The following is a 110,293-nucleotide window of genomic DNA, read 5'->3' as shown; positions in this document are numbered from 1 at the left end:
AGTCTGACTACCCAGAGTTTAATTCGAAATTCCTTGCATGCGGTCCCCGACATTGTGGCGCAATTGCGTGACGAGGTCGGCGGGCAAACCGGAAAGCTGGCTCAACGGGGCCCCGCACGCCGGTTGTCGGGCATTTCAGCCTTGCGTTTTCTGCAAGGCGGACTTGATCCTTTGTTAACCAACTCGGCTTGATGCTTACCGTGGACGTGGTATTTACGCCGCTTCTGCGAACACAAGGGATTTCCATGATAGCCAAGGCGATTTTCAATCGTCCAAGGGCAGGGTCTTTGTGCGGCATTGTCGCAGCGGCTCTCGCTCTTATCGGACTCTCGACGGTCACGGCCCAGGCGGCCGGATGCGGACTGAAACTGGAACCGGGTCGTCACGACCTGACGATCGAAAGCCATGGCGTCGAGCGCCATGCTGTATACTTCGTGCCATCCTCCTATGACGGCAAGCGCAAGGTGCCGCTGGTCTTCGATTTCCACGGCTCCAACAGCTATCCGGCCGGACAGTTGAACCGCAGCCACTGGGACAAGGTCGGCGAGCGCGAGGGCGCCATGGTGATCGCGCTGCAGGGCAGCCTGACCGGCAGCCTCAAGGGCATGCATGCCTGGAACGTGCCCGGCGTGAAGCCGATCAAGGGCATCAAGGCCGAGGGCCTCGACGACATTGCCTTCATCAGCGATGCCGTCCGCTATGCCAAGGACAATTTCTGCGTCGATCCGAACCGCATCTTCGCCTCGGGCTATTCCGGCGGCGGGCGCATGCTGTCGCAGTATATCTGCAGCGGCAACGACGCCTTTGCTGCGGCCGGCTTCGTCGTCAGCCTGCGCGCCGGCATGCCGGAAAAGGAAGAAGACGGCCATTGGCGGCCGCGCAAGGCAAGCTGCCACCCGGTCAAGGCGATCTCGATCATCGCGTTTTCCGGCCTCAAGGACAATGTCAATCCGTTTGCCGGCGGCGGCGGCAGTTACTGGCAATATGGCGGCGAGGTTGCGGTCAAGCGCTGGGCCGAGATCGACAGCTGCAAGTCGAAACCCGTGGTCGAAGCCGGCGAACAGGTCAGCGTCACCAGCTATGCCGGTTGCGTCGACGGTGCGCGCGTCACCTCCTACACGATCGCCGATTCCGGCCATGCCTGGCCGAGCCAGCGCGTCCGCTTCCAGCTGGCCGCCGATGGCGACCAGCCGATCCGCGAGGTCGATGCGACCAGCCGGATGTGGAATTTCTTCCGCAATTCCGGCACCGGCGGCCTGATGGCCGGCAATACGGTCGATCCGTCCTGCCCGGACGGCGCCGTTGCAGGGCAGGGCAAGGCCTGCGGCAAGCAGCCGTCCGCCATTGCCACGCCGGTTGCGATCGGTCCGGACGATCTCTGATCCGCCGGGCGCCGGAGCGGTCCGGCCGTCCAGGGTCCAGCATCAAGGCCGGCGGCTTCGTGTCGCCGGCCTTTTTCTTGACCTGCGCTCTGCCGCAGGATTGGGCAGGCTGCCCAAGCCGTCGCCGTTCTGTCTCTGTTTGCCTGCGCCGCCTGCCCGGTCTGCTTTCGTTCTGGCTGCGGGCATGAAACTTGCATGCTAGGCCAAGGGCTGAAATTGATGACGGTGCAAAGCCGTCCGCTTACGCATGATGCAAGGAACCAGACGCGTTGACCATTCAGGCGCAAATGCCGCATCCGTCCTACCAGCGCAGCCGCGGCCGCGGCCGGCTCGTTGCCAAGGCCTCTGGCGGCAGAAGCCGGATTGCCGACCTCTTCCAGGAAGGGGCCGCCAAGATCCGCCTGCCACAGACCTTCTCGCCTGAAATGGAAGCGGTGCTGATCAACACGTCGGGCGGCATGACCGGCGGCGACCGGTTCGACTGGTCGCTGGAGGCGGGCGAGGGCACGTTTCTGACCGCCACGACGCAGGCCTGCGAAAAGATCTACAAGGCCGCCCATGATACCGCCGCCATCGACCTGCACCTGAAAGCCGGCCCCGGCGCGCGTCTGCACTGGCTGCCGCAGGAATCGATCCTGTTCGACCGGGCCTCGCTGACCCGCAGACTGGAGGTCGATCTGGCAACCGATGCCGAATTCATCGGCGTCGAGGCTGTGCTTCTCGGCCGCAAGGCCATGGGGGAGAGCGTCACGACCGGCCTTCTGCGCGACCGCTGGCGGGTGCGACGCGAAGGGCGGCTGATCCATGCCGAGGAACTGCGCCTCGACGGCGAGATCGCGACACTAGGTGCGACCATGCCGGTGCTTGGCGGAGCGCTCGCCTTCGCCACGGTGCTCTATGCCGGCGATCGCAGCGAGGCGCTGCTCGGGCCGGTGCGGGCAGCGCTCGGCGATGCCCATGGCGGCGCCAGCGAGTGGGATGGCAAGCTTCTGGTGCGGCTGGTGGCCGCCGACGGCTTCGGCTTGAGAAAAAAGCTGATCCCGGTGATTTCCGCCTTGCGCGGCGGCGCGTCTGTGCCGAAAGTTTGGAATCTGTAAGACATTGGAAAAGCGAGTGGAGCGGTCATGAACCTGACGCCGAGGGAAAAGGACAAATTGTTGATCTCGATGGCGGCGATGGTGGCGCGGCGTCGGCTGGAACGGGGCGTCAAGCTCAACCATCCCGAGGCCATAGCGCTGATCACCGATTTCGTCGTCGAAGGCGCCCGGGACGGCCGCGCCGTGGCCGACCTGATGGAGGCCGGAGCGCGCGTCATCACCCGCGACCAGGTGATGGAGGGCATCGCCGAGATGATCCATGACGTGCAGGTCGAGGCCACCTTCCCGGACGGCACCAAGCTGGTGACCGTCCATGAACCCATCCGCTAAGGAGAACGCGCATGATCCCCGGGGAAATCATCGCCGCCGAAGGCGACATCGAACTGAACAGCGGGCTTGAAACCGTCACGCTCGAGGTTGCCAATACCGGCGACCGGCCGGTGCAGGTCGGCAGCCACTACCATTTCTTCGAGAGCAATGGCGGCCTCGATTTCGACCGGGCGAAGGCGCGCGGCATGCGGCTCGACATCCCCGCCGGCACTGCCGTGCGCTTCGAGCCCGGCCAGACGCGCCAGGTGACGCTGATCCCGCTGTCGGGTAAGCGCGAAGTCTACGGCTTCCGCCAGCAGGTGATGGGAGCGCTCTGAAAATGGCCGTTCAGCATTATCATGGCGGATGCCAGTGCGGTGCCGTCGCCTACGAGGTCGATGTCGATCTCGACCGGACGGTCGCCTGCAACTGCTCGCGCTGCCGTCGGCTGGGCGCGGTGCTCGCCTTTGCGCCGGTCGACGATTTCACGCTGCTGTCGGGCGCGGACAATCTCAGCGAATATCTGTTCAACACCGGCAAGATCAGCCACCGCTTCTGCAAGACCTGCGGCATCCAGAGCTTTTCCTATGGCGTGGCACCGGATGGGGCGACGATGGCGGCGATCAATGTCAACTGCATCGACGGTGTCGACACGCGTGCGCTGACGCCGCACCTGCATGACGGCGCGTCGCGCTGACATGATACGATTGGCCCATTGCATGCCGGGGAGGGCATCATGATGAAATTGCTGGCTCTGTTTGTCGTCTGCGGCTGCGTGGTGCTGGCCGACGGTCCCGCCTATAGCGACGACACCCCCGAGGTCGACTGCGACAACGCCAATACCCAGATGGAGATGAATATCTGCGCCGGTGAGGACTACGACGCGGCCGATGCCGATCTGAATGCCCAGTGGAAGATCACCCGCAAGGCGATGGCCGACATCGATGCCGATATCGACGAGCCTGATGACCAGGGGGCGGAAAAGGCACTGCTGGCCGCCCAGCGGGCCTGGATCCAGTACCGCGACGGCCAGTGCGAAGCCGTGGCCTTCGGCTATTACGGCGGCAGCATGCGCCCCATGGTCGAGCAGAGCTGCCTCGCCGACCTGACGCGCAAGCGCACCGAGGAACTCAAAGCCATGATCGAGGAGCCCTGATGCCGATCGTCTCTTGCGGCAGCGCCCGGCTGCCGGGCGACGCCATGCCCATGACTTGCCCGATCCCACCTCTTCTCTCCCAAGGAGCCTGATCCATGCCCCACAAGATGTCCCGCGCGGCCTATGCCTCGATGTTCGGTCCGACCACCGGCGACAAGGTGCGGCTGGCCGATACTGAACTCTTTATCGAGGTGGAGAAGGATTTCACCACCTATGGCGAAGAGGTGAAGTTCGGCGGCGGCAAGGTGATCCGCGACGGCATGGGCCAGAGCCAGGCGACCCGGGCGCAAGGCGCGGTCGATACGGTCATCACCAATGCGCTGATCGTCGATCACTCCGGCATCTACAAGGCCGATGTCGGCCTGAAGGACGGCCGCATCCACGCGATCGGCAAGGCGGGCAATCCGGACACGCAGCCGGGCGTCACCATCATCGTCGGTCCTTCGACAGAGGCGATCGCCGGCGAAGGCAAGATCCTGACGGCCGGCGGCATGGACGCCCATATCCACTATATCTGCCCGCAGCAGATCGAGGAGGCGCTGATGAGCGGCGTCACCTGCATGCTGGGCGGCGGCACGGGGCCGGCGCATGGTACGCTTGCCACCACCTGCACCGGCGCCTGGCATATCGAACGGATGATCGAGAGCTTCGACGGCTTTCCGATGAATCTTGCGCTTGCCGGCAAGGGCAATGCCTCGCTGCCGGCACCGTTGAAGGAGATGATCCTGGCCGGCGCCTCCTCGCTGAAGCTGCATGAGGACTGGGGCACGACGCCGGCGGCCATCGACAACTGCCTGTCGGTCGCCGACGAGTTCGACGTCCAGGTGATGATCCACACCGACACGCTGAACGAAAGCGGCTTCGTCGAGGATACCGTCGGCGCGATCAAGGGCCGCACCATCCACGCCTTCCACACCGAAGGCGCGGGTGGCGGTCATGCGCCCGACATCATCAAGGTCTGCGGGCTGCCCAACGTCATTCCCTCGTCGACCAATCCGACCCGGCCCTATACCGTCAACACGATCGCCGAGCATCTCGACATGCTGATGGTCTGCCATCATTTGTCGTCGTCGATCCCGGAAGACATCGCCTTTGCCGAAAGCCGGATCCGCAAGGAAACGATCGCGGCCGAGGACATCCTGCACGACATGGGCGCCTTTTCGATCATCTCGTCGGACAGCCAGGCCATGGGCCGCGTCGGCGAGGTGGCGATCCGCACCTGGCAGACCGCCGACAAGATGAAGCGCCAGCGGGGCCCCCTGAAGGAGGAGACCGGCGACAACGACAATATGCGCGTGCGCCGCTACATCGCCAAATACACGATCAACCCGGCGATCGCCCAGGGGCTCAGCCACGAGATCGGCTCGGTCGAAGTCGGCAAGCGCGCCGATCTGGTGCTGTGGAACCCGGCCTTTTTCGGCGTGAAGCCGGAAATGGTGCTGCTCGGCGGTTCGATCGCGGCAGCCCCGATGGGCGATCCGAACGCCTCGATCCCGACGCCGCAGCCGATGCACTACCGTCCGATGTTTGCTGCCTATGGCAAGCTCCGGACGACATCGTCGGTGACCTTCGTGTCCCAGGCTTCGCTCGATGCCGGACTTGCCGGCCGTCTCGGCGTTGCCAAGCAGCTGGTGGCGGTGAAGAACACCCGCGGCGGCATTTCCAAGGCCTCGATGATCCACAACAGCCTGACGCCGGAGATCGAGGTCGATCCGGAAACCTATGAAGTCCGGGCCAACGGCGAGCTGCTGACCTGCGAACCGGCAACCGTTCTGCCGATGGCGCAGCGGTATTTCCTGTTCTGACGCACGGTTCCGCCATGCCGCGGGCGCGCTTCTTGCGGCGTGCGGGGCGGGGGCTTCTGGCTCTCGTTGTCCTTGTCGTGCTCGCTTTGCTGCTCGGCACCTTCGTGCCGCGACCGCTGTTTTCGCCGGGCGCGATTGCCGAAAACGATGAGGATGGCGATGGTGCTGCGCGAACCATCCTCGTGCTTGCCAACCCGATCCACACCGATATCGCGCTGCCGCTGGATGCGCGGACGAAGGCGGAATTCGGTTTCCTGCGCCAGGCGGGCATTGCCATCGACCATCCGGCGGCGCGCTACCTGATCATCGGCTGGGGCGGGCGGGAATTTTATCTCAATACCCCGCAATGGGCCGATCTGAAGCCCTATCCGGTGTTTCGTGCCCTGACCTTCGACCGCTCGGTCATGCATGTCGACCTGGCGGGCGATATTCCGGCCGATGGCGGAGGTGTCACGCCGCTGGCGCTCGAGGCGCCGGCCTATCGGCGGATGATCGCGGCCATGCGCCGGTCGTTCGAGGACAGCCGGACCGGGGGCATGCCGATGGCAGGCTACGGCGATTACGATCTCTTCTTTCCGGCAAACGGCTGGTTCAACGCGGTTGCCGGCTGCAATACCTGGACGGCCGCCATGCTGCGACAGGCCGGCATCACGACCGGCTGGTGGAATCCGCTACCGCAGACGCTCGCCTGGTCGCTGAAACTCTACAACTGACGCGGCCAGTCATGCCCCTCCTGCATGCCTGCCATGCAGGACGGTCGAGATGTCTTTTTGATGCTGCACCGCAATGCGATCTGCGTTAGGTCTTTGACCTGAAGACGCTGGCGGTTTTTCCCCAAGACTTATCCGCCGCGCACCGACGAAGACAATCAGGAGAGAGCCATGATCCCCGGCCGCAAAGTACCCGCCGTCACCTTCCGTACCCGCGTTCGCGATGAGAGCATCGAAGGCCCGAACCCGTTCCGCTGGCAGGATGTCACCTCCGACGACTACTTCAAGGGCAAGCGCGTCGTGCTGTTCTCGCTGCCGGGCGCCTTCACCCCGACCTGCTCGACCTATCAGCTGCCCGATTTCGAAAAGCTGTTCGGCGATTTCCAGGCCGAAGGCATCGACGCCATCTACTGCGTCTCGGTTAACGACGCCTTCGTCATGAACGCCTGGGGCAAGTCGCAGAACCTCGAAAACGTTAAGCTTATCCCGGACGGTTCGGGCGAGTTCACCCGCAAGATGGGCATGCTCGTCCACAAGGACAATCTGGGCTTCGGCATGCGCTCCTGGCGCTATGCGGCGATCGTCAACGACGGCGTCGTCGAGCAGTGGTTCGAGGAAGAAGGCTATTCCGACAACTGCGACACCGACCCCTACGGCGTCTCGGCTCCGCAGAACATCCTGGAAGCGCTGAAGAGCGTAAAGGCTGCCTGATCGGGCGCAAGTCGTCCTGATATTTCAAGAGGGTCCGGCGTTGCCGGGCCCTTATTCCGTTTGGCATGCACCTTGATCGCCGGCGCCACCGGCTTTCCGGATTTCCGGCTCATCCACTGAATTTTTAGGGGAATTATTTGTCCGAATTCAGGGTTGCGTCCGCCACATTTCCGAAGGTCTCCCAACCCCTCGTTACGCGAGGGCGAATGCATGCGAGTCAACAAAATTAGCATGTTAGCATGATGTTGAGGCAGGGGCCCGTCTCGCCTCTCGCGGGTGTCGCCCCAACCATGGCGAAACTGTGCCGCGAACCTTTCCAGGTTTATTCAAATGCCGGCTATTTCGTTAGCAGTTCGCCAACAGAAGTAATCGTATCGATTGTCCTGTCCCAAGGAGAATCCTGCGTGAACCGACTGCGACCATCGCGATATCTGCGTATCGACCCGGAAGTCTTCCGGTCCCGTCGCAATGTTCATGTCTTTGCGCTGAAGGCGGCGGTTATTGCCGTGATGGTCGGCGGCGCGGTCGATTGCCTTGCCTTGCCGGTCGGCGCCTGGTTCGGGCTGATGCCGCCATCATCCGCGCCCTCGATGCTGCTGACGATCTTCAGCGCGGCGCTGAATGCCGGGCTCGGCGCCGGTATCCTTGCCTGGCTTCTCGGCTTCGTCATCCGTGATCTCGCCCGCTCCAAGGCACGGTTCCGGCATCTGAGCCGTGTCGACGGACTATCGGGCCTGCTCAACCGGCGCGGCCTCAACGAGGAGCTCGAACTCGACCATGTCGGCGCCTCGCTGGCCATCTTCGACCTCGACCGGTTCAAGGTGATCAACGACACCCATGGCCATGTCGCCGGAGACCAGGTGATCCGCGAGATCGCCGGCATCATCCGCAAGTTGTTTCCAGCCCCCAATGTCACGGCGCGGCTGGGCGGCGAGGAATTCGCCGTGATCATTGTCGGCGGGTCGCCGCGCAAAAGGCTCGAGCGGGTGGAGCGAATCCGTGCGCAGATCGGCAGCCACCTGGTCCGTCACGACAAGGTCGATATCGCCGTCAGCGTCTCCGTCGGCGTGGCGGATTTCGATGGCCGCGACGGCAATGCCGTGTATTCGGCGGCCGATCGGGCGCTTTATCTCGCCAAGGCGGCCGGCCGCGACCGGGTCGTGCACGAGGCGGAACTTTCACGGCCGCTGGCCTCGTATCAGGGGCCGGCACCGGCCCAATTGCCGGTGTTGCTTCTTCCTGAAGAATTGCGCGCAACGGCTTGAACGAACCGCCATTTCGCAGTTGCGGGATGGTCGGGAATTTTGCATGCTGCCGGCATACAACAAGAGGCCGTTCATGCGTCGCGTTACCTCCATTTCGCCTGTCGATCACTTTGGCCGGCCCCGCGCCGGCGAGGTCGTTCTTGCCCATGACGAGCGGCATCTGCGCCGCAAGCTGCTGCATCTGACCGACGGCTCGATGGTCATGCTCGACCTGAAATCCTCCGTGATGCTGGCCGATGGCGATCTGCTCGAAGTCGATGACGAGACCCTTGTGACGGTGATTGCCGCGCCGGAGCGACTGATCGAGATCCGCGTATCGGGCCCGCGCGAACTGGCTGAACTCGCCTGGCATATCGGCAACCGGCATCTGCCGGCGCAGATCGAGGAAAGCCGCATCCTGATCCTCTACGATCACGTGATTCTCGACATGCTGAAGGGACTGGGCGCCGAGGTTCGCGAGATCGAGGAGCGGTTCCAGCCGATGCGCGGCGCCTATCACGGCCATGGTCACAACCATCACCCGCATGGCTGAGGCGCTGGACATGGGGCGGCAGGCGCCGGTAGCGCTGCTGCGGCTGATGGCCTGGCTGTCGCCGGCCTTTCCGGTCGGCGCATTTGCCTATTCGGCCGGGCTGGAACAGGCAGCCAGCGACGGACTGGTCTGCCACCAGGCCGATCTGGAGGCCTGGATTGCCGCCTCGATAGACCATGGCGCCTTGCGATCCGATGCAATCTTTCTGGCCGAGGCGCATCGCTCCGCGGGCGAGGCCGCGCGACTGGACGAGTTGTCGCTTCTGGCGCTCTCGCTTGCCGGCTCGAAGGAGCGACATGCCGAATTGCGCAATCTCGGCGGCGCCTTCCTGACGGCCGCGCGCGCCTGGGGCGATCAGGCCCTCGATGCGTCGGCGCAGGAGACGCCCTATCCCGTGGCGATCGGCGCCGTCGCCGGGCGCCACGGCGTGTCCGCCGAATGGGCGATCCTTGCCTTTTTGCAGGCCTATGTGTCGCACATCGGATCGGTGGCGATCCGTCTCGGCCTGATCGGCCAGTCGGCGGCGCTTGTGTTGCAGGCGGGCTTCGAGCGCCGGATCGCGGATGCCGCGGCAAGGCTTGCCTGCAGCAGTCTCGATGATCTCGGCACTGCGACGGTGATCGCCGAGATCGCCTCGCTCAGACATGAAACGCATGAACCGCGCCTCTTCCGCTCCTGAGGAGCTGCGCGACGGACAGGAAGGATCAGCGCGATGAGATCGGAAAACGGACCCTTGAGGGTCGGCATCGGCGGGCCGGTCGGCTCCGGCAAGACGGCGCTGACGGAAAAGCTGTGCAAAGCGATGCGCGACCGCTATTCGGTCGCCGTCGTCACCAACGACATCTATACCCGCGAGGATGCCGAGGCCCTGGTCAGGATGCAGGCGCTGACCTCAGACCGGATCGTCGGGGTGGAAACCGGCGGCTGCCCGCATACGGCCATCCGCGAGGACGCCTCGATCAATCTGCAGGCGATCGCCGACCTGACCCGGCGTATTCCCGATCTCGACGTGGTGTTCATCGAATCGGGGGGCGACAATCTGGCGGCCACCTTCTCGCCCGATCTGGCGGATCTCAGCCTCTACGTGATCTCGGTGTGCCAGGGAGAGGAAATCCCGCGCAAGGGCGGGCCGGGCATCACCCGCTCCGACATGCTGGTGATCAACAAGAAGGATCTGGCGCCCTATGTCGAGGTCGATCTCGAGGTGATGGACCGGGATGCCGGCCGCATGCGCGCCGAGCGCCCCTTCGTCTTCACCGACCTGAAGCGCGGGGAAGGGGTCGACGAGATCGTCGCCTTCCTCGAGGCGCATGGCGGTCTCTGAAGCCGGATGGTCCGGCCCCGGCGCTGCCTCCCGCAACGGCGCCGAAGCCGGACCTTGGTGCCGGATGAGCCTTGTCACCCAGCGTTCCCCCCACGGGTCCTCTGAAGCGAGGCGTCAGATCTGCCGCAGGGCACTGACGTCGCTGATCTGGATCAGGCGTCCGCGCACGGTGACGCCGGCCTGGCGAAGCGAGGAAAATGCGCGCGACAGAGCTTCCGGTGCCAGGCCGAGCTTGCCCGCCAGCAGTGTCTTCTGGAACGGCAGGCGGATCGACGCCGATGTGCAGTCGGCCGGGCAATGGCCCAGCAGATAGGTGGCGACCCGTTGCGGGGCCGTCTGCAGCCGGTCGTTGGCCACCACCTCCAGCGTGCTGCGGACACAGGTCGAGAGACAATGGATGACCGCTCTTGCCACGTCTCTCTCCTCCTCGGCCAGCGCGCGAACCTTGGCGAGATCGAAGCGTGCGACCGTGACCGGCTCGGCGGCCTGCGCATTGCAGGGATAGGTGTCGCCGGCTGTCAGCAGCCATTCGTTGAAGGTGTCTCCCGGGCCGCAGATGCGCACATCCGCCTCGCGCCCCTCCCGGTTCAGCCGGTAGAGCCGTACATAGCCGTTCAGCACGCAGTAGAAATGGCGTGCCGCCTCACCCTCGCGAAACAGCACGTCGCGGGTCTCGTGGTGATTGACGACAACGCTCTCCATCATCCGCGCCAGGGCTTGCGGGCCCAAGGCCGCCATGAAGGGCATGCTGGTGAGAATGGCGCGTTCCCGCATGTTCAGCATCAACCTCTTGTTCACCCCTGGCTCCTCTGACAGCAGTCTCGACGGATCCGGCCTTTCCTGCACCCAGAAGGCGCCACGCGCCGGTCCCATGCTCGAACGATAGCCGCAGAGGTGCAGCCCCCAGTTGATTTCGATCAAACGTCGGGCAGGCGGGCGAAAGTTTCGTGAGGAATTGCTGAAGTAGGCGGCGGGCGGCCCCGCCGGGCTGCCGTCACCGGGAGACCCGCCGGCGGCGCAATCCCGCTGGAGCACGTCCGGCAGCCACCCGTTCACCGGACGTGCTCCAGCTTCTTGTTTTTACCCATTCCGGACGAAAACCGCGATGGCCCTGTTCCGGCAAATGCTTCAGACGGCCTGCGGGATGCGGGCGATCACCTTGATCTCGAAGTCGAAACCGGCAAGCCAGTTGACGCCGACCGCGGTCCAGTTCGGGTAGGGGCGCCCCGCCAGTACGGCATCGCGCACGGCCATGATGTCTTCGATCTGGGCCTCCGGATCGGTATGAAAGGTGGTGACGTCGATGACGTCGTCGAGCGAGCAGCCGCCGGCCGCCAGAACCGCCCGGAGATTGTCGTAGGCCCGCTCAACCTGGCGCCTGAAGTCGGGCTCCGGTGTCCCGTCCTCCCGGCTGCCGACCTGGCCCGACACGAACAGAAGATCGCCGGAGCGGATTGCGGCGGAATAGCGGTGGGCCTCATAGAGGGCGTGCCGCTTTGCAGGGAAGATCGCTTCGCGTGTGGTCATGATGGATATCCTTTCTGGCAGGCCGACAGGCGCCAGCCGTCCGTCACGCAGCGCGGCAGGCGGTCCGCGCGTCATCCGGTCGGGCCCTGGGGTTCACAGCGGCTTCGCAATTTTGTATACGAAGCGTATGTCAATCAAACATACATACGAGGCGTATGTCAATGCGCATACGCGAGGTATGCGAATGGAGAGGCAACAGCGTGGCCACAAAGCGCCGTAGCGAGATGATGGAGGAAACCCGCGCCAAGCTGATCGGCGCGGCCCGCAAGGCCTTTGCCGAGACAGGCTATGCGGCCGCCTCGATGGACGACCTGACAGCGGCGGTCGGGCTGACGCGCGGCGCGCTCTACCACAATTTCGGCGACAAGCGCGGACTGCTGGCCGCCGTGGTCAACCAGATCGATGCGGAAATGGCGGCACGGGCCCATGCCATGGCCGGCGAAGCCGCCGATACGTGGGGCGCGCTGCTGGCCGAAGGCGTCGCCTATATCGGAATGGCTCTGGATCCGGAGGTCCAGCGGATCGTGCTGCGGGACGGTCCGGCTGTGCTCGGCGATCCGTCGCAATGGCCAAGCCAGAATGCCTGCCTGCAGACGACGATCGAAGCCCTTAGCGCTCTGGTCGAGGAGGGGGTGCTGAAGCCTGTGGATGTCGAGGCGGCGGCGCGGCTGCTGAACGGGGCGGCCCTCAACGCCGCCCTCTGGGTCGCAGCGAGCGAGGAGCCGCAGGTCGTCCTGGACAAGGCGGTGGCGGCATTCCGGGCCCTGGCCGAGGGACTGCGCCACACCGCGTCCTGAAAAAAACCGCCCCGTCTCGGCGGCACGCGCCGATGCCCTTGCCGCAGCGCCAATGAAAAACGGCAAATGCCGCATAGGCACCTGCCGTTTTTCTTCAATGCGTCCAGTGCAGGCATGCCTGACGGCTTGCGCCCACCGGGGTGGCTGTCTTACTCCGCCGCCAGGGGCGGCAGGGTGACGACATTGCTGCTGCCGTCCTTGGAGCCGCGATGCGGGCGGCGCTGGTCCTCGACGGCGGCCAGGCGTTCCTCGATGCGGCTGATCTCCTGCCGGTTGGTGCGGGCGAGGTTCGACAGCGCTTCCGGTTCCAGCGGCAGGTCCTCGTCTTCCTTCCTGCCGACCAGGCGGCTGAAGATCTTGCCGAGCAGCCAGGACAGATCGTCCATGATCAGGAAGAAGGACGGCACGACCAGCAGACTGAGCGCGGTCGAGACGATGATGCCGCCCATCACGGCAATCGCCATCGGCGCGCGGAACGAGCCGCCTTCGCCGACGCCGAGCGCCGACGGCAGCATGCCGGCCGACATGGCGATCGAGGTCATGATGATCGGGCGGGCACGCTTGCGGCCGGCCTCGACCATGGCATGCACCCGTTCCATGCCCTGGGCGCGCATCTCGATGGCAAAGTCGACCAGCAGGATGGCGTTCTTCGTCACGATCCCCATCAGCATCAGCATGCCGATCATCACCGGCATCGACAGCGGGTTCTGCGTCACGATCAACGCCACCGCCACGCCGCCGAAGGCCAGCGGCAGCGACAGCAGGATGGTGAAGGGCTGGATGACGTCCTTGAACAGCAGGATCAGCACCACGAGCACCAGGACCAGGCCCTGGATCATTGCATTGCCGAAGCTCTGCACCATCTCGGCCTGAATTTTGGCGTCCCCGCTCTCGGCCAGCCGGACGGTCGGCGGCAGCTTGGTTTCGTCGACGATCCGCTTGAACTCGGCGGATGCCGTGTCAAGCGCGGTGCCCTGCGGCACGTCGGAGCCGATCGCCACGACGCGGTTGCGGTCGTTACGCTTGATCGAGCTCGGGCCCTCCGAGTAATCGACGTCGGCCACCGAGAACAGCGGCACGGTGCTGCCGGTCGCGGTCGTCAGTTTCAGGTTGCGGATCGAGTCCAGATTGCGCCGCGCATCGAGCGACAGCTGCACGCGGATCGGGATCTGCCGGTCGTCGAGCGAGATCTTCGCCAATTGCGCGTCGATATCGCCGATCGTGGCAACGCGAACGGTCTGCGAGATCTGCTGCGGCGTGATGCCGAGCCGGGCGATCTCGTCCTTGTGCGGCCGGATCTGCAGTTCGGGCCGGGGCAGGGCGCCTTCCGAGCTGACATTGGCGAGGATCGAGGAGGCCCGCAGATTGGATTCCAGCGTGCGCACGGCCTGGTTCAGGTCGTTCTCGTTGCTGGACAGGAAGTTATAGGTGAGTTCGCGCTCGCCCCGGTCATTGAGCTTAGAAATTCTGACGTCCGGAATGTCGCGCAGGGCGGCGAAGACATCCTTCTCCACATCCCATTGCGGCCGCGTGCGGCCGTGATCCGGCACCTTCGGAATGTAGCTGCCGATCACCGGCAGACCACCCAGCCCCTTGTTGACCAGGGTCTTGAGCAGCGAATGGTCGATATTTTCGAGGATCAGCCGCACGGTCGCGCGGCGCAGCTCCAGGTCGCCCTTGGGCGAGGCGCCGCCGAGCACGAAGACACTTTCGACGCCGTCGATGTCCTTGACCTTGTTGTAGATCTGCGTCGTCGTCACCTCGGTGTCGTCGAGCGTGGCATTCGGCGGCAATTCGACCGACAGCACGACGCGCGAACTGTCGTCCGGCGGCAGGAAGCTGCCGGGCACCTGCGAGAGCAGGGCAATGGACGCGATCAGGAAGCCGATCGCGCCGACCAGCGTGGCATACCGCCAGTACCATTTGCGCGTCGTGCCGGTGACGATGCGGGTATAGAGCCGCATCAGCCGGCCGTCATTGTCCTGGTGATCCTCCATGCCGTCTTCGGCCCGCATCAGATAGGCGGCCATCAGCGGCGTGATCAGGCGCGCGACCGCCAGCGAGAAGAAGACCGAGAAGGCGACGGTCAGGCCGAACTGGATGAAGTACTGGCCGGGAATGCCGGGCATGAACGACACCGGCACGAAGACGGCGATGATGGTGAACGAGGTGGCGATCACCGCAAGGCCGATTTCGTCGGCCGCCTCGATGGCGGCACGGTAAGGCGTCTTGCCCATCTTGATGTGCCGGGCAATGTTCTCGATCTCGACGATCGCGTCGTCGACCAGGATGCCGGTCGCGAGCGTCAGGGCGAGGAAGCTGACGAGGTTCAGCGAGAACCCGATCATGTCCATGACCCAGAAGGTCGGGATCGCCGACAGCGGCAGGGCGACGGCGGCAATCAGCGTCGCGCGCCAGTTGTGCAGGAAAAGGAAGACCACGATGACGGCGAGCAGCGCGCCTTCCATCAGCGTGTGCAGGGCCGCTTCATAATTGCCGTAGGTGAAGTAGACGCTGTCGTCCACCATCTCGATCTTGACGTTCGGATTGTTCTTGCGCACCTCGGCAAGGCTGTTCGCCACGGTTTCCGACACTGAGACTTCGCTGGCACCCTTGGCGCGGAACACGGCGAAGGTGACGGTCGGATTGCCGTTGAACCGCGAGAAGGATTTCTGCTCCTCGTAGGTGTCCTTGATCGTGCCGAGGTCGGACAGCTTGACGAAGCGGCCATTCGACAGCGAAATCGTGGTGTTGGCGAGATCGCCGACATCGCGGGCATCGCCCAGCGTGCGGATCGCCTGTTCATTGCCGGCCACCTGGCCACGGCCCGAACCGAGATCGACATTGACGCCGCGCAACTGGCTGTTCACGTCGGCTGCGGTGATCCCGTAGGCGTTCAGCCGGTCGGGGTTGAGCGAGACGCGGACCTCGCGGTCGGCCCCGCCATAGCGATCGATCCGGCCGATGCCGGGTTCGCCCTGCAGCGCGCGCTTGACGGTGTCGTCGACGAACCAGGAGAGTTCCTCGAGATTCATGTTGGGCGAGGAGACGGCGAAGGTCTGGATCGCCTGGCCCTCGACATCGACCTTGGAGACGATCGGCTCATCGACATCGGCAGGCAGCGAGCCACGGATCTTGTCGATCGCGTCCTTGGTGTCCTGCACCGCTTCATTGGTGGGCTTTTCGATGCGGAAGACGACGGAGGTCTGGGACTGGCCGTCGGTGATCGTCGAGTTGACCTCGTCGACGCCGCTGATCGAGGCGACCGCGTCTTCGACTTCCTTGGTCACCTGCATTTCCAGCTCGGCCGGCGAGGCGCCGCTCTGGGTGACGGTGATGGCAACGACCGGCACGTCGATATTCGGAAATTTGGTGATCGGCAGGGCGTAGAACGCCTGGATGCCGAGCATCAGCAGCACGAAGAATGCGAGCAATGGGGCGACCGGATTGCGGATCGACCAGGCGGAAAAGTTCATGGACTACCCTCTCGCTTCAGTTCGACGCTGCGGTTTGCTGCTGGTCTACGGGTCTGATGTGGTCGCCTTCGCCGACAAAGGCGCCGGCCTTGGCCACGACCTCGTCGCCTTCGGCAAGTCCCGATTTTACCTCGACAAAGCCGTCGTCAATGATGCCGGTCTCGATCTTGGCAACGTGCACGACGCCATCCTCGACCCTGCGCACGACGGAGCCGTCGACGCCAGTGTTGACAGCCGAAAGCGGCAGCGCCACGGCATCGGCCTCGCTGATGACGATTTCGGCCCTGGCATACATGCCGGCACGGGCGCGGTCGTCGTCATCGATATTGATATGGATCGCACCCAGCCTGGTCGTCGCATCGACCGTCGGCGAGACGATCCGCACCGAGCCCGTCAGGTTTTCCGCGCCGCCCGCCACCGAAATCGTGACCTTCTGTCCGACCTTGACCTTCAGGATATCGGTTTCCGGCACGTCGGCCACCAGCTCGATCTGACCGTCGCGGATGACGGTGAACATCGGCGTGCCCGAGCCGGAGGCGATCGCGCCGACCTTGGCGTCGCGGGCCGAGACGGTGCCGGCAAACGGCGTGCGCACATCGGTGCGCGCCAGTTGCAGGTCGATATCCGCGACCTGTGCGTCGATTACCTTGATGTCGGCCTTGGAAACGGCAATCGCCTTTTCGGCGCTGTTGAGCTGGGCCTTGGCGCTGGCGGCGCTGGTCTCGGCCTGCTCGACCTGCGAGGTCGACATGGTGCCGTTCTTGCCGAGCCGCTGGGCGCGGTCATACTGCCGGTCGGCCTCGTTGGCGGCGGCCTTGGCGTCGGCCATCTGCGCTTCCGACTGGGCGAGTGCTGCCTCTGCCTTGGCACGGTTGGCGGCATACTGGCTCTTCTGCAGGGTCAGGCTGTCATCGTTGAGGCGGGCGAGCACCTGATTGGCCTCGACCACATCGCCGGTATCGGCGTTGAGCGACTTGATCGACATGCCCTCGACCAGCGGCTGGATATAGACCTCCTGCACCGGCTTGATCGAGCCGGTGGCGACCACGCGGTCGACCAGGTGGCGCTGCGCCGCCTTGGTGACGACGATCGCCGGCAGATTGTCGGATGCCTTGGACTGTCCGGCGGTGTCAGGCGTGCTTTCCGCCAGGGCGCCAGCGGGTGCGGCAAGCGCCGTGCAGGCGAGGAGAAGGGCAATATGGGTCGTCTTGCGAAACATAATCCAGGTCATCCGATCCGATTTCAACAATCAGCAATAGCAAATTCGGCCCCGTCATTGAGCCGTCAAATTCCGGGGTAAACCTCCCGGCAGCCATCCCTGTGCTCGGATCGTTCCTCAAGCGGGCGTCTTCGCATCGGGCGCCCGTCAACGTGGGAAGGATTTTGCGCCGTACAAGTCTGATCGGGGCAAAAAAATCCCGCCACGGCTGTTATAGTTGCAGCCGTGTAATTCTACAACAGTCGATGCCCCATTCTGGCCGCATCTGCACTGTGCCTGCCCAACAAAATACACGGGCCTGAGCCCGTGTATAGGATCAATCTAATTATAGTATATAACGTTACTTGAGTGCTTCGTCGGTGACGTCGTGGGTCCAGGCGCCTTCCGGCTGCTTCTCGATGATCTTCTGGTCGAGCAGGGCCTTGGCGGTCCGCTCATAGACATCTTCCTTGAGCACGCCGGAGCCGTCGCCGATCAGCTTGGCGACTTCGCCCATCATCCGCTTCTGGTGGTTCTCGTCCTGGCCGCCATTGTCCATGACGATCTCGGCGGCTTCATCCGGGTTCTCCATGGCATATTTCCAGCCCTTCATCGAGGCGCGGACGAACTTGACCATGTCCTCCTTGAACTTCGGATCCTTCAGCTTGTCTTCCAGCGCGTAGAGGCCGTCTTCCAGCAGGTCGTTGCCCATGTCGGAATAGTTGAACACGGTCAGGTCTTCCGGCTTGTAGCCGGCATCGATCAGCTGCCAGTATTCGTTATAGGTCATCACCGAGATGCAGTCGGCCTGCTTCTGGATCAGCGGCTGCACGTCGAAGGACTGTTTCAGCACGGTCACGCCATCGGCGCCGCCTTCGGTCGACAGCCCGAGCTTGTTCATCCAGGCGAAGAACGGATATTCGTTGCCGTAGAACCAGACGCCGAGCGTATGGCCCTTGAAGTCGGCTTCGGTCTTGATCGGACCATCGGCCGGGCAGACCATTTCCATGCCCGCCTTCTGGTAGGGCTGGGCGATGTTGACCAGCGGAACGCCCTTTTCGCGGGCAACCAGCGCGCCGCCCATCCAGTCGACGATCACGTCGGCGCCGCCGCCGGCGATCACCTGTTCCGGGGCGATGTCGGGGCCGCCGGGCTTGATCGTGACGTCGAGGCCCTCGTCGTCGTAAAAGCCCTTGTCCTTGGCGACAAAATAGCCGGCGAACTGGCTCTGCGCGACCCATTTCAGCTGCAGCGTCAGCGCGTCGGCCGCCATCGCCTGCGCAGCCGCCAGGCTGAAAGCACCGGCCATCAGTGAAAGCATGAGTTTCTTCATGTCGTTGGTTCCCTTTTCCCTCTGAGGTTCGACCCGGCCCGGTCGTTGCCGGCCCGGATTTTTATGCGCCTATCCACCACGGACAGACGGATGCCAGAATGTCACCGTCCGCTCGGCGAGCGCGATGAGCCCATAAAAGACCGAACCGCAGAGCGCCGCAACGGCGATTTCGGCCCAGACCATGTCGACGTTCAGCCGGCCGATCTCGGTGGAGATGCGAAAGCCCATGCCGACGATCGGCGTGCCGAAGAATTCCGCGACGATGGCACCGATCAGCGCCAGGGTCGAGTTGATCTTCAGCGCATTGAAGATGAAGGGCATGGCGGCGGGCAGCCGCAGCTTGACCAGCGTCTGGCGATAGTCCGAGGCATAGGTATGCATCAGGTCGCGCTCCATGTGGCCGGCGGCGCCAAGGCCCGCCACCGTGTTCACCAGCATCGGAAAGAAGGTCATGATGATGACGACGGCGGCCTTCGACTGCCAGTCGAAGCCGAACCACATCACCATGATCGGCGCGACCCCGATGATCGGCAAGGCCGAGACCAGATTGCCGATCGGCAGCAGGCCGCGGCGCAGGAAGTCGATCCGGTCGGCGAGGATCGCGACGACAAAACCGGCGCCGCAGCCGACGATGTAGCCTGCCAGCACCGCCTTGAAGACGGTCTGGCGAACGTCCGCGCCAAGGATCGGCAGCGAATGGATAAAGCGTGCGCCGATTGCCGAGGGCGGCGGCAGAAGGATGAAGGGCACGCCGAAACCGCGGGTCAACGCCTCCCAGAGGATCAGGATCCAGGCGCCGAAAATGGCCGGGATCAGCAGGCGCAGGCCCGCCCTCGCATGACGGTCGGCAGGCGTCAGGCCGGAGAGCACGCTGACGCAGGCCCAGCCGCAGAGCCAGGCAGCGGCGATCAGCAGGAAGAAGGCCTGGCGCATCTGGCCTTCATTGCCGGAAAGGCTCTCCAGCAGCAGCCAGGCGGCCAGATGCGCGCCGAGGAAAAGCACGGTCGCGCTCAGCCGATGCGCGGCCCGCTTGCGGGTGATGACGGCGCCGAGGCCGGTCAGGATCAAGAGAGCCGACACCAGCAGCGAGACGCCGCTGCCATTCGCGGCGGTGGAGGTGAGCGGGCGGGCGGCGGCCGCCAGCACCAGCAGCAGGGCGGCGATGACCTGCCAGTTGTCCCTGATGCGGGTGATGGTCGAGGATGTCGTCATGCCGGTCTCCCGCCCATGGCGCGGGTGGTGATCCTCGCGGCAATGTCGACCAGGGTGACCAGCAGGGCGGCAAGGATCGAGCCGGCGATCAGCGCTGCCCAGATGTCGATCGTCTGCGAATAGTAGGCGCCGGCCAGCAGCTTGGCGCCGATCCCGGCGACCGCCCCGGTCGGAAGCTCGGCAACGATGGCACCAACAAGGCTTGCGGCAATCGCCACCTTCATCGAGGTGAAGAGATAGGGGATGGAGGCCGGCACCCTCAGCTTCCAGAAGGTCTGCGCGGTCGAGGCGTTATAGGTGCGCATCAGGTCGAGATGCATGGCGTCCGGTGAGCGCAGACCTTTCACCATGCCGACGGTGACGGGGAAGAAGGACAGATAGGTCGAGATCAGCGCCTTCGGGATCAGCCCGGTCACGCCGATCGAGCCGAGCACGACGATGACCATCGGCGCGATTGCCAGCACCGGCACGGTCTGCGAGGCGATGATCCACGGCATCAGGCTGCGCTCCAGCGAGATCACGTGGACGATGCCGACCGCGATCAGGATGCCGAGCACGGTGCCGAGCGCAAAGCCCGCCATGGTCGAGGAGAGCGTCACCCAGCCATTGTAGACGAGCGAGCGCGAGGAAGTGATCTTGCGCAGGAAGGTGTTCTCGATAAAGGCGACGGCCACTTGATGCGGCGCCGGCAGCGTCGGCTTGGCCTGCGCCATGGTCCGCTCGACAAAGGCGATGCTCCAGCCGGAGTCGACCTTGCCGCGCTTGTCCATATCCCGCTGCACCGGCGCATTCATCACCACCGCTGCGACATACCAGAAAACGATGATGCCGGCGATGATGGCAAGGACGGGGACGATCCTGTCGCGCAAGGAGAGGGCGCTCATCGGCGGACCTCCGGGGAGGTGGGGAGGAATCCCGTTGGTGGAATAGGCGCCTGGCTCTCACCTCCCTCTGCCCTGCCGGGCATCTCCCCCTCAAGGGGGGAGATCGGCAAGGTGTGAGATGGCCGATCCAGTTCGGCGCCGGGTTCTGGGATGCCGACGTCGAATTGCCGCCAGGTTTGCTCCGGGAGATAGGTCGGTGTTTCGACCCGGGCGAGTTCAGCGCGGTTCGATCTCCCCCCTTGAGGGGGAGATGTCACGAAGTGACAGAGGGGGGTAATACTCCGGGCACCCCGCAACATGGATGACCGCATCTCTTTCGTCTTATTAGTCGCAATCCTACTCATCATAACTGTGCCCCGCCTTCAGCCCCTCGCGGACGCGGTGGGCGATTTCGAGGAATTCGGGGGTCTCGCGGATTTCCAGCGGCCGGTCCCGCGGCAGCGGGCTCTCGATCACGTCGGTGACCCGCCCGGGGCGGGGGCTCATCACCACGATCCGGGTCGACAGATAGACCGCCTCGGGGATCGAATGGGTGACGAAGCAGATCGTCTTGTTGGTCGCCGCCCAGAGCTTCAGCAGCTGTTCATTGAGGTGGTCGCGGACGATCTCGTCGAGCGCGCCGAAGGGTTCGTCCATCAGAAGCAGGTCGGCGTCGAAGGCGAGCGCCCGGGCGATCGAGGCGCGCTGCTGCATGCCGCCCGACAGCTGCCAGGGATATTTCTTGCCGAAGCCGGCAAGGTTGACGAGGTCGAGCGTGCGGTCGATGCGCTGCCGCTGTTCGGCCTTCGAATACCCCATGATCTCCAGCGGCAGGGCGATGTTCTTCTCGATCGTGCGCCAGGGATAGAGGGCGGCGGCCTGGAAGACATAGCCATAGGACCGGTCCTGCCTGGCCTTGTCCGGCGTCGTGCCGTTGACGGCGATCTCGCCGCTCGTGTGCTTTTCAAGATCGGCGATGACCCGCAGAAAGGTGGTCTTGCCGCAGCCGGAGGGGCCGATGAAGGAGATGAAGTCGCCCTTCTTGACCTCCAGATCGACATTCGACAGGGCGTGCACCGGACCGTCATTGGTGTCGAAGGTGAGGCTGAGGTTCTTCGCCGAGACGACGGAAAAGGGAGCTGCTGTCATGGCGTCGGACCGATCGGTTTTCTCTGGCGACTGGGTGCCGCATTTGCTGGTAGACTGGTGGCACCGGCCAGAGCCGGCGCGTCAAGGAATGCACGGATCCGTCCCTTTTTAAAGGAGTGCTCGCATGACCCTGGCATCAATCCCCACCTGCCGCATCGTCAAGCCCGGCCACAGCTATGCCGGCAAGCAGGGGCTCAACTATTTCGAAGGCATTTCGGCCGAAAGCGTCGGGGCCACGGATATCTGCCTGCATGTGCTGACCATGCCGCCGGGCATCCGGGCACGGGCGCACCTTCACGAGACCCACGAGACCGCGATCTACATGCTCTCGGGATCCGCCCATACCTGGTACGGCGACCGGCTGGAGCATCACGTCGTCCTGCATGCCGGCGAGATGATGTATATCCCGGCCGGCGTGCCGCATCTGCCGGCCAACCTGTCTGCAACGCCCGCCACCGCGATCATCGCCCGCACCGATCCGAACGAGCAGGAAAGCGTCGTGCTGCTGCCGGAGCTCGACGGACTGGTAGAGATGGTGGCGGAGTAGGGGACGGCGGCCGTCGGCGCATCCATCGCCGGACCTGCGGGCAGCGACCCTCAATGGAAGCGGCTTACCCCCCTCTGTCCTGCCGGACATCTCCCCCTCAAGGGGGGAGATCAGCGGGCTGCACCCGATCGCATATCGCTGACCATGGTATGCGCTGCGTCTTGCACGGACATGCTGACGGAGCTGGATGGACACGGGATTCCGCGCGCTCCCCCTCACGGCGGGAGAATGGAAGAGGCCGTATGATGCGGTACTCTCGGAAACACTGCTGCCGCTCGCCCCTTGCTCACTGGCCGGCGGTGCGCGATCGCGTGCCGCCCGCTGATCTCCCCCCTTGAGGGGGAGATGTCCGGCAGGACAGAGGGGGGTGTTGCCGGATGCCAGAGCTGTCCGTTGGTCGCCTTGCCCAGTCAATCCGAGATGTGAACAGCTCATCGTTCGCCCCCGCATCAGCCGCTCACACCCCGGTTGCCGGAATGCCCGTGCGTTCGACCTTGCGCGGCGAGACCAGTTCCTTCCAGGTCGACAGCGCCTTGTTGACGGCGGTGAAGGGCTCGCGGGCGACGAACTGGCCGTGGCCTTCCTTCGTCTTCATGGTGCCGTCCTCGACCGCCACCATGCCGCGGGTCAGGGTGTAGCGCGGCAGGCCCTTGACGGTCTTGCCCTCGAAGACGTTGTAGTCGATCGCCGACTGCTGGCTCTTCGCCGTGATGGTCTTTTCCTTCTGCGGATCCCAGACGACGATATCGGCGTCGGCACCGACCAGGATCGCCCCCTTTTTCGGATAGACGTTGAGGATCTTGGCGATATTGGTCGAGGTCACCGCGACGAATTCGTTCATCGTCAGCCGGCCGGTCGACACGCCGTAGGTCCAGAGCATCGGCAACCGGTCTTCCAAGCCGCCGGTGCCGTTCGGGATCTTGGTGAAATCGCCGACGCCATAGCGCTTCTGGTCGGTGGTGAAGGCGCAGTGGTCGGTGGCAACGACCGAGAGCGAGCCTGCCTGCAGGCCGGCCCAGAGGCTGTCCTGATGCGCCTTGTTGCGGAAGGGCGGCGACATCACCCGGCGGGCGGAATGGTCCCAGTCCTTGTCGAAATATTCGCTTTCGTCGAGCGTCAGGTGCTGGATCAGCGGCTCGCCATAGACGCGCATACCCTTCTGCCGGGCGCGGCGGATCGCCTCGTGGCTCTGTTCGCAGGAGGTATGGACGACATAGAGCGGCACGCCGGCCATGTCGGCGATCATGATGGCCCGGTTGGTCGCCTCGCCCTCGACCTCGGCCGGCCGCGAATAGGCGTGCGCCTCCGGACCGTTATTGCCCTCGGCCAGAAGCTTTGCCGACATCGAGGCGACGACGTCGCCGTTTTCGGCATGAACGAGCGGCAGGGCACCCAGTTCTGCGCAGCGCTGGAACGATGCGAACATCTCGTCGTCGTTCACCATCAGCGCACCCTTGTAGGCCATGAAGTGCTTGAAGGTGTTGATGCCCTTGTCCTGCACGACGGTCTTCATCTCGTCGAACACCTGCTCGTTCCAGGAGGTGATCGCCATATGGAAGGAATAGTCGCAATTGGCGCGGGTGGACTTGTTGTCCCAGCGCGTCAGCGCCTCCAGCAGCGACTGGCCGGGATTGGGCAGGCAGAAGTCGACGACCATGGTGGTGCCGCCGGCAAGCGCCGCGCGGGTGCCGCTTTCGAAATCATCGGCGGAATAGGTGCCCATGAACGGCATTTCCAGATGCACATGCGGATCGATGCCGCCCGGCATGACATAGCAGCCGGTCGCATCCAGGGTTTCGTCGCCGGAAAGGTTCGGGCCGATCTCGACGATCTTTCCGCCCTCGACCTTGACGTCCGCCTTGTAGGTCAGGTCCGCCGTAACGACCGTTCCGCCCTTGATCACCGTGCTCATGCCGTTCTCCCTTATCGTCTTTGTGTGTTTGCTGCTGCGCCATCATGGTCGCGCATGCATGGGGTCAGTCGATCCTCGTGATCTCGATCGCGTCCGCCGTCCGCGTCACCGGGCCATGATACACCGCCTCGATATTGTTGCCGTCGGGATCGAGCAGGAAAGCGCCAAAATAGCGGTCATGATAGGGGCGCAGGCCCGGCGCGCCGTTGTCGCGTCCGCCGGCTGCAAGCCCCGCTTCGTAAAAGGCCCGCACCATCGTCTCGTCGGCGGCCTGGAAGCAGAGATGCAGGCAGGAGACGGGACTGTTGCGCTTCGGCGAGACATAGAACTCGTCGCACCAGAAGTCCTCGCCGTTTTCCTCGATGGAAAGGCCGAGCGCCCCGAGCACGGCGACATAGAAGCGGCGGCTTGCCGCGATGTCGGTGACGAAGATGCCGACGTGATCGATCAAGCGTCCGACAGTGCTCATGGGAAAACCCTCCGGAAGTATGGAAAGAGATCAGGCCTCGACGAGACCGAGCCACTTTTCGATGCGCAGAACCCGCTCGTCCATCCGGTCGAGCCGTTTGGAGATGATCGCATATTGATGTCCGAGGATGCCGTGGTGGCCCTTGATCTCAAGAAGCTCCTCGGGTTGACGGTCGAGCAAGCCCCGGATGGCGAACCAATGCTCCAGAGCGAGGTTTTCAGTGGCAGGAGACAAAGCGCTCGCTCCCAAGATCTGACATTCGCAGAACAATGGCTCAATTCCTGACGGTCGCAATCTGGCGCCGACTTACGGGCTATCAACGCGTAGCGCGCCACAGCCGTGTCACACGTCGACCAGATCCAGTCGCCTTTCGATCCGGGCAAGACGCTCGTCGACGCGATCGAGGCGGTTGGACAGGCTGGCATATTGCGCAGTGATGCCGCCAACCTGATATTCGAGCAAGCCAAGCCGCTCCTTGGTTTCAAGGTGATACTGCGAATGAAGGGCGAGTACGTCCTGCATGCGCTTGAGCGTCTCGTAGAGGAGTTCGTTCGTAACCGTCTCGGCCATCGCGCTACCCTTTCACGAGGGGAATATACCGAAAGCGCGCTCACCCGACAATCTCCGCCGTCTCCAGCACCGCGTGGAACAGCACGTCGGCGCCGGCGGTCGCCCATTCCTTGGAGATGTCCTCGGCCTCGTTGTGCGACAGGCCGCCGACGCAAGGACACATGACCATGGTCGACGGCGCCACCTTGGCGGCCCAGCAGGCATCGTGGCCGGCGCCGGAAATCAGGTTCATGTGGGAATAGCCGAGCCTTTCCGCCGCCTCGCGCACCCGGGTCACCAGCGTCTCGTCGAAGGTCACGGGATCGAAATGGCCGACCGCCTCGACCGAACAGCCGACGCCGAGCGCCTCGCAGATCTTTGCCGCCTCCGCCTCGATCTTCGCCCGCATGCGGTCCAGTTTGTCCTGCGACGGTGTGCGGATATCGACCGTGAAGGTCACCTTGCCGGGCAGCACATTGCGCGAATTGGGCGAGAAGAACATCTGTCCGACACCGCCGACGGCGCCCGGCTGCTCGCTCATCGCGACGTCCTGGACCATTTCCAGAATCCGGCTCATCGCAAGGCCGGCATTGACGCGCATGGCCATCGGGGTAGAGCCGGTATGGGCCTCCTTACCGGTCAGGGTGAATTCCAGCCACCAGAGACCCTGGCAGTGGGTCACGACGCCGATCTGCTTGTCTTCGGCCTCGAGGATCGGGCCCTGTTCGATGTGGTATTCGAAATAGGCGTGCATCTTGCGCTCGCCGACCGCTTCCTCGCCGCGCCAGCCAATGCGTTTCAGCTCGTCGCCATAGGTCTTCCCCTCGGGATCCTTGCGATTATAGGCGTAGTCGAGCGAATGGACGCCGGCAAAGACGCCGGAGGCGAGCATGGCGGGGGCAAAGCGCGCGCCTTCCTCGTTGGCCCAGTTGGTGACGACGATCGGGTGCTTGGTCTTGATGCCGAGATCGTTCATCGAGCGCACGGCCTCGAGTGCTGCCAGAACGCCGAGCACGCCGTCATATTTGCCGCCGGTCGGCTGCGTGTCGAGATGGCTGCCGACATAGACGGGCAGGGCGTCCGGGTCGGTCCCGGGGCGGGTCATGAACATGGTGCCCATCTGGTCAACGCCCATGGTCAGGCCCGCCTCGTCGCACCATGTCTTGAACAGGTGGCGGCCTTCGCCGTCGGCATCGGTCAGCGTCTGGCGATTGTTGCCGCCGGCAATGCCGGGGCCGATCTTCGCCATCTCCATCAGCATGTCCCAGAGACGGTCGCCGTTGACGCGCAGGTTCTCACCCGGTGCTGCCACCATGATCTTCTACCTCACCTTTTGTCGGTCGGGCGCGCCCGTGTCGGTGCTGCCCGTCATTCCCCTTGTGCCGGCCCTGAACAGGCCCCGCGCCTTGTCGGTCTTGTCGAGGTCGAATATCGATGATTGCGTTTCGCAAGCTTCTCATCGATAATTTGACCGGCTGGTAAACTTTACAGTTTCCATCGCCGCACTCAAGATGAAACTTGAGAAAAATTGCGAGACTTAAACGGGCAATTGCATTAAATATATGCAGCCATTAAGTCATGCGGCTCAATAGCTTAGCGGTTGCTGCCGAAGAAGGGCGACGAGGAATGGCAATACCCAGGGCGGCGCAGACCCAGCGCCGGACACGCATCCAGGAGGCCAAGGAGGAAATCATCCTCGAGGCGGCGCTGGAGGTGTTTTCGCTGCGCGGCTTTCACGGATCGACCGTGGACAGGATCGCCGAGGTCGCGGGCATGTCGAAGCCCAACACGCTCTATTATTTCCGTACCAAGGAGGCCATGCATCGGGCTTTGATCGACCGGGTGCTGGAGAACTGGCTGGAACCGCTGAAGGCCTTCGACGCCGATGGCGATCCGGAAGACGAGATCCGCTGCTATATCCGGCGCAAACTCGACATGGCACGCGCCTATCCGCGCGAAAGCCGGCTGTTCGCCAACGAGGTGCTGCAGGGCGCGCCGCATGTGCTCGACGTGCTGAAAGGACCGCTGAAGGACCTCGTCGACGAGAAGGCCGAGGTGATCCGCAGCTGGACGCGGGCCGGCAAGCTGGTCGAATGCGACCCGCATCACCTGATCTTCTCGATCTGGTCGACCACCCAGCATTATGCGGATTTCGATGTGCAGGTGCAGGCAGTGCTGGGCGAGGGGCCGGCCCTCGAGGCGCGTTTCGAGGCGGCGGCGGTGTTTCTGGAAGACATGTTCATTCGCGGACTGGGTGCGCGTCAGGTGCAACCGGCCTGATGCGCCTTGGAAGGCGCGTGGTTCAGTCGGGCAGGGTTGCCATCAGCACCAGGCCCCCGGCGGTGACAAGCGCGCCGGCAAACACCGAGGCCCCCGCCCAGCCATGGCCCAGCAATCCCTCGAGAATGATGATGAAGGTCGGGGTCAGATAGCCATAGGCCAGGACCTTCGGCGCCGGCAGCCTCAGCGAGGCATATTGCAGCAGGAAGAAGGTGATGACGGTCGTGGCGATCGCCAGATAGACGGCCGCCGCCCAGACGAGCCAGGGCACGGCGGCGACATCGATCGCGGCCAGCGCCGGCACAGCCGAAAGGGCGATGAAGCCGAGCGTTGCCAGCACCGCCCACAGCATGAAGACCAGCGGCGGCTCGCCGCGATTGAACAGCCGGAGAAGCGGCACATAGATCGCGTGGCAGGTGACGCCGACGAAATAGATCAGCTCCCCGCGCCCGACATTGAAGCTTAAAAGGGCATGCAGGTCGCCGCGAAAGATCACCCAGACGGCGCCGACCGCGGCGAGGATCAGCGAGATCAGGACGTCGAAACGGGTGCGCTGGCGCATCAGCAGCCAGGCAAAGCCAGCGCTCAAAAGCGGCATCAGGGTAAAGACCGCACCGGTCGCCACCGGCTTGGTGAAGCGCAGGGCGACGAACATCGTCACCATGTAGACGGCCATCAGCAGACCGAGCACGATGAACCGGTGGGGCTCCTTCGGCAGCCGAACCGGCTGGCGCGCGGCCAGCATGCTGACGGGCACCAGGACGAGAACCGCGATCGCATAGCGGATCGCCTGCAGGGCGGTCGGCGCGACATAGCGGGTGGCAAGTCCGCCGATCGAAAACGACGAGGCGATCATCAGCGCGAAGACCAGCATGGCGGCATGGGCGCGCAGTTTTTCCGATCCGCGGGCATGGCTGTTGTGGCGGTCGGTCGGATCAAGGTCTGCTTGTGCTGTCATCGGTCGCGGTCGCTCTCGGGCCGAAGCGGCCCCTTTGAGCGACAAGCTCTATCAGAGCCGGCCGCGGCAGGGAAAGGGGCCATGGAGCCCGGCATCTATCCGGCGAAACTCTCCTCGCCGGTCGGAAACCATTGACGGCGCTTGGCAAAGCCGATGAAATCGTTGGCCGCCATCGGGCGGGCCAGCGCATAGCCCTGCAGCACCTGGCAACCGAGATCGGACAGGATGTGGGCGTGCTGCATGGTTTCCACCCCCTCGGCGACGATCTCGATCGACAGCGAGCGGCCGATATCGATGATCGAGCTGATCAGCCGGCGCTGCGACGGCGAATGGACGACGGGCCTTATCAGCTGACGGTCGATCTTCAGCCGGCGCGGCGCCAGTTTCAGCAGGCTGAGGATCGAGGCATAGCCCGTGCCGAAATCGTCGATCTCGATGTCGATGCCGTGGTCCTTCAATCTTGCGATAATACTGGCGGTCACCTCGTCGCGATCGTCGAAGGAGATCGATTCCAGCAGTTCGAACGAGACCTTGCCCTTTGGCAGTTTCAGGCTGCCGATGCGCTCCAGCAGGGTCTCGTCGAACAGTCGCTGGGTCGAGATGTTGACCGAGACCCGCGGAATTTCCAGCCCCTGCGCTTCCCAGCGGGTCGCCTGGAACAGCGCCTGGTCGAGGATCGCCGCATCGATCTGCGCCATCACGTTCAGGTCTTCGGCGATCTTCATGAAGGCGGAGGGGTTTTCCAGGCCGCGCTCGGGATGGTCCCAGCGCGCCAGCGCCTCGACGCCACAGATTTCCAGCGTGCGGGCATCGAATTGCGGCTGGTAATAGGCGACGAAGTCGTTGCATTCCAGCGAGCGCAGAATGGCGTCTCCGGTCTGCTTGGTGGCCAGCGCCTCGGACTTAATCGAGTCGGTATAATGCTCGACGCGATTGCGGCCCTGTCGCTTGGCTTCATAGAGCGCAATGTCGGCATTGATCAGCAGGTATTCGGCAGTCTCCTCGTCACTGCGGCGGGTGGCGATGCCGATCGAGGCACCGACGCGACAGTCCTGTCCGTCGTAGACGATCGAGCTGTTGAGCGCCTCGATCAGCCGGCGGGCGAGTTCCCTGTGTTCGATATCGGTCACGGTGGTGTTGCAGACGACGACGAACTCGTCGCCGCCGATCCGGGCGACGAAATCGCCGCGGCGGATGTTGTCGCGAAGCTTGGCGGCGGTATGACGCAGGATCGCGTCGCCGGCACCGTGGCCGAGCGTGTCGTTGATCTCCTTGAACCGGTCGAGATCGATATGCAGCAGGGCATAGCCGTTGCGGCGCAGCGGCTGGGCGTCGAGCTGCTTCAGATACTGGTCGAGATAGCGGCGGTTCGGCAGGTCGGTCAGCGCGTCATGCAGCGAATTGTATTCCATGTGCTGACGGGCGCGTTCCAGCTCCTGGTTATGCACTTCGGCCTGGCGCTTGGCCTCGCGCAGTTCTTCCTGCAGGCGCACGTCCTCGGTGACGTTCCAGTTGACGCCGACGATCTTCTTGCGGAAGCGGGAATCGCGGTAGACGGTGCCGAAGGCGCGGATATGGCGCACTTCGCCATTGGCGCAGACGATGCGGAAGTCGGTGGAATAGTCGCGATTGTTGCGGATCGCCTCGGCGAAGTTGCGCTCGGCGACCTGCAGGTCGTCGGGGTGCAGGCAGCTGCGCCAGATGTCGTAGCAGGCCTCGCCGCTATTCTTGCCGATCCCGTAGAGGGTCTTCATCCGGCCGTCCCAGAACAGCGAACCGGAGCTTACATCCATTTCCCAGACGCCGATCTTGGACGCCTCCAGCGCGATCTCGAGTCGGTGCGACAGCGCCCGCAACTCCTCTTCGCGCTGGCGCAGCACGCCGATATTGGCCTGGCGCTCACGCAGCAGGCTGGCGACCCAGAGGACGGGCGCCATGATCAGCGCGCCGACCGCCGTCATCAGGCAACGGAAGAACCAGATATCCGAAGGCGTCTGCGTCCAGCCGCTCTGCGGCACGGCATAGAGCATCCAGTTCTGGTCGGCGATGGTGGCGAGCATCCGCACGGCGTCGCGCTGCGGCACATCAGCCTTGCCGAAGAAAGGCTGATCGAAGGCGCCGTCCTTTCCGCGCGCGGCGATGGCGACGTCGATGGCGCTGCCCGGTGGTGACAGCCGGCCGCCGTCATATAACCGGTCGAGGTCGATGGTGGCGGTGACGATGCCCCAGAAATTGCCGCCTGGACGCCCGGCCTCGTTAAACACCGGATACTGGACGATGATGCCGCGACTGCCGTCATTGAGTTTCTGCGGGCCGGTGACGACGATCTGGCCGGTGTCGCGCGCCTGCTCGGCGGCGCTACGCAAGGGGGAGCCGGGGGACAGGTAGCCGTTGGCGATGGCACTTTCGGCCGCGGTCGGGGGAAAGGCATGGATCGGGTTCAGAAGGCGGGCTGCGGCGACCCCGCGCAGCGACGGTGCGCCTTCGAGAATGTTGCGGGTCAGGGCGTTGAAAGCCGCATTGCCGATATCCGGCTCGGTCTTCAGCGTGGCCACGATCCCCTTGACCAGCTGGATGTCGGCATTGATGTCGTTTTCCAGGCGCGAGCGGATCAGTCCCAGTCGCGTCGCGACGTCGGCCCGCGCGGTCTCCTGGTGGACGACCCGTTTCTGGGTGTCTGCATAAACGATCGAGACGAAAACCGCGGCGACGACAATGAGCGCCGGTAAATAATAGGCGAGCGCCGACCTGAATTGTTTTCCGTATAACATTTATCCTGCCGTTTTCTGCCGATTGGCATCCGCTATTCATTAACTTGAACGGTCGAAGAGACGCAGAGATATACTTTTCGCGTCATTGTTGCGGAAAGTATGGGCGGCAGTTGTTAAAGATTTGCTGAAATTCGTATGCGAAGAATATCGCTCGTTGCTTTGACAATGCAAATATAAGTTGTTTCTAATTTACAGTTACACTACACGTCCAACAACCTGAAAACCCTACGGTTTCTTGTGGGTGATAAATCCCAGTCCGGTGTCCCGACCGGCCAAAATGGCGCCGCCACGCCCGATTTCACCGGGGTTGGACGACCTGAGGTCCCAGAATTGGACAGGGGCGAGGGTGAAAAAGATGGATCTGACCGATTCGTCGGGTGGTTTTTCCACAGCCGCGTGGTCAACAGGCCCTTGCCGGAGCCCTTTGGGGCCCGCCTCGGCCGAACACAGAAGGGGTGGTCGCCGGCGAGACCTGTTGGCCGCCGGCGACAGCGGCCCCTATTCGGCGGCCTGGCGCGCCATCGGGTTGTTCGGATGGGTCGTCCAGTTGGCGTATTGCGGGTCGACCGGCTTGCCGGTGCGCTCGTCCAGGACGCCGGCGGCCAGCGCCTCCATCGAGATGCAGTTCTCGACCGGACAGACATTGACGCAGAGATTGCAGCCGACGCACTCGTCTTCCATCACCTCGAACTTGCGCACGCCATCGACCATGCTGGTGATCGCCTGGTGCGAGGTATCCTCGCAAGCGATGTGACAGCGACCGCACTTGATGCAGAGATCCTGGTCGATCTTCGCCTTGGCGATATAGTTGAGGTTCAGATACTGCCAGTCGGTGACGTTCGGCACGGCGCGGCCGCAGATATCATCGAGGCTCTGATGGCCCTTGGAATCCATCCAGTCCGACAGGCCGGTGATCATGTCCTCGACGATTTTGAAGCCATAGGTCATCGCCGCCGTGCAGACCTGAACATTGCCGGAGCCGAGCGCCAGGAATTCGGCGGCATCCCGCCAGGTGGTGACGCCGCCGATGCCCGAGATCGGCAGGCCGTGGGTTTCCGGATCGCGGGCGATCTCCGCCACCATGTTGAGGGCGATCGGCTTGACCGCCGGGCCGCAATAGCCGCCATGGCTGCCGCGTCCGTTGATCGAGGGCACCGGCGAGAAGCTGTCGAGATCGACCGAGACGATCGAGGAGATCGTGTTGATCAGCGACACGGCATCGGTGCCGCCGCGCTTGGCCGCACGGGCCGGCTGGCGGATATCGGTGATGTTCGGCGTCAGCTTGGTGATGACGGGCATGCGGGTATACTGCTTGCACCAGCGCACGACCATTTCGATATATTCCGGCACCTGGCCGACGGCGGCGCCCATGCCGCGTTCGGACATGCCGTGCGGACAGCCGAAATTGAGCTCGATGCCGTCGGCGCCGGTCTCTTCCACCAGCGGCAGGATCGCCTTCCAGCTTTCCTCCTCGCAGGGCACCATGATCGAGGCGATCAGCGCCCGGTCCGGCCAGTTCATCTTCACCTGCTTCATCTCCTGCAGGTTGACCTGCAGCGGACGGTCGGTGATCAGCTCGATATTGTTGAGGCCGAGCAGCCTCCGGTCGGCGCCCCAGATCGCGCCGTAGCGCGGGCCGTTGACGTTGACAACAGGCGGGCCTTCCTCGCCCAGCGTCTTCCACACGACGCCGCCCCAGCCGGCCTTGAAGGCACGCTCGACATTATACGCCTTGTCCGTCGGCGGCGCAGACGCCAGCCAGAACGGGTTGGGGGACTTGATGCCGACGAAATTGTTGCGCAGATCAGCCATGCTTGTTCTCCCTTCCGCCGGTCACGCGACAGCGCTTTGCGCGGCCGTGCGGCTGGCGAGCGCGCGGTTGATGCTCTCGGCCGCATCGCGACCCATGGCGACGGCCGAGACCGTCAGGTCCTGTCCGCCGTAGGCGCAGTCGCCGCCGGCCCAGACGCCCGGCACGGAGGTGCGGCCTTCCGCGTCGACGGCGATCTTGCCCTTTTCCAGTGCCAGCGTGTCGATGCCGTAGGCGTCGAGCTTCTGGCCGATGGCCACCAGAACCTGGTCGGCCTTGACGTCGGTCATGATGCCGGTGCCGCGCATCAGACCCTGGTCGAGTTCCGTATATTCGAAGGTCAGCCCGGCGATGTGGCCATCGGCGGACCGGCCTTCCTTCGGCTGCAGCCAGTGGCGGATGGTGACGCCCTTGGACGCTGCCAGATCCTGCTCGAATTCGGAGGCGTTCATGTGCTCCTTGCCGCGGCGATAACAGATCGTCACGGTTTCGGCCCCGAGCAGCTTGGACTGGATCGCCGCGTCGATCGCCGTCATGCCGCCGCCGATGACGACGACGTCGCGCCCGACCGGCACGGCGCTCTTGTCGTCGGCGCCGCGCAGGTCGGCGATGAATTCCACGGCATCGCGGATGCCGCCGGTATCGCAGCCGGGAAGGTTGAGCAGGTTGACGCTGCCGAGCCCGACGCCGAGGAAAACGGCGTCGAATTTCGCCTGCAGGTCGGCAAGCGTGATGTCGCGCCCGAGCATCTGGCCGTTGACGACCTCGATATTGCCGATCGACAGGATGTAGTCGACCTCGCGCTGGGCAAAGGCGTTGGGGGTCTTGTAGGCGGCGATGCCGTATTCGTTGAGCCCGCCGGCCTTTTCCCTGTGGTCATAGACGGTGACCGCATGGCCTTCCCGGGCAAGCCGGTGGGCGCAGGCGAGACCGGCCGGCCCGGCGCCGACGACGGCCACGGTCTTGCCGGTCGCGGCTGCGCGCTCGTAGAAATGCCGGTCATTGTCGATCGCGACATCGGTGGCATAGCGCTGCAGGCGTCCGATCTCGACCGGCCGTTCCTCGGCCGTGTTGCGCACACAGGCCTCCTCGCAGAGCTCTTCGGTGGGACAGACCCGCGCGCACATGCCGCCCAGAATGTTCTGGTCGAAGATCGTGCGGGCGGCGCCCAGCGGATTGTGGGTCGATATCTGCCGGATGAACAGCGGAATATCGATGGCGGTGGGACAGGCCGTCATGCACGGCGCATCATAGCAGAAATAGCAGCGGTCCGATGCCACCAGCGCCTCGTGCTCGGTAAGCCGCGGATGCAGGTCGGAGAAGTTCTTCGCATAGTCGGCAGCATCCAGCCGCCCGGCCTTCAGGCCCGGTTCCAGTCTTCGCATCGCAGTTCCCTCTGTCGTTTTTTGTGGTGCGATTGCGAACAGGCTAACTCAGGAATAAAAATTTATCAAACGGTAAAAATTCTTCCGCAAAGCCATGCGGGACAGGCCCGGCAGCCTGTCCGGACCAACCCGTGGCCTTCAGGTTTCCAGGCCGTCAGAAGGGCTTGAGGACGACCAGTGCGACAATCAGCAGCAGCGCTGCAAGCGATAGGACGAAGGAGTGACGCGCCGGTGCCGAAATCGCTGCTGCCGGATCCTGGGACAGCCGCTTGATCGCCGCCGTCTGCATGCCGTGCAGGGCCGACAGGGCGAGGACGATCGCCATCTTGGCCAGAAGCCAGCCGTCCGGCCACCAGTTGCCGGAAAAGACCAGCGCCAGGCCGAACACCCATACGCCGAACAGGGCAGGACTGGTCATGCGCATGTTGAGCCGACGGGCGAGCGAAAGCTGGACCGGCCCCATGCCCTGGGGCCTGGCCATCAGGCAGGCGCCGTTGATCAGCACACCGGCGACGAACAGGAAGTCCGACAGGAGATGCAGGGTTTTCAGCAGCAGATAGATCATCAAAGGGCTCCCTTGCTGTCCGTCGATTCGCTCGTCATCTTTCGTCTCAGCCAGCGCTCGTTGACGAAGCCGGCCAGCGGAATGAAGGCGCCGGCGATCAGGCGTATCACGGTGGAGGCGGACCATGCCCGTTCCGAGGCATGGCTGGTCACCAGCCATATATAGATCAGGAAGGCCATGCCATGCACGGGGCCCATGATCGCCGTTGCCATCGGCAAACCGAATAGGTGCTTGGCCGGCACGGCGACCGCCACCAGCAAAAGCAGCGTCGTTGCTTCCAGCATGGCGCCGTAGCGCAGCCACCGAAGGGGATCCGCCGGCGGATTTGCGGCGGCGGGGAGCGATGAAACGGCGGGTTCGAACTCAGCCGACATCGCGCAGGATCCTATCGATGGAGCCGAGCTTGTCTTCGGTGCTGGTCAGGCTCTGGCGGATGGCGGCCAGCGCCTCGGCGGCGTGGCGCTGGCCGGTGCGCATCTCCTCGCGAAGTGCCTGAAGTTCCTCCCGCAATGCCGTCTCGTCACGGCGGGCGCGGCTGGCCGACCAGTATTTCATCGCCGCGATCACCACGATCGTCAGCAGGATGAGAATGGTCAGCAATACGAATATGTGGCCATTGGCGTGCATGGCATGTCCTTTCAGCGTTTCGCAGGCTTGGTGTCGCTCAGGCTCGCGGCGGCCCCGGCGATGGTTTCGGGTGTGAGGGTCAGGGTGAAGGGCGCAAGTTCGTAATAGCTGAGCGCTTTACCGTCGGAGGAGAGTTCGAGTGCGCTCCTGACCAGTCCGGCTTCCTCCAGCTTCTGCAGATGCAGGTAGAGAAGCGGACGGCTGATGCCGGCCTCGCGCGCCATCTGGCTCACATAGTTGCGGCCCTGTTTGTGCAGCGCGGCGATGATCCGCAGGCGGTGCGGGTTGGCGAGCGCCTGCAAAATGCCCAGCAATGTGTCGCCGTCTTGCATCCGGAATTCCTTTTAGGTGTCAGAAAAATATTTCATATGAAATGCCGACCGTCAACAGGTGCCGCAGTACCGGTTTGTCGCAGGGGCGGGTGGTGCCGCAATGTCAGCCGGCCGGGCGTGCAGCTCTGTCGCGGTAGGCCCGGGGCGAAAGGCCGGCCTTGCTTGAAAAGAAGCGGGAGAAATAGGCCTGGTCGTCGAAGCCGAGGCTGTCGGCGATCTCGCCGATCGGGCGCATGGTCATGGCGAGCTCGCGCTTGGCTTCGGTAACGATCCGCTCGGCGATCAGCCGGCTCACCGGCTTTCCGGTCTGTATGGTGGTGATCCGGTTGAGATGGGTCGCCGAGACGCCGAGCCGGCGCGCATAATCGGTGACCGGCAGATGCGCGCGGAAATCTTCCGCGATCATCCGCTCCAGCAGCGCCAGTCGCGCCCGGTCGCGGTCGAGCCCGCCTTCCGGCGCCTCGCCGCTGATCCGCAGCATCAGGCCAAGCGCGCTGGCCAGCAGGCTTTCCACCAAAGCGATGGCGCTTGCCGTGCCGGTCAGGATCTCCCGCTCGATCTGCGCAAGGGTCAGGACGAGGAAGTCCCGGTCCGGCTGCTCGGCCTCGAGAGGGACCACCCGCGGCTGCGACAGCCAATCCGCCATCGCGGCGGGCTCGGCATCCATCGGCGGCCGGCAGGCGGGAAACCGGGCCGCCACGAAGGTCAGCACGGATCCGTCGATATCGGGCGAGAAGCGGAAGCCGTGGTCGTGGCGCGGTGGGGTGACCACGACCGCAGGCCCTTCGAGGGTGACTGTCCGCTGGCCGAGCGACAACGTGCAGCGTCCTCTTCGCATGTGCAGTATCTGAAAAAGATGCTCATGGCGGTGCGGCCGGATCTCCCAGTCATACCGGCTCGAGCGGCTGGGGATCGATTCCGCGTGGACCCAGAATTCTGCCGATTCCCGGTCGTTCTCGCCGTAGAGGCTGTAGGTCGGCACAGACGACATGGGCTGGACCCTTGCAATTCTATGTTCGAATTGTCCAAGAAAATGACGAAATCCTCCATTGATTGCAAGCCCGCCCGGTCTGACAATCGTCAGCAGATGGAGGAAAATTTCAGATCATGCGCACGCAAGTCGTCATCATCGGCTCGGGGCCGTCGGGGCTCATTCTGGGCGAACTGCTCCACAAGGCCGGCATCGATGCCGTGATCCTCGATCGCGTCAACCGCGACTATATTCTCGGGCGCATCCGCGCCGGCGTGCTGGAAACCGGAACGGTCGGGCTGATGGATGAGATCGGCTGCGGCGCGCGCATGCATCGCAAGGGCCTGATCCACGAAGGCGTCGAACTCTCCTTTTCCGGTCGCCGCTGCCGCATCGATCTGGCGGGCCTGACCTCCTCGACCGTCATGGTCTACGGCCAGACCGAGCTGACACGTGACCTGATGGATCACCGCGAGAGCCATGGCGCGACGACCATCTACAATGCCGCCGATGTGACGCCGCACGACTTCGACGGCGACCGGCCCTATGTCACCTATGAGAAGGATGGCACGACTCACCGGATCGATTGCGATTTCATCGCCGGCTGCGACGGTTACCACGGTCCGAGCCGCGCCGCGGTTGAGGGCAGGGGGCTCGAGACCCATGAAATGGTCTATCCCTTCGGCTGGCTCGGGGTTCTTGCCGATGTGCCGCCGGCCCATGAAGAACTGATCTATGCCAATCACCCGCGCGGCTTCGCGCTCTGTTCGCAGCGTTCGCTGACCCGTAGCCGCTACTACGTGCAGGTGCCGCTCGACGACAGGGTCGAGGCTTGGTCGGACGATGCTTTCTGGGACGAGTTGCGCCGCCGGGTGCCTGCCGATATCGCCGAGGCTGTCGTCACCGGCCCGTCGATCGAGAAGTCGATCGCGCCGCTGCGCTCCTTCGTCGCCGAGCCGCTCACCTTCGGGCGGCTGTTCCTGGTCGGCGACGCCGGCCACATCGTACCGCCGACCGGCGCCAAGGGGCTCAACCTTGCAGCCTCCGACGTGCATTACCTGTTCGAGGGCCTGCGCGATTTCTATCTCGACACCTCCCGTGCCGGGATCGACGCCTATTCTGCCCGGGCGCTGTCGCGGATCTGGAAGGCCGAGCGCTTCTCCTGGTGGATGACCAAGCTGATGCACCGCTTTCCCGAAGACGGCGATTTCGGCCAGAAGATCCAAGAGGCCGAACTCGATTATCTCGCCGGCTCGATCGCCGCGCAGACCGCCCTGGCCGAAAACTATGTCGGCCTGCCTTACTGACGGCGGCGCGCCGGGCAATGGCTGCAGCATCACGGCGAGCCGAAAAACGGACGCCGCGACACGGCGCCTAAAAAGGTGAGTTTTTTCGTCACCTTTAATCTTTACTCCAAAACTCAACTTTACTAAGGTCTGACTCGTTGAGCCATCAGCGCCGTCGGCGCGCGGCAGATCAGTTGAGGAGTGGACATGGGCAAGAAGGGCAAGAAGCCGCGGCACGCGCCGCCGCCGCCGTCGCAGGCAACTGCCGCGGAGGACCAGAACCGGCAGACGACCGCGATCCGCAGCTTTCTCTATGTGGGCGGGCGCGATTGCCAGGTCGCGCATCTGCGGCAGATTGCCACCAATCATGGCGCGGAGCTCATTCACCACGATGGCGGCCTGCGTGAAGCGGTCTCACGCATTGACACTGTGTTGCCATCTGTAGACTGCGTCTTCTGCCCGATCGACTGTATCAGCCATGATGCCTGTCTGCGGGTGAAGACCGGATGCAAGAAGTTCGGCAAGACTTTCGTACCCTTGCGAAATGGCAGTAAATCCAGTCTGGACAGGGCCTTGCAGACTCTTTCGGAAAGGAGCAATACATGACCGATGGTGTTGTGAATTCCATGGGCTTGCTCGCGGATCATCACGTTGTGGAGAGCATGCTACCCGTTAAGCCTGCCGCCACATTTCTGCAACAGTCTGCCGCGATCCTGCGCCTGCCGGGGTTGCATGAAAGACCCAAAAGGCACATACATCAGACGTTGCTGAACAGCGACGCCAAAATCATCAACTTTCCGGTTTCCGGTTGGCAGAAAAAAGCCGCAAGATAGCGGTAACGGGAGTTTCTGCTGCGGGTTGCCGCCTTGAAGGAAACGCGCATGAACGCGATGCTCCCTGCCGATGTCGACATGATCGACGTAATGCCTATTCTGCCGTCGCTGAATTTCGAACAGACCCAGAAATATTACACGGAATCGCTTGGCTTCACCGCCATTGCCTGCTGCAACGCGGATTGTCTGGTGCTGACCCGCGGTCGCATCGAACTGCATTTCTGGCGCTGTGCGGACCCCTATCTCGTCACCAACAGCTCGGTCTTCCTGCGCTCCGACAATGTCGAGCGTCTCTATGAAGACTTCCTCGGCCGCGGCGCCGACGGTCTGGTCAAGGTGCGTGAGGACGAGGATCGTCTGGTCAGCTTCCACATCCGCGACCCGCACGGCAATCTTTTGTTTTTCGGCCGCACCCGCGTCGCCGATCTGCCGGCCTGATCCCACCCTGTCGGCGCTGCGCATCCGCGCGACGTCGACCTTTGCTCTGGCGTTTTCGTCCCGAAACCCGAAACGGTGTCTGGACGGAGATTTCCAGGGCTGCCTGCCGTCTGGACCCGGTGGTCCGGATGATCGCGCCCGCCTCGGGTGATCGATGACCGGAGGATGCCGGACAGACCGGTGATGCCCCTGATGATGCCGGTGCAGCCTAGGTGCGCGGCGGCAGAAAGACGCCGACGGCCGCGACCAGCCATCCGATGATCACCATCATGCCGCCCGTCGGTGCGGCCATCGGAAACAGGCTTTCACCGTAAAACTGCTTGAACGTCAGATCTCCGGAAAACAGCAGCGTGCCGATGCCGAGCAGGAGCGCCGACGGTATGGCCGTGCGCAGCCGGGCCGACGAAAGCGCGGCCAGCGCCAGCATGGCCGGCGCATGGGCAAGGCACATGGTCGAGGCCGGGCCGATCAGCGCGCCGCCCAGATGCGCGCCGGCGGCTGCAAGCGCCACGCCCGCCGCGCCGACAAGGCCGGCCACGAAGATCACCGGCAGGGTGAAGCGGTCGAATGCGGTCATCCGTTCAATCCTGTTCTTTGTTCTGCATGTGATGGCCGAGCCGCTCGACCGGCTCCCAGATGATCGCCCGCAGCTTCTCGTTGGGGATGGTCTCTTCCATCGCCCGGCGGAAGCATAGGAACCAGCCGTCACGCTCGGCCGGTCCGATGGCCGCGCCGAAATGCCGTCGGCGCAGCATCGGGTGACCGTATTTCTCGATATAGAGTTGCGGCCCGCCCAGATAACCCGACAGATATTCGTAGAGCTTCTCCTCGCTGCGTGACAGGTCGTCCGGATGGACCGCCCGGCAGGCGGCTGCCTCCGGCAACGTGTCCATCAGCTCGTAGAAGCGATGCGTCAAAGCCCTGATCGTCGGATCTCCGCCGATGGCCTCGTAAAGGGTGATCGTCTCGTCGCTCAAAGCCTTCGGCCTTTTCCCGTTCGGTCCGTTTGTCCATCCCGGTCTATCCGGCTGCGGCCGGTCGGGGCAAGACGAAACGGGTGCGGCAAAGCGGCATAGCAGGGGATCGTCGACCGATCGGATCAGATCAGGCCGACGCCGGGATTTCCGCCTCGATCCGTTCGGCTACCTCGTCCCATGTGAGGATGCCGTCGCGCCAGCCTTCGGGATGCGCGCTTGCAAGCACGCGGTCGAGCAGCAATGTCCAGTCCTGGGTCTCAGGGCGGTCATAGCCGACGAGATTGCCGCGGCTGCCTTCCAGCAGCCGCGGCACCAGGATCGGCAACAGGCAGTAGCTGTATTGCTGCAGCTTCAGGCTCGACTGCGCCAGATAGAGTTCGCGTTCACCGAGCCTGTAGGGCGCAATGCCGAAATCGGCAAACCTGATGAAGGGCACGATGTCGGGGAATGGTCGCTCGCCATAGACCCTCACATTGCCGGCGAAATCGTCCGGAATGCCGGCGCCGAACAGATGATAGGTGATATCCGGACGCGCCGCCGCCATGGCCTCGATGGCCGCGCGGTCGAAGAGCATGTTTCCGACGGAGACGGCGTTCAGGGTGCCGGGCGGGTAGGGCGAGACGGTCGCCGCATCGAAGACCTGCTTGTCGATCCCCTGCGGAATGAAGCGGACCCTGGCGGTCTTCGGCAGGTGGTCGGCCATGCGCGGCGAAGGCACGATGACGCGATCGCAGAGGGGCGCAATCCGCTGTTCGGTTGCCTGCAGCCAGGCCGAGGCGCCGACCGTATCCAGCCGGTCGCGGCAGAAATAGATCACGGCTGCCTTGGGATTGAGACGCTGGACCGCGTCGAAAAAGGCGATCGCCGTGCCGGATTCGATGACCACCACGTCCGCGTCCGTTATGGCTTGGCGCAGGAAGCCCGGCAGCAGATTGCCGTAGAGCGGAAAGGTAAGCGCGGTCAGCCGGTTGACCCAGGCATGCGAGGTGCTGAACGGGTGCAGTGGCGGCAGGTAGGCGGCCGAACGATAACCCGGTGCCGTGTCTGCGAACCGGTTCTTCTGTCCGGCAGCGATCGCGCCCTCGACGAGCTGCGGTTTCTTCCAGGCGGTCAGCCGGCTCATGCCGACGCTGACCGTGTCGACCTTGTGGCGGCGCGCGACCAGGGCTTCCGCGACGAAATGCACGCTGGTCTTGCGTGTCGCCGGCAGGAAGGCATGGGTCGAGAGAAAGAGGAATTTCATGTCGGCCCCCTTGGAAATGTTCGCCAGTGCAGGGTGCGTGAACGGATGAGAACCCTCTTGAAAACAAGGCCTTGAAGGCTAGTCCGGACTCTGATTGCCAGAACCGGTCCGCCGCGGTCACCCGCGCATTCAGCCACTTTTCGCGTAGAGTTGCTGTTGCCAGCGCTCGCCCAGAACCGCGTCATATTCATCGGCGACGCAGCCGTGAAAGCCGCCGCCCGGATAAAGCGTCATCTCGCCCACATGGAGGCGCCCGGGGGTGACATAGAAATCGACCCGCATGAAGTCGAGATCGGCCGCCAGCCTGCGCGCCACATCGAGCATTTCGTCCAGTTGCGCCGGCCGTTCCACCGCCTGCGGATAGAGCGGGTAATAGTCGGCGCAATAGGCCATCTTCTCCCAGTCCGGCGTGTAGTTGCATTCGTAGCCGATGCCGTCGCGGCGCAGGCGCACCTCGATATGCGAGACCACGCCGGAAAAGATGAACACCCGGTAGTCATCCGGCGCGCCGTCGCCCTCGACCAGCATGCGCTCGATGATCACCTGCGGCGCGACGGCGCCGTAGGCCCATTCGCGATTGATGCGGTGATGCTTGATCGCTAGCCAGTGCGGCGTCGGGTCCTCTGCGATGAAGCGTGCGACATCGGTCGTCGTGCGCAGGAAGCAACCCTGGCCGCTGCCATTGGTCGGCTTGGCGACCGCCGGCAGGCTGATCGTCGACCAGTCGATCGTCTTGATGTCAGTGCCGACCCAATAGGTCTCGATTACGTATTGCGGGCCGGCCCGCTCTGCAATCACCGCCTTGGCGGCGGCCTTGTCGACCAGACCCGGATAGATCGGATTGCGGTCGTAGAGCTTGCGCACCTGCACCTTCTCGGTGAACAGGCGCGGCTTGGCGAGATCCGGAAACCGGCCGGAGAGGGAGAAATATTTCCAGCGGATATAGGGCGCGTCCGGCAGGCTGGAAATCGCCCGCCAGAACAGATGGCGCATCTTTTGCGTCAGCGACCCCTTTTGGTGCGCTGAAAGGGAAATGTCAGTCATTGATCATGCTACCCTTGAGCTTTCGCGGACCGTATTCGTGTTTCCTTAAATCCGCGTTAAATGAGCGCTCGCACGCCCTGATCTTGCCCCGTCGCACATCGTGTTTCGCTCCGCCGGGCAACCGAATCTTAAGTCCGCTTGATTAGGATGCGCTCGATCTTCGGCCAGAGAGCCCGCTTGCATGCGGGTGGCCGGGAAACGGAGACGGCCGCCGTCATGCAATCCATGCTCAGTTCATCGCTGCTCAATACGGCCGCGGGATTGCTGTCGCTGTTTGCCGGCCTTGCCTCCAGCATCGTCGTCGCACGGCTGCTCGGCGTCGAGGGCTCCGGCATCGTCGCCTATGCGCTGTGGCTGATGACGATTGGCGTCCAGGTGTCCGGGCTCGGCCTCACCCAGGCGCTGTTGCGCTTCATCGGCCGGGGGGACGACGAGGGTGGCGGAGCAGCACTCGTCAATGCCGTGTCGCGACCGTTCGCCCTGTCCACCGGCCTGCTGTCGCTGATCGGCCTTGCCTATGCGGTCCTGCTCTGGCAGCGCGGGCGCATCGACGACAGCGTCATCTGGATCGGCAATATCGTCCTGTTCGCCGCCTATGGCTTCTCCACCATGTCGCTGGCTGCCGCCGAAGGGCTCGGCCGGTTTCGCGAAAGCACCGCCTTTGCCGCCGTCGGCTGCCTGATCCAGCCTTTTGCCGTGCTGGCCGGCGGTCTTATCCTCGGTCCGGCCGGCGCGATCTTCGGCCATGTGGCGCGGCATCTGCCGCAGGCGCTGGCGCTTTACCGCTACCGGGCGCCCAGATCCGTTCCAAGTGCGCCGATCACGCCCGAGATGCGCGTCTATGCCCGCGACAACTGGGTGTCTTCCGCGCTTTCGGCCATCCTCACATCGCGCGTCGAACTGGCGATCATCGGCTTCTACCTGACGCTGCTCGATGTCGGCTACTACGCCGTCGGTGCCACCATGTCGGGGATGGTGCTGCAGGTCGGGCTCTATCTGGCAGCAACGCTGGTGCCGTATCTGGGCTACCACCATGATCGCGGCGATCACGTCACGCTCGTGCGCGTCTTCAACCGGAGCCTGCTTGGCCTTACCGTGCTGATCGCGCCGATCGCCTTCGGCGGGGCGGCCATCGCACCGGTGCTGATCCCGACGCTGTTCGGTGCCAGCTTCACCCCGGCGGTCCATGTGGCCGTCGTGCTGCTGATCGCCTCGCTGCCGCTGGCAATCAACATCGCGCCGGCGCGGCTTCTGCTGGCCACGCGGCGCAGCGGGGTCACGCTTCGGGTGACGATCGTCAGCGGCCTGTTCACGGTCGCCGCCATCTTCTCCATCGTGCCCGTCTTCGGTGGCGAGGGGGCCGCCTGGATCAAGGGCGGAATGTCCTTCGTCACGCTGATCTTCTATCTCTGGTATTGCCGGCGCCGGCTCGATATCGCCGTCGATGTCGCGAGCCTGCTCAAGGTCTGTGTCGCGGCCGGCCTTTGCGCCGCCGCCGCCTTCGGCACCATGCGTCTTGTCGACGGATTGCCGGGCATGATCCTCGGCATCCTGATCGGCGGCGTGATCTATCCGATGGCGCTGATCGCGCTTGGTGCCCTGCCGCGCGACCTGCGCGACAGTCTGGGACAATGGGCAGGCGGACGCCTGCCGCCGGGGATTGCGGGGGCCCTTCGCTGGGTGCTGCTGGTCGGCCCTGGAAAGCCGGCAAGGGAGGAAGGCTGATGGCCCATGCGGACCGTTTCGAGATCGAGGAGGCCCGCGACGCGTCCCCTGACGCAACGGGGCGCGCGTCTCTTCATCCGCTGACCTTTGCCGGCACTGTCGGTCATTATCATCCCGGCGCCGGCGATGTCGGCATCGTGGTCTGCAACCCTTGGGGCTATGACGAACTCTGCGTGCGCAAGTTCCACCGCCTGCTCGGCGACCGGCTGTCCGGCCAGGGCTTTCCGGTGCTGCGTTATGATCATCCGGGCGAGGGCGACGCGCTGCCGGTCGAGGGTGGGGCGGGGCTCGTCCGGTTGACCGAAGGCGCGCTTGCCGCAGCCGACGTCTTGCGGGCGGCCAGCGGCTGCGAGCGGGTGATCTTTTACGGCATCGGGCTCGGCGCCACCGTGGCACTGATCGCCGCGCGCTCCTATTTTGCCACCGGCGGGCTGGTCATTGCCGCCCCCGTGCTGTCGGGCCGGCGCTATCTGCGCGAGATCGACATGCGCGAGCGAATCATCCGCGAGACGCTGGGGCTCGATCTCGGCACGCCGCCGGACGCCGTGACGCTGGCCGGTTTCCGGATGACGGAGCGGCTGGCAGCCGAGCTGAAACCCCTGAAGATCGGCTTCGAGGGCCTCGATGCGAAGCTGCCGGTACTGGTGCTGGAGCGTCCGGACTACGCGGCCGATGCCGAGCTGCTTGCAGCACTTGCGGCGGCCGGCGTCAAAGGCGAGGCCGTGCGCTTCGACGGCTATGGCGCCCTGATGGAAAGCCCGACGACCTCGGTCATTCCGCTTTCGCCGATCGCGGCAATCGCCGGCTGGGTCAAGGCGCGTTTCGCCGGCAAAGTCGCCGATGCCGTGCCCCGCTTCCAGCCGATGCATGCCAGCCAGCACTTTGCCGAGGAGGTGCTGACCTTCGGGCCGGAACCCGGTCTGTTCGGCGTGCTGACATGCCCGGTTGCGACCGCGCCGAAGGCGACCGTCATCTATCTCAATACCGGCTATGGTCATCGTATCGGCTGGGGCGGCATCTGGGTTCGGGCTGCCCGGGACCTGGCCGGCGAGGGTATCGCGTCGTTCCGGCTCGATCTTTCCGGCATCGGCGACAGTCCGGCGCAGCCCGGCGCGCCCGAACAGGTAATCTATTCCAGCCAGCAGCTTACCGATATCGGCCATGCCGTGCGGATGCTGAAACAGCGTTCGGGCGGACCGATCATCCTGGTCGGGCGATGCTCCGGCGCCTGGTCGGCCTTGCATTTCGCCGCCATCAGCGCGGATGTCGCCGCCGTCGTCTCGGTCAACCAGTTGCGGCTGATCTTCGATCCGGCGGAAAATCTCGAAAACGCCTTGCGGGTCGGTGCCCGCTCGCTCAACGACTACCGTCGCCGCGCCTTCGACATCCGTATCCTCGGCCGCATCCTGAAAGGTGAGGTCAACCTGCCGCGTGCCGCGATCAACGTACTGGGCCAACTGCGCACCAAGGCGATGACGCGCCTGGCGCCGCATCTCGGCCCGCTTACCAGGATCGGCCGTTTCCGCCGGCGGTTGTCGACGATTCTGCGCGATCTGGAGATCCGCGCCGTGCCGGTCTCGTTTGCCAATGTGCGCGATGACGGGAGCCTCGACCAGATGGCGCTGTATTTCGGCCCGGATCTCTCCGGCCTCGAGGCCTTCTCCAACCTGTCGCTCGAAATCATCGAGAATGCCGATCACAACCTGACGCCGCGCGCGGCGCAGGATCAGCTGATCGACATCGTCAGACGGGCGGTCGACGCCCGCGTCTGAGGGCGCTTGTCGACTATCTCTTCAGGGCAATGCCGGCTGCTGCTGGTAACGCTGTCAGTGATGCCAGCTGGAGGTCGCTGTCACCGGCCGCTGTCCGACTTCGCTCGGCGCGGCGGTATCGACCTGCGTGACGCTCAGCACATCGGCCAGCGGAAAGCTGAGCGCGCGGTCGCAGATCTGAGCGGTCATGCTGGTGCTTTCAAATTCAATATCGGAGGCGAGCAGGCTGCGCTCGTGACCCTTGTAGCGAACGGATAGGACAAACATGATGAACCAAATCTAAAAAAACGATGTAGGCTCATCTTTCTCCTGCAGCGTTAAAGCATGGTTAAGTTCGCTGATTGCACGGCCTGGATGCCAAATAAAGTTTGTTCCGCGCATTGCGTGCACGGCAGCCGCCGCACGCTGACGCAAGACCCTAGCAAAGTCAGAGGGTAAGCTCATCGACCTTGTGGGTCAGGTCGGCGATATAGGCCTCCGTCGAAAGCTCCGATCCGGTGGCGGCAAGCAGCAATTCGCTGGGGCTGCGCGACCGGCCATGCCGATGGACCTGGTCGTTCAGCCAGGTCTTGAGCGGCTGGTAGTCGCCAATTTCGAGGCCCGTCTCGACCGCCTGGTCCTTGCGGGCCGCGGCGAAGAACTGCGACGACATGATGTTGCCGATCGTATAGGTCGGGAAGGAGCCGATCATGCCCGACGACCAGTGGACGTCCTGCAGCACGCCGAGCGTGTCGCTCGGAACCGTAAGCCCGAGATAGGAGCGCATCTTGGCCGCCCAGATCTCCGGCAATTCGCCGACCGAAACCTCGCCTGCCATCAGCCCGGCCTCGATTTCCGAGCGCAGCATGATGTGGAAGTCATAGGTGAGTTCGTCCGCCTCGACGCGGATATGGCCGGGGCGGGGGGCGTTGACGGCACGCCAGAACTCATCCGCGCTGACGTCGGAAAGCTGGTCGGGGAAGGCCTGCCGCAGCTCTTCGAAATGCAGTTCCCAGAACCGCCTGGAGCGCCCGACCCGGTTTTCCAGCAGCCGCGACTGGGATTCATGGGTGCCGAAGCTGGCACCGCCCACGGCGTAGAGATTGACGAAATCGGCGGTGAAGGCGCTGCGCGTCAGGTCGGGCGAGACACCCTGCTCGTAAAGCCCATGGCCCGCCTCGTGCCAGACGGCGAACAGGCCGCCCGGCAGCCAGGTGTCGCGAAACCGCCCGGTGATGCGCACGTCCTCGCGGGTAAACGAGATCTCGAAGGGATGTACCGTATTGTCGAGGCGGCCGCGGTCGAAGTCGTAGCCCATGCGCTGCGCCATCCGCACGGAAAAGGCGCGCTGGCTTTCGACCGGATAGCTGCGTTCGAGAATGTCGGAGCGTATCCGGACCTCTCTGGCGCGATCGAGCAGCGGCAGCAGCGCGGTCTGCAATTCGCCGTAGAGGCCGCGCAGCCGCTTCCAGCGCATGCCGGGTTCATAGGTGGAGACCAGCGCGTCATAGGGGTGCTCGTCATAGCCGATGGCACCGGCGATCTGGCGCTGCATCTCCATGGTGCGTTCCAGCATCGGCGCGAAGCCGGCAAAATCATCGGCGGCTCTTGCCCTTGCCCAGGCAGACTGTGCCAGCGTCTTCAATTCCGCTGCCTCGGAGACGAGACTTGCCGGTATGCGTGCAAGTGTTGCCGTCTGGGTGGCCGCGGTCTCGATCGCCCGAAGCCGAAGATCGTCTGCGGGCACGCCTGTAAGCTCCGACCTTGCGCCCTCGATGGCCTTCTGCAGGGCGTCGCCGGTCGCCAGATCGCGGGCAATCCCGGTCAGCGTCGCGATCTGCTTGCCGCGGCTCTCGACACCGCCGGCCGGCATCATCGTGCGCGAATCCCAGGTCAGCAGGTTGATGCTGCAAAGGACGTCGTTGAGGCGGGCGATCTCGCGGGTGAAGGTCTCGTAGGTCATGGGCATCAGGTCTCGGTGGAAGCTGGGACGGGTGGCTCGGCGGCGCCGAAATCGGTCAGGTGGCAGGCGGCATACTGGCCGGTGCCGCGTGGTGTGAGCAAGGGGCGTTCTGTCCGGCACCGGTCGAAGACATAGGGGCAGCGGCTGGCAAAGGGGCAGCCGGGCGGCACGTTCATCGGGCTCGGGATCTCGCCGGTGGCGGCGACGGCGCGGCTGCGGTTCTCCGGATCGAGATCCGGTGCCGCGTCGAGCAGGGCCTTGGAATAGGGATGGCGCGGGGCGGTAAACAGCGCCTCGGCGGTCGCGATCTCCATCACCTGGCCGAGATACATGACGGCCACCCGGTGCGAGATATGGCGCACGAGACGCAGGTCGTGGGCGACGAAGACGACGGTGAGCTTCAGCTTCTCCTGCAGCTGCAGAAGAAGATTGACCACCTGCGCCTGCACCGAGACGTCGAGCGCCGAGACCAGTTCGTCGGCGACGATCACTTCCGGCTCGACGGCGAGCGCCCGGGCGATGCCGATCCGCTGGCGCTGGCCGCCGGAGAATTCGTGCGGCCGCCGATGGGCAGCATCTTCCGGCAGGCGGACCAGTTCGATCAGTTCGGCGATGCGCGCCGGGATTTCCGTCTTGGGCCGCATCCTGTGCACCGACAGGGCCTCGCCGAGGATCTGCGCCACCGTCATGCGCGGATTGAGCGAGCCGTAGGGATCCTGGAAGATCATCTGGACGCGGCGGTTGAAGGCGCGCCGCTCAGGGCCTTTCAAGGTCGAGATGTCCTTGCCCTCGAAGCGGACGGCGCCGCCGTCGGGCTCGTAGAGCCTGACCATGCAGCGCGCGAGCGTCGACTTGCCGCAACCGCTTTCGCCGACAATGCCGAGCGTCTCGCCGCGCTTCACGTCGAGCGTCACGTGGTTGAGGGCCTTCACCGAGATGGGTGGCAATCCCTTCAGCCGGCGGCTGAGGGAGAAGGGGCCGGAAAATTCCTTGGAAAGACCATCGATGGAGAGCAGCGGCACATTCGTGTTCATACCAGCGCCTCCGCCCTGGCGACCTGCTGATGATGGAAGCAGGCAGCGGCGCGGCCCGGACCGAAGGTTTCGAGGGGCGGCCGCTCGCGCCGACAGAGATCGGTCGCAAAGGCGCAGCGCGGATGGAAGGCGCAGCCCGCCGGAAGATCGGTGAGGTTCGGCGGCGTGCCGTCGATCGAGCGCAGCAGGGTGCGCGGCGCGTCGGCATTCGGCACCGAGCCCAGAAGGCCGCGGGTATAGGGATGGTGCGGGGTGGCGAAGACTTCGGGCACCGTGCCGGTCTCGACGATGCGGCCCGCATACATCACCGCCATCCGGTCGCAGGTCTGGGCCACCACGCCGAGATCGTGGGTGACCAGCACGACGCTCATCTGCAGCCGGTCGCGCAGGTCGAGCAGCAGTTTCAGGATCTGGTCCTGGATGGTCACGTCGAGCGCGGTCGTCGGCTCGTCCGCAAGCAGCAGTTTCGGCGAGCAGGCAAGCGCGATCGCGATCATTGCCCGCTGCCGCATGCCGCCGGAAAACTGGTGCGGATATTCCTTCAGCCGGGTCTCTGGCGAGGGGATGCCGACGATGGTCATCAGCTCGATGGCGCGGGCCTGGCGCGCCTTGCGGCCGAGATCGGTATGGGCCTTCAGGTTTTCGTCGATCTGCAGGCCGACCGGCAGCACCGGATTGAGCGCCGTCATCGGCTCCTGGAAGATCATCGCGATCTCGCTCCCGCGCAGCCGGCGCAGGTCTTCCGCCGGCATGCCGATCAGGTCGCGGCCATTCCATTCGACCCGGCCTCGCACCTTGCCCGGCTCGCGCACCAGCCGCATGATCGAGCGCAGCGTCACGCTCTTGCCGGAGCCGCTTTCGCCGACCAGGCCGACCACCTCGCCGGGGGCGACGTCCAGATCGATATCGGCAGCAGCGATCGCCGTGCCGCGCGCGGTGTCGAAGGTGGTGGTCAGCCCGCGCACCAGAAGCCCGCTCTGTTCCGCTGCCGTCGTCATCGCTTCACCCTCAGCAGTTCGGCCACCCCGTCGCCGGCCAGGCTGAAGCCGAGCCCGGTCAGCACGATGGCGACGCCTGGAAAGACCGAGATCCACCAGGCGGTGTTCATGAAATTCTTGCCGTCGGCGATCTGCACGCCCCATTCGGAGATCGGTGGCTGGGCGCCGAGGCCGAGATAGCCGAGCGAAGAGCCGAGCAGGATCGCCAGCGCCATGTCGGTCATCCAGTAGACGATCGCCGGGGTGATGGCGTTGGGCAGCAGGTGGCGGAAAATGATCCGCATCGCGGTATAGCCCATGACCCGGCCGGCATCGGCATAGTCGAGCCGCTTCTGCACCTTCACCTCTGCGGCGACCAGCCTTGCATAGAACACCCAGCCGACGATGCTGACGGCGACATACATGTTGCCGAGGCCAGGGCCGAGCACCGAGACGATGGCGATCACCAGAACGAGGAAGGGGAAGGTGATGACGGCATCGACGACACGCCCGAAGATCGCTTCGGTCAGGCCACCGTAATAGCCGACAAAGGCGCCGACCAGCGTGCCGAAGACGAAGGGGAATATGGTGGCGAAAATGGCGATCTGCATGTCGATCGTATAGGCGTGGATCACCCGCGACAGCACGTCGCGGCCGAAGCTGTCGGTGCCGAACAGATGGGCCGCAGAGGGCGGTGCCAGCAGCGCATTGTAGTCGAAGGCGTTCGGGTCGTAGGGCGCAAACAGCTGCGGCACGACCGCGAGCACCACGCTTGCGAGCAGCAGAAGTCCGCCGAAGACGAGGCTGAGCGGCTGCTTCGGCAATCTCGACAATGCCAGGCGGCGGGTGGCCGCCGGTTTGGTATCCTGCAGGGTCATCGCGCCACCCTCGGATCGAGCCAGGCCTGGAAGATGTCGGTCAGCAGGAAGGTGATCGAGACCAGCACGGCGAGCGTGATCGTCAGTCCCTGCAGCACCGGATAGTCGCGGCCGAAGATGCTGTCGATCAGCAGGCGCCCGGCGCCCGGCACGGCAAACACGGTTTCCGTCACCACGGCGCCGCCGAGCATGGTGCCGATCTGCAGGCCGAACAGCGTGACGGTCGAGATCAGCGCGTTGCGCAGGATATGGCGGTAGAGGATGACGGTGGAGCGAAGCCCCTTGGCGGCGGCGAAGTCGACATATTCGGCATTCATCACCGCGATCACCGAGGCCCGCAGATTGCGCATCAGGATCGCCGAGAGGCTGAGCGCCAGCGTCAGCGACGGCAGGAAGAGATGGTAGAGATGTTCCGTGACGGTCTCGCCATAGCCGCCGACCGGAAAGATCTTGAACTGTGCGGCAAAGACGGTGAGCAGGATGATGCCGACATAGAAGACCGGCATGGACAGGCCCACCTGGAAGGCGCCGCGAATGGCGTTGTCGGCAATGCTGTCGCGCCGCAGCGCCGCGACGAAGGCCAGCGGAACGGCGAGCACGAGAGCGATCACGGCTGCCATCGCCGTCATCAACAAGGTAACGGGCAGGCGCTGCGCGATCAGCGTCGTGACCGGCAGCTTCAGCGCGATGGAATCGCCAAGGTCACCGGTAACGATGCGCTCGACATAATAGAGGAACTGGACGGGCAGCGGCTTGTCGAGCCCGAGCTGGTGATTGATCCGGGTCACGTCGGCATCAAGCGCCCTGTCGCCGATCATGGCGCTTGCCGGATCGCCCGGCAAAAGCCGGACCAGCACGAAGGTCACCACGAAGATGAAGATGATCGTGGGGATCATCTGCAGCAGGCGGCGGAGGATGAAACTCAATAGGTGCAAGAAGGCTCTCCGGCATCCCGAGGCAAAAAGGTCGCGCGGACGACCTGACAGATATCCGCGCGACAGGTGGTTGAGAGCAGCTTACTTGTCTTTCCAGGCGCCGGAAAAGATGTTGTTGCCGAGCGGGATCTGCAGGAAGCCGTGCACCTTCTTCGATAGCGCCACCGGATAGGGCGTCTCGTAGAGCGGCAGGGTCGGGCCGGTGGTGTTGAATATCTCCTGGATCCTGGCGTATTCCTCGGCCCGCTTGGCGCCATCCATTTCCTTCTGCGAGGCTTCGAAGAGTGTGTCGGCCTCCTCGCTATTCCAGCCGGTATGCAGGGCGTCGATATTCGGCGAATAGGCGAAATAGGAGGTGATCTCGTTCGGATCGGCGATGTCGTCCGTCCAGGCGGCATTGCGCATGACGAACTTGCCCTCGCGGTACTGCTGGGTCAGCGTCGCATTGTCGACCTGCTGCAGGTCGAGCTTGACGCCGATCTGGCCGAGCATCTGCTGCAGGGCGGTCGAGATGCTGATCTGGTCCTGGTTGCCGGCAAGCACGAGAATGCTGGTCGAGAAGCCGTCCGGATAGCCGCTCTCCTTCATCAGCGACTTGGCCTTTTCCAGGTCGTAGGGGTAGAGCGGCTGGTCGCCGGCATGCAGCGGCGTGGCGGTCGACATGTAGGAGGTCTGCGGCGTGCCCACGCCATGCGTGACGATCTGGATGATCGCCTGCTTGTTGATGGCGTAGTTCATCGCCTGGCGCACCTTGACGTCGGACAGCGGGTTCTTCTTGCCGTCGATCTCGGGGCGGACGTTCATCGTCACGTATTGCACGCGGGTCGACGGGAAGAGCTCCATGTCGACGGCGGCGGAGCCCTTGAGTTCCGCCACGCGCGAATAGGGGATGAATTCCGCGCCATCCAGTTCGCCGGAACCGAGCTTCAGGATGCGGGTCGCATCATCCGGAATGACCGGGAAGTCGACCTCGTCGAGATAGGGCAGCGGCTGGCCGTCCTCGCCCTTGGCCCAGTAATAGGGGTTCTTCACCAGCTTCATCACCGAGCCGCGATCCCAGGATTTCAGCATGAAGGCGCCGGAGCCGACCGGATGGGTGCCGAAATCCTTGGCCTTCTCCTCGTCGGTCGTGCCCTTGGCGGCCTCGAAGGCCTTCTGCGGCATGATCGCGGTGTTGAACACCGTGAGGGCTGCAAGGATCGCGGGATCGGGATGCTTCAGCTTGATCGTCACCTTGGTGTCGCCGTCGGCCACGATGTCGTCGATCGAGTCGACCATGAAGCCCCAGATGCCGTTGTCCTTCTTCGTCGCCCGCTTCAGCGACCAGACGACGTCGGAGGCCGTGATCGGCGAGCCGTCGGAAAACTTGATGCCGTCGCGCAGGGTGAGCGCGATGCTCATGCCGTCGTCGGCCATCTTGTATTCGCTGGCAAGACCGGGCTTGACGTCCTTGCCGTCGTCGGTCGGTAAAAGCAGGGTGTCGTAGAGGTTGGACAGGATCCAGATGTCGACATTGGCATCGTTCAGCACCGGATCGAGGAACAGGCTGTCGGCATAGCGACCATAGGTCAGCGTGCCGCCGCGTTCGATGGCATGGGCCGAGACGCCGGCACTGAGGACAAGGGCGGCCGTCAACGCCGCGCGAGCGAAGGTTTTCATCACATTCCCCTTATGAGTTCTATCGTGAACTGTTCTTGTTGGCTGTAACGATTTCACGCGATCCCGGACCTGTCAACTGCCGGAATCTTACATTTGCGGGGTGTCTTGCAGGCGCTTGACAGGCGCCCCAGCGAAAAGCAGGATTGCTGTCCTAGAGAAGTAGAACACTAACCCGCTGCGGAGCCCCATGGAATTCTTCGTCGATCGCGATCTGCCGGTGCCGCTGAAAACCCAGCTGCTCGGGCTCATCGAATACGGCATCGCCGGCGGCGATCTGGTCGCCGGGGAAATGCTGCCGTCGGTGCGCGAGCTGGCCGAGACGATCGGGGTGGCGCCGATGACGGTGAGCCAGGTCTATGCCGAGCTGAAGGCGGCCGGCCTGATCGAGACGCGGCCGGGGGCGGGCACCTTCGTCGCCGATAGCCGGACGGCACGCCTTGCCGGACGGCCGGACGCCAGCGGCCTGCATCGCCAGATCGATGCGATGATCGACGAGAGCCGGGCGCTCGGCATTCGTCCCGGCGAACTGATCTCGCTGATCAGCGCCCGCGTCTACTACCGTGAAAGCGTGGGGCCGCGGCTGAGGATCGTGATGATCGGCCTGTTCCAGCAGGCGACGGCCAGCTATGCGCGGGTGATTGCCGCCAGGCTCGGCCGCGACGTGACGGTGGAGCCGGTGACGGTGGCCGCCCTCCAGCGCGATGCGGAGGTGCGCGCGCTCACCAATTCCGCCGACCTTGCCGTCACCTTCGCCAACCGGCAGCGGGAGGTGACGGCGCTGGTGCCCAATACCCGGGTGGTGACGATCGCCTTCACCCCGTCGGAAGAGACGCGCCGGGCGCTTGCCTCGCTGGATTCGCTGTCGCGGATCGCCATCGTCTCGCGCTTTCCGGAATTTCTGCCGATCATGAAGAGCGGCGTGCAGCGCTTCGCCCCGCATGTCAGCGACCTCGTCGGCACGACCGTCGATGCGGCGGATCTGGCCGAGGTGGTGAAGGCGGCGACCGTCGTCATCTATGCCTCAGGCGCCGAAAGCGTGCTCGGCAGCCTTTCGCCGGCGGTCACCTCGATCGAATACCGGCATGCCCCCGATGTCGCCGACATCGAGCGGGTCATCGTGCCGATCGTGCGCGCGACCGGCGTCGGCATGGCGCAGGACCCATCGAAATCCGCAGCGGCGGATGCGACGACCGCATCGCCGGACGAAAAAGTCTGAAAGACGAGAAAGGCTTGGAGACCATGAAAGTATCGGAGCGTAACTGGCAGCAGATCGAGGCCTTTCTGAAGACCGACGACCGCGCCATCCTGCCGCTCGGCTGCACCGAGCAGCATGCGGGACTGTCGCTGTCGACGGATTCGATCCTGGCGGAAAAGATCGCGCTCGATGCGGCCGAGCCGCTCGGCATCCCGGTCTTCCCGGTCGTGCCCTACGGCATCACGCCCTATTTTTCCGCCTATCCGGGCACGATCAGCCTGCGCCAGGACACCTATATCCGGATCATCCGCGACATCCTCGACGGCCTGCGCGCCCAGGGTTTTCGCCGCATCCTGATCGTCAATGGCCATGGCGGCAACCAGCCGGCCGGCAGCTTTGCCGGCGAGTGGATGGTCGACAATCCCGACTGCGCGGTCAAATTCCACAACTGGTGGAACGCGCCGAAGACCTTTGCCAAGGTGCAGGCGATCGATCCCGTCGCGAGCCACGCCTCGTGGATGGAGAATTTCCCCTGGACCCGGCTTGAGGGCGTCGTCCAGCCCAGCCAGCAGAAGCCGATGATCGACCTTGCCCGGATGCGCTATCTCGCGCCGAAGGCCATCAAGGACTATCTCGGCGACGGCAATTTCGGCGGCTACTACGAGCGGCCGGACGAGGACATGCTGGCGATCTGGGATATCGCGATCGAGGAGACGCGCGCGCTGCTGGAAGGGGACTGGGCCTGATGTCACCGATCCTGATCTGGGGCGCCGGCGCCATCGGCGGCACGCTTGGCGCGGCCTTCGTTCGCGCCGGCCATGAGGTCGTCTTCGTCGACAATGTGCAGGCGCATGTCGACGCGATCAACGCGAAGGGGCTGACGATCACGGGGCCGATCTTCGAGGACACGGTCAAGGCTCCGGCCTTCCTGCCCGAGGATCTGGAAGGCGTATTCGAGCGCAGCTTCCTCTGCGTCAAGGCGCATCACACGGAAGCAGCGGCGAAGGCCATGGTCGACCACATCGCCTCCGACGGTTACATCGTCTCGGCCCAGAACGGGCTCAACGAGCGCGACATCGCCCGCATCGCCGGCGATCACCGGGTAATTGGCTGCTTCGTCAATTTCGGCGCGGACTATCTGGAGCCCGGCAAGGTCACCTATAGCGGCCACGGTGCCGTCGTCGTCGGCGAACTCGACGGCAGCGCCACCGACCGGATCGCCGAGATCTACACGCTGATGCTGGCATTCGAGCCGAAGGCGATACTGACCGACAATATCTGGGGCTATCTCTGGGGCAAGCTGATCTATGGCGCGCTGCTCTTCGGCACGGCGCTCACCGATGACAGCATTGCTGACGTGCTCGACAATCCCGCAGCCAGGCCGGTGCTGCGCAAGCTCGCGCTGGAAGTGGCGACCGTTGCGGCACTCGGCAATATCCGCCCGGAAGCCTTTGACGGTTTCGATCCCGCGGCCTTCGGGCCGACGGCGCCGCCCGAACAGACCGACAAGTCCTTCGACGACATGGTGGCGCATAACCGGAAGTCGGCGAAATCCCATTCCGGCATCTGGCGCGATCTCGCGGTGCGCAAGCGCAAGACCGAAGTCGATGCGCAGGTCGGCCCGGTGGTCGAGATCGGCCGCGAGGTGAAGCTCGAGACGCCGCTCGCTGCCCGCCTGATTGCGATGATCCACGAGATCGAGGAGGGCAAGCGGCCTCTCGCACTGGAAAACATCGCCGAACTGGGAGGAAGCGCCCGATGAATATCGGCTTTGACGGAAAGACCGTCGTCGTCACGGGTGCCGCGCACGGTTTCGGCCGGTCGATCGCCATGGCCTTTGCCAGCCGTGGCGCGCATGTCCATGTGCTCGATATCAATGCCGCCGGACTGGACGAGACGGTGAAGCTCTGCGGACATGACAAGGCGACCGGATATCATCTCGACATTGCCAATCGCGAGGCGGTTCACCAGACGATCGCCCGTATCGAGAAAGGCGCGCCTGAGGGCGCCGTCGACATCCTCATAAACAATGCCGGTGGCGTGCGCGGCCAGGTCGGACGGCCGATCGAGGAGGTTTCCGAGGACGACTGGCGGGCGATCTTCGATGTCAATCTGACCGGCGCCTTCTACATGGCGCAAGCCGTGGCACCTGGCATGAAGCGCCGGCGTTCCGGCCGGATCGTCAACATCTCGAGCGGTGCCGGGCTCGGTGTGTCGCTGACCGGCATCCAGGCCTATGCTAGCGCCAAGGCCGGCCAGATCGGCTTGACGCGCCAACTCGCCCATGAACTCGGCGCTTGGAACATCACCGTCAACAATGTCGCGCCGGGCTTCGTCCGCTCCAATCCGACGACCGAGCGGCAATGGGAAGCGATGGGGCCGGAGGGCCAGCAGCGGTTGCTCGACAATATCGCGCTCAAACGTCTCGGCGCGCCAAGCGACATCGCCGCCATGGTGATGTTCTTTGCCTCCGATCACGCCGGCTGGATATCGGGCCAGGTGATCAGCGTGGATGGTGGCAAATGAGCGTCGAAACCTATCTCGAAGCGCATTTCGATGCCGCGCTCGACGACCTGAAGGCCTATGCGGCGATCCCCAGCGTCTCCACCGACCCGGCCTTTATCGACGGTATAGACAAGGCCTCGCTTTTTCTGGCCGAGCGGCTGACGCGGGCGGGTTTTGACAATGTCGAGCGGCTGGAGACCGGTGGTCATCCGGCCGTCTATGGCGAGATCCTCTCCGATCCGGCCCTGCCGACCATTCTCGTCTATGGCCATTACGACGTGCAGCCGCCGGATCCGCTGGAGAAATGGCTGACGCCACCTTTCGAGCCGACATTGCGCGACGACCGGCTCTATGCCCGCGGCGCCTCCGACGACAAGGGCCCGCTGCTGATCCCGGTGCTGGTCGCCGAGGCCTATCTGAAGACCGAGGGCCGGCTGCCGGTCAATCTGAAGCTGCTTGTCGAGGGCGAGGAGGAAAGCGGCAGCCCGCATTTCGAGGCGACGCTCGAGGCCTACCGCGCAAAGTTCGACTGCGATCTCGTGGTGTCGGCCGACGGTGCGATGTGGCGGGCCGACAGACCGTCGATGACGGTTGCAAGCCGTGGCAATGTCGCGCTCGAAGTGACCGTCACCGGGGCCTCGAAGGACCTCCATTCCGGTCGCCATGGCGGTTCTGCGCCGAACCCGATTGCTGCCCTTGCCGCCCTCATCGCCTCGCTGCACGGCCCGGACGGCCGCGTCACCGTCGACGGCTTCCATGACGGCACGCTGCCGCCCGATCCGAAGATCTTGGCGGCAATCGGCGCCGCCCGCTTCGATGCGGCGGCCTATTACCGCGATATCGGCATCGCGGACGCCCCGATCGTGGACGGCGACAGCCTGCTTGTCCGGCAATGGCTGGAGCCGACGCTCGAATTCAACGGCATCTCAGGCGGTTATCAGGGCCGGGGTACCAAGACGGTCATTCCGGCGAGCGCCAGCGTCAAGATCACCTGCCGGTTGGTCGCGGGGCAAAAGCCGCGTGCCGTCATCGATGCGATCGAGCGTCACCTGACCGCCCGCCTGCCGACAGGCTTCTCCATCGCCTTCGACAGCGATGGCCCGGGCTCGGAGGCTTTCGCCATCGATCCCGACCTGCCGGCGCTTGGGATCGCCGAGGATATTCTGGGCGAGCTGCTCGGGGAAAAGCCGCTGCGGGTCGCCATGGGCGCAACGGTGCCGATCGGCAGCGCCTTTTCCCGCGTGCTTGGCAGGCCTGCGATCTTCTTCTCGTTCGCCACCTCCGACGAGGACTATCACGCACCCAACGAGTTCTTCCGCCTGTCGAGCTTCCGCACCGGCATGAAGGCCTGGGCACGGCTGTTGAAACGGCTGGGTGCGTGAACGGCTGAACGCCCGGCGAGATCAGACGAGCGCGTCCGTCAGCCGATCTTCAGGATCGGCTTGCCGACATTGCGCCGATGCTCGAGATCGCTATGCGCCGCCTCGACGTCGTCCAGGCTGAACCGGCCGCCGATGTCGATCGACAGCGATCCGTCGAGCAGGCCGCAGAAAATGTCTGCGGCGCGGCGACGGATGGTTTCGACGTCATCCAGATGGTCTGCCAGGCGCGGACGGGTCAGGAACAATGACCCGGCCTCGCCAAGCTCGATCGGGTCGAGATCCGACACATTGCCGCCGACGCTGCCATAGGCGACGACCAGCCCCTTCTTGGCGGTGGCACGGAAACTGTCGCGCAGGGTCGGTTTGCCGATCGCATCGAACACGACGTCGACACCGCGCCCGCCGGTCACGTCCCGCATCCGGTCGGCAAACCCGCCATTGTCATAGGTGACGACCTCGGCAGCACCCCGGCCTCTGGCAATCGCGGCCTTTTCCGGCGTGCTCGTCGTGGCATAGACGGTGGCGCCCAGCCGCACGCCCATCTGCACCAGGATCTGGCCGATGCCGCCGGAGGCGGCGTGGACGAGGCAGGTCACGCCGGGACCGAGTTTGCCGACATCGTTTGCCAGGTAATGGGCGGTCAGGCCGTGAAACATCGCGGCGACGGCCCGGTCGAAGGGCAGGTCCGGGGGCAGGGGGATGAGGCGCCAGGCCGGGACAGTGGCGAAGTCGGCATAGCTGCCCCAGCAGAGGCAATAGCCGACCCGGTCGCCGGGCCGGAAGTCCGCGACCTCTGCGCCCACCGCCTCGACCGTGCCGACACCTTCGATGCCGAGCGTCGTCGGCAGCGTCTGCGGATAGGTCGTCGAGCGCGCATATTTGCCCTGCCGGGTGTGGACGTCCATGAAATTGATGCCGGAATAGGCAAGCCTGACGAGCACTTCGTCCGGCTTCGGGACGGGGACGGGGAGCTCCCGGCGGACAAGAACCTCCGGTCCGCCATAGCGATCGATCTGGATCGCCCGCATCAGCTCTGCTCCGAGGCGTATGTCTCATCCATCGCATCGAATTGCGGCTTTGCCACCATCCGCTGCCGTTCCTTGAAACTGGCGAGCAGGCCCGAAGCCTCGTCGATGGAGCCGTTGTCACGCAGACTGGCGAGCGCGGCCTGCGTCCCCTGCAGCGCGCCCTGCAGGGCGGCATTGGCATAGAGCAGCAGGCTGAAGCCGAGGTCCTTTGCCTGGGCGGTGCTGACGGTCGGGGTCTTGCCGCCGACCACGATGTTGAGCAGCAGCGGCGCCTTGATCGTCTTCGGGATGGCGGCGATCTCCTCCATCGACTGTGGCGCCTCGAAGAAGATGATGTCGGCGCCGGCCTCCTCGTAGAGCGCCGCGCGGTCGAGTGCTGCCTGAAAACCCTCGCCGGCGCGCGCATCCGTGCGGGCCATGATCAGCATGCCCTCGCGCCGCGCATCGGTCGCCGCCCGGATCTTGGCCGCCATCTCCTGTGCCCCGATCAGCTGCTTGCCGTCGAAATGGCCGCAGCGCTTCGGCGAGGCCTGGTCTTCCAGCTGGATGGCGCTGGCGCCGGCCATCTCCAGCATCTTCACCGAACGATGCACATTGACCGCATTGCCGAAGCCCGTGTCGGCATCGACGATCACGGGCAGGTCGGTGACGCCGCGAATCATCATCGTGTGGTCGACCAGCTGGCTGAGATCCATGAAGCCGAGATCGGGCACGCCGAGATACATGTTGGTGAGCCCGGCGCCGGTCAGGTAGAGCGCCTCGAAGCCGAGATCCTCGACAACGCGCGCGGTCAGCGCATTGGCGGCGCCGGGCAAGATGGTGCCGGCACGCCTTTCGATGATGTCTCGCAGAGCTTCGATATGCTGTTTTGTCATGGGTTTTGTCATCCTGCGGCAGGATGCCTTTCTCGTGAGGCCCAAGGCATACCGGCCGGCATCGGCGATCGTCCAATATATTCGATTCCGATATTCGATAAGCAGAGCATATCAATTATGCGCTGTCCCTGCCGGTGCGAGGCCGGGCGTATCCAATTGCGAATTTCACGCCTGCACGATATCGTCTGGGGGAGACTGATAACTCTGGATTATCGATGGAACTGCGTCATCTCCGGTATTTCCGGATCGCCGCCGAGCAGCTGCATTTCAACAGGGCGGCGACGATATTGCGCATTGCCCAGCCGGCCCTGTCGATTCAGATCAAGGCGCTGGAGGCCGAACTCGGCGTGGCGCTGTTCGACCGAGTCGGGCGCGGCGTCGTGCTGACCGAGCCGGGCAAGCTTTTCCTCGAGGAAGCGGTCGCCATCCTCGACCGGGTCGATCGCGCCACGGAGAAGGTGCGCGCGGTGGCCAGCGGTGTCGAGGGCCGCGTGCGGGTCGGCTTCACCGAAACCGCCTCCTTCAGCCCGCTGGTGACGCAGGTGCTGGCGCAGTTCCGTTCCGCCTGGCCGCAGGTTCAGCTCGTGCTGGAGCAGGCCCATACGGAGGCGCTGCTGAGAGCGATGTCGGACGATGTCATCGATGTTGCCTTCGTCCGGCCCCCGGTCCGGGCCGAGTTTCCCCATGGCTATCTGACGCTGGCCGACGAGGCCATGGTCGTTGCGGTGCATGTGGCGCACCCGCTGGCGGACAGGGCGCAGCTTCGCCTTGCCGACCTGCGACAGGAAAAATTCATCGTCTACCCGCGGCGCCACGGGGCCGGGCTGTCGGACAGCGTGCTGGCCGAATGTCGCAGCGCAGGCTTTGTGCCCGAGATCATCCAGCAGACGCCGCAACTGTCGGCGACGATCAATCTCGTGGCGTCGGGCATCGGCGTCGCCATCGTGCCGGGCTGCATGCGCGAGGTGCGCAACCGCGAGGTCCGCTTCCTCGGCCTCGAAGATCTCAAGGTGAAGGCCGAGCTCGCCGTGCTCTGGCGCTCGGGCCCCGGCCAGACCGCCGTCGACAACTTCGTCGCAACCGCCGCCGCGATCCGCCAGGACCGGCCGGCTTGAGGCCCGGACGTGCTCTAGGAGGCGCTCGAAAGAGTGATCTGAAAATTTTGGCGCACCCGACAGGATTCGAACCTGTGACCTTTGGAATCGGAATCCAACACTCTATCCAGCTGAGCTACGGGTGCGTAGGGCCGGGAGATTCTCTCGGCCGGCCCGGTTCATAGCGCAGACTTCCTCCGGCATCAATCGCAAAAACAGGCCGCCCCGCTTTCCGCATGTCTGGCAGTGGAAAATCATGGAATTTTGCGAAAACGGTCGCGTCGAAAGTCGTTACTGCCTATAAAGGTTGCATGGCCATGCAGGGCCTCGGGGAATTGCGCTTGTACTGGCGCGCCAGTCCTGTACGGTCGCACCGTCGAGACGCTGCTGCAGGCCAATGGCTGGCGCGCGTCCGGCTGGGGGCAACATAATAAACTATGGGATCAGATGGGACACGATCAGACACTGGAACGACGGGATTCCGACATAGACGTTTCGACCATGTCGGAGGCTCTGGGCTTTCGCCTGCGGCGCGCGCAACTTGCCGTCTATCAGGACTTCAACGAAGCCTTTTCGGCAAAGGGCCTGCGGCCCGCCGATTTCGCGGTCCTGACGGTGCTGAATAAAAATCCGGGTCTCAAGCAGAGCGAAGTCGCCGAAGCACTCGGCATCCAGCGCGCCAATTTCGTCGCGATCGTCGACGGGCTCGAGCAGAAGGGCCTGGCCGAGCGGCGCAAGTCCGATACCGACCGCCGCGTCCAGTCGCTGTTCATCACCGAGGACGGGCTTGCCTATCTGAAGGAAATCCGCCCGATCGTGCAGGAGCACGACGACCGCATCAGCGAACGCCTGGGCGGCCGTGAGGCCCGCAATCTGCTGAGCGACCTGTTGCTGAAACTCTACGAAAGCCGCGACGAGGAATAGCGTTCCGCCGCGCCGGCAGTAAAGGGGGAGCGTTCCGCGATGCGTCCGGCACCGCTTCCAGCGCTTTACCCGATAGGTCGGCCAGGGAGGCGGAACCGGTTCAGCGGCGCTCCGTGCGCGCCTTCAGCGCAGCGTCTGCCAGCATGTTTGCCACCGTCATGCGCCGTGTCGCGTTATCGCGGGCGATTTCCAGCACCCGGTCGGGGTGGTTGAGGCGGGCAAAGGCGCGCCGGCGGGCTGCGATCATCTGCGGGCTGTCGTCGGGGCGCAGGCCCAGATCCTCGGCAATCTCGCCGACCGTCAGCCGGTCCAGATGCGGCGGACGGGCGGGCTTTGCAGGCTCGGTTGCCGGCGCCTCGCTCGCAGGCTCGTCCAGCCTGGCGATCTCGTCCGACAAAGGGGGCCAGGGCGTTGCCGCGTCGGCAGCATCGAAACTCTCCTGCGCCTGCGCATAGGGATCGGCCGCCGGTTCGCCCTGCGGCGCCTCGGCCGTCTGCGCCTCGCCGGCACCGACAAAGCCGGTCGACAGGCCATGCACCCGAAAGGCACCGGCCGCCTCGTCCTCCTCGACGATCTCGGCACCTTCCTCGGCAAGCCGCGTCAGCACGGATTGAAACAGCGACTGGCCGAACAGCATGACACCTCCCTTTGCTATCGAAGCTTAAGCAGACAAAGGTGGAGCCGGGCTTGCCCCCGGACATCTGGTCCGGGATGCGCTTTTTCAAGGTGTATGGCAAAGGGTGGAGACTAGGTGATCAGTCGCACCGGCCCCACCGTGCGGCCGGCTTCGAGATCGCGATGCGCCTTGGCGGCATCGCCGAGCGGATAGCTGTGGCCCTCTGTCAGCGTCAATCCATCGGCCAGCATGGCGAACCAGGCTGCCGCAGCCTCGCGGTAAAAGCCGGTATCGTTGGCGGCAGCCAGGATCGACGGCCGCGTCAGAGCCTTGTTGGCCAGCATGTCGAGGCTGAGCGGGGGAAGGGCGCCACCCGCCGTGCCGACACTGACGACGGTGCCGAACGGCTTGACGCAGGTCAGGCTGCGGGAAAATGTCTCGCCGCCGATGCCGTCGATCACCGCATCCACGCCCGTCCCGCCGGTCAGGTCGCGGGTGGCCTCTGCGACGTCCTGCTCGCGGTAGAGGATCGTGTGGTCGAAACCATGGGCGCGCGCCACCTCCGCCTTCTGCGCCGTGCTCACCGTGCCGATCGTCGCAAGTCCCCGGCGCCTGGCCCATTGGCCGAGCACCAGACCGAGCCCGCCGGCCGCTGCTTGGATCAGCACGGACTGGCCCGGCGCAAGCCGGCAGACGCGTTCGAGCAGCATATAGGCGGTGAGGCCGCGCAGGAACGAACCGGCACCGGTCGCGTCGTCGATGCCGTCCGGCAGCGCCAGCACCCTCGTCGCCGGCATGTTGCGCGCCGCGGCATAGGCCCCCGCCGGGGCACCGGCATAGATGACCCGGTCGCCGGCGGCAAAGCCGGTGACATCGGGGCCCACCGCCTCGATCACGCCGACCGCCTCGACCCCCGGGATTTGCGCCTCCGGCAACGGGTAGAGCCCGGTGCGGTGGTAGACGTCGACATAGTTGACGCCGATCATCGTCTGGCGGATGCGCACCTCGCCGGCCGCCGGATCCGGCAGGGTCGCCTCCTGCATTGTCAGCATGTCCGCGCCGCCGGGCGCTGTGACGGTTACCTGTCTGGTCATCGGCTTGTCTCCATTGACGATGATCGGAGTCTAGGCCAGTGTGGCATCCTTCGAAATTGCAGAAATTTGCAGGCCATATGGGTGAAAATGCACATATAGACTGGGAGAACTACCGCTGCTTTCTGGCGCTGGCCCGCACCGGTTCCCTGTCGGCCGCAGCACGGGATCTGGCCATCGATCACACGACGATCGGCCGGCGGGTGGCAGCCCTCGAGGCCTCGCTCGGGCTGAAGCTGGTCGAGCGCATGCCGCGCGCCGTGCGGTTGACGATCGAGGGGCGACGGATTGCAGAGCTCGGCCAGCCGGCGCAAGAGGCGATGTTCGCCGTCCAGCGGGTGGCGCGCGGCGCCGCGCGGAGCCTTGCGGGACCGGTGACGATCACGGCGCCGCCGGCCTTTGCCACCGCCGTCCTGGTGCAGCTGATGCCGCAGCTGGTCGCCCGGCATCCCGGGCTGGTGCCGGCGGTGAGCGGCGAGATTGCCGCCGCCGATCTCAACCGCCGCGAGGCCGATATCGCGCTGCGGCTATCGCGACCGGACCTGCCGGGCCTCGTCATCCGCAAGCTGCGCGACGTGCCGTTTCATTTCTATGCCGCGTCCGGATTTGCGCTGCCCGAAGCCGAGTGGCCGCTGATTGCCGGCGACGGCGAAATGGCGGCCATGCCGCAGCAGCGCTGGCTTGCGGACAATCTGGCCGGGCGCAGGGTGGTGATGACCACCAATGACGTGACCAGCCAGGCCGCGGCCGCCGAGACCGGCATCGGCGTTGCGCTTCTGCCGGATTTCGCCGGTTCGAGCCGGCCCGGCCTGCAAAGGCTCGATTCGTGCCTCGATACCCCGGTGCGCGAGCTCTGGCTCGTCATCCACCCGGACCTCACGCGGGCGCCGCGCATTCGCGCCGTTGCCGATTTCCTCGTCGAGGCGCTGGCCGGTCCGGGCTGAAGCAGGTCCGGTAAACACGAGTGCACCGGACCTGCTCCAGCTTTTTTGTTTTTACGCCTTCCCGGCCGGAAAGCCGCGACGACGCTTTTCCCCCGCAAACGCGCTAGAACGTGCGTGCGACGATGGCGTCGTGCACGGCGGCAAGCCAGGGCGCGAATGGCCCGATGTCGCCCGTCACCTGCATGTCGCCGTTGCCGAGGCTCGCCTCGACGGCTTCGGCATAGGCAGGATCTGCGCTTTCGAGCCCGTTCAGCCGATAGGCGGCGCCAGCGGTGATCTCGATCGTCACATCCCCCCGTTCCTCGGCCGTGACGCCGACCCGGAACGACGGTTCGCCGCCGGCAATGGCAAGGCTAAGCCCCTGGATCAGACCATCCGGCCATGTCGCGCCATCGGTATAGCGTTCGACCAGCGACAGGGTGAGGGGAGGCGGCAGATCGGCCCGCTGCGCAGCCTCGCAAAGCAGCGCGCCGACCATGGCAAACCAGTCCTGCGTGCCGTGCCGGATCCGGCCCTGCCGCTCGTGCGGCTCGGCGCCGGTCACGCTTTTGGCATCAGGCGACATCGAGCACGATCTTTCCCTGGATATGGCCCTTGGCGGCGCGCGCATGCGCCAGGCGGGCGTCGGACAGCGGGTAGTTGCTGTCGAGCACGACGCGGATCGATCCGTCAGCCATGAGCCGTCCGACCTCGGCGAGCTGGGCGCCGCTGGAGCGCACCTGCGTGGCGGACACCGTGACGCCGCGTGCCTCGGCCTCCTCGGCGCCGGCAAAGCCGAGCGGGAAGACCGGAAACAGCGCGCCGCCGCGCTTCAGCGTGCGCAGGAAGCGCGCGCTGCTCGGTCCGCCCAGGGCATCGACAACAAGGTCGAGGTCGCCGGCCACGTCTTCCGGCGGCGTGCGGGTATAGTCGATCACCGCATCGGCGCCGAGATCGCGCAGCAGCGCGGCATGCCGGCCGGAGGCGACGGCGGTCACATGGGCGCCTTTCCGCTTGGCCACCTGCAGGGCGAAATGCCCGACGCCGCCGGCCGCCCCGTTGACGAGCACGCTGCGGCCTTCAAGCGGCACCGGCCGGTGCTGGTCGGGCTGCAGCGGGTTCGGCGCGTCGTGGCCGAGGTCGACGAGGAACTGCCAGGCCGTCAGCAGCGACATCGGTGCCGCCGCCGCCTGCCGGTGGTCGATCCCGGCCGGCTTCAGCGACAGCTGCTCCGCCGGCACCGTGACATATTGCGCATAGGCGCGGCTCTCCCCGGCCATGCCTTCGGGAAAGCGCACCATGGCATAGACGGCGTCGCCGGCGGCAAACCCGGCGACATCGGGGCCGAGCGTCTCGACCACGCCCGAGATATCCGTGCCGGGAATGATCGGAAAGGCCACTTTCGGCTGCCACTCGGGCGGCAGCATGCTGTAGCCGTCGCGCAGATACCAGTCGGGGGGATTGAGGCCGACCGCATGGACGCGGACCAGCACCTCGCCGGCGGCCGGCACCGGCTTCAGTGCGTCTTCATAGCGCAGCACCTCGGGGCCGCCGAAGGCATGCAGGCGGACAGCTTTCATCATCTCGCTCATCGAAATTCTCCTGGAAAATGCAATCACTCTGGTTCGGCCATCATCTAGTTGTGCCGTTGAGGGTTGATAATGAGGGGCCGTTTCGCTTTACTCATGCCATGAAGGAACAGATGGCCCTCGAGCGACTGACCGGACTGATCGCGTTTGCCCGCGCGGGCTCGCTCGGCAGCTACACGGCTGCCGCACGGTCCCTGTCGATCTCGCCTTCGGCCGTCAGCAAGAGCGTACAGCGGCTGGAAAAGCATCTCGGCGTGCCGCTTTTTACCCGCACCACCCGCGCCCTGACCCTGACCCCCGAGGGCCTTGACCTGCACGAGCGGGCATTGCGGCTGCTGCGCGATGCCGAGGCGATCGAGCAGGCGGCGATGGCGGCGCGGCTTCAACCCTCCGGCACGCTCCGGGTTGCCGCATCGCTGCCCGTCGGCCTGCATGTGATCGCGCCGGCGCTACCGGCCTTTCGCCGGCATTATCCGCAGGTGACGGTCGATCTGCGGCTATCCGACCGGTATGTCGATATCATCGAGGAGGGGATCGATGTCGCGGTGCGCATCGGCGAGCTCGCGGACACACGGCTGCTGTCGCGCAAGCTCGCGCCGCACAGGCTCTGCTGCTATGCCGCGCCCGCCTATCTCGCCGCGCGCGGCACGCCCGCCCATCCGGATGCGCTCGAGAGCCATGACACGGTCACCCTGCGCTATCAGAGCACCGGGCAGTCGATGCGCTGGCCGTTCCGCATCGGCCAAAGGGTAATCGAGATCGTGCCGCCATCCGGAATTCTCGTCGATGCCAGCGAGGCTTTGGTCGCCACCCTGGTCGCCGGCGGCGGCATCGGCATCGCCGCCGGCTTCATCGCCGCGCCTTACGCGGCACGCGGCGAACTGGTGCCGGTCCTGTCGGAATTCGCCGTCAAACGGCATAATATCACGGCGCTGTGGCCTGAGAGCCGCCGGGCCAACCCGGCGGTGCGCGCCTTTCTCGATGTGCTTCAGGCGGCGTTTCGCGCGCGGATGAGCGGTAACGCGGAGACGGCCTGATCAGGCGCCGGACAGTTTCATGACGCGCAGCCGCACGGGGCCGTCCCATATGTCATTTTCGGCTGTCTTGCCCGGCTCTTGCCACGCCGCCGGTCCCGCGCCGGCCCGTGACACTGCGGCCGGCGCGCGCCTCAGCTCTGGCTTTGCGACTGGCTCTGGTTTTCCACCACGACGCTGACGGTCATGACTTCCTCGCTGTCGCCGGTCGCGATCCGCATGCCGGAGATCGGGGCGGCGTCGCTGTAGCAAAGGCCGCTCGCCAGCCGCACATAGCGCTCGTCCGGGCAGACGTCGTTGGCGGCATCGAAGCCGACCCAGCCGAGGCCCGGAAGATGGATTTCCGCCCAGGCATGGCTTGCCGCCTGCTGTGTCTGCTCGTCCATCATCAGATAGCCGGAGACATAGCGGGCCGGAAGGCCCATCACCCGTGCCGCCGAAATCAGGATATGGGCATGGTCCTGGCACACGCCTTTGCGGGCCTCCAGCGCCTCTTCCGCCGTCGTCTCGGTGCTGGTGGCGCCCGGCACATAGGCAACGGTCGCATGCACGGCTTCCATCAGCGCGTGACAGCGCGACAGCTCGTTTTCCGCCGGCAGCGAGCGCACCAGTTCGCGCACCAGTCTGCCCGCCTTGGTGCTCGGCTTGTCGCGCAGGAAAAGCCACAGCGGCACCATGCCGCTATGCGGGCCATAGACGCCGGAACCGTCCCTGGTCTCGACTTCCCCGGTCGCGATGAACTGCACCCCGTGACTCTCGCCCTCATAGGAGACGAGCTGCACATGGTTGCCGAAATGGTCGTCATAGCCGGCCTCGACGGTGGCGCCGTCGACCTCGACCTTCCAGTCGAGCACGGTTTGCTGCGGTCCGGCGGCCGGCGTCAGTCGCAGCCGCTGCAGGCTGTAGTCGACCGGCGTCTCGTAGCTGTATTTCGAGGTGTGCGTGATCTTCAGGCGCATGATCCGTCCTTCACCTACTTGCTGTAGAACCGGTAGCCATCGGAAATTTCCTGGCTCAGGCGATTGGTGCGTGAGACGAAATCCTCGAGGAATTCGTGCAGGCCCTGGTCCATGATGGCGCCGATATCGGTTGATTGAAGGGATTTGCGGATCTCGTCGGCGGTGTCGTGGGCGGCGAGCCGCTCGCCGTGATCGACTGCGAGATAATCGAGATTGGAACAGATCTTCTCGTAGCTATAGGCGAGCGAGCGCGGCATCTGGCCGTTCAGGATGAGAAAATCGGCGATGTTGGCGGGCTTGACCTCGCCATCATAGACCCAGCGATACGAGCGATGGGCCGAGACCGAGCGCAGGATCGATTCCCACTGGACATTGTCGAGCGACGAGCCGACCTGGCTGATGGCCGGCAGGAGCACGTAATATTTCACGTCGAGGATGCGGCTCGTATTGTCGGCCCGCTCGATGAAGGTGCCGATCCGGGCGAAATTGTAGATCGCGTTCCGCAGCATCGAGCCGTGAAAGGCCCCGCGCATCAGGCCGGCCCGCCGCTTGATCGTGTCGATCACCTCGGGCAGGTCGTCCGGCTTCAGCCGGCGGGCAAGCAGTTGCTTGAGCTCGATCCAGCACTCGTTCGTCGCTTCCCAGGTCTCGCGTGTCAGCGCCGTGCGGACCATGCGGGCATTGTTGCGGGCATGGTCGATGCACGACATCACGCTCGAATGGTTCTCGATGTCGCGCAGCAGATAGTCGATGGCTTCGGCCGATCCGATCCGCCCTTCGGAAAATTCGTCGCGGACGCCGGCGCTTTGCAGCACGCCGTCCCAGTCGACATCCTCCCGCGTCGCGCGGGTCAGCGACATCCTCACGCCGGCGTCGACCAGACGGGCGATATTCTCGGCGCGCTCGATATAGCGGAACATCCAGTAGAGGCCGTTGGCTGTGCGTCCTAGCATCATGGTCAGTCCTCCAGCACCCAGGTATCCTTGGTGCCGCCCCCCTGGCTGGAATTGACCACCAGCGAGCCCTGCTTGAGGGCCACGCGCGTCAGTCCGCCCGGAATGATCCGGACCTTGTCGGACACCAGCACGTAAGGCCTGAGATCGACATGGCGCGGTGCTATCCCCTTCTTCACCAGGATCGGCACCGTCGACAGCGACAGGGTCGGCTGGGCGATGTAATTGGTCGGCCGGCTCTTCAGCTTGGCGGCGAAGGCTGCGCGTTCCTTCTTCGTCGCCGTCGGGCCGACCAGCATGCCGTAGCCGCCGGAACCATGCACTTCCTTGACCACCAGGTCTTCCAGATGCTCCAGCACATAGCGCAGGCTGTCGGGCTCGGAGCAGCGCCAGGTCGGCACATTCTGCAGGATGGCCTTCTGCCCGGTGTAGAACTCGACGATCTCCGGCATGTAGGAATAGATCGCCTTGTCGTCGCAGATGCCGGTGCCCGGCGCATTGGCAATGGTGATATTGCCGGCGCGGTAGACATCCATGATGCCGGGAATGCCGAGCGCCGAATCCGGACGGAAGGTCAGGGGGTCGAGATAGTCGTCATCGACGCGGCGATAGAGCACGTCGATCGTCTCGTAACCATGCGTCGTGCGCATCTTCACCCGGCCGTCGACGACGCGCAGATCCGAGCCCTCGACCAGTTCGACACCCATCATGTCGGCCAGGAAGGAATGCTCGTAATAGGCGGAATTGTAGATCCCAGGCGTCAGTACAGCCACCCGCGGCTTGCCTTCGCAGCCCTGCGGCGCGAGGGTTGCCAGCGATTTTCTGAGAAGGTCCGGATAGTCCTCGACCCGGCGCACCTTGTTGGCCTGGAACAGTTCCGGGAACATCTGCATCATCGTCTCCCGGTTTTCCAGCATGTAGCTGACTCCGGACGGTGTGCGGGCATTGTCTTCGAGCACGTAGAACTGGCCTTCGCCGGTGCGCACGATATCGGTGCCGACGATATGGGTATAGACGCCGCCGGGCGGGCGAAAGCCGATCATCTCCGGCAGGAAGGCGTCATTGCGCTCGATCAGCGCGCGCGGAATGCGGCCGGCCTTGATGATCTCCTGCTTGTGATAGATGTCGTCGAGAAAGGCGTTGAGGGCCAGCACCCGCTGTTCGATGCCCTGGGCGAGCTTGCGCCATTCGTTGCCGGAAATGATCCGCGGGATGATGTCGAACGGAATCAGCTTCTCCGAGCTGTCGGCATGACCGTAGACGGCAAAGGTGATGCCGGTCTTGCGAAAGATGCTTTCCGCCTGGCGGGATTTGGCGAGCAGGTGGAGGGGATCCTGACTCGAATACCAATCGTTATAATTCTGGTAGGGCTCTCGCGGTGTGCCGTCCGCGCTGATCATTTCATCGAATGCCAATGGCGCTGTCCCCCTTTTTCTTTTCATTTGAGTACAACACCAATCCCAATGCAAGAACAGAGGGAATGTTCCGTCGCCCATCTGGTTCATGCGATCTGCTTAAAATTCAAGCGTCGGGACTATTTTCGCAGCAAGTTCATGCCCGCCTCTTGGCGATGTTCCGCAGAGCCTGTGGCCGGACTTCGCCATGCCGAACCGGTTGCTCAATCCTTCGGCAGTTGCGAGCAAAAAAATATTTTGTCGGCCCGTCGGCGGATCGTTCAGCAAAACTGCATCCAGGCTTCAAGCGAAGTCCTTTGACCGGGCGATGCGCGGCAGGCTAAGTCGGCGGGCTTTCGGGGGCGGGCCGGTCTCACCCTGTACCATCGGCAGCGTCTTTGCCCCTGCCTTGCCTTTCCGGGATATTGCCATGTCGATCGACCGCCTCGCGCCCGCGCTGTTCGTTTTCCTGTGGTCGACCGGCTGGATCGCGGCCAAGTTCGCCGACCAGTATGCCGATCCGCTGACCTTCCTGGCGCTGCGTTACGGCACGGCTGCCATCCTGTTTGCCGCCGTGGCGCTTGCGGCGGGCGTCGCCTTTCCGAAAGGCGGGATAGACAGGGTGCACGCGCTGGTGTCCGGCATGCTGCTGCACGGCTTCTATCTCGGCTGCGTCTGGTGGGCGATCGGGCAGGGGGTGCCGGCGGCAATCTCCGGCATCATCGCCGGCCTGCAGCCGCTGATGACCGCGGTCGCCGCCCATCTGATGATCGACGAGCGCCTGACCGCGGGCCAGCGCGCCGGCCTCGGCCTCGGTTTCTGCGGCATCGCGATTGCGGTGCTGCCCAATGTGCTGGCAGGCGGTGCCGGTTCGATCCCCGCCTTCCCGGCCGCCGTCAACGTGATCGGCATGGTCTTCGTTTCGGTTGCCACCGTCTACCAGAAGAAATACCTGAAGACCGGCGACCTGCGCGCCGTCGCCGCCCTGCAATATGTCGGCGCCTTTGCCGTCACCCTGCCGGCCGCCTGGCTGCTGGAGCCCATGCATGTCAGCTTCGGGCTCGGCTTCTTTGCCGTGCTTGCCTGGTCGGTGGTCGGCATTTCCATGGGCGCCGTCGCCGTCCTCCTTTATCTCATCCGCCGCGGCCAGGTCTCCCGCGCGGCATCGCTGATCTATCTGGTGCCGCCGCTTGCCGCCCTCGAAGCCCTGATCGCCTTCGGCGAACCGCTGACGCCCGCGATGATCGCCGGCATGGTGGTGACGGCCTTGGGCGTATGGCTGGTCAACCGCAAAGGTCGGGCGGAGCCGAAGGAAACCGCGCCGGCGTGACTGCGCTGCCGAAAGGGGGACGGGTCCCCAATGGACGGCACGACCGGCCCCTCTCGTGGCCGGCTGGATTCCGGGTCATCTGAACCGGCTGGCTCGTATCTTTCAGGTTTCCTTTTTGCTGTCGGGTGCAAGCGTCGCGTCGGCACTGATATCGTCGGCGAATTTGCGCATTAGGCGCACCAGATCCGCCACGTCCTTGTCATCCCAGCGGGAAAAGATCGCTCCACCCATCCGCGTACGGGCCGCATCGACCATGTCAGTCATCGCCTTGCCCTTCGGGGTGATGGTCGCCTCCCGCACCCGCTTGTCGGCTGCACTGCCCCGGCGCTCGACGAGGCCTAGGCTCTCCAGCTTCGCCACCTGCCGGCTGACGGTGGTGTAATCGCGACCGACGCGGTCGGCCATTTCGACGACGCCGATCGGTCCCAGCCGCTCGATGCCGACCAGCAACGGAAACAGCGCCCGGTCCAGCGATATCCCAGCCTCGCGCACCATGGCCTCATCGCGCTGCGGCCGGTTCATCACGCTGACAATGTCGAGCAGCGCCCCGTGCAGCGCGCGCAGCTGAATGTCTATATGTGTATTTTGCACATTTTTTGTTGACGGCATTGCGAGTCTCCTGTTATGTGCAAAATACACACATGGAGATGAAAATGACAGAGCAATCTTCGGCAGAAGTGCTGATTTGCGGTGCGGGAGCGGCTGGCCTGACATTGGCCGTCGAGCTCGCCCGCCGCAGTGTTTCCTTCCGCCTGATCGAGAAACTCGACGATCCTTTCCGCGGTTCGCGCGGAAAGGGCATCCAGCCGCGCACGCAGGAGATCTTCGAGGATCTCGGCGTCCTCGACCGGATGTTTGCCGTCGGCGGTCTCTATCCGCCGCAGCGCGTCTATGCCGGAGACGGCACCCATGCCGATACGGAAATGGAAATGCAGGCGGCGACGCCGGCCGAACCCTACCAGCGTCCGCTGATGGTGCCGCAATTCCTGACCGAAGCGGTGCTGCGCGAGCGCCTTCTCGAGCTCGGGCACCGGCCGGACTTCGGCTGCGAACTGACCGGTTTCGAACAGGACGACGACGGTGTTACCGCGCAGCTCAGCGGCCGAAACGGCACGGGCGAGAGCGTGCGGGTACATTGGCTCGTTGGCGCCGACGGCGGGCGCAGCTTCGTCCGTCACGCCCTCGATATCGGTTTTCCCGGCAAGACGCTCGGTGTCCGCGCCATGGTCGCCGACGTGACGCTCACCGGGCTGAGGCGGGATGTCTGGCACCGCTTCGGCGAAGGCGACATGGCAAGGCAGATCTCGATCTGCCCGCTGGCCGGAACGCAGATGTTCCAGCTCCAGGCGCCGGTGCCGTTGGAGGGCGATGTGGATCTCTCCGTCAACGGGCTGAACGCACTGGTCGCCGAGCGCACCGAAAGGTCCGATATCCGCATCGATACGGCCTTATGGACATCGGCCTTTAACATGAATGCGCGGCTCGCCGACCGCTACCGCGATGGTCGTGTCTTTCTCGTTGGCGACGCCGCCCACACGCATCCGCCGACCGGTGGGCAGGGCCTCAACACCAGCGTTCAGGATGCCTATAATCTCGGCTGGAAGCTGGCGGCGGTAGCAGGTGGTGCGCCCCGCGCCCTGCTCGACAGTTACGAGGAAGAGCGCCGTCCGGTTGCCGCTACCATGCTCGGTCTGGCCGTGCGGCTGCTCGACGCCGCCAGGGACGGCAACATCAAGCGCGGGCGCGAGGTGAAACAGCTCGATATCGGCTATCCCTGGTCTTCCTTGGCGCCGAGGGTCTCGCACCGTGACCGCGGTGTTATGGCAGGCGACCGTGCGCCGGACGCCCCGTTATGCGGCGCTGCCGGCCAGACGCGCAGGTTGTTCGAATTGCTGAACGGGACACACTGGACACTGATCGGCTACGAGGTCGGCCAGGCTGCGGTGGCGCCACGGGCGGGCCTTCGCATGCACCATGTCGGGCCGGATGCGGAACTGACGGATGCGGCGGGCCATTTTCGTACCGCATATGGCATGGTGGCGGGAGACTGGGTGCTGGTGCGCCCTGACGGCTATGTCGGCGCGATCGCTGCCGCAGCCGATCTCGACGCACTCGAAGCCTTTCTCCTGAGTGTCGGGCTGGGGAGCGCAGATCATGAATAAAAAAGTCGTTTCGCTTCGCGGCTGGTCGACGCCGCTCACCATCGGCGCCTTCCTGTTGCTGGCCATCACCGGCGTGTTGATGTTCTTCGAATGGGATGTCGGTCTGGTCACGGTGGTCCACCAATGGTTCTCGTGGGCCTTCCTGATCGGTGCCGTCGGCCATGTCGTCGCCAATATCCGGCCCTTCCGCAACCATCTGGCATCTCCTGTGGGCAAGGCTAGTGTCACGGCGTTTTCTCTGGTCGTCGCAGCCTCGCTGTTTTCCTGGGGACTGATTACCGGTCCACAGCTGGAGCGGCCGATCGAGGAGGCGCTCGTCGACGCCCCTCTTTCTGCCCTGGCCAACACCATCCGCGTGGCGCCCGACGATCTTCTGTTGAGGCTGGAGGGGCAGGGTGTGTTTGCAACCGCAGGACAATCCATCCGCCAGCTCGCCGCAAGCTCCGGCGTCGACGAAAATCGCCTGTTGGCCCTGATCTTCCTGCGCTTCTGAGAGTAGCCGGACGGTACACGCGCAAAACGGCCGCCCCTCTTGCGAAAGGCGGCCGCTGTCATGTCGAACTGGGGGTAAAGCGCTTATGCGCCCTGGCGCTGGCGCTGCGGGCGGGAATTGCCGCGGCGCTTCGGCTGGCCGGCCTTGGCGGCGGCCGGACGGCCTTCGCCTTCGCGGCGCGGGCCACGACCTTCGCCACCGGCCGGCTTGCGATCGCCGTTCGGACGGCTCTTCGCCTGGCCACCATTGCCGCTGCGGCCACGGCCGGCGCCGTTGCCGCCGCCGCCATTGCGCCGTCCGCCGGCGCCATTGCCGCGCACGGGACGCTCGAGCTTGGCATGGGGTTCGCCGCCGGCCACCGTGATCTCGATGCCGATCAGGCGCTCGATGTCACGCAGCAGCATGCCTTCGTCGGGACCGCAGAACGCGACCGCGATGCCGTCACGACCGGCACGCGCGGTGCGGCCGATACGGTGGACATAGGCGTCCGGGACTTCCGGCAGATCGAAATTGTAGACATGGCTGACGGCCGGGATGTCGATGCCGCGGGCGGCAACGTCGGTCGCGATCAGCGTCATGATCTCGCCGTCGCGGAACCCCTTGAGGGCCCGTTCGCGCTGGTTCTGGCTCTTGTTGCCGTGGATCGAGGCGACCGAATGGCCCGTCAGGTCCAGATGCTTCATCAGCTTCTCGGCGCCGTGCTTGGTGCGCAGGAAGACGATCGAGCGGCCGTCGGGGTTGGCTGCCAGCTGTTCCTTCAGGAGTTCGGTCTTCTGCTGCTGGCCACGGGTGAAGTGGACATACTGCTCGACCTTGTCGGCGGTGCGACCGGGCGGCGTGACCTCGACCTTGACCGGATTGGTCAGGAAGGAGCCGGCCAGATCCGAGATCGCCTTCGGCATGGTGGCCGAAAACAGCAGGGTCTGGCGCTTCGGCGGGACCATCTTGGAAATCTTGCGCAGCGCATGGACGAAGCCGAGGTCGAGCATCTGGTCGGCTTCATCGAGCACCAGGTGCGTGACATGCTTCAGCGTCACGGCATTGCGCTCGATCAGGTCGAGCAGGCGGCCGGGGGTGGCGACCAGGATGTCGGTGCCCGACAGAAGCTGCTGCTGCTGCTTGCCGATCGAGGCGCCGCCGACCACCTGGGTGATCTTCAGCGGCAGCTTCTTGCCGAAGCCGCGCAGGTTGTCGCCGATCTGGTTGACCAGTTCGCGGGTGGGCGCCAGGATCAGCACGCGGGTCGAACGCGACTGCGGACGGTCCTCGTTCTTCATCAGGGCTTCGACGATCGGCAGGCCGAACGCGGCGGTCTTGCCGGTGCCGGTCTGGGCGAGGCCGATCAGGTCACGGCCTTCCATGACGAGCGGGATGGCCTTGGCCTGGATCGGGGTCGGTGTGGTAATTCCGAGCTGTGTCAGGGCCTTCACAACCTTGGTGGAGAGGCCCAGTTCGGTAAAATCGGTCAAATGCATTGCCTTTCGGGGGCGCCACGAAACATCGGGCATGATCGCGCCTTGCGACCTGCCTGCTCGTGGCGTCAAGAACCCCGCGTGATTTGGGAACTTGGATTGTTGGAAAAATGCTTCCCAGCGCTCTCAGTCGCAGTGTGCGACCGTTCTCTATCTGCGCTTTTTCCTTCTTCGAGACGAAGTTTTCGTCTGCAGGGCGCGCTCACGCGGCGGCCGGAAGGTGAAAGCAGACCTGCAAATGGGTGATTTGGCCGCGAAAGTCAAGTCAATTGCGTCGGGCACCGCGTAATTCGTGGTTGCGTCACCGGCGGCACCGCACCAGCAAAAAAGCGCCCCCCGTTGTCCGGGTGGCGCTTTTGGCGTGTCGGATCATGCCGCTCAGCGGTAGGCGCATTTGCGGATGACGATGCGCTGGTGATGGCGCCAATGACGTTCGTTCCAGCAATGGCGATGGCGGCGATTGTCCCAGTGCCGGTCATGGTGACGCTCGACGACGGCGCCGGCGGCGGCCCCTGCCACGACACCCGCGGCAAAGCTGCCGGCGTCATTGGCTTCGGCGGTGGCCGCAGTGCCGACCAGCGTGGCGGCGATGGTCAGGGCGGCAATGCCGGCGGCGGTAAATTTGCGAATTCCAGACATGGTATTTCCTTCCTTTTCAGGTGCTTGGCTCCGTCCTCTCCTGCCGGGACGGTTTTCGGTCCTCACCCCGATAAAATGCTCGGACGTCTCGTTTGTTCGCGAAACAATCCGAAAATGGCCTTCCGCAGCGGCATGGCGATGGCTGCGGTGCGCAAGCGGGCCGGCCAGAGGTGCGGACCGGCGCACGGCGGTTCTGATCGTCCCGGTCCGCGGCGTGTGCGGCTGGACCGGGGCGGGTCATCCGTCGCGGATCAGTAATAGACGGTCTTGCAGACGCGCTTCGACACGCGGTGACCCGACCGGTCATGGCTCCAGACGGTGCGACATTTCTTGTGCGCGACCTGGTGATGATGAACCGGCTTCTTCACCACGACGGTCGCCGGCCTGGTCTGAACCACGATCGCGGCTGCATTGGCAACGCCGAGCGACGTGCCGGCAAGGGCGAAGGCGATGACGCCGGCAGCGGCGATCTTACCACAGATAGACATGAATATTCTCCTCGGACGGATGTCTCGAATAATCGGAAACGAGGGCCAGCGGCACCCGCTGCTGCCAGGAAAGCTCGGCGGCACAGATTAATTCGTTTGCAAAGTATTTGTTCCCGAACGACGCCAGATGCAGCGCAGGCCGTGGCCGCTGGAGAGGCGGGCCGGCCCGCGGGTCGGGCGGGGTGCCCTGGCGATGTGCTGCCGTCTCAGAAGTCGGTTTCGACGCCGCCTTCTTCCTTGCGTCTGGCGACGAAGGCGGCGAGTTCCTCCTCGACTGCCGGATCGATCGGCGGGCGCTCATAGCGGGCCAGGGTTTCCTTGTAGATCCGGTTGGCATGGTCGAAGCTCGTCGGCCGTCCTGCTTCCGTCCAGGTCTCGTGATTGCGCCAGTCGGAGACGAGCGGCGCATAAAAGGCGCTCTCGTAGCGGGCCAAGGTGTGGGGCGTGCCGAAGAAATGTCCGCCCGGACCGACATCGCGGATCGCGTCCAGCGCCAGGGCGTCGGTCGAAACATCGAGCGGCTTCAGGAACTGCGCCACCATCTGCAGCATGTCGACATCGAGGATGAACTTTTCGAACGAGGCCGTCAGGCCGCCCTCCGTCCAGCCGGCCGCATGCATGATGAAATTGCCGCCGCCCTGGGTCAGCGCCCAGAGCGAGAAGGCGCTCTCATAGGCGGCCTGCGCATCGAGGGTATTGGCGGCATTGGTGTTGGAGGTGCGGTAGGGGAGGCCGTAGCGGCGGGCGAGCTGCCCGCCGACGATGACGGCTTGCATGTATTCCGGCGTGCCGAAGGCCGGCGCGCCGCTCTTCATGTCGACATTCGAGGTAAAGCCGCCATAGATCACCGGGGCGCCCTTGCGCACCATCTGGGCAAAGGCGATGCCGGCCAGGGCCTCGGCATTCTGCTGCACCAGCGAGCCGGCAATCGTCACCGGGGCCATGGCGCCGGCCAGCGTGAACGGGGTGATGATCACCACCTGGTTGCGGCTGGCCATCTCGATGATCCCCTGCAGCATCGGTGCGTCGAGCCTCAGCGGCGAAGAGGAGTTGATCACCGAAAACAGCGAGGGCTCCCGGTCCAGCTGTTCGTTCGAAATGCCGCGGGCGATCCTTGCGATCTCGATGCCGTCGAGATTGCGCCTCTGGCCGAGCGAATAGCAGTGAAACACCTTGTCGGTCAGCAGCGCCAGGTCCGACAGGCAGTCGAGATGGCGCACCGACGGATGCAGGTCGACCGGTTCGACCGGATAGCCGCCGGTCAGGTGGACCACGTCGAAGCTCTGGGCGAGCTTGACGAGATTGCGGAAATCCTCGCGATTGCCGGGCCGCCTGCCGCCGTCCCGGTCGCTGACAAAGGGGGCCGAGGCGATCTGGGCGAAGACCAGATTGTTGCCGCCGATCGCCACGTTCCGATCCGGGTTGCGCGCATGCAGGGTAAAGCCGGACGGCGCATGGCCGATCATCTCGGCAATCAGCCCGCGGTCGAAGCGAACCCGCTCGGAATCGGGTGCGACGTCGCAGCCGGCCGCCTTCATCCGGCTGCGTGCCTCGGGCAGCAATATGTCCATGCCGATCTCTTCAAGCACCGTCAGCGAGGCCTGATGGATCGCCTCTATGCCCTCGGGCGCAACCAGTTCTGTCGGGGTCAAGCAATTGACGAGATTGAGATAATTTCCGGTTGACGTGGAGCGCTGTCGCGGATTGGAGCGTCCGCCGGCGCGGGGCCGCCGGTCGCGCACCGGCAGTTGCAGGACAGTCCCGTGCAAGTCAGTCGCACTAGTATCGGTCATCCTTCACCTCGGCAATTCGTGGGTGAAGGACAGATTGACAGAATTCGGGCCGCATCCACGCCTTCAAAAGCGACAGCGCAAGCCATCCGGATGTCGCGAAGGTCTGTCTCGAAAATGCGCGTTCGCGGTCGACGCTTAGAGATTAATTAATGTTAGATCTATCTGATTGTACGTATGGATTTAAGATTCGACCCGGAGTGAATTCTTGACCGCCGACGGCAGATTGCTTGACCTGGTCCGCACCAAGATCGCAGATCTCCAGGTGCCGGCCTGCATCAAGGATTGCGAACTGCGCTATGTCGCGGTCAACGCCGCCTATGCGCGCCTGTTCGGCCGCGCCATCACCAGCTTTACCGGGCTGCCGAGCGAGATGATCCGTCCGGGCCAGGCCGGACGGCAGGATTGCGAGCGCCGTGCGCTGGTGTTCAACGAGGAGTGCCTGTTTGCCCTTCCCGGACGGGAGGCGGATGGCGAGCCCGGCATGTCGGTCGAGCGCTTCATCACCGAGGACGACGGTCTCTATCTGTTCGAGCGCGTGATGCCGGGCGCGGAAGACGCCGGTTCGGCACCGCTCGGGCGTTCGGTCCTCGACACCGTGGCAAAAGCGGCGGGCCGCGTCGGCGACGCCATGTTCGCCGAAGTGCTGGAAGAGGTGCCGGCGCCGATCTATGTGCGCGACGATGCGCATGGCATGGTCTTTGCCAACCGCGCCTTTCGCGAGCTTTCCGGCCTGTCGATCGAACGGCTGCTGGCCTGCACCGAGCAGCAGGCCTTCGGCGCCTCCGGCGAGGGGCCGCATCAGCGCAATGCCGAGGTGCTGCGCACCGGTCGAACGACCGAGAGCGAGGAAATCTTTCCGGCCCCCGGCGGCCGTTCGGTGCCGGTCATCTCGCGCCGCAGCCGCATCGTCGGGCCGGACGGACGCAATTACGTGCTGGGCACGCTCACCGACATTTCCGCCCTCAAGAGCCGCGAGGCGCGGCTGATCGAGGCAAAGCGGCAGGCGCGCGAGCTCCAGACCCGGCTTGAAAGCCTTTTGCAGTCGCTGCCCGTCGGCATTCTCATTCTCGATCGCGGCCTGCGCATCGAATATGCCAATGGCGCGCTGTTCGAAATGGCCGGTCTCGACGCCGGCCTGGAGGTCCTCGGCTGGTCCTTCCGCGATTTCATCGCCTACAACCATCGTCGCAGCGTCAACGACCGCACGACCGAGGATGTCGAGCAGCTGTTCACCGAGCGCCTGCGGCAGCTTTCCGAACAGAGCGAGCCGCAATCCTGGTACTGGAAGGGTGCCAGCGGCACGGTGCTCGCAGCCTCGGCCTGCAAGCTCGATACCGGTCAGTATCTCGTCGCCTATTCCGATGTCTCGGCGCTGCGCCAGCGCGAGGAGGAGAGCGAGCTGTTCCGCTCGACGATCGAGCAGATCCCGGTGCCGGTGTTCATCCGCGACGCCCACCATGAACTGGTCTTCGTCAACAAGGCCTATGAGGACCTGCTTGGCGGCAGCCGCGAGCGCCTGCTCGGACAGACCCAGAAGGAGATGTTTCCGGAGCGCAGCGAAAAATTCGTTGAAGAGACGAGCGAGGTGCTGGCCGGCGGCGTCGCCCTGGAAAAGACCGAAAATTTCCAGGTTGCCGGCAAATCGCTCTCGGTCATCACCCGGCTCGGCCGGGTACTCACTTCCAATGATCGCCGCTACATGGTCGGCTCGATCACCGATGTCTCGGCGCTGAAGGAGCGCCAGCGCGAACTGGTCGCCACCCAGCAGCAGCTCGAGGCGCTCTATTCCGATCTCTACATGGCCTTCAGCGCGCTGCCGGTCGGGGTGATGGTCGTCAACCGGCAGCTGGTGATCGAATTCGCCAACGAGAAATGCGCCGAAATCTGGTCGTTCGCCTCGAAGCAGGTGCTGGAGGGCATGCCCTTCCGACAGTTCTGGGAGGACAACACCACGCGCGGCTGGGGCCCGTGGGACGACTTCGAGACCGCCTGGAAGCGGCGCTGCGACACGCTGGCCGCGCTTGAAGGCACGATCACCGACGAGATGCTGTTCAACGACGGCAAATATCTGCTGCGCAGTTCCAGCCGGCTGAATGACGACAAGGTGCTGCTGACCTATGCGGACCTCACCGACATGCGCGCGAAGGACCAGGAGATCAGCGAGGCCCGCGTCCAGCTGGAGCGCATCGGCCGGATTCTGCAGGATTCCGTCCAGGCCATGGCGCAGGGCCTGCTGGTTGTCGACGACGGGCGTATCGTCCAGAGCAACGACATGGCCGGGCGCATTCTGGGCGTGCCCGCCGACGTGCTGCAACCCGGCAGCAGCTGGCAGCAGGCCTATGCGCTGTGCTCGGCACGTGGCGATTTCGGCGACGATCCCCAGGCCGTGCTGGCCGACTGGCGCGCCCGGCTCAGCCAGAGCCGGGGCATTGCGGTTACCTTCCTGACGGCGAACGGCACCTGGGTGCAGATGGAGCTGACGGCATCCGGCGCAAACGTCTGGATGGTGCTGCTCACCGATATCACCGAGCAGAAGAAGCGCGAGGAGGAACTCGAGCGCCTGCTGCATCTGGCCAAGGCCGCCGACCGCACCAAGTCGGATTTCATCGCCAATATGAGCCATGAATTCCGCACCCCGATGAACGGCGTGCTCGGCATGGCCGAACTGCTGTCGCGCTCGGATCTGGACACGCGGCAAAAGACCTTCGTCGACATCATCGTCAAATCCGGCAATGCGCTGCTGACGATCATCAACGACATCCTGGATTTCTCTCGCATTGACGCCGGCGAGATGACGCTCCGGCGGACGAATTTCGACCCGGTCGAGGCGATCGAGGATGTGGCGTCGCTGCTCTCGGCCTCCGCTGCCGAGAAGAATATCGAGCTCATCCTCTCGACCCCGGTGGGCGGACGCCGGCTGATGTCGGGCGATGCCGGCCGTTTCCGCCAGATCGCCACCAATCTGATCGGCAATGCCATCAAGTTCACTGATCGCGGCCATGTGCGGGTCGTCCTCGAATCCATGCCGCTTGGCCCGGACGAGGACGAGCTGACGCTGATCGTGGAAGACACCGGGTTTGGCATTCCGGCGGAAAATATCGACGCCATCTTCGACAAGTTCTCCAAGATCGGCATTACCGCTTCCAATTGTGACGGCCCCGGGCTGGGGCTTGCGATCACCGCCGGGCTCGTCACCCTGTTCGACGGCAAGATCAGCGTCGACAGTGCGCCCGGCCGCGGGTCCTGCTTCACCGTGCGGCTGCGCCTCCAGGCCGCGCAGGACAGGCGCGAGCAGGCGCCGCTGCCGATGATGGTCGCCGGCGCCCGGGTGATGATCGTCGACGACAATCCGGCCAGCGGCAGCGCCATTGCCGCGCAGCTGAGTGGTTTCGGCTTCGAGGCCGTGACCGTCGAGGACGGCGAAAGCGCGCTGGCGCTGCTCGCCATGGCCGCCGAGGAAGGCGTGCAGATCGACGCGGTCGTCATCGACGACGACATGCCGGATCTCGCCGGTATCGATCTCGTGCGGCTGATGCGCGGCGATCCGAAGAATGACGGCATCGGCGTCATCATGCTGACCGCCATGACCGTCGATGGCGACGAGCTGCCCTTTGACGGGCTGAATGTTCAGGCGCATCTGATGAAACCTGCCCGCGCCGTGTCGCTGCGGGCACGGCTGATCGACGTCATCCGCGGATTGCGGCGGAACGCCGACAGGGCGAGCAAGGTCGCCGAGCTGCCGGCCATTCCGTTGCCATGCGAACCCGAGGCCGGGGAGGTGGCGGCCGATACGCCGTCGCATCTGGTCGACGTGCTGGTGGCCGACGACAATGCGATCAACCGCATCGTCTTCACCCAGATCCTCGAGGCGCTCGGCTATTCCTTCGAGATCGTCGAAAACGGCGAGCTGGCCGTGGCCGCCTGGCAGAGCTTCAATCCCGGCATGATCCTGATGGATATCGATATGCCGGTGATGAACGGGCTGGACGCCACCGCGGCGATCCGCGGCATCGAAGCCGCCGAGGGCCGCCCGCGCGTCGCCATCGTCGCCGTCACGGCCCATGCCGAGGAGAGCGACCGGCAGGCCTGCCTTGCCGCCGGCATGGACGACCACCTGGCCAAACCCGTCAGTCCCGACATGGTCCAGCGCAAGATCGACATGTGGCTGCATGACCAGAACAATTGCGAGCCCCGGCAAGCCGGCGGCTGACGCTGGCGACTTTACCGCCTTATCTTACGAACGGGGTCTGGAGCCGGCCAGCATTTCGCGCTTTCCGGCAAAGCCCGGACGGCGCTCGACATCGAAGCCCGCCGCCTGCAGATTGCGCCGGACGAAGCCGGCAGCGGCATAGGTGGCGAAGCGGCCGCCCGGCACGGTGTGGGCATGAAGCGCCTGCATCAGTTCCGGCGACCACATGGCGCCGTTCCTGGACGGGGCGAAGCCGTCGAGATACCAGGCATCGAATTCGAGCGTGCTTTTCAGGACGCTCTCCAGCGCCTCGCCGCAGACCACGGTCAGGCGCGTGCGGCCGTCTAGATCCAGCTCGATCGTGCCGCCGGGACTGTCCGGCCAGAGGGCAGTCAGGGCCAGCCTCTGCGCCGCAATCTCCGGCCAGCGGCCGAGAGCCCGGTCGATCTCCTCGCGCTGCATCGGATAGAGTTCGAAGGAGACGAAATGCAGATGACCGGACGCCGGTCGCGTGGCGGCCCATTGCCGCCAGGTCTCGCAGAGGTTCAGGCCGGTGCCGAAGCCCAGTTCGCCGATGCGCACATCATCGCCCGCCTGCCAGCGTTCCGGCAGGCCGTTGCCGGCCAGAAACACATAGGCGCATTCCAGCCGCCCGTCGGCCTGCGAGTAAAAATGGTCGCCAAAGGCCGTCGAATAGGGCATATCGCCCTCGTGCCAGACGAGGGACTTTTCGGTCTCCTGGTCGGCGGCGTGTGAATGGTGCGTGGTCATGACAAAAGCCGATAGAGCCAAGCCGACCATTGGTCAATCACCGGGCCAGGCTGCTGCGTCTTTGCCGGCCGTGACCGGGTCTGGCCGCGATCTGCTGGTCGTCGGTGCCGGCATCATGGGGCTCTGGGCGGCGCTGAAGGCGGCGCGCCGCGGGCTCACCGTCACCCTGATCGACGCCGGCCAGATCGGTTTGGGCACCAGCGGCGGCCTGCTTGGCGCGCTGATGGCGCATATGCCGGACAACTGGAACCCGAAAAAGCAGTTCCAATTCGACGCGCTGGTGTCGCTCGAAACCGAGATCGCGGCGCTGGAGGCCGAAACCGGCCTGTCTGCCGGCTACCGCCGCTGCGGCCGGCTGATCCCGCTCTACAAGGACCATGCCCATGCCGCGGCGCTTCGCCATCAGTCGCAGGCGAGCACCCATTGGCAGTCCGGTGACCGTCACTTTGCCTGGAACGTCGTGGCGCAAGCGCCTGTCTCAGGCTATCCGGTGGCCGAGGCCGGCAGCCATGGATTCGTCCTCGACACCCTGGCCGGGCGCGTGGCACCCCGCCGCCTGATCGCCGCGCTCGCCGCCAGACTGCATAGCCTCGAATCCGTCACCATCCGCACGCATTGCCGGCTTGAAAGCCTGGACCCGCAGGCCGGGCACGCGGTGGTGGACAATGGCGAACGGATCGCCTTCGGCCACGCGATCGTCGCTGCCGGCTGTGGCGCCTTTCCGCTGCTCGATCCGTTCAGCGGCGCGCAGCAATCGCTGGGCAAGGGCGTCAAGGGACAGGCGGCACTGCTGCAGGCCGAGATCGATCCTACCCTGCCGCTGATCTTTTCCAACGGTCTTTATGTCGTGCCGCACGAGGGCGGTCATGTCGCGATCGGTTCGACGAGCGAGGCCGTCTTCGATGCGCCGTTGTCGACCGATGACCGGCTCGATGCCTTGATCGCCGACGCCCGCGCGCTGGTACCGGCGCTTGGCCGGGCCGCGGTGGTCGAGCGCTGGGCGGGCCTGCGTCCCAAGCCTGCCGGACGCGATCCGATGGTCGGTCGCCATCCCGATCACCCGCGTCTGGTGGCGCTTGCCGGCGGCTTCAAGGTCTCCTTCGGCATCGCCCACCGGCTGGCCGATGCGGCCCTGGCCGACATTCTCGGCGAGCCCATGGACCTGCCCGACAGCTTCCGCTTTGCGCGACACCTGGAGGCGATTTCGCGCAAAGCGTGAAATCCATCAGGGGCACGCGTCGTTAAACTGTCACGCAAATCACCTAATTCCCGGGCTATGTCATCGATTGCTAAATCGGACAATCGGACCAGCGACGGGGTCATGACGTGCGATATGCGATTTTCTTCACGCCGCCTGCCGGCGATCCCCTGACCCTTGCGGCTGCCAGTTGGCTGGGGCGCAGCGTCTATTCGGGCGATGCCGTCAGCCATCCGATGCTGCGTGGCCTCGGCCTCGACGAGATCGCCTATCACACGGCGATCCCGCGGCGTCTCGGCTTCCATGCGGTGCTGCGTTCGCCCTTCCGGCTCGACCCGGAGGCCAATGAACAGGGCCTTCTGCGGGCACTGATGCATTTCGCCAGCGGGCTCGAACCGTTCGAGCTGCCGCCGCTGCAGATCGGTCGCACCGGCGGCTGTCTCGGTCTTTTTCCGCAGCGCGCCTGCGCGCCGATCGACCTCCTGGCGCAGGCCGTGGTGCAGGCGGTCGAGCCCTTCCGCTCGCCGCTTACCGAGGCGGAGATCGAGCGGCGCGATCCGTACAGCCTGACCGCAGCCCAGCTTGCCAATCTGCACCGCTGGGGCGATCCCGACGTGATGGACGACTTCCGCTTCCACATGCCGCTGACCGACAGTCTGAGGGGCGCCGACACGGCGCGGTTCGAGCGGGTGATGACCCATCATTTCGCTCCCGTTCTCGGGGGGGCGGTTGCCGTGCGCAATCTGGCGCTGTTTATCGAACGTGAGGCCGGAGCGCCCTTCGTCGTGCATTCGCTGCATCCGATGGGGCGGATCGCTGCGCGGCAGATCGCCTGACCGATTGTCCCGCCGAAACCTTGCCGAATTCCATCTCGACAACGCCCTGAGCCTTGCTTACCGTCTGGCCCATTCAGCACAGGGTGATTTGATGAAGACCGATATCTATCCGCGTGATCTCGTCGGCTATGGCCGGAAAACACCCGATCCGCAATGGCCCGGTGGCGCGCATATCGCCGTCCAGTTCGTGATCAATTACGAGGAGGGCGGCGAGAGCTCCATTCTCGACGGCGACCCGGCCTCCGAAAACCTGCTGTCGGAAATCGTCGGCGCCGCAGCCTGGCCCGGCCAGCGCAATCTCAATATGGAGAGCATCTACGAATACGGCGCGCGTGCCGGCTTCTGGCGGCTGCACCGGATCTTTACCGAACGCGACGTCACCGCCACCGTCTACGGCGTGACGCTGGCCATGGCCCGCAATCCCGACGCCGTCGCGGCGATGAAGGAGGCCGGCTGGGAGATTGCCAGCCATGGCTATCGCTGGCTCGAATACAAGGATTTCTCGAAGGAGGAGGAGCGCCGTCACATCCTCGAGGCCGTGCGGCTGCACAAGGAATTGACCGGATCCCATCCGCTCGGCATGTATCAGGGCAAGCCGTCGGACAACACGCTGCAGCTGGTCATGGAGGAGGGCGGTTTCCTCTATTCCTCCGACAGCTACGCCGACGACTTGCCCTATTGGGTTCCGGGTCCCGACGGAAAGCCCTTCCTGATCATCCCCTATACGCTGGAGACCAACGACATGCGGTTTGCCACACCGCAGGGTTTCAATTCCGGCGACCAGTTCTTCGCCTATCTGAAGGACGCCTTCGATGTGCTCTATGAGGAGGGGCGGAACGGCGCGCCGAAAATGCTGAATGTCGGGCTGCACTGCCGTCTCGTCGGCCGGCCCGGCCGGGCCGCGGCCTTGGCACGGTTCCTCGATTACGTGACGTCGAAGGACAAGGTGTGGATCCCCCGTCGCATCGAGATCGCACGGCACTGGCACGCGCATCACCAGCCGGCCTGGTAAGGGGCGGGGCGGCAAAGGCGCTTTTGGCGGCGGCTGCCGTGTTCGCCGGTCTCCCGTCCCGAGGGACGGGAGACCGTGGAGCGGGCCGTAAAGTCCGCTCGTCGGGACCTGCTGTTAGAGACCCATTGCCTTCTTCATTCGGCCGACGAAAGTCTTGGCCGCCTCGTCGCTCTTGGCCTGTTTCAGCACGGCTTCGGAATATTTCTTCATGTCCCGGTCACTGCCCATATTGGCGGCGACCATCAGGTTCTTCAGGTTGTCGTCGTCCTTGACCCCCAGCAGCTTGGCGACCTTGCTCGTCGAGCCGATGTCGGTTTCCACCTGCGTTGCGTGATGTGTCTTGAACTCCGCGCTGGTCCAGAACTTCGGCACGAAGCGCTGGTCGAGGTCCTTTGTGAACTTCGCCTTCAGCTTTGCGACAAGCGCCTTCCAGGCCTTGTGCTTCCAGTCTTCGTCTTCGGCGATTTTGTGGAAGGCGTCCATCTGGGCATTGGAAAGCCCGGTATGCACGGTGTGCGCCGCGCCGACCTTGAGGAAATGCTCGTACACGCGGTCGATGTTCATATTGGTCTGGATGAACATCATCATGTTCTCAGCGAGTGGTTGGCGCGCATGCGCCCATTTTTCGAATGCCTCCAGCAAGTCCTTGTCCTTGAGGATGTCACTGATCTTGTCCGGATATGATTTGCCGCCGATTTTGGGCATGACGTTTTTCCTTTGATGTGTCGCGATTGGTTGTTGCCGGACATAAGTGCGCGCTGCGGCCGCCAAGGTTCACTCATGGCCGATTTTTCGCCGGGCACGCGACCGCAACGCCAGAGCCGACCCGGCGGCGGGCCGGGCCGCCTCGACAAGCCGGGAGCGGTCGGCTAGTCATCGTCCTCAGTCAGGATCAATTTCAGCCCGGTTGTGAACCCATGGACAAAGCTGACTTCGTCGCCCTTTACGGCGGCGTCTTCGAACATTCTCCGTTTCTGGCCGACCGTGCCTTCGATGCCGGTCTGGTCGAGGCACCGCTGACTGCCGGCGGCGTTCATGCCGCCCTGACCCGTATGTTTCGCGCCGCCAGCCATGACGAACGGCTCGGTGTGCTGAATGCGCACCCGGATCTTGCCGGCAGGCTGGCGGTGGCCGGCGGGCTGACCGAAGACAGCCGCCGCGAGCAGGCCGGTGCGGGCCTCGATCGGCTGAGCGATGCGGAATTCTCCCGCTTCACCGCGCTCAATGCCGCCTATGTGGAAAAATTCGGCTTTCCCTTCATCATCGCGGTGAAGGGGCTGACCAAGACCGATATTCTTGCCGCCTTCGAACATCGCATCGACAATGCGGCGGAGGCCGAATTCGACACCGCCTGCGCCGAAGTCGAGAAGATCGCCTCCCTGCGCCTGGGAGACCTGTTGCCGGACATGGCCTGACGGGGCTGAAAAGCTGCGGTTGCGCGTTCCGACGTCTCCGTCGGACGAGCGCACGTCCGGTAAACACGCGTTCACTGGACGTGCTCCATTTTCCTGTTTTTACGCATGTCCGGACGGAAACCGCGACTGCCCTTTTCCTGGAGACGCTCTGGGGCGAGGTGCGCACCGACCTTGCCGATCATGCGCGTTTGGTCCGAGACGTGTAGCGAAACGCACTTCGCCGCGCGGCGATCTCGGGAACGGGGTTTGAGCGTTCCTCCGATGGCGGCGCGGCGAAGAGCCTGGATCTTCTCCGGAATGTCAGGCCGGCATGGCTCTCGCCATGCCGGCTGCGGATATCAGACCACCTGATAGGCGGCGATGACGGCTTCGACCTGCGGGTCCTTCATGGCCTGCAGCTGGCTGGAGCTGAAGGCTTCGATCTGGGTATGGTCCAGACCGGCAAGGTCGTCGGTCGTCAGGCCGGCGATGGACTTGACGCTGATGGCCGCGATGTCGTCGGTGCTGAACTTCTTGATATCGTCGACCGAGAAGGCCTCGATCTGGGTTGCCGAAAGGCCCTTGATCTGGGTGGCGGTCAATGCCGTTACCTGGTCGTCGCTCAGGGCATCGATCTGCCCCGTCGTCAGGCCGGCTGCAGCGGCACTGGTAAGGTTCTCGACGGTCAGCGCGGACAGCGCATCCGTGGTGAGGCCCGGCAGTTGCTTGGCCGTCAGACCCTTGACCTGATCGGAGGTCAGGGCGCCGACCTGGGTCGAAGTCAGAGCGCCGACCTGGGTCGAGGTCAGCGAAGTGATCTGGGCGGAGCTCAGGGCGCCGACGCTCGCCGACGACAGATTGGCGATGACGTCGGTCGACAGCCCGGAGATCGCCTTGGTGCTGATCGCTGCAATTTCGTCGGTTTCGAAGCTGTTGACGTCTTCCGAGGTGAAGGCGCCGAGCTGGGCAACCGAGAGTGCCTTGATCTGCGTCGATGTCAGGGCCGTGACCTGGTCCGAGCCGAGCGTATCGATCTGGGTGGTGGTCAGACCGGTGACCGCTGCGCTGCTGAGGTTCTCGACACTGAGGACCGCGATTGCATCGGTGGTGAAGGCCGAGACCTGCTTGGAGGACAGGCCCATGACCTGGTCGGAGGAGAGGCCTGCGACCTGCGTGGAGGTCAGCGACGCGATCTGCGTCGAGGACAGAGCGCCGACCTGGGCGGAGGTCAGGGCTGCGATATTGGTTGCCGAGAGATTGGCGATGGCATCGGTCGTCAGGCCGGCGATGGACTTGCTGCTGATCGCGGCGATTTCATCGGTTTCGAAGCTGTTGATGTCATCCGAGCTGAAGGCGCCGAGCTGGGTCGCAGACAGAGCCTTGATCTGGGTCGATGTCAGGGCGGTCACCTGGTCCGAGGTCAGCGTATCGAGCTGTGTCGTGGTGAGGCCGACGACCGCTGCACTGCTGAGATCCTCGACGCCAAGCGCTGCGATGGCGTCCGTGGTGATGGCAGCGACCTGTTTGGCGGTCAGGCCCTTGACCTGATCGGAGCTCAGGGCGCCGGTCTGAGCCGATGTCAGCGAGGCGATCTGGGTTGTCGACAGGGAGCCGATCTGCTTGGCGCCGAGTGCGGCAACGCTGTCCGTGGACAGGTTGGCGATCACGTCGGTCGAAAGGCCCGAAATCGCCTTCGTGCTGATGGCGGCAATTTCGTCGGTGGTGAAGAGATTGATGTCTTCCGAGGTGAAGGCGGAGACCTGCGTTGCCGTCAGGCCCTTGACCTGGTCGCTGGTCAGCGCTGTGACCTGGTCGGAATCCAGTCCGTCGAGCTGGGCGGTGGAGAAGCCGGCCACCTGGGCGGAGGAGAAATCGACAATCTTGGTGGCATCGAGAACGCCGAGTTGATCCAGCGTCAGGCCGGAGATCGACTTCACGGAAATGGACTTCAGCTGATCGTCGCTGAGGACAGCCACGTCATCCGTGTCCAGGGCCGAAATCTGTGTCGAGCTGAGGGCCTTGACCTGATTGACCGTCAGGGCCTGCATGTCTTCCGTGGTCAGAGACGCGATCGTGGTGGTCGAGAGCTTCGAAATCTGGGCAGTGCTGAAGTTTGCGATGATCGAGGTCATGTTGAATCCCGTGACGTTGATAAATCTTCGCCGTCCTCTGCGCACACGGGATCGCCGACAGCCTGCATCACCGGATCCGTCTATGGACGATCCGGCGGCAATGCCTGAAGCGTATTTGTCCCCCCTTGTCGGGCAGAGTGATGGCATGAGACATGGCTCGCGGGAGCCCGCGCCTGGGATATGCGTCATGCAGCGGGGTGCAATGGCCCCGTATCCCCAGCGTTCCGACCCGAAATGGATCGTTGATGCGATGTCCAGAGCCCCGTTTGGCCTTTTAATTGGCGTCCGGAGGCAGGCAGATGGCCCCAGCCGGCATATGGCGCGGTTAGGTAGATTGCTAATGCAACTAAAAAATAGAAGCGGTGTGTTAATTTTGGCTTAAAGCGCGTGACCAAAATTGGGTCTGTTCTTGTTACGACTGTTTCGAATTCAAGCTTTTCCTTGTGGATTCACCGATTTCAAGTGCTCCTTGAAGTCTAAATTCAGATGCAGAAGACCCGTCAGGATTGTTATTTCGGGTGGCGAGTGAAATTCAGGGTGGTGTCGCAGGGATCTGGCGGGCCGGGCTTCCGAGAAAGTATAGACCCCATGTCGACTTGTGTTTACATCCGCAGGCAATGTCAGTTTTATCGCGCTAAGTACGGTATCGCATTAAATTGGTAGTAAATAACCTGGACGAACGTATAGTCTTGGTATTTACGCCTTGTTCTGCTTTCCGTCGATATGTCATGCGGAGGGGGGCCATCATACGATTGGGGGGCTAGCAGATGTGGCGTAGGGGTAGCAGTGGCGTTGAGGTGTCGCCCGCTGCGGGACGCTATGCTGCGGGGCGCCGTCCGGTCGCGCCTGGCCAGCTGCGGGGGCGGCAACTTGGGGTGCTGTCGAGGGGGTGCCTTCGAGCGCAGGGCGATCGCGGTTATAAGGTGCCGTTCTGTTTCGAAGGACTGTCGCGGCGTGGACGCTTGGCCCGCCGCGACAGTCAGAGGCTCTGCCGAATTACTGCTTGCGGGTCTTGTCCGCCTCGCGGATGGCATCTTCGTGATACCAGCTGCCGGCGCAGCTTTCATAGATCACCGGACGTCCCGCTATTTCGCGGGTGCGCATGTCGTCCAGGCGCCGTTGGCTCCTGATCGGAAATTCGTAGATCTTTGCCGTTTCTCGAACCGTTTCCGTGGTCATGTGCTCAACCTCCCGAGTTCAATCCACTGTCGATGACGCACCATAGCCGAGATTTAAAGAGAATGCACACAGAAAGTGCAGAATGCCTAATTTATGTGCATTCGCTGGCGCGTGTTTTTCCGTGCCGCGTTTTTGTCCAGCGCGCGACAGGCAGCGGCGACCGGCCAAAATCTTTGCGGCCCACCGGGTCCCTGTCCCATTTGATGACAAGCTGATTAAAAAAATGCTGCAAATTCGGGCGTCTGATGATTTTTATGCCGGTTGGCGGCCGAACGGACCGAACTTGGCACGGGACCTGCTTGCTTACCCAACGACTCTTCCGCCTCGGCGGAGAATCGGCAACTCTGAAGCGCCGTCAAAGGGCGCGTGACCAAAGAGAGAGAACATGACCAAGTACAAGCTCGAGTATATCTGGCTCGACGGCTACAAGCCGGTAGCAAATCTGCGCGGCAAGACGCAGGTCAAGGAATTCGACACGTTCCCGGGCCTCGACGAGCTCCCGCTGTGGGGCTTTGACGGCTCCTCGACGATGCAGGCCGAAGGCTCCAGCTCCGACTGCGTGCTGAAGCCCGTCGCCGTTTATCCGGATCCGGCCCGCGTCAACGGCGTGCTCGTCATGTGCGAAGTCATGATGCCGGATGGCGTCACCCCGCATCCGTCCAACACCCGCGCCGAGATCCTCGACGACGACGGTGCCTGGTTCGGCTTCGAGCAGGAATACTTCTTCTACGAGAACGGCCGTCCGATGGGCTTCCCCGAGCAGGGCTATCCGGCTCCGCAGGGCGAATACTACACCGGCGTCGGCTACAAGAATGTCGGCTCGATCGCCCGCGAAATCGTCGAAGAGCATCTCGACCAGTGCCTGGCAGCCGGCATCAACCACGAAGGCATCAACGCCGAAGTGGCCAAGGGCCAGTGGGAATTCCAGGTCTTCGGCAAGGGCTCCAAGAAGGCCGCCGACCAGATCTGGATGGCCCGCTATCTGCTGCTTCGCCTTTGCGAAAAGTATGGCGTCGACATCGAATGGCACTGCAAGCCGCTCGGTGACACCGACTGGAACGGCTCGGGCATGCATTGCAACTTCTCGACGCAGTACATGCGCGAAGTGGGCGGCAAGGACTATTTCGAAAAGCTCATGGCGCAGTTCGAAGCCAATCTCGAAGACCACATCTCGGTCTACGGTCCGGACAACCATCTGCGCCTGACCGGCAAGCACGAAACGGCGCCGTGGAACAAGTTCTCCTACGGCATCGCCGACCGTGGCGCCTCGATCCGCGTTCCGCATTCCTTCGTCAACAACGGCTACAAGGGCTACCTGGAAGATCGCCGTCCGAACTCGCAGGGCGACCCCTATGCCATCGCCTCGCAGGTTCTGAAGACGATCTCGGAAGTCCCGACGGCTGCCTCTGCCGCAGCCTGATCCAAAGGGCTTACCTCCAGGGGAACCACAAGGTCCGCAAGGACTGGAATAGCAAGGGGCGCCGGCAGTCAGCCGGCGCCTTTTTTCGTGGCAAGCCGCCGGCGTTCGTGGTCTGATGCGAATGCGCGCCGCCATCGTTTTTGAGCATCGGCACGCCTCAGTCCCCACATCCCGTCCAAGCTCTCCGGCATGTACCCATGACCTCCTTTTACCTGCGCCCCGCCACGCTTTCCGACGCCGAAACCATCGCCGCGCTCCATGTGGCGGTGTGGCGCCAGACCTATCGTCACCTGGCGCCGCCGCACGCGGTCGCAACGCTGACCGAGGCCTATCGCCTGCCGCTCTGGCAGGCGCGCATTCGCGAGGCCCTGGCCGACAGCCCGGTGATTGTCGCCGAACAGGCGGGCCGGATCGCCGGCTTCGGTGCCGGCATGCTGCAGGCGCCGCCGGTCTATGAAGGGCGGGCCGAGATCGGTTCGCTCTATGTCGCGCCGGACGTCAAGCGGCAGGGGCTCGGTCGGCTGCTGCTCGAGCACGTCAAGGCGCTGCTTCTGGCGCAAGGTGCGCGCGGCGTCGGCCTCGGCGTGGTGCGCGGCAATGATCCGGCGATCGCCTTCTATCAGGCCATGGGCGGGCGCATTGCCGGCGCCTATGTCGATCCCGGCAAACACTGGCGCTCCGACAATCTGCTGATGGTCTTCGACGCCTGATGCCGCTTTACGGATCGGCCCGCTCGCCTATACTGCAGACAGGAGATCGAGGTGATGAAACCGTCGGAAGTGCTTGAGAAGAATCGCGCAGCGATCCGCGCCGTGACCCTGCGTCACAAGGCGGTAAACCCGCGTGTCTTCGGCTCGGTTGCCCGCGGCGAGGACGGCGAGCACAGCGATCTCGACATTCTCGTCGATGCCCTGCCTGAGGCCACGCTGCTCGATCTCGGTGGCTTGCTCGATGATTTGGAACAGTTGCTCAAGCCGACACCCGTGCAGGTGATGACCGTGCGCGAGGTCCCACAGGAGTTGCGCGGCCGGATCCTGTCGGAAGCCGTCGCCATATGATCGCGGCCGAGCGGATCGTTTTCCTGTTGAGGAGAATGCGCACCACGGCACAGGAGGCGTGCGACATGGTCGCCGATATCGGCCGGGACGACTTTCTTTCCGATGTACTGGTACAGCGGGCGGTCGGAATGACCCTGCTGATGACGCTGGAAACGGCCATCGAGCTTCTCAACACAGCGCCCGATTTCGTTGCCGATCACCCGGAGATAGCCTGGTCGATGATGCGGGGCATGCGCAACCGCATGGCGCATGGCTATTTCGAGATAGATCTGGAGCGCGTCTACGATGCTGCCAAAAACCAGACGCGTGATCTGTCACCCAGATCGACGCCATGCTCGACATTCATATCCAGGGAGAATGACCGTGCCCGACCTCCTGTCCATCGCGCCGCTCTCGGCCGCGACCTTCGCCCCGTTCGGCGCGGTGATCGAGGCCGATCCGGCGACCGTCCGGCTGATCAATGGCGGCACGACCGAGCGGTTTCACGGGCTGGCGCAGGCGGATGTCACGGGCGAGGGCGCCCGCGTGATCCTCAACATCTTTCGTGGTCAGCCGCGCAGCTTTCCCTATGCGGTCACCATGATGGAGCGTCATCCGCTCGGCAGCCAGAGCTTTTCGCCGCTGTCGGCCCGGCCGTTCCTGGTCGCGGTGTCGGCCGATGACGAGGGCCGGCCCGGCCGGCCGCAGGTTTTCCTTGCCAGACCGGGGCAGGGCGTCAATTATCACCGCAATGTCTGGCACCATCCGCTGATGGCGATCGGCGGGGTCTGCGACTTTCTCGTCGTCGACCGTGACGGGCCGGGCAACAATCTGGAGGAGTTCTTCTTCGAGGAGCCTTTCACCATTCTGGAGCCGCATCTATGACCGGTCTCACCACCCATGTGCTCGACACCGCGCTCGGCCGGCCGGCGAGGGGCATGAAGATCCAGCTGGTGCGCATGCGCGGCGAGGAGCCGGAGCTGATCCGCACCGTGGTCACCAATGACGACGGCCGGATCGACGACGGCGCCATCCTGGTGGGCGACGAATTCCAGGTCGGCACCTACGAGCTGATCTTTCATGCCGGCGACTATCTGAAGCGCGTCGGCATCACGCTCGCCGATCCGCCCTTTCTCGACGTTATTCCGATCCGCTTCGGCATTTCCGACACGACGGCACATTACCATGTGCCGCTGCTGATTTCGCCCTATGGCTATTCGACCTATCGGGGCAGCTGAGATGCGGTTTGCCGCCATCGCCGACATTCATGGCAATGATCTGGCGCTGCGGGCGGTCCTCGACCATATCGCCGGCCAGGGCATCGACCGGATCGTCAATCTCGGCGACTGTTTCTCCGGGCCGCTCAGGGCCGACCGCACCTTCGCGATCCTGAAGGATCTCGATATCCCGACCGTGCGCGGCAATCACGACCGCTATCTCGTCGAGAACCCGGTCGACACACTTGGACCGTCGGATGCGCATGCCCATGGCCAGCTGGACGCGGCGGCCTTTGCCTGGCTGCGGGCGCTGCCTTTCGACAGGGTGTTCCTGGACGAGGTCTATCTCTGTCACGCGACGCCGCAGGACGACGATGTCTATTTTCTCGAAACCGTCGACAGCGACGGCAATATTCGCCCGCAGGTGATGGAAGAGGTGGAGCGGCTGGCGCGCGGCATCGGCGAAAGCCTGATCCTCTGCGCCCACAGCCATATCGCGCGTTCGGCCCGTCTTTCCGATGGGCGTCTGGTGGTCAATCCGGGCAGCGTCGGCTGCCCGGCCTATGACGACGACATGCCGGTGCCGCACAAGGTCGAGGTCGGCCACCCGCGCGCCTGCTACGTCATCTGCGACAAGATCGACAACCACTGGCACATCGCCTTCCAGCAGGTCGAATACGACAATATGGCCATGTCCGATCTTGCCCGCGACAATGGTCGCCCGGAATGGGCGAGCGGGCTGAAGGACGGGTTCATCCGCTAGAGTTGTCCGGTAACACGCGTTCACCGGACGTGCCCCAGCTTTTTGCGTATACGCATTTCCGGACGGAAAACCGCGACTGCACTTTTTCTGGAAATGCGAGGGAGGACTGCCATGCGGTTCGCAGCGATCGCCGACATCCACGGCAACCACCTGGCGCTTCAGGCGGTGCTGGCCGATATCGAAGGTCTGGGCATCCGCCACATCGTCAATCTCGGCGACGTCTTTTCCGGACCTGTCGATGCGGGAAAGACTGCCGATATCTTGCGTCCGCTCGACCTTCCGACCGTCCGGGGCAACCACGACCGCGCCCTGCTCGAGGACGCGACGGGCGACTGGGAACGCCCGGCCCATCCGCTGCTTTCAAAGACGGACATCGACTGGCTGCACCAGCTTCCGCTGACGCTTTCGATGTTTCGCGAGGAGGTATTGCTGTGCCACGCGACGCCATCGGATGATGTCACAGGCTGGCTGGAGACGCTGTCGCCGAACGGGCATTTTCACATGGCGTCGCGGGAATTCATCGAGCAGCAGGCGGTTGGCGTCGATTATCCGCTGATCCTGTGCGGCCATACCCACATCCAGCGGGCGGTCTTGCTGAGCGGCAGCCGGCTGGTGGTCAATCCCGGCAGTGTCGGTTGTCCGGGCTTTGCCTATCACAAGCCCGTCGATCACCTCATGCAGCAGGGAACGCCCTTCGCCTGCTATGCGATCGTGGAAAAGACGCCGCGCGGTTTCCAGCCGACCTTCCGCCAGGTGCCCTACGACAATCTGGCGGCCGCCAAGATTGCCCGCTCCCGGGGCTTCGAAGACTGGGCGGCGGTCTTGTCCACCGGTTGGGTCGGCTGAGGCCTCACGCCCCCATCAGCATGCTGCCGTCGATATCGGCAATCGCAGGGCGGCTGCACAGGCCCATGGTCACGTCCATTTCCCTGCGGATGATGTCGAGCGCCAGCGTCACGCCCGGCTGGCCCCGGGCGGCAAGCCCCCAGAGGAAGGCACGGCCGATGAAGGTGCCCTTTGCGCCGAGCGCCAAGGCCCGTAGCACGTCCTGGCCGGAGCGGATACCGCTGTCGATGAAGACCTGTGTCCTGTCGCCGACGGCCGAGACGATGGCGGGCAAAGCGGAGATGGTCGAGGGCGCGCCGTCGAGCTGGCGTCCGCCATGGTTGGAGACGATCACCCCGTCGGCGCCGGCATCGACCGCGGCCAGCGCGTCGTCGGGGTCGAGCACGCCCTTGACGATCAAGGGGCCGCCCCACTGTTCCTTGATCCAGGCGACATCGGCCCAGGTCAGGCTGTCGTCGTGCTGGCGCATCGTCCAGTCGTTCAGGGTGGCGAGATCGGTCACCTCCTTCACATGGCCGTAGATATTGCCGAAGGTCCAGCGCCTCGTGGTCGCCATGTTGAGGCACCAGCCCGGCCGCATGGCCATCTGCATCAGGTGGCGGGGGATCAGCCGCGGCGGGGCGCTCAGGCCATTGCGCCTGTCCTTGTGCCGCTGGCCCATCATCGCCAGGTCGACGGTCAGCACCAGCACCGAGCATTTCGCCTTGCGCGCCCGCTCGATCAGCGCGCGGACGAAATCGCGGTCGCGCATCACGTAGAGCTGGAACCAGAAGGGCTTCGTCGTGTGCGCCGCGACGTCCTCGATCGAGCAGATGCTCATCGTCGAGAGGATATAGGGCACACCATAGGCTTCCGCGGCCTTTGCGGCGAGGATCTCGCCGTCGGCACGCTGCATGCCGCAAAGCCCGGTGGGCGCCAGACCGACCGGCATGCTGACGGGCTCGCTCATCATGGTCGAGGCCTGCGAGCGGCTGGAGACATCGACCATCACCCGCTGGCGAAACTGGATCGCCCGAAAGTCCTCCTCATTCGCCCGGTAGGTGGATTCGGTATAGGAGCCGGAATCGACATAGTCGAAGAACAGCTTCGGCACGCGCCTGCGCGCCTGTTGCTTGAGGTCGGCGATTTCAAGGACGGGGGGCATGGGCAGGGGATCCGGACAGGGGAGGGAGAGGGTCAGAAATGCTCGCCGGACCGGAACGGCCCGACGCGGATGCCGGCGGTGACGAGATAGGCGGTGGACCAGCCGATCAGCAGGAAGCCGTTGATGCCTTCCAGTGCGGCCAGCATCCGCCATTCCTCCGGCGGCACGATGTCGCCATAGCCGACGGTGGAAAAGGTGATGGTGGCGAAATAGAGCGCGTCGGCGAAGCTGCCGGTGAAGCCGATCAGGTGGTAGCACATCGCCCAGAACCAGATTTCCGCCGTCAGCACGCCGAAGACGCCGAGAACCACCGTGTTCATCGCCAGGATGCGGCTGCGATGCTGGCGGTTGCGAAACAGCGCGGTGATCCGGCCCATGGCATAGGTGATGCCAATCAGGCCGAAGGTGTGGATTACCACCGTTACCGAGATCATCAGCGTGCCGAGGCTCAGATTGACCAGCATCAGTCCGTCCCGCCGGCCACGCTCTTCATCGGCCGGCCCGCCACATAGGTTTCGGCGATCGCCCGGTCGTCCCCGAGCGCCTGCAGCAGGAACAGTTCCTCGCCGATCGATCGCACGGTCTCCATTCGCAGCTTCATCGCCGGGGTGGCGGCGGAATCGACGACGATGAAATCGGCGTCGGTGCCGGGCTCCAGCGTGCCGATGCGGTCTTCCAGCGACAGCGCCTCGGCATTGCCGCGGGTCATCATGTAGGCGCTTTCCAGCGGGTTCAGGCGCTCGCCCAGCAACTGCTGGATCTTGTAGGCTTCATCCAGCGTCTTCAGCATGGAATAGCTGGTGCCGCCGCCGATATCGGTGGCGACCGCGATCCTGAGTGGCTTGTCGCGGCGCTGATATGTGCGCATCGGAAACAGGCCGGAGCCGAGGAAAAGGTTCGAGGTCGGGCAGTGGACCAGCACCGAGCCGCTGTCCGACAGCGCATCCGCCTCGCGTTCCGACAGGTGGATCGCATGGCCGAACAGGCTCTTCTGCCCGAGCAGACCGTAGCGATCGTAGATATCGGTATAGTCGGCCGCGTCCGGGTAGAGCGAACAGGTATAGGCGATCTCGTCGCGGTTTTCCGACAGATGCGTCTGGATGTAGAGATCGGGGAATTCGCGCGCCAGGGTCTGCGCGGCGCCCATCTGCTCCGGCGTCGAGGTAATGGCAAAGCGGGGCGTGATGGCGACATGGTTGCGGCCGCGGCCATGCCAGTCGGCGATCACCTGGCGCGTCTCGTCATAGCCGATCTGTGCGGTGTCCAGCAGGCCCTGCGGTGCGCCGCGGTCCATCATCACCTTGCCGGCGATCATCAGGCTGCCACGCTTCAGGCTCTCGGCGAAGAAGGCGTCGGCCGAGGCCTTGTGCACCGAGCAATAGGCGACCGCCGTCGTCGTCCCCTGACGGAAGAACTCGTCGAAGAACTGCGTGGCGATCCGGGTCGCATGCGCGGTCTCGACGAAACGGCATTCCTCCGGGAAAGTATAGGTGTCCAGCCATTCCAGCAGGTTGGCGGCGTAGGAGCCGATCACCTGCATCTGCGGGAAATGCACATGGGTGTCGATCAGGCCGGGCAGGATCAGGTGCGGACGGTGGTCGATGACCTCGACGTCGTCTGCCGCGTCGGCCCGCACTGCCTGGAAATCCCCCATGGCGACGATCATCCCGTTCTCGACCAGCAGGCCGCCATCTTCCTCGAAGAGATAGCTGTCGTGATCATGCGCATCGCGGGGCGCGCGGCGAAAGGAGAGCAGCCGGCCACGGTAGAGGGTCGATGTCATTGCGTGGTCTCGTCCTGCATTGCGCTTTCATACCAGGCGGTCAGCACGGCCCTTTCCCTGAGTGTGACCTCGGTCACATTGCCGGGCGGCATGGCGTGGCTGCGGCCGGCCTGCAGATAGATCTCGCGCGCATGGGCGGCGATCTCGTCGTCGGTCTCGAACATCACGTTTTTCGGCGCCCGGGCGACCCCGTCCCAGACCGGTTCGGCCGCATGGCACATCGAACAGCGCGACTGGATGACGTCGCGGGCCGCATCGAAATGGGCGTCGGCCAGAAACCGCTGCTGCGTCGGCGACAGCGCGGACACCGCGTCTTCCGGCACGTCCGTCTTCACCGTCGACAGCCAGGCAATCACGATGAACAGCAGCAGCGTGACGATCCAGGTCCAGGTCGGGCGTCCCTTGCGGGCGTGGGTGGTGTTGAACCAGTGGCGGATGGTGACGCCCATCAGGAAGACCAGCGCCGCGATGATCCAGTTATAGGCCGTGCCGAAGGCCAGCGGATAATGGTTGGACAGCATGAAGAAGATCACCGGCAGGGTCAGGTAGTTGTTGTGCAGCGAGCGCTGCTTGGCGATGCGGCCATATTCCGGGTCCGGCTTGCGCCCGGCGATCAGGTCGGCAACGACGATCTTCTGGTTGGGGATGATGATGAAGAAGACGTTGGCCGACATTATCGTCGCGGTAAAGGCGCCCAGATGCAGGAAGGCGGCGCGGCCGGTGAAGACATGCACATAGCCCCAGGCCATGGCGACCAGCACCAGATAGAGCACCGCCATCAGCCCCCAGGTGCTGTGGCCGAGCGGCGACTTGCAGAGCAGGTCGTAGATTACCCAGCCGAGCGCCAGGGACGCCATGGAAAGGCCGATCGCCTGCCAGGGCGCGAGATCGAGCACATGATGGTCAATGAGGAAGAGATCGGCGCCGCCATAGTAGACGACGCAGAGCATGGCAAAGCCCGAGATCCAGGTGATCCAGCTCTCCCATTTGAACCAGGTCAGATGTTCCGGCATCGAGGCCGGCGCCACCAGATATTTCTGCACATGGTAGAAGCCGCCGCCATGCACCTGCCACTCCTCGCCGGAGACGCCGTCGGGCATGCCGTCGCGCTTGGTCAGGCCGAGATCGAGCGCAATGAAGTAGAAGGAGGAACCGATCCAGGCGACGGCGGTGATGACGTGCAGCCAGCGCACGGCAAAGGCCAGCCATTCCCAGGCGATGGCGAATTCATACATCGGGCACCTCTTTTCCTGCCGTCCACCGGCTAACCTTGTCCAAGAATGCCGGCCAAGGAAAGAGGGGAGTGCCGCATTTCACCGTTTCGCCGCCGTCGTCAGGGATATTCATTGTGCATTGCGATATCCCGGGGATTTGCAAGCGGCCATTATTGTTTTAGCCTATTCTGATTGTGCAGTTCCGCCAGAAGGTGGTTGCGTTGATGGCGGAGGTTTCCAAGGGAGACACCGCCATGCGTGTGCTTTTGACTGCCGTCCTCTCGCTCTGCGCATCCAGCGTTCCGGCCCATGAGGCGCGGACCGGCTGGCGCTACGATTCCTATTGCTGCAACGGCGACGGCCATAGCGGCGACTGCCAGCAGATCCCCTCCAAGTCCGTCAGCATCATCCAGGGTGGCTACAAGGTGACGCTGGCGCCCGGCGATCACCGTCTCGCCACCCATGCCCACATCTTCCACGGGCCGCAGGATCGTGCCCGCAAGTCGCATGACAGCGAATACCATCTCTGCCTGTTTCCCGACGAGAATACCCCGCGCTGCTTCTATGCGCCGGATATGGGGTTTTGAGCAGCAGCAGCCTCTTGCCGCAGGCCTCTAGCCGAAACGCTGAGGATCGATGCCGACCTTGCGCAAGCTGTCTTCGAGCGGTTTCAGGTGGGAGCGGAAGGTTACCGAGCGCTTGTCCGGTCGGCGGTCCAGCGGCTGGCGCACCTGGGTGGCCGACAGGGTCTTGACGCTGCGCTCGGTCTGTTCGAACGACAGGCAGGCCTCGTTCCAGTCGAGCCCGCAGAAGGCGAGCAGCCGGCGGGTCTCGCCTTCCTGGTCGGCGCGCAGGCAATCGAGGTCGAAACGCAGGATATGGGCCTCGCCGAGCACGGCGTCCCAATGGCGCATCAGCTCGACATAATTGCCATAATATTCGCCCAGATCGTTCAGATCATTGGCAAAACGGTTTCCGTCCGAGCCGAACATGCTGGCATAGATCGACATGCAGGTTTCGATCGGCTTGCGGGTGCAGTGAATGATCCTCGCTGCCGGAAACAGAGTCTTGATGATGCCGATGAAGCGAAAATTGAGCGGCATCTTGTCGGTGACATGGGGCGCGCCGCCGCGCTGCGCCGCGATCGTGTGCAGATAGTCCTGCGCCATCGCCCGGGCTTTTGGAGAACCGGGCACAAAGCCCTCGAGCGAAAGTGCCCCGTCGCCCGATGACGTCAGATACCGGCCGACAAGCCGCACCATGTCCGGCCGCTCGCCGGCGCCGTGGACGTCCGGATGGCTTGCCAGGATCTGTTCGGCCAGCGAGGTGCCGGAGCGCGGCATGCCGACGATGAAGATCGGATCGCCGGCGGCTGTCGCCGGCAGCCCGTCGAAAAAGCCCGCGTGGAAATGGGTCTTCAGGGCCGCGAATGCCTGGCGCTCGGGCTCGGGGTGATAGGGTTGGCGCGCGCGCATCAGCGCGTTGCCGCGTTGCAGCCAAGCAAAGGCCCTTTCGATCGCGCCGCGCTTCTCATGGGCGCGAAACAGCGCGAAGGCCAGCATGGTCCGCTCGTTCGGATCGTGGGCAATGTCGGCATAGCTCTCCATCAGCTCGACATGCATGTCGCTCGGCCGATAATGGGGGGCGTGGACGAGATTGTAATTGGCCTCGCCGTCGCCGGGCCGCAGCGCCAGCAGCCGCTGCCAGAGATCGTCTGCCCTTTGCGTGCAGCCGCGGTCGCGCTTCAGCACGGCCAGCGCGCGGATGGCGGCGGTCTCGTCGGGCGCATGCGTGAGCGCGCGTTCCAGCACGCTCTCCGCCTCGGCATCCTCGCCGAGATCGACGAGGATGCGGCCGAGATTGGCAAGCACCGAAGGATTGTCGGGCGACATCGCCAGGGTCTGGCGCATGACCGGCAAGGCAAGCTCGGTCAGCCCCTGCTCGTAGAGCGCCACACCCTGCAGGAACAGCAGCTCCGGCTCCGTCGGCGCGGCGGCGACCGCCTGGCTCAGAAGGTTTGCTGCCCGCGCATGATCGCCCCTGGCGCGCGCCCCCAACGCCTGCCGCTTCAGCGGTTCGGTCGTCGTCGCGAAGGCTTTCTGCGGACTGTCCGCCATCTGCGATCTGGCGGGGCTCAGCTGCTTCAGCAGGTCGAGGGCGGCCGTCGGGCGGGAGGGATGCATGGGGACAATCAACGCCTTTGCGGATGGACAGGGATGATAACACGACTAGCGCGCGGGCCTTGATCCAGGCTGTCGTGGCCCACGGCAAAACAGGTCGGCACGAGGCCCCGAGAGAATCCGATGGCCACGGGCGGCCGGGATGCCGTCCGGCCAGTGCCGCCGCCGGTTTGCGCACCTTCGCCGCGCGTCAGCGCCTGTCTCCCCCACCGATCGATGTGCTCACCACGGTCGCAGGGGGCTAGTCCGCGATTTCCGGCAGCAGGCCGAGCAGCCAGTCGCGGAATGCCCGGATCTTCGGCGCATTGTGCCGGCTTTCGGGATAGACGAGCCAGTAGTCGCGGCCGTCATTGCAGGTGAGTGCGAAGGGTTGGTAGAGCCGGTTGGCGGCGACATCCTCGGCAAAATGCTGCGGATTGAGGATCGCGACCCCCTGGCCGGCCACGGCCACGCCGGCGTCGATCAGCTGCGTGCCGAACTGGTTGTGCGGCAGGTGGTCAAGCGCGCTGGCATCGGCGCCGGCCGTCTCGAACCACTGTTTCCACCAAAGATCGCCGGCGCTCACGACCGGCAGGGCCAGGAGATCGGCAGGTGCCGCAAGACTGCCGGGTGGTGCGAGCGCCGGGCTCAGCATCGGGGTGAAATCGAGCCGCATGATCCGGTGGCGGCGCATTGCGGGCCAATCGCCCTTGCCCCAGCGGATCGCCACGTCGCCGGTCTCGCGGCTGAAATCGACGGTATTGGAAGAACTCTCGATCCGCACCGCGATCTTCGGGTGCTGTAGCTGGAAGGCGCCGATATGGCGCGACAGCCATTGCTGGGCGAAGGTGGCGGTCGAATGGATGGTCAGCGTCTCGCTCGCCCGGGCGCCGACCGCCGATATCGCCTCGAACATGGCGTCGAAGGCGATCCGGATGCGCGGTGCCAGTTCGGCGCCCGCTTCGGTCAGCATCACCTGGCGCGGCCGCCTCAGGAAAAGCGGCACGCCGAGCGCCTGCTCCAGCATCTTGATCTGATAGCTGACGGCGGTCTGGGTGAGCCCCAGTTCCTCTCCGGCCCGCGTGAAGCTCAGGTGGCGGGCAGCCGCCTCAAAGGCGCGCAGGGCGTTCAGCGGCAAGTTCGGCAAGGCGCTCATGAATGAAATTCACTGATCCATACAGACGAATGTTTCGTTGGAAACATAGCGTAATCCCGGGCAATACACTTTTCCAGTCATCAAATCATTGCCGGCTCCAGCCGGGAGAGGAGCATGCCGTGATCCATGGCCTGCAGGGGTTTCTATTGTCGTTTTTCCGTCCGGCCGGCACAGCCGCTTGCGATCGCCACTCGCGCCAGGCGCGCACCCGACTTGCCGAACTGGACGCGCATGTCCGGCGCGATATCGGGCTGGAGGAGGGCCGCGCGCGCCGCGCGCACGGTGGCGGGGCGACGGAGGAGCCCTGGTACCCGATCGAGGGACCGCCACCTTGGCTCTGATCAGGCTCCTTGGTGCGCCCCTGCCATCTTCTGGTCCGCCATCCAGTCGCGGAACAGGCGGATCTTGGCGGCGTTGCGGCGCGCCTCGGGATAGCCCCAGCAATAGTGGTGGCCATCGCGGCAGACGAGATCGAAGGGCTGGTACAGGCGGTTCAGGGCCATGTCGTCGGGATAGAGTTCCGGCGTCAGGATCGCCACGCCGCTGCCGTTGACGGCAGCCTTTGCCTCGAAGGCCTGGACGCCCATCTGGCTGCGTGGCCGCCCGCTCAGGTCCACGTCCGGCAGGCCGGCCGCGGTGAACCAGGTCTTCCACCAGGGATCGCCGGGATCGATGATCCTGAGCTTCAGCAGGTCTGCCGGCGTGTGGATGCCGCCGACGCTGTCTGCCAGTGCCGGCGAGAGCATCGGCGTGAAGGTCACCGGCAGGATGCGGTGACTGACGATGCCCGCCCGGTCGCCCCGCCCAGGGTAGAAGACGACGTCGATATTGTTCTTTGCCGGATCCGTGGTCTTGTTCTCGACGCTGAGCCGCACGGTGATGTCGGGATGCCTGACCTGAAAGACGCCGATGCGATGGGCGAGCCACTGCGAGGCGAAAGTGGGGTTGGCGTGGATGTGCAGCACGGTCTGGCGCTCCGTGGCAAAGGCGGCGAGCGCCTCTTCCAGCGTGTCGAAAGCCTCGGTCACCTTCGGCGCGAGGGCCGCTCCGGCTTCGGTCAGCACCACCTGCCTGGGACGGCGCAGGAACAGCGCTTCGCCGAGCCGCTCCTCCAGCAGCCTGATCTGGTGACTGACGGCCGTCTGGGTCATGCCGAGTTCCGCGCCGGCTTTGGTGAAGGACAGCTGCCGGGCCGCGGCCTCGAATACCTTCAGCGCATTCAGCGGCAGTTGCCGGGTCAGCTTCATGCATAAGTCCTACTCATCCATGCAGGCGAATGTTTCATTGGCAAGCTATCGCAGCAGCGACCATTTTGTCCCAGCAAACATGAATTCAAGTCAACGTAATAGAGGATGGGAGCGTGTCATGACCCATGATCTGCATGGATTTCTGTCGGCTTTTTTCGGCCACGCGCCGGCAAGCGACGGGGAGAGCCGGCGCGTCTCCGGCCGGCGCGTCGTGCTGGAGGAGCTGAGCCTGCATCAGCGGCGCGATATCGGGCTTGCCGAGGGGCGACCGCTGCGGGGACGGGGCCGGGAGGCGGAGGCAAGTGACGCCGCGACGCCGTTCGCGGGTGGCCGTTCTCCGCTGCGCTCCGGGCTCTGAGGCTCGCAAAGGCCCGGTTCTGCCGCCTTCACAGCGGGGTCGATGCGCCTGCCTTGACCTGTCGCGATGATGAAAGTGTCTCATTCTGATGCGTCGCGCGCCTTCTGATGCATCGCGCGCCGGTTTATGCGCAAGTAGTCTTGATTGATGCATCCAAATCGCTGCGCCTCATCGCAATCCGATTGAATAGCCCCAGCCTGAACGCATCTTGTCGAAGATCGGATGTGCGGCATGGACGATGCCATACGTGCCTTTCTGCCGGAATTGTTCCGTCCCTTGGCACGGGGCTGGGTGCCTGGAAGGGCAGTTTTATCGGCTGGCGCCGGTAGAAAATCGAGCTGGACGTGCTGCCACTGCAGCGACGACGCGAACCGGGGATTGCCGAGGGTCGTCCGCGCCGCGGCCGACCGGAAAGCGACCGGCGGCCTGTCCGCGCCGTGGATTTTCCCGAACAGGGTCCTTTCCTGGGACCGCTTCAGGCCGGGCGGTTCCTTATATCCTCGGCAATCCTTCTGCTGATCCAGTCGACAAAGGCACGGATCTTCGGTGCATTGCGCTGGCGCGTGCGATAGGCGAGCCTGATCGGGTGGGGCGCCTGGAGCGTCAGTTCGAAGGGCTGGACGAGACGGCCGGTGGCCAGTTCGTCGGGCACGAAGAAGGGACAGATGATCGCCACGCCCTGGCCGGCAAGGGCTGCGCTCGCCTCCAGGTCCTGCGAGGTAAAGACATTGCGGTCGCTGGTCGCCGGCACAGGCAGCGTGACGCCGGCCGCCTCGAACCAGGTCCGCCACCATGCATCATGGGGGCTGATCAGCGGCAGCCGCAGCAGATCGGCCGGTTCGCGGATCCCGCCGACGCTGGCGGCGAGGGCCGGGCTGAGCAGCGGCGTATAATAGGGATTGATCAGGTCGACATAGGAGATGTCGGGCTCGTCGCCCGGCTCCCAGTAGATCGCCACATCCGCCTCGAGGCTGCGAAAGTCGGGGTTCCGTCCGCCGAGACGCATCAGCGAGACCTCGATGTCGGGATGCTTCAGCTGGAAATCGCGCAGGTGCCGGGCAAGCCAGTGCGAGACGAAGGTCGGGATCGCCTTGATCTCCAGCGTCCCGTCGATCGTCTTACGGGCGCGGCCCATCGCCTCGCCGAGGAGATTGAAGGCGTCCGCCACCTTGGGCAGCAGGTCCTCGCCGATCTCGGTCAGCGCGATTTGGCGTGGCTTGCGCACGAAGACCGGTGCGCCGAGATAATCCTCGAGCAGCCGGATCTGGTAGCTCACCGCCGTCTGGGTCATGCCCAGTTCCTGGCCGGCGCGGGTGAAATTCTGCAGCCGCGCGACGGCCTCGAAGACCCTGAGGGCATTCAGCGGGAAGGTGCGGGACAGTTTCATCGATAAGTTCTCTTGATCGATGACGACTGTAGTTGAATTGGAATTTCCCTGCAATCCAATGCTTTGTAGGACGCATGTGACATCGATGTTCAACCGTGATGTGGAGGCGACCATGCCCGCCGCAAATGCTGATGCCATGTCTTTCGTCATGTCCCTTGGCCGGGCGGTCTCGGCGTTCTTGACGCCGCTTTGCAAGGGGCGCCTGCGCGCCATGTCGACCGGCAGGTTGCGGCTGTTGCGCGGTCGGCCCGCCATGGTCGGCCGCCGCGACAGGATCGCCGACCTGCCGGACGCGCTGCGCCGCGATGTCGGCCTTTGCGCGCGCCTGCCGCGCAACCGGCGGGACGCCTTCTGGCAGACGGCATCCCGCCGCCCGGCCGGCCGCTATCACCGCTGAGCGGTACGGGCGAGGAGTTGCGCCGACGTCCTGGTTTTTCGCCGCGGGTGGCACATTGTGTTGCCCGGCATGGGCTCTGCGGCTCTTGCCCCCGCTGCTTCGCCGTTCCCTTGATCGTAGGCTACAGGACTGCGGCGCGGTAATCGGGCTTTCCACGCCCTGTCGCTTAACCGCCGGGGCGTCGTCCGGCAGGTGGCGTCGCGTCGTATGTTGGGCGCGATCGCAACGGAGCGGTGAGCGCGCCGCTGGCCGGATCGGTTCTCGACGGGCCGTCGCGGCTGCGACATGTGCCGCATGACCGGCGGCTGCCGCGAGAGGGCTTTCGGCCCGCGCGCGTTCGAAGGAGCATCAGGAACTGTCTGTCAGGAGCGTTGCGATCAGTTCGGCTGCCACCAGGGCCGCAATCACCGCCGGGCGCTTGTCGCGCACGGCGCTGCCGCCGATCGGCAGGACCAGACGGTCGATCAGGCCGGGCGCTGCCGCCTCGCGGGCGAGCCAGGACCGGAAGGTGGCGCGCTTGGTCGCCGAGCCGATCATCCCGACATAGGGGAGATCCGGACGTTCCAGCGCCGCCCGCCCGATCAGGAAATCGAGGGCATGGTCATGCGTGAGGATCACCGCGGCGCCGCCCGGCCGGATGCCGGCGACTTCGGCCTCGGGCATGGCCACGGTCCGCAGCGGCATGCCTTTAGGCAGGTCCGCCGGATCGATGCGCCGGGTCTCGACCACGGTGACGGCAAAGGGCAGGGGGCGGAGGGCAGCTGCCAGCGCCAGCCCGACATGGCCGGCCCCGAACAGCCACACGTCCCGCCGGAGCGCACGCTCGGCCTGCTGCCGTGATGCGACCTCCGCCGCCACGGCTGCATCGACCGGCCGGAAGCCGAGCACGGTGCGCCCGCCGCAGCACTGGCCGATCTCGGGGCCGAGCGGAATGTCGAGCGTTCCGCTCACTGCCTCGCCCGCCAGCATCCGGCGCGCATGGTCGATCGCCATGAATTCCAGCTGCCCGCCGCCGATCGTGCCCGAGATGCCGCTGTCTGAGACCAGCATGAACGCCCCGGCTTCGCGCGGCGTGGAGCCCAGCGCGGTGAGGATCTCGACCAGAATGGCGGGGCTTTCCGCCCGGGCGGTCTCGGATTGGCTCAACGGTCCCCCCATCGTCGCGCGGGCGTCCTGGACATCTCGGCCAGACACCCCCCTCTGTCGCTCCGCGACATCTCCCCCTCAAGGGTAGAGATCAGTGGAGCTTGCTGCGGCTGCTGTGTCTTTCGGCGGGGCGGGTGCTGGCTGCTGCCCCAGCTTTCATCGCGCTTTTCAACAGAGGTTATTTCGACGCCTCCTCCGTCCGCACCGCTCATCCGCCTGCCGAGCCGCTGCCGCCAGCCGATCTCCCCCCTTGAGGGGGAGATGCCCGGCAGGGCAGAGGGGGGTAGCGGGGCACGCTGACGGTTCCCGCTTCGCGCTCCCTTTGCTTCTGGTCGCCAATCCGAAGCGGCAGTCTTTGTGGCGAGGCACCCCCCTCTGTCCCTTCGGGACATCTCCCCCTCAAGGGGGGAGATCAGTGGAGTCCGCGGCGACCACTGCGTCTTTCGGCGGGTGGGGTGCTGGCTGCTGCCCCATTCACAGCTCCAGGGTTCGCCATCGCAATTGGCAATGGAGGTTATTTCGACGCCTACACCGTCCGCATCGCTCATCCGCGTGCCGAGCGGCTGCCGCCAGCCGATCTCCCCCCTTGAGGGGGAGATGCCCGG

110 protein-coding genes, 1 tRNA gene and 2 pseudogenes (1 of these 113 cut by a window edge) are annotated in these 110,293 nt (G+C 64.5%); 52 read left to right on the top strand and 61 right to left on the bottom strand.

Annotated elements, in window-relative coordinates; translation table 11 throughout:
* The 14 genes from urtE to ureG all read left to right on the top strand — a co-directional run.
* Positions 1-7, top strand: partial view of an urea ABC transporter ATP-binding subunit UrtE gene (urtE, locus tag J2Z17_RS00565; protein WP_209941249.1) — the 3' end only. 689 nt of this gene lie to the left of the window's left edge; the window shows 7 of its 696 coding nt (coding positions 690-696); its start codon lies off the left edge, out of view; its stop codon occupies positions 5-7.
* A gap of 280 nt (positions 8-287) precedes the next feature.
* Entirely contained in the window at positions 288-1,382 is a 1,095-nt protein-coding gene (locus J2Z17_RS00560) for a CE1 family esterase (RefSeq protein ID WP_209941247.1), read from the top strand.
* A gap of 269 nt (positions 1,383-1,651) precedes the next feature.
* Positions 1,652-2,479, top strand: coding sequence for an urease accessory protein UreD (locus J2Z17_RS00555; RefSeq protein ID WP_377299910.1), 828 nt, complete (start codon positions 1,652-1,654; stop codon positions 2,477-2,479).
* Positions 2,480-2,506: 27 nt separating this feature from the next.
* A complete protein-coding gene (locus J2Z17_RS00550; protein ID WP_209941245.1) occupies positions 2,507-2,809 on the top strand; it encodes an urease subunit gamma in 303 nt (100 codons plus the stop codon).
* Positions 2,810-2,820: 11 nt separating this feature from the next.
* Positions 2,821-3,126, top strand: a complete 306-nt coding sequence (locus J2Z17_RS00545) for an urease subunit beta (RefSeq protein WP_209941243.1) — start codon at positions 2,821-2,823, stop codon at positions 3,124-3,126.
* A 2-nt stretch (positions 3,127-3,128) separates the two neighbouring features.
* Entirely contained in the window at positions 3,129-3,485 is a 357-nt protein-coding gene (locus tag J2Z17_RS00540; RefSeq protein ID WP_209941241.1) for a GFA family protein, read from the top strand.
* 39 nt (positions 3,486-3,524) lie between these two features.
* Complete coding sequence (locus J2Z17_RS00535) at positions 3,525-3,944, top strand: lysozyme inhibitor LprI family protein (protein WP_245223784.1); 420 nt, start codon at positions 3,525-3,527, stop codon at positions 3,942-3,944.
* A 95-nt stretch (positions 3,945-4,039) separates the two neighbouring features.
* Positions 4,040-5,749 (top strand): urease subunit alpha, encoded by a 1,710-nt coding sequence (gene ureC / locus J2Z17_RS00530; RefSeq protein ID WP_209941239.1) that lies wholly within the window; start codon positions 4,040-4,042, stop codon positions 5,747-5,749.
* Between the two features lie 14 nt (positions 5,750-5,763).
* Entirely contained in the window at positions 5,764-6,462 is a 699-nt protein-coding gene (locus tag J2Z17_RS00525; RefSeq protein WP_209941237.1) for a TIGR02117 family protein, read from the top strand.
* A 171-nt stretch (positions 6,463-6,633) separates the two neighbouring features.
* Positions 6,634-7,170 carry a peroxiredoxin gene (locus J2Z17_RS00520; protein WP_209942164.1) on the top strand — a complete coding sequence of 179 codons (537 nt, stop codon included), beginning with the start codon at positions 6,634-6,636 and terminating at the stop codon, positions 7,168-7,170.
* 404 nt (positions 7,171-7,574) lie between these two features.
* Positions 7,575-8,435, top strand: coding sequence for a GGDEF domain-containing protein (locus J2Z17_RS00515; protein ID WP_209941235.1), 861 nt, complete (start codon positions 7,575-7,577; stop codon positions 8,433-8,435).
* A gap of 73 nt (positions 8,436-8,508) precedes the next feature.
* A complete protein-coding gene (locus J2Z17_RS00510) occupies positions 8,509-8,967 on the top strand; it encodes an urease accessory protein UreE (RefSeq protein WP_209941233.1) in 459 nt (152 codons plus the stop codon).
* Positions 8,939-9,646, top strand: coding sequence for an urease accessory protein UreF (locus J2Z17_RS00505; protein ID WP_377299909.1), 708 nt, complete (start codon positions 8,939-8,941; stop codon positions 9,644-9,646). The genes J2Z17_RS00510 and J2Z17_RS00505 overlap by 29 nt, the downstream gene beginning before the upstream one ends.
* A gap of 33 nt (positions 9,647-9,679) precedes the next feature.
* Entirely contained in the window at positions 9,680-10,291 is a 612-nt protein-coding gene (gene ureG / locus J2Z17_RS00500; protein ID WP_209941230.1) for an urease accessory protein UreG, read from the top strand.
* A 114-nt stretch (positions 10,292-10,405) separates the two neighbouring features.
* Here the strand turns inward: ureG and J2Z17_RS00495 are convergent, their stop codons facing one another.
* Positions 10,406-11,089 carry a Crp/Fnr family transcriptional regulator gene (locus tag J2Z17_RS00495; protein ID WP_342454354.1) on the bottom strand — a complete coding sequence of 228 codons (684 nt, stop codon included), beginning with the start codon at positions 11,087-11,089 and terminating at the stop codon, positions 10,406-10,408.
* 330 nt (positions 11,090-11,419) lie between these two features.
* Positions 11,420-11,818: a RidA family protein gene (locus tag J2Z17_RS00490; protein ID WP_209941228.1), complete on the bottom strand. Its 399-nt coding sequence runs from the start codon at positions 11,816-11,818 to the stop codon at positions 11,420-11,422.
* Positions 11,819-12,042: 224 nt separating this feature from the next.
* Between J2Z17_RS00490 and J2Z17_RS00485 the strand changes: the two genes are divergently transcribed.
* Positions 12,043-12,615, top strand: a complete 573-nt coding sequence (locus J2Z17_RS00485) for a TetR/AcrR family transcriptional regulator (RefSeq protein WP_245223819.1) — start codon at positions 12,043-12,045, stop codon at positions 12,613-12,615.
* Positions 12,616-12,764: 149 nt separating this feature from the next.
* On the opposite strand, the gene J2Z17_RS00480 is transcribed toward J2Z17_RS00485, so the two are convergent.
* The 6 genes from J2Z17_RS00480 to J2Z17_RS00455 all read right to left on the bottom strand — a co-directional run bounded on the left by J2Z17_RS00480 (position 12,765) and on the right by J2Z17_RS00455 (position 21,846).
* Positions 12,765-16,091, bottom strand: coding sequence for an efflux RND transporter permease subunit (locus J2Z17_RS00480; RefSeq protein WP_209941226.1), 3,327 nt, complete (start codon positions 16,089-16,091; stop codon positions 12,765-12,767).
* A gap of 16 nt (positions 16,092-16,107) precedes the next feature.
* Complete coding sequence (locus J2Z17_RS00475; RefSeq protein ID WP_209941224.1) at positions 16,108-17,310, bottom strand: efflux RND transporter periplasmic adaptor subunit; 1,203 nt, start codon at positions 17,308-17,310, stop codon at positions 16,108-16,110.
* A gap of 340 nt (positions 17,311-17,650) precedes the next feature.
* Complete coding sequence (locus J2Z17_RS00470) at positions 17,651-18,622, bottom strand: ABC transporter substrate-binding protein (RefSeq protein ID WP_209941222.1); 972 nt, start codon at positions 18,620-18,622, stop codon at positions 17,651-17,653.
* A 69-nt stretch (positions 18,623-18,691) separates the two neighbouring features.
* A complete protein-coding gene (locus tag J2Z17_RS00465; protein WP_209941221.1) occupies positions 18,692-19,834 on the bottom strand; it encodes an ABC transporter permease in 1,143 nt (380 codons plus the stop codon).
* Positions 19,831-20,718, bottom strand: coding sequence for an ABC transporter permease (locus J2Z17_RS00460; protein WP_209941219.1), 888 nt, complete (start codon positions 20,716-20,718; stop codon positions 19,831-19,833). The genes J2Z17_RS00465 and J2Z17_RS00460 overlap by 4 nt, the downstream gene beginning before the upstream one ends.
* A gap of 336 nt (positions 20,719-21,054) precedes the next feature.
* A complete protein-coding gene (locus J2Z17_RS00455) occupies positions 21,055-21,846 on the bottom strand; it encodes an ABC transporter ATP-binding protein (protein ID WP_209941217.1) in 792 nt (263 codons plus the stop codon).
* A 124-nt stretch (positions 21,847-21,970) separates the two neighbouring features.
* Here J2Z17_RS00455 and J2Z17_RS00450 point away from each other — a divergent pair, with 124 nt between their 5' ends.
* Entirely contained in the window at positions 21,971-22,393 is a 423-nt protein-coding gene (locus J2Z17_RS00450) for a cupin domain-containing protein (RefSeq protein ID WP_209941215.1), read from the top strand.
* Positions 22,394-22,850: 457 nt separating this feature from the next.
* Here J2Z17_RS00450 and hydA read toward each other — a convergent pair whose 3' ends face one another.
* From hydA to J2Z17_RS00425, 5 genes are all read right to left on the bottom strand, one after another.
* Positions 22,851-24,305, bottom strand: coding sequence for a dihydropyrimidinase (hydA, locus tag J2Z17_RS00445; protein ID WP_209941213.1), 1,455 nt, complete (start codon positions 24,303-24,305; stop codon positions 22,851-22,853).
* 64 nt (positions 24,306-24,369) lie between these two features.
* Complete coding sequence (locus J2Z17_RS00440; protein ID WP_209941210.1) at positions 24,370-24,774, bottom strand: VOC family protein; 405 nt, start codon at positions 24,772-24,774, stop codon at positions 24,370-24,372.
* Positions 24,775-24,804: 30 nt separating this feature from the next.
* Positions 24,805-25,008, bottom strand: coding sequence for a hypothetical protein (locus J2Z17_RS00435; protein ID WP_209941208.1), 204 nt, complete (start codon positions 25,006-25,008; stop codon positions 24,805-24,807).
* Positions 25,009-25,116: 108 nt separating this feature from the next.
* Positions 25,117-25,344 carry a hypothetical protein gene (locus J2Z17_RS00430; protein WP_209941205.1) on the bottom strand — a complete coding sequence of 76 codons (228 nt, stop codon included), beginning with the start codon at positions 25,342-25,344 and terminating at the stop codon, positions 25,117-25,119.
* A 40-nt stretch (positions 25,345-25,384) separates the two neighbouring features.
* On the bottom strand, positions 25,385-26,638 hold the full coding sequence (locus J2Z17_RS00425) for a Zn-dependent hydrolase (RefSeq protein ID WP_209941191.1): 1,254 nt from the start codon (positions 26,636-26,638) through the stop codon (positions 25,385-25,387).
* Positions 26,639-26,949: 311 nt separating this feature from the next.
* Between J2Z17_RS00425 and J2Z17_RS00420 the strand changes: the two genes are divergently transcribed.
* The gene (locus J2Z17_RS00420) at positions 26,950-27,603 is read left to right on the top strand and encodes a TetR family transcriptional regulator C-terminal domain-containing protein (RefSeq protein WP_209941188.1); all 654 of its coding nucleotides are present in this window, start codon (positions 26,950-26,952) and stop codon (positions 27,601-27,603) included.
* A 22-nt stretch (positions 27,604-27,625) separates the two neighbouring features.
* On the opposite strand, the gene J2Z17_RS00415 is transcribed toward J2Z17_RS00420, so the two are convergent.
* The 9 genes from J2Z17_RS00415 to J2Z17_RS00375 form a co-directional block, all read right to left on the bottom strand.
* Positions 27,626-28,561 carry a DMT family transporter gene (locus J2Z17_RS00415; protein WP_209941187.1) on the bottom strand — a complete coding sequence of 312 codons (936 nt, stop codon included), beginning with the start codon at positions 28,559-28,561 and terminating at the stop codon, positions 27,626-27,628.
* Between the two features lie 95 nt (positions 28,562-28,656).
* Positions 28,657-31,332, bottom strand: coding sequence for a bifunctional diguanylate cyclase/phosphodiesterase (locus tag J2Z17_RS00410; RefSeq protein WP_209941186.1), 2,676 nt, complete (start codon positions 31,330-31,332; stop codon positions 28,657-28,659).
* A 498-nt stretch (positions 31,333-31,830) separates the two neighbouring features.
* The gene (gene preA, locus J2Z17_RS00405; protein ID WP_209941185.1) at positions 31,831-33,144 is read right to left on the bottom strand and encodes an NAD-dependent dihydropyrimidine dehydrogenase subunit PreA; all 1,314 of its coding nucleotides are present in this window, start codon (positions 33,142-33,144) and stop codon (positions 31,831-31,833) included.
* A 21-nt stretch (positions 33,145-33,165) separates the two neighbouring features.
* Positions 33,166-34,527 (bottom strand): NAD(P)-dependent oxidoreductase, encoded by a 1,362-nt coding sequence (locus J2Z17_RS00400; RefSeq protein ID WP_209941184.1) that lies wholly within the window; start codon positions 34,525-34,527, stop codon positions 33,166-33,168.
* Between the two features lie 154 nt (positions 34,528-34,681).
* Complete coding sequence (locus J2Z17_RS00395; protein WP_209941183.1) at positions 34,682-35,092, bottom strand: CopD family protein; 411 nt, start codon at positions 35,090-35,092, stop codon at positions 34,682-34,684.
* On the bottom strand, positions 35,092-35,466 hold the full coding sequence (locus tag J2Z17_RS00390; protein ID WP_209941182.1) for a DUF3817 domain-containing protein: 375 nt from the start codon (positions 35,464-35,466) through the stop codon (positions 35,092-35,094). Before J2Z17_RS00390 ends, J2Z17_RS00395 begins: the two co-directional genes overlap by 1 nt.
* On the bottom strand, positions 35,456-35,719 hold the full coding sequence (locus J2Z17_RS00385) for a hypothetical protein (RefSeq protein ID WP_209941181.1): 264 nt from the start codon (positions 35,717-35,719) through the stop codon (positions 35,456-35,458). The genes J2Z17_RS00390 and J2Z17_RS00385 overlap by 11 nt, the downstream gene beginning before the upstream one ends.
* A gap of 11 nt (positions 35,720-35,730) precedes the next feature.
* Positions 35,731-36,051 (bottom strand): ArsR/SmtB family transcription factor, encoded by a 321-nt coding sequence (locus tag J2Z17_RS00380; RefSeq protein ID WP_209941179.1) that lies wholly within the window; start codon positions 36,049-36,051, stop codon positions 35,731-35,733.
* Between the two features lie 103 nt (positions 36,052-36,154).
* Entirely contained in the window at positions 36,155-37,042 is an 888-nt protein-coding gene (locus tag J2Z17_RS00375) for a helix-turn-helix domain-containing protein (RefSeq protein WP_209941177.1), read from the bottom strand.
* Between the two features lie 116 nt (positions 37,043-37,158).
* Between J2Z17_RS00375 and pobA the strand changes: the two genes are divergently transcribed.
* From pobA to J2Z17_RS00355, 4 genes are all read left to right on the top strand, one after another.
* Positions 37,159-38,328: a 4-hydroxybenzoate 3-monooxygenase gene (pobA, locus tag J2Z17_RS00370; protein ID WP_209941175.1), complete on the top strand. Its 1,170-nt coding sequence runs from the start codon at positions 37,159-37,161 to the stop codon at positions 38,326-38,328.
* A 186-nt stretch (positions 38,329-38,514) separates the two neighbouring features.
* Entirely contained in the window at positions 38,515-38,913 is a 399-nt protein-coding gene (locus tag J2Z17_RS00365) for a DUF2325 domain-containing protein (protein ID WP_209941173.1), read from the top strand.
* A complete protein-coding gene (locus J2Z17_RS00360; RefSeq protein ID WP_209941171.1) occupies positions 38,910-39,140 on the top strand; it encodes a hypothetical protein in 231 nt (76 codons plus the stop codon). The genes J2Z17_RS00365 and J2Z17_RS00360 overlap by 4 nt, the downstream gene beginning before the upstream one ends.
* Positions 39,141-39,188: 48 nt before the next feature.
* Positions 39,189-39,578 carry a VOC family protein gene (locus tag J2Z17_RS00355; RefSeq protein WP_209941168.1) on the top strand — a complete coding sequence of 130 codons (390 nt, stop codon included), beginning with the start codon at positions 39,189-39,191 and terminating at the stop codon, positions 39,576-39,578.
* Between the two features lie 208 nt (positions 39,579-39,786).
* On the opposite strand, the gene J2Z17_RS00350 is transcribed toward J2Z17_RS00355, so the two are convergent.
* From J2Z17_RS00350 to J2Z17_RS00335, 4 genes are all read right to left on the bottom strand, one after another.
* On the bottom strand, positions 39,787-40,155 hold the full coding sequence (locus tag J2Z17_RS00350; protein ID WP_209941166.1) for a DUF423 domain-containing protein: 369 nt from the start codon (positions 40,153-40,155) through the stop codon (positions 39,787-39,789).
* A gap of 4 nt (positions 40,156-40,159) precedes the next feature.
* Positions 40,160-40,555 (bottom strand): group II truncated hemoglobin, encoded by a 396-nt coding sequence (locus J2Z17_RS00345; RefSeq protein WP_209941164.1) that lies wholly within the window; start codon positions 40,553-40,555, stop codon positions 40,160-40,162.
* Between the two features lie 127 nt (positions 40,556-40,682).
* Positions 40,683-41,798, bottom strand: a complete 1,116-nt coding sequence (locus J2Z17_RS00340) for a GumK N-terminal domain-containing glycosyltransferase (protein ID WP_209941162.1) — start codon at positions 41,796-41,798, stop codon at positions 40,683-40,685.
* A 129-nt stretch (positions 41,799-41,927) separates the two neighbouring features.
* On the bottom strand, positions 41,928-42,842 hold the full coding sequence (locus tag J2Z17_RS00335) for an ATP-grasp fold amidoligase family protein (RefSeq protein ID WP_209941160.1): 915 nt from the start codon (positions 42,840-42,842) through the stop codon (positions 41,928-41,930).
* A gap of 216 nt (positions 42,843-43,058) precedes the next feature.
* On the opposite strand from J2Z17_RS00335, the gene J2Z17_RS00330 reads away from it, so the two are divergent.
* On the top strand, positions 43,059-44,567 hold the full coding sequence (locus tag J2Z17_RS00330) for a lipopolysaccharide biosynthesis protein (RefSeq protein WP_209941158.1): 1,509 nt from the start codon (positions 43,059-43,061) through the stop codon (positions 44,565-44,567).
* A complete protein-coding gene (locus tag J2Z17_RS00325; protein ID WP_209941157.1) occupies positions 44,567-46,339 on the top strand; it encodes an alpha/beta hydrolase family protein in 1,773 nt (590 codons plus the stop codon). Before J2Z17_RS00330 ends, J2Z17_RS00325 begins: the two co-directional genes overlap by 1 nt.
* Before the next feature lie 54 nt (positions 46,340-46,393).
* Here the strand turns inward: J2Z17_RS00325 and J2Z17_RS00320 are convergent, their stop codons facing one another.
* From J2Z17_RS00320 to J2Z17_RS00290, 7 genes are all read right to left on the bottom strand, one after another.
* Positions 46,394-46,606 (bottom strand): hypothetical protein, encoded by a 213-nt coding sequence (locus J2Z17_RS00320; RefSeq protein ID WP_209941156.1) that lies wholly within the window; start codon positions 46,604-46,606, stop codon positions 46,394-46,396.
* 160 nt (positions 46,607-46,766) lie between these two features.
* Entirely contained in the window at positions 46,767-48,287 is a 1,521-nt protein-coding gene (locus J2Z17_RS00315) for a carboxypeptidase M32 (protein ID WP_245223782.1), read from the bottom strand.
* Entirely contained in the window at positions 48,287-49,315 is a 1,029-nt protein-coding gene (locus tag J2Z17_RS00310; RefSeq protein ID WP_209941155.1) for an ABC transporter ATP-binding protein, read from the bottom strand. The genes J2Z17_RS00315 and J2Z17_RS00310 overlap by 1 nt, the downstream gene beginning before the upstream one ends.
* Positions 49,312-50,313 (bottom strand): ABC transporter ATP-binding protein, encoded by a 1,002-nt coding sequence (locus J2Z17_RS00305; RefSeq protein WP_209941154.1) that lies wholly within the window; start codon positions 50,311-50,313, stop codon positions 49,312-49,314. The genes J2Z17_RS00310 and J2Z17_RS00305 overlap by 4 nt, the downstream gene beginning before the upstream one ends.
* Positions 50,310-51,170 carry an ABC transporter permease gene (locus tag J2Z17_RS00300; protein WP_209941153.1) on the bottom strand — a complete coding sequence of 287 codons (861 nt, stop codon included), beginning with the start codon at positions 51,168-51,170 and terminating at the stop codon, positions 50,310-50,312. The genes J2Z17_RS00305 and J2Z17_RS00300 overlap by 4 nt, the downstream gene beginning before the upstream one ends.
* Positions 51,167-52,105, bottom strand: a complete 939-nt coding sequence (locus J2Z17_RS00295) for an ABC transporter permease (RefSeq protein WP_209941152.1) — start codon at positions 52,103-52,105, stop codon at positions 51,167-51,169. Before J2Z17_RS00295 ends, J2Z17_RS00300 begins: the two co-directional genes overlap by 4 nt.
* 81 nt (positions 52,106-52,186) lie before the next feature.
* Entirely contained in the window at positions 52,187-53,764 is a 1,578-nt protein-coding gene (locus J2Z17_RS00290; protein ID WP_209941151.1) for an ABC transporter substrate-binding protein, read from the bottom strand.
* Between the two features lie 187 nt (positions 53,765-53,951).
* On the opposite strand from J2Z17_RS00290, the gene J2Z17_RS00285 reads away from it, so the two are divergent.
* The 5 genes from J2Z17_RS00285 to J2Z17_RS00265 are packed head-to-tail and all read left to right on the top strand — an operon-like array spanning position 53,952 to position 58,846.
* The gene (locus J2Z17_RS00285; RefSeq protein WP_209941150.1) at positions 53,952-54,980 is read left to right on the top strand and encodes a GntR family transcriptional regulator; all 1,029 of its coding nucleotides are present in this window, start codon (positions 53,952-53,954) and stop codon (positions 54,978-54,980) included.
* 23 nt (positions 54,981-55,003) lie between these two features.
* Entirely contained in the window at positions 55,004-55,705 is a 702-nt protein-coding gene (locus J2Z17_RS00280) for a creatininase family protein (protein ID WP_209941149.1), read from the top strand.
* The gene (locus J2Z17_RS00275; protein WP_245223781.1) at positions 55,705-56,721 is read left to right on the top strand and encodes a ketopantoate reductase family protein; all 1,017 of its coding nucleotides are present in this window, start codon (positions 55,705-55,707) and stop codon (positions 56,719-56,721) included. The genes J2Z17_RS00280 and J2Z17_RS00275 overlap by 1 nt, the downstream gene beginning before the upstream one ends.
* Complete coding sequence (locus J2Z17_RS00270; RefSeq protein ID WP_209941147.1) at positions 56,718-57,485, top strand: SDR family NAD(P)-dependent oxidoreductase; 768 nt, start codon at positions 56,718-56,720, stop codon at positions 57,483-57,485. The genes J2Z17_RS00275 and J2Z17_RS00270 overlap by 4 nt, the downstream gene beginning before the upstream one ends.
* Positions 57,482-58,846 (top strand): dipeptidase, encoded by a 1,365-nt coding sequence (locus J2Z17_RS00265; RefSeq protein WP_209941145.1) that lies wholly within the window; start codon positions 57,482-57,484, stop codon positions 58,844-58,846. The genes J2Z17_RS00270 and J2Z17_RS00265 overlap by 4 nt, the downstream gene beginning before the upstream one ends.
* A 38-nt stretch (positions 58,847-58,884) precedes the next feature.
* On the opposite strand, the gene J2Z17_RS00260 is transcribed toward J2Z17_RS00265, so the two are convergent.
* Both J2Z17_RS00260 and J2Z17_RS00255 read right to left on the bottom strand, forming a co-directional pair.
* The gene (locus tag J2Z17_RS00260) at positions 58,885-59,874 is read right to left on the bottom strand and encodes a quinone oxidoreductase family protein (protein WP_209941143.1); all 990 of its coding nucleotides are present in this window, start codon (positions 59,872-59,874) and stop codon (positions 58,885-58,887) included.
* Positions 59,874-60,749 (bottom strand): isocitrate lyase/PEP mutase family protein, encoded by an 876-nt coding sequence (locus J2Z17_RS00255; RefSeq protein ID WP_209941141.1) that lies wholly within the window; start codon positions 60,747-60,749, stop codon positions 59,874-59,876. Before J2Z17_RS00255 ends, J2Z17_RS00260 begins: the two co-directional genes overlap by 1 nt.
* A gap of 215 nt (positions 60,750-60,964) precedes the next feature.
* Between J2Z17_RS00255 and J2Z17_RS00250 the strand changes: the two genes are divergently transcribed.
* On the top strand, positions 60,965-61,864 hold the full coding sequence (locus tag J2Z17_RS00250; protein WP_209941139.1) for a LysR substrate-binding domain-containing protein: 900 nt from the start codon (positions 60,965-60,967) through the stop codon (positions 61,862-61,864).
* A gap of 48 nt (positions 61,865-61,912) precedes the next feature.
* On the opposite strand, the gene J2Z17_RS00245 is transcribed toward J2Z17_RS00250, so the two are convergent.
* Positions 61,913-61,989: transfer RNA gene (locus J2Z17_RS00245), tRNA-Arg, on the bottom strand.
* 355 nt (positions 61,990-62,344) lie between these two features.
* On the opposite strand from J2Z17_RS00245, the gene J2Z17_RS00240 reads away from it, so the two are divergent.
* Positions 62,345-62,767 carry a MarR family winged helix-turn-helix transcriptional regulator gene (locus tag J2Z17_RS00240; protein ID WP_209941137.1) on the top strand — a complete coding sequence of 141 codons (423 nt, stop codon included), beginning with the start codon at positions 62,345-62,347 and terminating at the stop codon, positions 62,765-62,767.
* Positions 62,768-62,867: 100 nt separating this feature from the next.
* Here J2Z17_RS00240 and J2Z17_RS00235 read toward each other — a convergent pair whose 3' ends face one another.
* Positions 62,868-63,404, bottom strand: a complete 537-nt coding sequence (locus J2Z17_RS00235; protein WP_209941135.1) for a hypothetical protein — start codon at positions 63,402-63,404, stop codon at positions 62,868-62,870.
* A gap of 110 nt (positions 63,405-63,514) precedes the next feature.
* Complete coding sequence (locus tag J2Z17_RS00230; RefSeq protein ID WP_209941133.1) at positions 63,515-64,477, bottom strand: quinone oxidoreductase family protein; 963 nt, start codon at positions 64,475-64,477, stop codon at positions 63,515-63,517.
* Between the two features lie 77 nt (positions 64,478-64,554).
* Here J2Z17_RS00230 and J2Z17_RS00225 point away from each other — a divergent pair, with 77 nt between their 5' ends.
* Entirely contained in the window at positions 64,555-65,418 is an 864-nt protein-coding gene (locus tag J2Z17_RS00225) for a LysR family transcriptional regulator (protein WP_209941131.1), read from the top strand.
* A gap of 103 nt (positions 65,419-65,521) precedes the next feature.
* Here J2Z17_RS00225 and J2Z17_RS00220 read toward each other — a convergent pair whose 3' ends face one another.
* Together J2Z17_RS00220 and J2Z17_RS00215 are read right to left on the bottom strand one after the other, a co-directional pair.
* Positions 65,522-65,983 (bottom strand): hypothetical protein, encoded by a 462-nt coding sequence (locus J2Z17_RS00220; RefSeq protein WP_245223780.1) that lies wholly within the window; start codon positions 65,981-65,983, stop codon positions 65,522-65,524.
* Positions 65,973-66,989 carry an NADP-dependent oxidoreductase gene (locus J2Z17_RS00215; RefSeq protein ID WP_209941130.1) on the bottom strand — a complete coding sequence of 339 codons (1,017 nt, stop codon included), beginning with the start codon at positions 66,987-66,989 and terminating at the stop codon, positions 65,973-65,975. The genes J2Z17_RS00220 and J2Z17_RS00215 overlap by 11 nt, the downstream gene beginning before the upstream one ends.
* A gap of 98 nt (positions 66,990-67,087) precedes the next feature.
* Here J2Z17_RS00215 and J2Z17_RS00210 point away from each other — a divergent pair, with 98 nt between their 5' ends.
* Entirely contained in the window at positions 67,088-68,023 is a 936-nt protein-coding gene (locus J2Z17_RS00210; RefSeq protein WP_209941129.1) for a LysR family transcriptional regulator, read from the top strand.
* A 131-nt stretch (positions 68,024-68,154) separates the two neighbouring features.
* On the opposite strand, the gene J2Z17_RS00205 is transcribed toward J2Z17_RS00210, so the two are convergent.
* From J2Z17_RS00205 to J2Z17_RS00195, 3 genes are read right to left on the bottom strand one after another with little or no spacing between them, the layout of a single operon-like run.
* On the bottom strand, positions 68,155-68,979 hold the full coding sequence (locus J2Z17_RS00205) for a transglutaminase family protein (RefSeq protein ID WP_209941128.1): 825 nt from the start codon (positions 68,977-68,979) through the stop codon (positions 68,155-68,157).
* Between the two features lie 14 nt (positions 68,980-68,993).
* Positions 68,994-69,932 (bottom strand): alpha-E domain-containing protein, encoded by a 939-nt coding sequence (locus tag J2Z17_RS00200; RefSeq protein WP_209942150.1) that lies wholly within the window; start codon positions 69,930-69,932, stop codon positions 68,994-68,996.
* Between the two features lie 5 nt (positions 69,933-69,937).
* Positions 69,938-71,332: a circularly permuted type 2 ATP-grasp protein gene (locus J2Z17_RS00195; RefSeq protein ID WP_209942148.1), complete on the bottom strand. Its 1,395-nt coding sequence runs from the start codon at positions 71,330-71,332 to the stop codon at positions 69,938-69,940.
* Positions 71,333-71,756: 424 nt separating this feature from the next.
* On the opposite strand from J2Z17_RS00195, the gene J2Z17_RS00190 reads away from it, so the two are divergent.
* Positions 71,757-72,656 carry a DMT family transporter gene (locus tag J2Z17_RS00190; RefSeq protein WP_209941127.1) on the top strand — a complete coding sequence of 300 codons (900 nt, stop codon included), beginning with the start codon at positions 71,757-71,759 and terminating at the stop codon, positions 72,654-72,656.
* 102 nt (positions 72,657-72,758) lie between these two features.
* On the opposite strand, the gene J2Z17_RS00185 is transcribed toward J2Z17_RS00190, so the two are convergent.
* Positions 72,759-73,265: a MarR family winged helix-turn-helix transcriptional regulator gene (locus tag J2Z17_RS00185; protein ID WP_209941126.1), complete on the bottom strand. Its 507-nt coding sequence runs from the start codon at positions 73,263-73,265 to the stop codon at positions 72,759-72,761.
* A 44-nt stretch (positions 73,266-73,309) separates the two neighbouring features.
* Here J2Z17_RS00185 and J2Z17_RS00180 point away from each other — a divergent pair, with 44 nt between their 5' ends.
* Positions 73,310-74,818 (top strand): FAD-dependent oxidoreductase, encoded by a 1,509-nt coding sequence (locus J2Z17_RS00180; RefSeq protein ID WP_209941125.1) that lies wholly within the window; start codon positions 73,310-73,312, stop codon positions 74,816-74,818.
* Positions 74,811-75,311, top strand: a complete 501-nt coding sequence (locus J2Z17_RS00175) for a DUF4405 domain-containing protein (RefSeq protein WP_209941123.1) — start codon at positions 74,811-74,813, stop codon at positions 75,309-75,311. Before J2Z17_RS00180 ends, J2Z17_RS00175 begins: the two co-directional genes overlap by 8 nt.
* Before the next feature lie 98 nt (positions 75,312-75,409).
* Here the strand turns inward: J2Z17_RS00175 and J2Z17_RS00170 are convergent.
* The 4 genes and pseudogenes from J2Z17_RS00170 to J2Z17_RS00155 all read right to left on the bottom strand — a co-directional run.
* Positions 75,410-76,780: pseudogene (locus tag J2Z17_RS00170) on the bottom strand (DEAD/DEAH box helicase); the annotation flags it as partial.
* A 381-nt stretch (positions 76,781-77,161) separates the two neighbouring features.
* Entirely contained in the window at positions 77,162-77,422 is a 261-nt protein-coding gene (locus J2Z17_RS00165; RefSeq protein ID WP_209941119.1) for a hypothetical protein, read from the bottom strand.
* A gap of 251 nt (positions 77,423-77,673) precedes the next feature.
* The gene (locus J2Z17_RS00160; protein WP_209941117.1) at positions 77,674-77,910 is read right to left on the bottom strand and encodes a hypothetical protein; all 237 of its coding nucleotides are present in this window, start codon (positions 77,908-77,910) and stop codon (positions 77,674-77,676) included.
* A gap of 206 nt (positions 77,911-78,116) precedes the next feature.
* The gene (locus J2Z17_RS00155) at positions 78,117-79,703 is read right to left on the bottom strand and encodes a trimethylamine methyltransferase family protein (RefSeq protein WP_209941115.1); all 1,587 of its coding nucleotides are present in this window, start codon (positions 79,701-79,703) and stop codon (positions 78,117-78,119) included.
* A 205-nt stretch (positions 79,704-79,908) separates the two neighbouring features.
* Here J2Z17_RS00155 and J2Z17_RS00150 point away from each other — a divergent pair, with 205 nt between their 5' ends.
* Positions 79,909-83,913, top strand: a complete 4,005-nt coding sequence (locus J2Z17_RS00150) for a PAS-domain containing protein (protein ID WP_209941114.1) — start codon at positions 79,909-79,911, stop codon at positions 83,911-83,913.
* Positions 83,914-83,937: 24 nt separating this feature from the next.
* Here J2Z17_RS00150 and mnmC2 read toward each other — a convergent pair whose 3' ends face one another.
* Entirely contained in the window at positions 83,938-84,663 is a 726-nt protein-coding gene (gene mnmC2 / locus J2Z17_RS00145) for a tRNA (5-methylaminomethyl-2-thiouridine)(34)-methyltransferase MnmC2 (protein ID WP_209941113.1), read from the bottom strand.
* On the opposite strand from mnmC2, the gene J2Z17_RS00140 reads away from it, so the two are divergent.
* From J2Z17_RS00140 to puuE, 3 genes are all read left to right on the top strand, one after another.
* Complete coding sequence (locus tag J2Z17_RS00140; RefSeq protein ID WP_209941112.1) at positions 84,662-85,882, top strand: NAD(P)/FAD-dependent oxidoreductase; 1,221 nt, start codon at positions 84,662-84,664, stop codon at positions 85,880-85,882. The two genes, mnmC2 and J2Z17_RS00140, sit on opposite strands and share 2 nt — an antisense overlap.
* Positions 85,883-85,989: 107 nt before the next feature.
* Entirely contained in the window at positions 85,990-86,697 is a 708-nt protein-coding gene (locus tag J2Z17_RS00135; RefSeq protein ID WP_209941111.1) for a DUF1045 domain-containing protein, read from the top strand.
* 91 nt (positions 86,698-86,788) lie between these two features.
* Entirely contained in the window at positions 86,789-87,709 is a 921-nt protein-coding gene (gene puuE / locus J2Z17_RS00130; RefSeq protein WP_209941110.1) for an allantoinase PuuE, read from the top strand.
* 114 nt (positions 87,710-87,823) lie between these two features.
* Here the strand turns inward: puuE and J2Z17_RS00125 are convergent, their stop codons facing one another.
* Complete coding sequence (locus J2Z17_RS00125; RefSeq protein WP_209941109.1) at positions 87,824-88,414, bottom strand: hypothetical protein; 591 nt, start codon at positions 88,412-88,414, stop codon at positions 87,824-87,826.
* A gap of 212 nt (positions 88,415-88,626) precedes the next feature.
* Here J2Z17_RS00125 and uraD point away from each other — a divergent pair, with 212 nt between their 5' ends.
* A complete protein-coding gene (uraD, locus tag J2Z17_RS00120; RefSeq protein ID WP_209941107.1) occupies positions 88,627-89,124 on the top strand; it encodes a 2-oxo-4-hydroxy-4-carboxy-5-ureidoimidazoline decarboxylase in 498 nt (165 codons plus the stop codon).
* 338 nt (positions 89,125-89,462) lie between these two features.
* Here the strand turns inward: uraD and J2Z17_RS00115 are convergent, their stop codons facing one another.
* Together J2Z17_RS00115 and J2Z17_RS00110 are read right to left on the bottom strand one after the other, a co-directional pair.
* A complete protein-coding gene (locus J2Z17_RS00115) occupies positions 89,463-91,235 on the bottom strand; it encodes a hypothetical protein (protein WP_209941105.1) in 1,773 nt (590 codons plus the stop codon).
* A 996-nt stretch (positions 91,236-92,231) separates the two neighbouring features.
* Positions 92,232-92,414 (bottom strand): DUF2735 domain-containing protein, encoded by a 183-nt coding sequence (locus J2Z17_RS00110; RefSeq protein WP_209941103.1) that lies wholly within the window; start codon positions 92,412-92,414, stop codon positions 92,232-92,234.
* A gap of 385 nt (positions 92,415-92,799) precedes the next feature.
* Between J2Z17_RS00110 and J2Z17_RS00105 the strand changes: the two genes are divergently transcribed.
* From J2Z17_RS00105 to J2Z17_RS00070, 8 genes and pseudogenes are all read left to right on the top strand, one after another.
* Positions 92,800-93,834, top strand: coding sequence for a glutamine synthetase beta-grasp domain-containing protein (locus tag J2Z17_RS00105; RefSeq protein WP_209941101.1), 1,035 nt, complete (start codon positions 92,800-92,802; stop codon positions 93,832-93,834).
* Between the two features lie 197 nt (positions 93,835-94,031).
* Positions 94,032-94,544, top strand: a complete 513-nt coding sequence (locus J2Z17_RS00100; RefSeq protein ID WP_209941099.1) for a GNAT family N-acetyltransferase — start codon at positions 94,032-94,034, stop codon at positions 94,542-94,544.
* Between the two features lie 54 nt (positions 94,545-94,598).
* Positions 94,599-94,892 carry a nucleotidyltransferase family protein gene (locus J2Z17_RS00095; protein WP_209941097.1) on the top strand — a complete coding sequence of 98 codons (294 nt, stop codon included), beginning with the start codon at positions 94,599-94,601 and terminating at the stop codon, positions 94,890-94,892.
* A pseudogene (locus J2Z17_RS25565) lies at positions 94,889-95,197 on the top strand (HepT-like ribonuclease domain-containing protein); the annotation flags it as partial. The gene J2Z17_RS00095 and the pseudogene J2Z17_RS25565, both read left to right, overlap by 4 nt.
* Positions 95,198-95,249: 52 nt before the next feature.
* Positions 95,250-95,756, top strand: a complete 507-nt coding sequence (locus tag J2Z17_RS00085; protein ID WP_245223779.1) for an ureidoglycolate lyase — start codon at positions 95,250-95,252, stop codon at positions 95,754-95,756.
* Positions 95,753-96,109, top strand: a complete 357-nt coding sequence (gene uraH / locus J2Z17_RS00080; RefSeq protein ID WP_209941094.1) for a hydroxyisourate hydrolase — start codon at positions 95,753-95,755, stop codon at positions 96,107-96,109. The genes J2Z17_RS00085 and uraH overlap by 4 nt, the downstream gene beginning before the upstream one ends.
* A 1-nt stretch (position 96,110) precedes the next feature.
* A complete protein-coding gene (locus J2Z17_RS00075) occupies positions 96,111-96,851 on the top strand; it encodes a metallophosphoesterase family protein (RefSeq protein ID WP_209942146.1) in 741 nt (246 codons plus the stop codon).
* 111 nt (positions 96,852-96,962) lie between these two features.
* A complete protein-coding gene (locus J2Z17_RS00070; RefSeq protein WP_209941093.1) occupies positions 96,963-97,697 on the top strand; it encodes a metallophosphoesterase family protein in 735 nt (244 codons plus the stop codon).
* A 4-nt stretch (positions 97,698-97,701) separates the two neighbouring features.
* On the opposite strand, the gene J2Z17_RS00065 is transcribed toward J2Z17_RS00070, so the two are convergent.
* The 4 genes from J2Z17_RS00065 to puuD are packed head-to-tail and all read right to left on the bottom strand — an operon-like array spanning position 97,702 to position 101,859.
* Positions 97,702-98,841, bottom strand: coding sequence for an alpha-hydroxy acid oxidase (locus J2Z17_RS00065; RefSeq protein WP_209941092.1), 1,140 nt, complete (start codon positions 98,839-98,841; stop codon positions 97,702-97,704).
* Positions 98,842-98,873: 32 nt separating this feature from the next.
* Positions 98,874-99,305 (bottom strand): potassium channel family protein, encoded by a 432-nt coding sequence (locus J2Z17_RS00060; RefSeq protein WP_209941091.1) that lies wholly within the window; start codon positions 99,303-99,305, stop codon positions 98,874-98,876.
* Complete coding sequence (guaD, locus tag J2Z17_RS00055) at positions 99,305-100,624, bottom strand: guanine deaminase (RefSeq protein ID WP_209941090.1); 1,320 nt, start codon at positions 100,622-100,624, stop codon at positions 99,305-99,307. Before guaD ends, J2Z17_RS00060 begins: the two co-directional genes overlap by 1 nt.
* Positions 100,621-101,859: a urate hydroxylase PuuD gene (puuD, locus tag J2Z17_RS00050; RefSeq protein ID WP_209941089.1), complete on the bottom strand. Its 1,239-nt coding sequence runs from the start codon at positions 101,857-101,859 to the stop codon at positions 100,621-100,623. Before puuD ends, guaD begins: the two co-directional genes overlap by 4 nt.
* 233 nt (positions 101,860-102,092) lie before the next feature.
* On the opposite strand from puuD, the gene J2Z17_RS00045 reads away from it, so the two are divergent.
* Positions 102,093-102,425: a hypothetical protein gene (locus J2Z17_RS00045; RefSeq protein ID WP_209941088.1), complete on the top strand. Its 333-nt coding sequence runs from the start codon at positions 102,093-102,095 to the stop codon at positions 102,423-102,425.
* Between the two features lie 27 nt (positions 102,426-102,452).
* Here the strand turns inward: J2Z17_RS00045 and J2Z17_RS00040 are convergent, their stop codons facing one another.
* Together J2Z17_RS00040 and J2Z17_RS00035 are read right to left on the bottom strand one after the other, a co-directional pair.
* A complete protein-coding gene (locus J2Z17_RS00040; RefSeq protein WP_209941086.1) occupies positions 102,453-104,021 on the bottom strand; it encodes a tetratricopeptide repeat-containing sulfotransferase family protein in 1,569 nt (522 codons plus the stop codon).
* A 238-nt stretch (positions 104,022-104,259) separates the two neighbouring features.
* Positions 104,260-105,153, bottom strand: coding sequence for a LysR substrate-binding domain-containing protein (locus tag J2Z17_RS00035; protein ID WP_209941084.1), 894 nt, complete (start codon positions 105,151-105,153; stop codon positions 104,260-104,262).
* 119 nt (positions 105,154-105,272) lie between these two features.
* Between J2Z17_RS00035 and J2Z17_RS00030 the strand changes: the two genes are divergently transcribed.
* Positions 105,273-105,494: a hypothetical protein gene (locus tag J2Z17_RS00030; protein WP_209941082.1), complete on the top strand. Its 222-nt coding sequence runs from the start codon at positions 105,273-105,275 to the stop codon at positions 105,492-105,494.
* On the opposite strand, the gene J2Z17_RS00025 is transcribed toward J2Z17_RS00030, so the two are convergent.
* Positions 105,495-106,400, bottom strand: a complete 906-nt coding sequence (locus tag J2Z17_RS00025; RefSeq protein ID WP_209941080.1) for a LysR family transcriptional regulator — start codon at positions 106,398-106,400, stop codon at positions 105,495-105,497. It lies immediately after the preceding gene.
* A 118-nt stretch (positions 106,401-106,518) separates the two neighbouring features.
* Between J2Z17_RS00025 and J2Z17_RS00020 the strand changes: the two genes are divergently transcribed.
* Positions 106,519-106,758: a hypothetical protein gene (locus tag J2Z17_RS00020; protein ID WP_209941078.1), complete on the top strand. Its 240-nt coding sequence runs from the start codon at positions 106,519-106,521 to the stop codon at positions 106,756-106,758.
* 475 nt (positions 106,759-107,233) lie between these two features.
* Here J2Z17_RS00020 and J2Z17_RS00015 read toward each other — a convergent pair whose 3' ends face one another.
* Entirely contained in the window at positions 107,234-108,145 is a 912-nt protein-coding gene (locus tag J2Z17_RS00015; protein WP_209941076.1) for a LysR substrate-binding domain-containing protein, read from the bottom strand.
* Positions 108,146-108,257: 112 nt separating this feature from the next.
* Between J2Z17_RS00015 and J2Z17_RS00010 the strand changes: the two genes are divergently transcribed.
* Positions 108,258-108,542: a hypothetical protein gene (locus J2Z17_RS00010; RefSeq protein ID WP_209941074.1), complete on the top strand. Its 285-nt coding sequence runs from the start codon at positions 108,258-108,260 to the stop codon at positions 108,540-108,542.
* Between the two features lie 348 nt (positions 108,543-108,890).
* Here J2Z17_RS00010 and xdhC read toward each other — a convergent pair whose 3' ends face one another.
* Entirely contained in the window at positions 108,891-109,688 is a 798-nt protein-coding gene (gene xdhC / locus J2Z17_RS00005; RefSeq protein WP_245223778.1) for a xanthine dehydrogenase accessory protein XdhC, read from the bottom strand.
* Positions 109,689-110,293: the final 605 nt, after the last annotated feature.

Source organism: Heterorhizobium halophytocola (genome assembly GCF_017873095.1).
GTDB lineage: Bacteria > Pseudomonadota > Alphaproteobacteria > Rhizobiales > Rhizobiaceae > Allorhizobium > Allorhizobium halophytocola.
Note: the sequence above shows the minus strand (reverse complement) of the source record. Positions and strands in the feature narration are given on the sequence as shown.

What these genes read in the sequence shown, in the direction of transcription:
- puuE (WP_209941110.1), top strand. Translation starts at nt 86,789, where the DNA reads ATGAAGACCGATATCTATCCGCGTGATCTCGTCGGCTATGGCCGGAAA.
- J2Z17_RS00550 (WP_209941245.1), top strand. Translation starts at nt 2,507, where the DNA reads ATGAACCTGACGCCGAGGGAAAAGGACAAATTGTTGATCTCGATGGCG.
- J2Z17_RS00015 (WP_209941076.1), bottom strand. Translation starts at nt 108,145, where the DNA reads ATGAAACTGTCCCGCACCTTCCCGCTGAATGCCCTCAGGGTCTTCGAG.
- J2Z17_RS00230 (WP_209941133.1), bottom strand. Translation starts at nt 64,477, where the DNA reads ATGACCAGACAGGTAACCGTCACAGCGCCCGGCGGCGCGGACATGCTG.
- J2Z17_RS00540 (WP_209941241.1), top strand. Translation starts at nt 3,129, where the DNA reads ATGGCCGTTCAGCATTATCATGGCGGATGCCAGTGCGGTGCCGTCGCC.
- J2Z17_RS00485 (WP_245223819.1), top strand. Translation starts at nt 12,043, where the DNA reads ATGATGGAGGAAACCCGCGCCAAGCTGATCGGCGCGGCCCGCAAGGCC.
- J2Z17_RS00325 (WP_209941157.1), top strand. Translation starts at nt 44,567, where the DNA reads ATGGCCCATGCGGACCGTTTCGAGATCGAGGAGGCCCGCGACGCGTCC.
- J2Z17_RS00240 (WP_209941137.1), top strand. Translation starts at nt 62,345, where the DNA reads ATGTCGGAGGCTCTGGGCTTTCGCCTGCGGCGCGCGCAACTTGCCGTC.
- J2Z17_RS00235 (WP_209941135.1), bottom strand. Translation starts at nt 63,404, where the DNA reads ATGCTGTTCGGCCAGTCGCTGTTTCAATCCGTGCTGACGCGGCTTGCC.
- J2Z17_RS00390 (WP_209941182.1), bottom strand. Translation starts at nt 35,466, where the DNA reads ATGTCGGCTGAGTTCGAACCCGCCGTTTCATCGCTCCCCGCCGCCGCA.
- J2Z17_RS00475 (WP_209941224.1), bottom strand. Translation starts at nt 17,310, where the DNA reads ATGTTTCGCAAGACGACCCATATTGCCCTTCTCCTCGCCTGCACGGCG.
- J2Z17_RS00525 (WP_209941237.1), top strand. Translation starts at nt 5,764, where the DNA reads ATGCCGCGGGCGCGCTTCTTGCGGCGTGCGGGGCGGGGGCTTCTGGCT.
- J2Z17_RS00480 (WP_209941226.1), bottom strand. Translation starts at nt 16,091, where the DNA reads ATGAACTTTTCCGCCTGGTCGATCCGCAATCCGGTCGCCCCATTGCTC.
- J2Z17_RS00420 (WP_209941188.1), top strand. Translation starts at nt 26,950, where the DNA reads ATGGCAATACCCAGGGCGGCGCAGACCCAGCGCCGGACACGCATCCAG.
- J2Z17_RS00365 (WP_209941173.1), top strand. Translation starts at nt 38,515, where the DNA reads ATGGGCAAGAAGGGCAAGAAGCCGCGGCACGCGCCGCCGCCGCCGTCG.
- J2Z17_RS00010 (WP_209941074.1), top strand. Translation starts at nt 108,258, where the DNA reads ATGCCCGCCGCAAATGCTGATGCCATGTCTTTCGTCATGTCCCTTGGC.
- J2Z17_RS00075 (WP_209942146.1), top strand. Translation starts at nt 96,111, where the DNA reads ATGCGGTTTGCCGCCATCGCCGACATTCATGGCAATGATCTGGCGCTG.
- J2Z17_RS00045 (WP_209941088.1), top strand. Translation starts at nt 102,093, where the DNA reads ATGCGTGTGCTTTTGACTGCCGTCCTCTCGCTCTGCGCATCCAGCGTT.
- J2Z17_RS00215 (WP_209941130.1), bottom strand. Translation starts at nt 66,989, where the DNA reads ATGAGCGAGATGATGAAAGCTGTCCGCCTGCATGCCTTCGGCGGCCCC.
- J2Z17_RS00100 (WP_209941099.1), top strand. Translation starts at nt 94,032, where the DNA reads ATGACCTCCTTTTACCTGCGCCCCGCCACGCTTTCCGACGCCGAAACC.
- J2Z17_RS00270 (WP_209941147.1), top strand. Translation starts at nt 56,718, where the DNA reads ATGAATATCGGCTTTGACGGAAAGACCGTCGTCGTCACGGGTGCCGCG.
- J2Z17_RS00225 (WP_209941131.1), top strand. Translation starts at nt 64,555, where the DNA reads ATGGGTGAAAATGCACATATAGACTGGGAGAACTACCGCTGCTTTCTG.
- J2Z17_RS00070 (WP_209941093.1), top strand. Translation starts at nt 96,963, where the DNA reads ATGCGGTTCGCAGCGATCGCCGACATCCACGGCAACCACCTGGCGCTT.
- J2Z17_RS00410 (WP_209941186.1), bottom strand. Translation starts at nt 31,332, where the DNA reads ATGTTATACGGAAAACAATTCAGGTCGGCGCTCGCCTATTATTTACCG.
- J2Z17_RS00310 (WP_209941155.1), bottom strand. Translation starts at nt 49,315, where the DNA reads ATGAACACGAATGTGCCGCTGCTCTCCATCGATGGTCTTTCCAAGGAA.
- J2Z17_RS00175 (WP_209941123.1), top strand. Translation starts at nt 74,811, where the DNA reads ATGAATAAAAAAGTCGTTTCGCTTCGCGGCTGGTCGACGCCGCTCACC.
- mnmC2 (WP_209941113.1), bottom strand. Translation starts at nt 84,663, where the DNA reads ATGACCACGCACCATTCACACGCCGCCGACCAGGAGACCGAAAAGTCC.
- J2Z17_RS00275 (WP_245223781.1), top strand. Translation starts at nt 55,705, where the DNA reads ATGTCACCGATCCTGATCTGGGGCGCCGGCGCCATCGGCGGCACGCTT.
- J2Z17_RS00430 (WP_209941205.1), bottom strand. Translation starts at nt 25,344, where the DNA reads ATGGCCGAGACGGTTACGAACGAACTCCTCTACGAGACGCTCAAGCGC.
- J2Z17_RS00180 (WP_209941125.1), top strand. Translation starts at nt 73,310, where the DNA reads ATGACAGAGCAATCTTCGGCAGAAGTGCTGATTTGCGGTGCGGGAGCG.
- J2Z17_RS00290 (WP_209941151.1), bottom strand. Translation starts at nt 53,764, where the DNA reads ATGAAAACCTTCGCTCGCGCGGCGTTGACGGCCGCCCTTGTCCTCAGT.
- ureG (WP_209941230.1), top strand. Translation starts at nt 9,680, where the DNA reads ATGAGATCGGAAAACGGACCCTTGAGGGTCGGCATCGGCGGGCCGGTC.
- J2Z17_RS00195 (WP_209942148.1), bottom strand. Translation starts at nt 71,332, where the DNA reads ATGATCAGCGCGGACGGCACACCGCGAGAGCCCTACCAGAATTATAAC.
- J2Z17_RS00060 (WP_209941091.1), bottom strand. Translation starts at nt 99,305, where the DNA reads ATGCTGGTCAATCTGAGCCTCGGCACGCTGATGATCTCGGTAACGGTG.
- J2Z17_RS00190 (WP_209941127.1), top strand. Translation starts at nt 71,757, where the DNA reads ATGTCGATCGACCGCCTCGCGCCCGCGCTGTTCGTTTTCCTGTGGTCG.
- J2Z17_RS00490 (WP_209941228.1), bottom strand. Translation starts at nt 11,818, where the DNA reads ATGACCACACGCGAAGCGATCTTCCCTGCAAAGCGGCACGCCCTCTAT.
- J2Z17_RS00110 (WP_209941103.1), bottom strand. Translation starts at nt 92,414, where the DNA reads ATGACCACGGAAACGGTTCGAGAAACGGCAAAGATCTACGAATTTCCG.
- J2Z17_RS00425 (WP_209941191.1), bottom strand. Translation starts at nt 26,638, where the DNA reads ATGGTGGCAGCACCGGGTGAGAACCTGCGCGTCAACGGCGACCGTCTC.
- J2Z17_RS00465 (WP_209941221.1), bottom strand. Translation starts at nt 19,834, where the DNA reads ATGACGACATCCTCGACCATCACCCGCATCAGGGACAACTGGCAGGTC.
- J2Z17_RS00450 (WP_209941215.1), top strand. Translation starts at nt 21,971, where the DNA reads ATGACCCTGGCATCAATCCCCACCTGCCGCATCGTCAAGCCCGGCCAC.
- J2Z17_RS00280 (WP_209941149.1), top strand. Translation starts at nt 55,004, where the DNA reads ATGAAAGTATCGGAGCGTAACTGGCAGCAGATCGAGGCCTTTCTGAAG.
- J2Z17_RS00335 (WP_209941160.1), bottom strand. Translation starts at nt 42,842, where the DNA reads ATGACTGACATTTCCCTTTCAGCGCACCAAAAGGGGTCGCTGACGCAA.
- ureC (WP_209941239.1), top strand. Translation starts at nt 4,040, where the DNA reads ATGCCCCACAAGATGTCCCGCGCGGCCTATGCCTCGATGTTCGGTCCG.
- J2Z17_RS00115 (WP_209941105.1), bottom strand. Translation starts at nt 91,235, where the DNA reads ATGACCTCGATCATCGCAAACTTCAGCACTGCCCAGATTTCGAAGCTC.
- J2Z17_RS00255 (WP_209941141.1), bottom strand. Translation starts at nt 60,749, where the DNA reads ATGACAAAACAGCATATCGAAGCTCTGCGAGACATCATCGAAAGGCGT.
- preA (WP_209941185.1), bottom strand. Translation starts at nt 33,144, where the DNA reads ATGGCTGATCTGCGCAACAATTTCGTCGGCATCAAGTCCCCCAACCCG.
- J2Z17_RS00545 (WP_209941243.1), top strand. Translation starts at nt 2,821, where the DNA reads ATGATCCCCGGGGAAATCATCGCCGCCGAAGGCGACATCGAACTGAAC.
- J2Z17_RS00065 (WP_209941092.1), bottom strand. Translation starts at nt 98,841, where the DNA reads ATGCCCCCCGTCCTTGAAATCGCCGACCTCAAGCAACAGGCGCGCAGG.
- J2Z17_RS00375 (WP_209941177.1), bottom strand. Translation starts at nt 37,042, where the DNA reads ATGTCGTCTGTGCCGACCTACAGCCTCTACGGCGAGAACGACCGGGAA.
- J2Z17_RS00320 (WP_209941156.1), bottom strand. Translation starts at nt 46,606, where the DNA reads ATGTTTGTCCTATCCGTTCGCTACAAGGGTCACGAGCGCAGCCTGCTC.
- J2Z17_RS00095 (WP_209941097.1), top strand. Translation starts at nt 94,599, where the DNA reads ATGAAACCGTCGGAAGTGCTTGAGAAGAATCGCGCAGCGATCCGCGCC.
- J2Z17_RS00470 (WP_209941222.1), bottom strand. Translation starts at nt 18,622, where the DNA reads ATGAAGAAACTCATGCTTTCACTGATGGCCGGTGCTTTCAGCCTGGCG.
- pobA (WP_209941175.1), top strand. Translation starts at nt 37,159, where the DNA reads ATGCGCACGCAAGTCGTCATCATCGGCTCGGGGCCGTCGGGGCTCATT.
- J2Z17_RS00155 (WP_209941115.1), bottom strand. Translation starts at nt 79,703, where the DNA reads ATGACCGATACTAGTGCGACTGACTTGCACGGGACTGTCCTGCAACTG.
- J2Z17_RS00140 (WP_209941112.1), top strand. Translation starts at nt 84,662, where the DNA reads ATGACAAAAGCCGATAGAGCCAAGCCGACCATTGGTCAATCACCGGGC.
- J2Z17_RS00040 (WP_209941086.1), bottom strand. Translation starts at nt 104,021, where the DNA reads ATGCATCCCTCCCGCCCGACGGCCGCCCTCGACCTGCTGAAGCAGCTG.
- J2Z17_RS00330 (WP_209941158.1), top strand. Translation starts at nt 43,059, where the DNA reads ATGCAATCCATGCTCAGTTCATCGCTGCTCAATACGGCCGCGGGATTG.
- J2Z17_RS00105 (WP_209941101.1), top strand. Translation starts at nt 92,800, where the DNA reads ATGACCAAGTACAAGCTCGAGTATATCTGGCTCGACGGCTACAAGCCG.
- J2Z17_RS00035 (WP_209941084.1), bottom strand. Translation starts at nt 105,153, where the DNA reads ATGAGCGCCTTGCCGAACTTGCCGCTGAACGCCCTGCGCGCCTTTGAG.
- J2Z17_RS00200 (WP_209942150.1), bottom strand. Translation starts at nt 69,932, where the DNA reads ATGCTAGGACGCACAGCCAACGGCCTCTACTGGATGTTCCGCTATATC.
- J2Z17_RS00360 (WP_209941171.1), top strand. Translation starts at nt 38,910, where the DNA reads ATGACCGATGGTGTTGTGAATTCCATGGGCTTGCTCGCGGATCATCAC.
- J2Z17_RS00250 (WP_209941139.1), top strand. Translation starts at nt 60,965, where the DNA reads ATGGAACTGCGTCATCTCCGGTATTTCCGGATCGCCGCCGAGCAGCTG.
- J2Z17_RS00350 (WP_209941166.1), bottom strand. Translation starts at nt 40,155, where the DNA reads ATGACCGCATTCGACCGCTTCACCCTGCCGGTGATCTTCGTGGCCGGC.
- J2Z17_RS00025 (WP_209941080.1), bottom strand. Translation starts at nt 106,400, where the DNA reads ATGAAGCTGACCCGGCAACTGCCGCTGAATGCGCTGAAGGTATTCGAG.
- guaD (WP_209941090.1), bottom strand. Translation starts at nt 100,624, where the DNA reads ATGACATCGACCCTCTACCGTGGCCGGCTGCTCTCCTTTCGCCGCGCG.
- J2Z17_RS00305 (WP_209941154.1), bottom strand. Translation starts at nt 50,313, where the DNA reads ATGACGACGGCAGCGGAACAGAGCGGGCTTCTGGTGCGCGGGCTGACC.
- J2Z17_RS00205 (WP_209941128.1), bottom strand. Translation starts at nt 68,979, where the DNA reads ATGCGCCTGAAGATCACGCACACCTCGAAATACAGCTACGAGACGCCG.
- J2Z17_RS00510 (WP_209941233.1), top strand. Translation starts at nt 8,509, where the DNA reads ATGCGTCGCGTTACCTCCATTTCGCCTGTCGATCACTTTGGCCGGCCC.
- J2Z17_RS00315 (WP_245223782.1), bottom strand. Translation starts at nt 48,287, where the DNA reads ATGCCCATGACCTACGAGACCTTCACCCGCGAGATCGCCCGCCTCAAC.
- J2Z17_RS00210 (WP_209941129.1), top strand. Translation starts at nt 67,088, where the DNA reads ATGAAGGAACAGATGGCCCTCGAGCGACTGACCGGACTGATCGCGTTT.
- uraH (WP_209941094.1), top strand. Translation starts at nt 95,753, where the DNA reads ATGACCGGTCTCACCACCCATGTGCTCGACACCGCGCTCGGCCGGCCG.
- J2Z17_RS00505 (WP_377299909.1), top strand. Translation starts at nt 8,939, where the DNA reads ATGGTCACAACCATCACCCGCATGGCTGAGGCGCTGGACATGGGGCGG.
- J2Z17_RS00460 (WP_209941219.1), bottom strand. Translation starts at nt 20,718, where the DNA reads ATGAGCGCCCTCTCCTTGCGCGACAGGATCGTCCCCGTCCTTGCCATC.
- J2Z17_RS00300 (WP_209941153.1), bottom strand. Translation starts at nt 51,170, where the DNA reads ATGACCCTGCAGGATACCAAACCGGCGGCCACCCGCCGCCTGGCATTG.
- J2Z17_RS00395 (WP_209941183.1), bottom strand. Translation starts at nt 35,092, where the DNA reads ATGATCTATCTGCTGCTGAAAACCCTGCATCTCCTGTCGGACTTCCTG.
- puuD (WP_209941089.1), bottom strand. Translation starts at nt 101,859, where the DNA reads ATGTATGAATTCGCCATCGCCTGGGAATGGCTGGCCTTTGCCGTGCGC.
- J2Z17_RS00440 (WP_209941210.1), bottom strand. Translation starts at nt 24,774, where the DNA reads ATGAGCACTGTCGGACGCTTGATCGATCACGTCGGCATCTTCGTCACC.
- hydA (WP_209941213.1), bottom strand. Translation starts at nt 24,305, where the DNA reads ATGAGCACGGTGATCAAGGGCGGAACGGTCGTTACGGCGGACCTGACC.
- J2Z17_RS00260 (WP_209941143.1), bottom strand. Translation starts at nt 59,874, where the DNA reads ATGCGGGCGATCCAGATCGATCGCTATGGCGGACCGGAGGTTCTTGTC.
- J2Z17_RS00535 (WP_245223784.1), top strand. Translation starts at nt 3,525, where the DNA reads ATGATGAAATTGCTGGCTCTGTTTGTCGTCTGCGGCTGCGTGGTGCTG.
- J2Z17_RS00355 (WP_209941168.1), top strand. Translation starts at nt 39,189, where the DNA reads ATGAACGCGATGCTCCCTGCCGATGTCGACATGATCGACGTAATGCCT.
- J2Z17_RS00400 (WP_209941184.1), bottom strand. Translation starts at nt 34,527, where the DNA reads ATGCGAAGACTGGAACCGGGCCTGAAGGCCGGGCGGCTGGATGCTGCC.
- J2Z17_RS00185 (WP_209941126.1), bottom strand. Translation starts at nt 73,265, where the DNA reads ATGCCGTCAACAAAAAATGTGCAAAATACACATATAGACATTCAGCTG.
- J2Z17_RS00085 (WP_245223779.1), top strand. Translation starts at nt 95,250, where the DNA reads ATGACCGTGCCCGACCTCCTGTCCATCGCGCCGCTCTCGGCCGCGACC.
- J2Z17_RS00020 (WP_209941078.1), top strand. Translation starts at nt 106,519, where the DNA reads ATGACCCATGATCTGCATGGATTTCTGTCGGCTTTTTTCGGCCACGCG.
- J2Z17_RS00285 (WP_209941150.1), top strand. Translation starts at nt 53,952, where the DNA reads ATGGAATTCTTCGTCGATCGCGATCTGCCGGTGCCGCTGAAAACCCAG.
- J2Z17_RS00415 (WP_209941187.1), bottom strand. Translation starts at nt 28,561, where the DNA reads ATGACAGCACAAGCAGACCTTGATCCGACCGACCGCCACAACAGCCAT.
- J2Z17_RS00125 (WP_209941109.1), bottom strand. Translation starts at nt 88,414, where the DNA reads ATGCCCAAAATCGGCGGCAAATCATATCCGGACAAGATCAGTGACATC.
- J2Z17_RS00340 (WP_209941162.1), bottom strand. Translation starts at nt 41,798, where the DNA reads ATGAAATTCCTCTTTCTCTCGACCCATGCCTTCCTGCCGGCGACACGC.
- J2Z17_RS00165 (WP_209941119.1), bottom strand. Translation starts at nt 77,422, where the DNA reads ATGTCTGGAATTCGCAAATTTACCGCCGCCGGCATTGCCGCCCTGACC.
- J2Z17_RS00385 (WP_209941181.1), bottom strand. Translation starts at nt 35,719, where the DNA reads ATGCACGCCAATGGCCACATATTCGTATTGCTGACCATTCTCATCCTG.
- J2Z17_RS00160 (WP_209941117.1), bottom strand. Translation starts at nt 77,910, where the DNA reads ATGTCTATCTGTGGTAAGATCGCCGCTGCCGGCGTCATCGCCTTCGCC.
- J2Z17_RS00220 (WP_245223780.1), bottom strand. Translation starts at nt 65,983, where the DNA reads ATGTCGCCTGATGCCAAAAGCGTGACCGGCGCCGAGCCGCACGAGCGG.
- J2Z17_RS00265 (WP_209941145.1), top strand. Translation starts at nt 57,482, where the DNA reads ATGAGCGTCGAAACCTATCTCGAAGCGCATTTCGATGCCGCGCTCGAC.
- J2Z17_RS00455 (WP_209941217.1), bottom strand. Translation starts at nt 21,846, where the DNA reads ATGACAGCAGCTCCCTTTTCCGTCGTCTCGGCGAAGAACCTCAGCCTC.
- J2Z17_RS00380 (WP_209941179.1), bottom strand. Translation starts at nt 36,051, where the DNA reads ATGCAAGACGGCGACACATTGCTGGGCATTTTGCAGGCGCTCGCCAAC.
- uraD (WP_209941107.1), top strand. Translation starts at nt 88,627, where the DNA reads ATGGACAAAGCTGACTTCGTCGCCCTTTACGGCGGCGTCTTCGAACAT.